Source organism: Sphingobium vermicomposti (genome assembly GCF_011762025.1).
Classification (GTDB): Bacteria; Pseudomonadota; Alphaproteobacteria; order Sphingomonadales; family Sphingomonadaceae; genus Sphingobium; species Sphingobium vermicomposti.
Genome location: NZ_JAASQR010000001.1, coordinates 280,302 through 394,301 on the forward strand (window position 1 = coordinate 280,302; position 114,000 = coordinate 394,301).

Annotated in this window: 111 protein-coding genes and 1 pseudogene (2 of these 112 running past the window's edge); 68 read left to right on the forward strand and 44 right to left on the reverse strand. The window is 62.2% G+C overall.

Going from position 1 to position 114,000, the window contains the following annotated elements; all coding sequences use genetic code 11:
- Positions 1 to 140, reverse strand: partial view of a hypothetical protein gene (locus FHS54_RS01440; protein WP_020820475.1) — the 5' portion only. 64 nt of this gene lie to the left of the window's left edge; 140 of the gene's 204 nt are visible here — the first part of the coding sequence; it begins with the start codon at positions 138 to 140; its stop codon lies off the left edge, out of view.
- 154 nt (positions 141 to 294) lie between these two features.
- Between FHS54_RS01440 and FHS54_RS01445 the strand changes: the two genes are divergently transcribed.
- Positions 295 to 1,149 (forward strand): type IV toxin-antitoxin system AbiEi family antitoxin domain-containing protein, encoded by an 855-nt coding sequence (locus tag FHS54_RS01445; RefSeq protein ID WP_167302002.1) that lies wholly within the window; start codon positions 295 to 297, stop codon positions 1,147 to 1,149.
- Positions 1,146 to 2,069, forward strand: coding sequence for a nucleotidyl transferase AbiEii/AbiGii toxin family protein (locus FHS54_RS01450; RefSeq protein WP_341785918.1), 924 nt, complete (start codon positions 1,146 to 1,148; stop codon positions 2,067 to 2,069). The genes FHS54_RS01445 and FHS54_RS01450 overlap by 4 nt, the downstream gene beginning before the upstream one ends.
- 142 nt (positions 2,070 to 2,211) lie before the next feature.
- Here FHS54_RS01450 and FHS54_RS01455 read toward each other — a convergent pair whose 3' ends face one another.
- The 6 genes from FHS54_RS01455 to FHS54_RS01480 all read right to left on the reverse strand — a co-directional run bounded on the left by FHS54_RS01455 (position 2,212) and on the right by FHS54_RS01480 (position 6,564).
- Positions 2,212 to 3,318 carry a relaxase/mobilization nuclease domain-containing protein gene (locus FHS54_RS01455; protein WP_167302003.1) on the reverse strand — a complete coding sequence of 369 codons (1,107 nt, stop codon included), beginning with the start codon at positions 3,316 to 3,318 and terminating at the stop codon, positions 2,212 to 2,214.
- Positions 3,311 to 3,847, reverse strand: coding sequence for a plasmid mobilization protein (locus FHS54_RS01460; protein ID WP_167302004.1), 537 nt, complete (start codon positions 3,845 to 3,847; stop codon positions 3,311 to 3,313). Before FHS54_RS01460 ends, FHS54_RS01455 begins: the two co-directional genes overlap by 8 nt.
- Positions 3,848 to 4,098: 251 nt before the next feature.
- Positions 4,099 to 5,031 carry a ParB/RepB/Spo0J family partition protein gene (locus FHS54_RS01465; protein ID WP_167302005.1) on the reverse strand — a complete coding sequence of 311 codons (933 nt, stop codon included), beginning with the start codon at positions 5,029 to 5,031 and terminating at the stop codon, positions 4,099 to 4,101.
- Positions 5,031 to 5,795, reverse strand: a complete 765-nt coding sequence (locus FHS54_RS01470; protein ID WP_167302651.1) for a ParA family protein — start codon at positions 5,793 to 5,795, stop codon at positions 5,031 to 5,033. The genes FHS54_RS01465 and FHS54_RS01470 overlap by 1 nt, the downstream gene beginning before the upstream one ends.
- A 13-nt stretch (positions 5,796 to 5,808) precedes the next feature.
- Positions 5,809 to 5,985 carry a hypothetical protein gene (locus tag FHS54_RS01475; RefSeq protein WP_020820482.1) on the reverse strand — a complete coding sequence of 59 codons (177 nt, stop codon included), beginning with the start codon at positions 5,983 to 5,985 and terminating at the stop codon, positions 5,809 to 5,811.
- Between the two features lie 186 nt (positions 5,986 to 6,171).
- Positions 6,172 to 6,564 carry a DUF3768 domain-containing protein gene (locus FHS54_RS01480; RefSeq protein ID WP_167302006.1) on the reverse strand — a complete coding sequence of 131 codons (393 nt, stop codon included), beginning with the start codon at positions 6,562 to 6,564 and terminating at the stop codon, positions 6,172 to 6,174.
- 354 nt (positions 6,565 to 6,918) lie between these two features.
- Here FHS54_RS01480 and FHS54_RS01485 point away from each other — a divergent pair, with 354 nt between their 5' ends.
- The gene (locus tag FHS54_RS01485) at positions 6,919 to 8,772 is read left to right on the forward strand and encodes an ATP-binding protein (RefSeq protein WP_167302007.1); all 1,854 of its coding nucleotides are present in this window, start codon (positions 6,919 to 6,921) and stop codon (positions 8,770 to 8,772) included.
- A gap of 262 nt (positions 8,773 to 9,034) precedes the next feature.
- Here the strand turns inward: FHS54_RS01485 and FHS54_RS01490 are convergent, their stop codons facing one another.
- Positions 9,035 to 9,556, reverse strand: coding sequence for a hypothetical protein (locus FHS54_RS01490; protein ID WP_167302008.1), 522 nt, complete (start codon positions 9,554 to 9,556; stop codon positions 9,035 to 9,037).
- Positions 9,557 to 9,649: 93 nt separating this feature from the next.
- A complete protein-coding gene (locus tag FHS54_RS01495; protein WP_007682673.1) occupies positions 9,650 to 9,814 on the reverse strand; it encodes a hypothetical protein in 165 nt (54 codons plus the stop codon).
- A gap of 298 nt (positions 9,815 to 10,112) precedes the next feature.
- On the opposite strand from FHS54_RS01495, the gene FHS54_RS01500 reads away from it, so the two are divergent.
- Positions 10,113 to 10,547, forward strand: a complete 435-nt coding sequence (locus FHS54_RS01500) for a thermonuclease family protein (RefSeq protein WP_167302010.1) — start codon at positions 10,113 to 10,115, stop codon at positions 10,545 to 10,547.
- Between the two features lie 75 nt (positions 10,548 to 10,622).
- On the opposite strand, the gene FHS54_RS01505 is transcribed toward FHS54_RS01500, so the two are convergent.
- From FHS54_RS01505 to FHS54_RS01535, 7 genes are all read right to left on the reverse strand, one after another.
- Positions 10,623 to 11,030 carry a single-stranded DNA-binding protein gene (locus FHS54_RS01505; protein ID WP_167302011.1) on the reverse strand — a complete coding sequence of 136 codons (408 nt, stop codon included), beginning with the start codon at positions 11,028 to 11,030 and terminating at the stop codon, positions 10,623 to 10,625.
- Between the two features lie 434 nt (positions 11,031 to 11,464).
- Positions 11,465 to 12,100 (reverse strand): hypothetical protein, encoded by a 636-nt coding sequence (locus FHS54_RS01510; RefSeq protein WP_167302012.1) that lies wholly within the window; start codon positions 12,098 to 12,100, stop codon positions 11,465 to 11,467.
- A gap of 110 nt (positions 12,101 to 12,210) precedes the next feature.
- Entirely contained in the window at positions 12,211 to 13,152 is a 942-nt protein-coding gene (locus tag FHS54_RS01515) for a DUF2493 domain-containing protein (RefSeq protein WP_020820493.1), read from the reverse strand.
- A 486-nt stretch (positions 13,153 to 13,638) separates the two neighbouring features.
- The gene (locus FHS54_RS01520) at positions 13,639 to 14,655 is read right to left on the reverse strand and encodes a copper resistance protein B (protein WP_167302013.1); all 1,017 of its coding nucleotides are present in this window, start codon (positions 14,653 to 14,655) and stop codon (positions 13,639 to 13,641) included.
- Positions 14,652 to 16,436, reverse strand: coding sequence for a copper resistance system multicopper oxidase (locus FHS54_RS01525; protein WP_021236449.1), 1,785 nt, complete (start codon positions 16,434 to 16,436; stop codon positions 14,652 to 14,654). Before FHS54_RS01525 ends, FHS54_RS01520 begins: the two co-directional genes overlap by 4 nt.
- An 86-nt stretch (positions 16,437 to 16,522) precedes the next feature.
- Complete coding sequence (locus FHS54_RS01530) at positions 16,523 to 16,789, reverse strand: hypothetical protein (protein WP_021236450.1); 267 nt, start codon at positions 16,787 to 16,789, stop codon at positions 16,523 to 16,525.
- 30 nt (positions 16,790 to 16,819) lie between these two features.
- Entirely contained in the window at positions 16,820 to 17,158 is a 339-nt protein-coding gene (locus FHS54_RS01535) for a hypothetical protein (protein ID WP_167302014.1), read from the reverse strand.
- Positions 17,159 to 17,328: 170 nt separating this feature from the next.
- On the opposite strand from FHS54_RS01535, the gene FHS54_RS01540 reads away from it, so the two are divergent.
- A complete protein-coding gene (locus tag FHS54_RS01540) occupies positions 17,329 to 19,692 on the forward strand; it encodes a heavy metal translocating P-type ATPase (RefSeq protein ID WP_167302015.1) in 2,364 nt (787 codons plus the stop codon).
- On the forward strand, positions 19,689 to 20,105 hold the full coding sequence (gene cueR / locus FHS54_RS01545) for a Cu(I)-responsive transcriptional regulator (protein ID WP_037520666.1): 417 nt from the start codon (positions 19,689 to 19,691) through the stop codon (positions 20,103 to 20,105). Before FHS54_RS01540 ends, cueR begins: the two co-directional genes overlap by 4 nt.
- Positions 20,106 to 20,349: 244 nt before the next feature.
- Here cueR and FHS54_RS16385 read toward each other — a convergent pair.
- The 6 genes and pseudogenes from FHS54_RS16385 to FHS54_RS01570 all read right to left on the reverse strand — a co-directional run.
- Positions 20,350 to 20,587: pseudogene (locus FHS54_RS16385) on the reverse strand (hypothetical protein); the annotation flags it as partial.
- Between the two features lie 139 nt (positions 20,588 to 20,726).
- On the reverse strand, positions 20,727 to 21,029 hold the full coding sequence (locus FHS54_RS01550) for an alkylphosphonate utilization protein (protein ID WP_167302016.1): 303 nt from the start codon (positions 21,027 to 21,029) through the stop codon (positions 20,727 to 20,729).
- A gap of 29 nt (positions 21,030 to 21,058) precedes the next feature.
- Entirely contained in the window at positions 21,059 to 21,709 is a 651-nt protein-coding gene (locus tag FHS54_RS01555) for a DUF1275 family protein (protein WP_167302017.1), read from the reverse strand.
- Between the two features lie 34 nt (positions 21,710 to 21,743).
- A complete protein-coding gene (bktB, locus tag FHS54_RS01560; protein WP_167302018.1) occupies positions 21,744 to 22,955 on the reverse strand; it encodes a beta-ketothiolase BktB in 1,212 nt (403 codons plus the stop codon).
- Between the two features lie 59 nt (positions 22,956 to 23,014).
- Complete coding sequence (locus tag FHS54_RS01565) at positions 23,015 to 24,706, reverse strand: SulP family inorganic anion transporter (protein WP_167302019.1); 1,692 nt, start codon at positions 24,704 to 24,706, stop codon at positions 23,015 to 23,017.
- On the reverse strand, positions 24,703 to 25,023 hold the full coding sequence (locus tag FHS54_RS01570; protein ID WP_167302020.1) for a helix-turn-helix domain-containing protein: 321 nt from the start codon (positions 25,021 to 25,023) through the stop codon (positions 24,703 to 24,705). Before FHS54_RS01570 ends, FHS54_RS01565 begins: the two co-directional genes overlap by 4 nt.
- Positions 25,024 to 25,345: 322 nt before the next feature.
- Between FHS54_RS01570 and FHS54_RS01575 the strand changes: the two genes are divergently transcribed.
- From FHS54_RS01575 to FHS54_RS01595, 5 genes are all read left to right on the forward strand, one after another.
- Entirely contained in the window at positions 25,346 to 26,944 is a 1,599-nt protein-coding gene (locus tag FHS54_RS01575; protein WP_167302021.1) for a phosphoenolpyruvate carboxykinase, read from the forward strand.
- 166 nt (positions 26,945 to 27,110) lie between these two features.
- Positions 27,111 to 27,422 (forward strand): DUF983 domain-containing protein, encoded by a 312-nt coding sequence (locus tag FHS54_RS01580; protein WP_341785919.1) that lies wholly within the window; start codon positions 27,111 to 27,113, stop codon positions 27,420 to 27,422.
- Entirely contained in the window at positions 27,419 to 27,937 is a 519-nt protein-coding gene (locus FHS54_RS01585; RefSeq protein ID WP_167302022.1) for a GNAT family N-acetyltransferase, read from the forward strand. The genes FHS54_RS01580 and FHS54_RS01585 overlap by 4 nt, the downstream gene beginning before the upstream one ends.
- Before the next feature lie 354 nt (positions 27,938 to 28,291).
- Positions 28,292 to 29,212 carry a spermine/spermidine synthase domain-containing protein gene (locus FHS54_RS01590; RefSeq protein WP_167302023.1) on the forward strand — a complete coding sequence of 307 codons (921 nt, stop codon included), beginning with the start codon at positions 28,292 to 28,294 and terminating at the stop codon, positions 29,210 to 29,212.
- 52 nt (positions 29,213 to 29,264) lie between these two features.
- Entirely contained in the window at positions 29,265 to 30,893 is a 1,629-nt protein-coding gene (locus FHS54_RS01595; protein ID WP_167302024.1) for a Na+/H+ antiporter, read from the forward strand.
- A gap of 281 nt (positions 30,894 to 31,174) precedes the next feature.
- Here the strand turns inward: FHS54_RS01595 and FHS54_RS01600 are convergent, their stop codons facing one another.
- From FHS54_RS01600 to FHS54_RS01620, 5 genes are all read right to left on the reverse strand, one after another.
- On the reverse strand, positions 31,175 to 32,095 hold the full coding sequence (locus tag FHS54_RS01600; protein WP_167302025.1) for an ArdC family protein: 921 nt from the start codon (positions 32,093 to 32,095) through the stop codon (positions 31,175 to 31,177).
- A 92-nt stretch (positions 32,096 to 32,187) separates the two neighbouring features.
- On the reverse strand, positions 32,188 to 34,200 hold the full coding sequence (locus FHS54_RS01605) for a ParB/RepB/Spo0J family partition protein (protein ID WP_167302026.1): 2,013 nt from the start codon (positions 34,198 to 34,200) through the stop codon (positions 32,188 to 32,190).
- 110 nt (positions 34,201 to 34,310) lie between these two features.
- Positions 34,311 to 38,510, reverse strand: a complete 4,200-nt coding sequence (locus FHS54_RS01610; protein ID WP_208404718.1) for a strawberry notch-like NTP hydrolase domain-containing protein — start codon at positions 38,508 to 38,510, stop codon at positions 34,311 to 34,313.
- Between the two features lie 66 nt (positions 38,511 to 38,576).
- On the reverse strand, positions 38,577 to 39,443 hold the full coding sequence (locus FHS54_RS01615) for a DUF7146 domain-containing protein (protein WP_167302027.1): 867 nt from the start codon (positions 39,441 to 39,443) through the stop codon (positions 38,577 to 38,579).
- 62 nt (positions 39,444 to 39,505) lie between these two features.
- A complete protein-coding gene (locus tag FHS54_RS01620; RefSeq protein WP_017183648.1) occupies positions 39,506 to 39,832 on the reverse strand; it encodes a single-stranded DNA-binding protein in 327 nt (108 codons plus the stop codon).
- 666 nt (positions 39,833 to 40,498) lie between these two features.
- On the opposite strand from FHS54_RS01620, the gene FHS54_RS01625 reads away from it, so the two are divergent.
- The 5 genes from FHS54_RS01625 (at position 40,499) to FHS54_RS01645 (ending at position 45,099) form a co-directional block, all read left to right on the forward strand.
- Positions 40,499 to 41,587: a replication initiation protein gene (locus FHS54_RS01625; RefSeq protein ID WP_167302654.1), complete on the forward strand. Its 1,089-nt coding sequence runs from the start codon at positions 40,499 to 40,501 to the stop codon at positions 41,585 to 41,587.
- 194 nt (positions 41,588 to 41,781) lie between these two features.
- Entirely contained in the window at positions 41,782 to 42,984 is a 1,203-nt protein-coding gene (locus FHS54_RS01630) for an AAA family ATPase (protein WP_167302029.1), read from the forward strand.
- Between the two features lie 48 nt (positions 42,985 to 43,032).
- The gene (locus FHS54_RS01635; protein WP_167302031.1) at positions 43,033 to 44,046 is read left to right on the forward strand and encodes a ParB/RepB/Spo0J family partition protein; all 1,014 of its coding nucleotides are present in this window, start codon (positions 43,033 to 43,035) and stop codon (positions 44,044 to 44,046) included.
- Positions 44,047 to 44,164: 118 nt separating this feature from the next.
- Positions 44,165 to 44,515 carry an antitoxin Xre/MbcA/ParS toxin-binding domain-containing protein gene (locus FHS54_RS01640; RefSeq protein WP_009824070.1) on the forward strand — a complete coding sequence of 117 codons (351 nt, stop codon included), beginning with the start codon at positions 44,165 to 44,167 and terminating at the stop codon, positions 44,513 to 44,515.
- Between the two features lie 65 nt (positions 44,516 to 44,580).
- On the forward strand, positions 44,581 to 45,099 hold the full coding sequence (locus FHS54_RS01645; protein WP_167302033.1) for an RES family NAD+ phosphorylase: 519 nt from the start codon (positions 44,581 to 44,583) through the stop codon (positions 45,097 to 45,099).
- Here FHS54_RS01645 and FHS54_RS01650 read toward each other — a convergent pair.
- Positions 45,096 to 46,262: a hypothetical protein gene (locus tag FHS54_RS01650; RefSeq protein ID WP_167302035.1), complete on the reverse strand. Its 1,167-nt coding sequence runs from the start codon at positions 46,260 to 46,262 to the stop codon at positions 45,096 to 45,098. The two genes, FHS54_RS01645 and FHS54_RS01650, sit on opposite strands and share 4 nt — an antisense overlap.
- Positions 46,263 to 46,484: 222 nt before the next feature.
- Here FHS54_RS01650 and FHS54_RS01655 point away from each other — a divergent pair, with 222 nt between their 5' ends.
- The 3 genes from FHS54_RS01655 (at position 46,485) to FHS54_RS01665 (ending at position 49,675) form a co-directional block, all read left to right on the forward strand.
- Positions 46,485 to 47,645 (forward strand): tyrosine-type recombinase/integrase, encoded by a 1,161-nt coding sequence (locus FHS54_RS01655; protein WP_167302655.1) that lies wholly within the window; start codon positions 46,485 to 46,487, stop codon positions 47,643 to 47,645.
- A gap of 127 nt (positions 47,646 to 47,772) precedes the next feature.
- Positions 47,773 to 48,765, forward strand: a complete 993-nt coding sequence (locus tag FHS54_RS01660) for an OmpA family protein (RefSeq protein WP_167302037.1) — start codon at positions 47,773 to 47,775, stop codon at positions 48,763 to 48,765.
- A gap of 592 nt (positions 48,766 to 49,357) precedes the next feature.
- Positions 49,358 to 49,675 carry a hypothetical protein gene (locus FHS54_RS01665; RefSeq protein ID WP_167302039.1) on the forward strand — a complete coding sequence of 106 codons (318 nt, stop codon included), beginning with the start codon at positions 49,358 to 49,360 and terminating at the stop codon, positions 49,673 to 49,675.
- Between the two features lie 299 nt (positions 49,676 to 49,974).
- On the opposite strand, the gene FHS54_RS01670 is transcribed toward FHS54_RS01665, so the two are convergent.
- Positions 49,975 to 50,985, reverse strand: coding sequence for an NAD(P)-dependent oxidoreductase (locus tag FHS54_RS01670; protein ID WP_167302040.1), 1,011 nt, complete (start codon positions 50,983 to 50,985; stop codon positions 49,975 to 49,977).
- Between the two features lie 115 nt (positions 50,986 to 51,100).
- Positions 51,101 to 52,408: an MgtC/SapB family protein gene (locus FHS54_RS01675; protein WP_243855554.1), complete on the reverse strand. Its 1,308-nt coding sequence runs from the start codon at positions 52,406 to 52,408 to the stop codon at positions 51,101 to 51,103.
- 370 nt (positions 52,409 to 52,778) lie between these two features.
- Between FHS54_RS01675 and FHS54_RS01680 the strand changes: the two genes are divergently transcribed.
- The 5 genes from FHS54_RS01680 to FHS54_RS01700 all read left to right on the forward strand — a co-directional run bounded on the left by FHS54_RS01680 (position 52,779) and on the right by FHS54_RS01700 (position 59,046).
- On the forward strand, positions 52,779 to 54,629 hold the full coding sequence (locus FHS54_RS01680) for a PAS domain-containing sensor histidine kinase (protein WP_167302042.1): 1,851 nt from the start codon (positions 52,779 to 52,781) through the stop codon (positions 54,627 to 54,629).
- Positions 54,619 to 55,233: a response regulator transcription factor gene (locus FHS54_RS01685; RefSeq protein ID WP_167302044.1), complete on the forward strand. Its 615-nt coding sequence runs from the start codon at positions 54,619 to 54,621 to the stop codon at positions 55,231 to 55,233. The genes FHS54_RS01680 and FHS54_RS01685 overlap by 11 nt, the downstream gene beginning before the upstream one ends.
- Positions 55,234 to 55,321: 88 nt before the next feature.
- Entirely contained in the window at positions 55,322 to 55,738 is a 417-nt protein-coding gene (locus FHS54_RS01690) for a response regulator transcription factor (protein WP_167302046.1), read from the forward strand.
- 217 nt (positions 55,739 to 55,955) lie between these two features.
- Positions 55,956 to 56,330, forward strand: coding sequence for a cytochrome c (locus tag FHS54_RS01695; protein ID WP_243855631.1), 375 nt, complete (start codon positions 55,956 to 55,958; stop codon positions 56,328 to 56,330).
- A gap of 184 nt (positions 56,331 to 56,514) precedes the next feature.
- Positions 56,515 to 59,046, forward strand: a complete 2,532-nt coding sequence (locus FHS54_RS01700; RefSeq protein ID WP_167302049.1) for a cation-translocating P-type ATPase — start codon at positions 56,515 to 56,517, stop codon at positions 59,044 to 59,046.
- Here the strand turns inward: FHS54_RS01700 and FHS54_RS01705 are convergent.
- Positions 58,981 to 59,673: a MaoC/PaaZ C-terminal domain-containing protein gene (locus FHS54_RS01705; RefSeq protein ID WP_167302051.1), complete on the reverse strand. Its 693-nt coding sequence runs from the start codon at positions 59,671 to 59,673 to the stop codon at positions 58,981 to 58,983. The two genes, FHS54_RS01700 and FHS54_RS01705, sit on opposite strands and share 66 nt — an antisense overlap.
- Before the next feature lie 261 nt (positions 59,674 to 59,934).
- Between FHS54_RS01705 and FHS54_RS01710 the strand changes: the two genes are divergently transcribed.
- From FHS54_RS01710 to FHS54_RS01765, 12 genes are all read left to right on the forward strand, one after another.
- A complete protein-coding gene (locus tag FHS54_RS01710; protein WP_167302052.1) occupies positions 59,935 to 60,450 on the forward strand; it encodes a GNAT family N-acetyltransferase in 516 nt (171 codons plus the stop codon).
- 35 nt (positions 60,451 to 60,485) lie between these two features.
- Complete coding sequence (locus FHS54_RS01715) at positions 60,486 to 61,499, forward strand: zinc-dependent alcohol dehydrogenase family protein (RefSeq protein ID WP_243855556.1); 1,014 nt, start codon at positions 60,486 to 60,488, stop codon at positions 61,497 to 61,499.
- 111 nt (positions 61,500 to 61,610) lie between these two features.
- Positions 61,611 to 62,447, forward strand: coding sequence for a universal stress protein (locus FHS54_RS01720; protein WP_167302054.1), 837 nt, complete (start codon positions 61,611 to 61,613; stop codon positions 62,445 to 62,447).
- Positions 62,448 to 62,483: 36 nt separating this feature from the next.
- The gene (locus tag FHS54_RS01725) at positions 62,484 to 63,524 is read left to right on the forward strand and encodes a zinc-dependent alcohol dehydrogenase family protein (RefSeq protein WP_243855557.1); all 1,041 of its coding nucleotides are present in this window, start codon (positions 62,484 to 62,486) and stop codon (positions 63,522 to 63,524) included.
- Positions 63,521 to 65,092, forward strand: coding sequence for a thymidine phosphorylase family protein (locus FHS54_RS01730; protein WP_481883000.1), 1,572 nt, complete (start codon positions 63,521 to 63,523; stop codon positions 65,090 to 65,092). The genes FHS54_RS01725 and FHS54_RS01730 overlap by 4 nt, the downstream gene beginning before the upstream one ends.
- Positions 65,089 to 65,985, forward strand: coding sequence for a ribose-phosphate diphosphokinase (locus tag FHS54_RS01735; protein WP_167302055.1), 897 nt, complete (start codon positions 65,089 to 65,091; stop codon positions 65,983 to 65,985). The genes FHS54_RS01730 and FHS54_RS01735 overlap by 4 nt, the downstream gene beginning before the upstream one ends.
- Positions 65,986 to 66,084: 99 nt before the next feature.
- A complete protein-coding gene (locus FHS54_RS01740) occupies positions 66,085 to 66,876 on the forward strand; it encodes a universal stress protein (RefSeq protein WP_341785920.1) in 792 nt (263 codons plus the stop codon).
- A gap of 37 nt (positions 66,877 to 66,913) precedes the next feature.
- Positions 66,914 to 68,428 (forward strand): catalase, encoded by a 1,515-nt coding sequence (locus FHS54_RS01745; RefSeq protein WP_243855559.1) that lies wholly within the window; start codon positions 66,914 to 66,916, stop codon positions 68,426 to 68,428.
- A 109-nt stretch (positions 68,429 to 68,537) separates the two neighbouring features.
- Positions 68,538 to 71,225 carry an HAD-IC family P-type ATPase gene (locus FHS54_RS01750; protein WP_167302059.1) on the forward strand — a complete coding sequence of 896 codons (2,688 nt, stop codon included), beginning with the start codon at positions 68,538 to 68,540 and terminating at the stop codon, positions 71,223 to 71,225.
- An 11-nt stretch (positions 71,226 to 71,236) separates the two neighbouring features.
- The gene (locus FHS54_RS01755) at positions 71,237 to 72,136 is read left to right on the forward strand and encodes a universal stress protein (protein WP_167302061.1); all 900 of its coding nucleotides are present in this window, start codon (positions 71,237 to 71,239) and stop codon (positions 72,134 to 72,136) included.
- A gap of 4 nt (positions 72,137 to 72,140) precedes the next feature.
- Entirely contained in the window at positions 72,141 to 73,109 is a 969-nt protein-coding gene (locus tag FHS54_RS01760; protein ID WP_167302063.1) for a calcium/sodium antiporter, read from the forward strand.
- 48 nt (positions 73,110 to 73,157) lie between these two features.
- Positions 73,158 to 73,985, forward strand: coding sequence for a universal stress protein (locus FHS54_RS01765; RefSeq protein WP_167302065.1), 828 nt, complete (start codon positions 73,158 to 73,160; stop codon positions 73,983 to 73,985).
- A gap of 143 nt (positions 73,986 to 74,128) precedes the next feature.
- On the opposite strand, the gene FHS54_RS01770 is transcribed toward FHS54_RS01765, so the two are convergent.
- The gene (locus FHS54_RS01770; RefSeq protein WP_167302067.1) at positions 74,129 to 74,371 is read right to left on the reverse strand and encodes an HP1242/YdcH family protein; all 243 of its coding nucleotides are present in this window, start codon (positions 74,369 to 74,371) and stop codon (positions 74,129 to 74,131) included.
- Positions 74,372 to 74,462: 91 nt separating this feature from the next.
- Positions 74,463 to 76,064, reverse strand: coding sequence for an MBL fold metallo-hydrolase (locus FHS54_RS01775; protein ID WP_167302069.1), 1,602 nt, complete (start codon positions 76,062 to 76,064; stop codon positions 74,463 to 74,465).
- A gap of 221 nt (positions 76,065 to 76,285) precedes the next feature.
- Here FHS54_RS01775 and FHS54_RS01780 point away from each other — a divergent pair, with 221 nt between their 5' ends.
- The 5 genes from FHS54_RS01780 (at position 76,286) to FHS54_RS01800 (ending at position 82,880) form a co-directional block, all read left to right on the forward strand.
- A complete protein-coding gene (locus FHS54_RS01780) occupies positions 76,286 to 77,218 on the forward strand; it encodes a 1-phosphofructokinase family hexose kinase (RefSeq protein ID WP_167302070.1) in 933 nt (310 codons plus the stop codon).
- Positions 77,219 to 77,401: 183 nt separating this feature from the next.
- Entirely contained in the window at positions 77,402 to 78,280 is an 879-nt protein-coding gene (locus tag FHS54_RS01785; RefSeq protein ID WP_167302072.1) for a universal stress protein, read from the forward strand.
- Between the two features lie 2 nt (positions 78,281 to 78,282).
- The gene (locus tag FHS54_RS01790; protein ID WP_167302074.1) at positions 78,283 to 78,966 is read left to right on the forward strand and encodes a DUF2238 domain-containing protein; all 684 of its coding nucleotides are present in this window, start codon (positions 78,283 to 78,285) and stop codon (positions 78,964 to 78,966) included.
- Positions 78,967 to 79,280: 314 nt separating this feature from the next.
- Positions 79,281 to 81,767 (forward strand): phosphoenolpyruvate synthase, encoded by a 2,487-nt coding sequence (gene ppsA / locus FHS54_RS01795; protein ID WP_243855560.1) that lies wholly within the window; start codon positions 79,281 to 79,283, stop codon positions 81,765 to 81,767.
- Positions 81,768 to 81,869: 102 nt separating this feature from the next.
- The gene (locus FHS54_RS01800) at positions 81,870 to 82,880 is read left to right on the forward strand and encodes a L,D-transpeptidase (protein WP_425057290.1); all 1,011 of its coding nucleotides are present in this window, start codon (positions 81,870 to 81,872) and stop codon (positions 82,878 to 82,880) included.
- Between the two features lie 181 nt (positions 82,881 to 83,061).
- Here FHS54_RS01800 and FHS54_RS01805 read toward each other — a convergent pair whose 3' ends face one another.
- Positions 83,062 to 83,937: an MBL fold metallo-hydrolase gene (locus FHS54_RS01805; RefSeq protein ID WP_167302078.1), complete on the reverse strand. Its 876-nt coding sequence runs from the start codon at positions 83,935 to 83,937 to the stop codon at positions 83,062 to 83,064.
- 74 nt (positions 83,938 to 84,011) lie between these two features.
- Here FHS54_RS01805 and FHS54_RS01810 point away from each other — a divergent pair, with 74 nt between their 5' ends.
- The 6 genes from FHS54_RS01810 (at position 84,012) to FHS54_RS01835 (ending at position 86,982) form a co-directional block, all read left to right on the forward strand.
- Positions 84,012 to 84,326 carry an ArsR/SmtB family transcription factor gene (locus FHS54_RS01810; RefSeq protein ID WP_167302080.1) on the forward strand — a complete coding sequence of 105 codons (315 nt, stop codon included), beginning with the start codon at positions 84,012 to 84,014 and terminating at the stop codon, positions 84,324 to 84,326.
- A 4-nt stretch (positions 84,327 to 84,330) separates the two neighbouring features.
- Complete coding sequence (locus tag FHS54_RS01815; protein ID WP_167302082.1) at positions 84,331 to 84,852, forward strand: rhodanese family protein; 522 nt, start codon at positions 84,331 to 84,333, stop codon at positions 84,850 to 84,852.
- 5 nt (positions 84,853 to 84,857) lie between these two features.
- Positions 84,858 to 85,655, forward strand: a complete 798-nt coding sequence (locus tag FHS54_RS01820) for a sulfite exporter TauE/SafE family protein (protein WP_167302661.1) — start codon at positions 84,858 to 84,860, stop codon at positions 85,653 to 85,655.
- Positions 85,656 to 85,885: 230 nt separating this feature from the next.
- Positions 85,886 to 86,122, forward strand: coding sequence for a hypothetical protein (locus FHS54_RS01825; protein ID WP_167302083.1), 237 nt, complete (start codon positions 85,886 to 85,888; stop codon positions 86,120 to 86,122).
- 49 nt (positions 86,123 to 86,171) lie between these two features.
- The gene (locus FHS54_RS01830; RefSeq protein WP_167302084.1) at positions 86,172 to 86,495 is read left to right on the forward strand and encodes a TraR/DksA family transcriptional regulator; all 324 of its coding nucleotides are present in this window, start codon (positions 86,172 to 86,174) and stop codon (positions 86,493 to 86,495) included.
- Positions 86,496 to 86,541: 46 nt separating this feature from the next.
- Complete coding sequence (locus FHS54_RS01835; RefSeq protein ID WP_167302085.1) at positions 86,542 to 86,982, forward strand: universal stress protein; 441 nt, start codon at positions 86,542 to 86,544, stop codon at positions 86,980 to 86,982.
- 191 nt (positions 86,983 to 87,173) lie between these two features.
- Here FHS54_RS01835 and FHS54_RS01840 read toward each other — a convergent pair whose 3' ends face one another.
- The gene (locus tag FHS54_RS01840; RefSeq protein ID WP_167302086.1) at positions 87,174 to 88,010 is read right to left on the reverse strand and encodes a universal stress protein; all 837 of its coding nucleotides are present in this window, start codon (positions 88,008 to 88,010) and stop codon (positions 87,174 to 87,176) included.
- A 593-nt stretch (positions 88,011 to 88,603) separates the two neighbouring features.
- Between FHS54_RS01840 and FHS54_RS01845 the strand changes: the two genes are divergently transcribed.
- Positions 88,604 to 89,743: a hypothetical protein gene (locus FHS54_RS01845; RefSeq protein WP_167302087.1), complete on the forward strand. Its 1,140-nt coding sequence runs from the start codon at positions 88,604 to 88,606 to the stop codon at positions 89,741 to 89,743.
- A 237-nt stretch (positions 89,744 to 89,980) separates the two neighbouring features.
- A complete protein-coding gene (locus FHS54_RS01850; protein WP_167302088.1) occupies positions 89,981 to 90,802 on the forward strand; it encodes an IS5 family transposase in 822 nt (273 codons plus the stop codon).
- 1,132 nt (positions 90,803 to 91,934) lie between these two features.
- Here the strand turns inward: FHS54_RS01850 and FHS54_RS01855 are convergent.
- From FHS54_RS01855 to FHS54_RS01870, 4 genes are all read right to left on the reverse strand, one after another.
- Positions 91,935 to 92,255 (reverse strand): SMR family transporter, encoded by a 321-nt coding sequence (locus FHS54_RS01855; protein ID WP_167302089.1) that lies wholly within the window; start codon positions 92,253 to 92,255, stop codon positions 91,935 to 91,937.
- Between the two features lie 283 nt (positions 92,256 to 92,538).
- Positions 92,539 to 94,806, reverse strand: a complete 2,268-nt coding sequence (locus FHS54_RS01860; protein WP_167302090.1) for a nitric-oxide reductase large subunit — start codon at positions 94,804 to 94,806, stop codon at positions 92,539 to 92,541.
- Positions 94,807 to 94,844: 38 nt separating this feature from the next.
- Positions 94,845 to 95,402: a cupin domain-containing protein gene (locus tag FHS54_RS01865; RefSeq protein WP_243855564.1), complete on the reverse strand. Its 558-nt coding sequence runs from the start codon at positions 95,400 to 95,402 to the stop codon at positions 94,845 to 94,847.
- A gap of 200 nt (positions 95,403 to 95,602) precedes the next feature.
- Positions 95,603 to 96,061 (reverse strand): Rrf2 family transcriptional regulator, encoded by a 459-nt coding sequence (locus FHS54_RS01870; protein WP_167302091.1) that lies wholly within the window; start codon positions 96,059 to 96,061, stop codon positions 95,603 to 95,605.
- Between the two features lie 109 nt (positions 96,062 to 96,170).
- Between FHS54_RS01870 and FHS54_RS01875 the strand changes: the two genes are divergently transcribed.
- From FHS54_RS01875 to FHS54_RS01950, 15 genes are all read left to right on the forward strand, one after another.
- Positions 96,171 to 96,608 (forward strand): group III truncated hemoglobin, encoded by a 438-nt coding sequence (locus FHS54_RS01875; RefSeq protein ID WP_167302092.1) that lies wholly within the window; start codon positions 96,171 to 96,173, stop codon positions 96,606 to 96,608.
- The gene (locus FHS54_RS01880) at positions 96,601 to 96,876 is read left to right on the forward strand and encodes a TehB family protein (protein ID WP_167302093.1); all 276 of its coding nucleotides are present in this window, start codon (positions 96,601 to 96,603) and stop codon (positions 96,874 to 96,876) included. The genes FHS54_RS01875 and FHS54_RS01880 overlap by 8 nt, the downstream gene beginning before the upstream one ends.
- A gap of 40 nt (positions 96,877 to 96,916) precedes the next feature.
- Positions 96,917 to 98,128, forward strand: coding sequence for an NO-inducible flavohemoprotein (gene hmpA / locus FHS54_RS01885; protein WP_167302094.1), 1,212 nt, complete (start codon positions 96,917 to 96,919; stop codon positions 98,126 to 98,128).
- A 12-nt stretch (positions 98,129 to 98,140) separates the two neighbouring features.
- Positions 98,141 to 98,602 carry a hypothetical protein gene (locus FHS54_RS01890; protein ID WP_167302095.1) on the forward strand — a complete coding sequence of 154 codons (462 nt, stop codon included), beginning with the start codon at positions 98,141 to 98,143 and terminating at the stop codon, positions 98,600 to 98,602.
- 255 nt (positions 98,603 to 98,857) lie between these two features.
- Positions 98,858 to 99,646: an META domain-containing protein gene (locus FHS54_RS16390; protein WP_243855566.1), complete on the forward strand. Its 789-nt coding sequence runs from the start codon at positions 98,858 to 98,860 to the stop codon at positions 99,644 to 99,646.
- Between the two features lie 347 nt (positions 99,647 to 99,993).
- Positions 99,994 to 101,640, forward strand: a complete 1,647-nt coding sequence (ccoN, locus tag FHS54_RS01905; protein ID WP_167302096.1) for a cytochrome-c oxidase, cbb3-type subunit I — start codon at positions 99,994 to 99,996, stop codon at positions 101,638 to 101,640.
- 3 nt (positions 101,641 to 101,643) lie between these two features.
- The gene (gene ccoO, locus FHS54_RS01910; protein WP_167302097.1) at positions 101,644 to 102,396 is read left to right on the forward strand and encodes a cytochrome-c oxidase, cbb3-type subunit II; all 753 of its coding nucleotides are present in this window, start codon (positions 101,644 to 101,646) and stop codon (positions 102,394 to 102,396) included.
- Between the two features lie 15 nt (positions 102,397 to 102,411).
- A complete protein-coding gene (locus FHS54_RS16395; RefSeq protein ID WP_167302098.1) occupies positions 102,412 to 102,582 on the forward strand; it encodes a cbb3-type cytochrome c oxidase subunit 3 in 171 nt (56 codons plus the stop codon).
- On the forward strand, positions 102,573 to 103,451 hold the full coding sequence (gene ccoP, locus FHS54_RS01920; RefSeq protein ID WP_167302099.1) for a cytochrome-c oxidase, cbb3-type subunit III: 879 nt from the start codon (positions 102,573 to 102,575) through the stop codon (positions 103,449 to 103,451). Before FHS54_RS16395 ends, ccoP begins: the two co-directional genes overlap by 10 nt.
- Positions 103,448 to 103,636, forward strand: a complete 189-nt coding sequence (locus tag FHS54_RS01925) for a hypothetical protein (protein WP_167302100.1) — start codon at positions 103,448 to 103,450, stop codon at positions 103,634 to 103,636. The genes ccoP and FHS54_RS01925 overlap by 4 nt, the downstream gene beginning before the upstream one ends.
- A 13-nt stretch (positions 103,637 to 103,649) precedes the next feature.
- Positions 103,650 to 104,468, forward strand: a complete 819-nt coding sequence (locus tag FHS54_RS01930) for a DUF2189 domain-containing protein (RefSeq protein WP_167302101.1) — start codon at positions 103,650 to 103,652, stop codon at positions 104,466 to 104,468.
- A 20-nt stretch (positions 104,469 to 104,488) separates the two neighbouring features.
- Positions 104,489 to 106,726, forward strand: a complete 2,238-nt coding sequence (locus tag FHS54_RS01935; protein WP_279589129.1) for a heavy metal translocating P-type ATPase — start codon at positions 104,489 to 104,491, stop codon at positions 106,724 to 106,726.
- Complete coding sequence (gene ccoS / locus FHS54_RS01940) at positions 106,723 to 106,932, forward strand: cbb3-type cytochrome oxidase assembly protein CcoS (protein ID WP_167302103.1); 210 nt, start codon at positions 106,723 to 106,725, stop codon at positions 106,930 to 106,932. The genes FHS54_RS01935 and ccoS overlap by 4 nt, the downstream gene beginning before the upstream one ends.
- A gap of 1 nt (position 106,933) precedes the next feature.
- Complete coding sequence (locus FHS54_RS01945) at positions 106,934 to 107,098, forward strand: hypothetical protein (RefSeq protein WP_167302104.1); 165 nt, start codon at positions 106,934 to 106,936, stop codon at positions 107,096 to 107,098.
- Positions 107,099 to 107,282: 184 nt separating this feature from the next.
- The gene (locus FHS54_RS01950) at positions 107,283 to 107,639 is read left to right on the forward strand and encodes a hypothetical protein (RefSeq protein WP_167302105.1); all 357 of its coding nucleotides are present in this window, start codon (positions 107,283 to 107,285) and stop codon (positions 107,637 to 107,639) included.
- Between the two features lie 73 nt (positions 107,640 to 107,712).
- Here FHS54_RS01950 and FHS54_RS01955 read toward each other — a convergent pair whose 3' ends face one another.
- Positions 107,713 to 107,922, reverse strand: coding sequence for a hypothetical protein (locus tag FHS54_RS01955; RefSeq protein WP_167302106.1), 210 nt, complete (start codon positions 107,920 to 107,922; stop codon positions 107,713 to 107,715).
- A gap of 235 nt (positions 107,923 to 108,157) precedes the next feature.
- Here FHS54_RS01955 and tnpA point away from each other — a divergent pair, with 235 nt between their 5' ends.
- Genes tnpA through FHS54_RS01975 form a run of 4 tightly spaced genes read left to right on the forward strand, consistent with a single transcriptional unit; the run spans position 108,158 to position 110,938 of the window.
- On the forward strand, positions 108,158 to 108,526 hold the full coding sequence (gene tnpA / locus FHS54_RS01960) for an IS66-like element accessory protein TnpA (protein WP_167301968.1): 369 nt from the start codon (positions 108,158 to 108,160) through the stop codon (positions 108,524 to 108,526).
- Positions 108,527 to 108,543: 17 nt separating this feature from the next.
- A complete protein-coding gene (gene tnpB, locus FHS54_RS16510; protein ID WP_341785936.1) occupies positions 108,544 to 108,864 on the forward strand; it encodes an IS66 family insertion sequence element accessory protein TnpB in 321 nt (106 codons plus the stop codon).
- 59 nt (positions 108,865 to 108,923) lie between these two features.
- Complete coding sequence (gene tnpC, locus FHS54_RS01970) at positions 108,924 to 110,576, forward strand: IS66 family transposase (protein WP_167301969.1); 1,653 nt, start codon at positions 108,924 to 108,926, stop codon at positions 110,574 to 110,576.
- On the forward strand, positions 110,573 to 110,938 hold the full coding sequence (locus tag FHS54_RS01975) for a DUF3024 domain-containing protein (RefSeq protein ID WP_167301970.1): 366 nt from the start codon (positions 110,573 to 110,575) through the stop codon (positions 110,936 to 110,938). Before tnpC ends, FHS54_RS01975 begins: the two co-directional genes overlap by 4 nt.
- Before the next feature lie 291 nt (positions 110,939 to 111,229).
- On the opposite strand, the gene FHS54_RS01980 is transcribed toward FHS54_RS01975, so the two are convergent.
- The 4 genes in view from FHS54_RS01980 to FHS54_RS01995 are tightly spaced (at most 48 nt apart) and all read right to left on the reverse strand, a layout consistent with a single transcriptional unit that may run on beyond the window.
- Positions 111,230 to 111,958: a hypothetical protein gene (locus tag FHS54_RS01980; protein WP_167302107.1), complete on the reverse strand. Its 729-nt coding sequence runs from the start codon at positions 111,956 to 111,958 to the stop codon at positions 111,230 to 111,232.
- The gene (locus FHS54_RS01985) at positions 111,945 to 112,550 is read right to left on the reverse strand and encodes a hypothetical protein (protein ID WP_167302108.1); all 606 of its coding nucleotides are present in this window, start codon (positions 112,548 to 112,550) and stop codon (positions 111,945 to 111,947) included. The genes FHS54_RS01980 and FHS54_RS01985 overlap by 14 nt, the downstream gene beginning before the upstream one ends.
- 48 nt (positions 112,551 to 112,598) lie before the next feature.
- The gene (locus FHS54_RS01990; RefSeq protein ID WP_167302109.1) at positions 112,599 to 113,180 is read right to left on the reverse strand and encodes a hypothetical protein; all 582 of its coding nucleotides are present in this window, start codon (positions 113,178 to 113,180) and stop codon (positions 112,599 to 112,601) included.
- Positions 113,173 to 114,000, reverse strand: partial view of a glycosyltransferase family 2 protein gene (locus FHS54_RS01995; RefSeq protein WP_167302110.1) — the 3' portion only. 822 nt of this gene lie beyond the right edge of the window; 828 of the gene's 1,650 nt are visible here — the last part of the coding sequence; its start codon lies off the right edge, out of view; the stop codon is at positions 113,173 to 113,175. The genes FHS54_RS01990 and FHS54_RS01995 overlap by 8 nt, the downstream gene beginning before the upstream one ends.

Consider the following 114,000-nt stretch of genomic DNA (forward strand, 5'->3'; position numbering starts at 1 on the left):
TCTTCCCAGCCCTTGCGCCCGTCATCCCATCGGCCGATCACGGGGCGATCTCCTTCCCACAGCAGGATGAGGCGGCCATCTCTTCGGTCGGCGGGCATCGCGCCAATCGGATCCCACGGGATGTATTTCGCGGTGATCATGCTGCATTTTCCTCCTATGGATCGTCGGCCGACTCTCGTGCGTATCCAACACGGGGTTTGCAAATCTCCCTGCATGTTCACGTTGAATGAACTTTAAGCGCAATCTGCAAACCCCTCCTTGCGCTCAGTTTATAACTCTGCGATTTTGTTCATTATGACTGAACAAACACCGCCTCCACTAAACCGCCTCCTTGCCGAGCTGGCCCCTGGCCAACTCGTCGATAGCGCGTGGCTGCAGGCGCAAAGCATATCGCGTCCATCGGTTCACGCCTATGTAAAGAATGGCTGGCTAGAACGGGTGGCGCCGCGGGTCTATCGGCGCCCTGGCCCCGCGCCCGCCCTGCCGATCCGCTGGGATGCGGCAATCCTGTCGGCGCAATCGCTGCGGCCCTCGACCTTCTATGTCGGCGGCGCCACCGCGCTCGATCTACTCGGACGCAGTCACTATCTGCGCCTTGGCGGGAATGCGACCGTTCACCTCTACGATCCCGAGGGGACAGCGCCCAGCTGGCTGCCCCGGCTACCGGTCAATGCGACATTCGCCGTCCACACACGCGCCCTTTTCGCAGACTCGATACTCGGCGTCGAATGGCGACGCTATGATCTCGGCACAGGCCGCCTGGGGGCGGCAGTTTCCGAGCCGTCACGCACCAATCCCTGGGATCATTTCCTCCGCATGGCCGGCGAAGAGCGGGCGACGATCGAAATGCTCGATCAGGTTCCGAACGAGGTCGGCTTCGACCATGCCGACGAAACATTCCAGGGCATCTCCAATCTCCGGCCACGCCTTGTCACCCGTCTGCTCGTCAGTTGCCGCAGTGTCCGGGCGAAGCGTCTCTTCCTCTTCTATGCCGAACGCCATGGCCATGCTTGGCTCAAGCATGTCGATCGCGAAGCCGTCGATCTCGGCACAGGCAAGCGGCAACTGGCGCCGGGCGGGAAGTTCGATGCGCGCTATCAAATCACCGTCCCGGCTTCGCTTATGGGACACCCGGGAGACGATACGTGACCGCCGAACGCTATTTCGACCAGGTCGATCTCCTGATGCGCGTGATCCCGGAAATAGCCCCCGAAGGCGATTTCGCGCTGAAAGGCGGCACAGCCATCAACCTGTTCGTGCGCGATCTGCCTCGCCTTTCGGTCGATATCGACCTTGTCTATCTGCCCGTCGCCGATCGCGAGGCGTCACTCGCCGCGGCTCGCGATGGCTTCGAACGCATCGCCCAGCGCCTTGAAACCCGTCTCGGTTTCAGGGTCGATCGCCACCTCCTGAGCGACGGTAAGCGGCTGATCGTCCACGTCGAGCGAGCCACCATCAAGGTCGAGATTTCCCCGGTCCTGCGCGGCACGGTCTTCCCGCCCGAGATCAGGGCCGTGAGCGCTGCCGTCGAGGACCGCTTCGGTTTCGCCGAAATGCAGATCGTCTCCCTGCCCGACCTCTATGCGGGCAAGATGGCGGCCGCGCTTGACCGCCAGCATCCACGTGACCTTTTCGACATCCATCATCTGTTGGAAAATGAAGGCATCGACGAGGATCTGTTCCGGGCCTTCCTCATCTATCTCGCCAGCCATCCCCGCCCCATCCACGAGTTGCTCTGTCCGCATAAGCTCGACATTGCCGCGCAGTATGACGAGGAATTTGTCGGTATGACCGTGACACCCTTGCCGCTCGAAACCCTGCTCACGGCGCGCGATGCGCTGATCGAAGCCGTCCAACGACGTGCTGTGGAACCCGCCGCGCGCCGGTTTCTCGAAAGCTTTGTCGCGACCGAACCGGATTGGTCCGTACTCGGCCTTGGCGAGGCGATCGCCGAGTTACCGGCATTGCGCTGGAAGCTGATGAATCTTGAGCGCCTTCGCCAACAAAACCCTGACAAGTTTGCCGCCCAGGCTGAACAGCTCAATCAGTGTCTGAATCACCCAATCTGAAGACGGGCACTCGGAGCCCCGCGGCAGCATCGACGATGCCTCAAAAAAGTGCCCCGACGGTTTACAACGCAGGGACCGCCGGGGGATACGCAGGATATATGGCGTAAACGATCTGAAAAATCGAGAGAAAAGGTCTTGCGAATCAGCGCTCCCGTCCGCGATCGGGCGGAGGCCTCTCGGGACCAGCTCCGCCCTCCGGTTCGCGCGCCAGCTGTGTCGCTTGCCGCCCCTGTATCATTTCGCGGGCCAGCGCGAGACGTCGAGAAACCGCCGGCGGCATAGCCGCCAGAAAGCCTGCAATCTCGTCGGAAAGCGCTTGATCGTCCGCCTCGCCGGTGCGTGCAAGCGCCACCGCCGCCTCGGCATAAGCACCGCGTATCTGCTTCTGGCGAACCAGCGCCATCACGTCTTGCGGCCGCCGTTCCTCGTCACGCGCATGCGCAAAGGCCCGGGCGCGCAGCACGTTGAGTTCATCCATATTGAGCCGGCGACCCACCTGACCGATCCGAGCATCGAGATGCAGCGCTGCTGAGCGCACACGCTTTTGGACGTGACCGCGTGCGCGTCTGGGCGTCGCCTCGGCCGCGATGCCGCGCGCCCGTAGCTCATGCGCGAATGTTTCCCGCATATGATGAAGGTCGGCTTTGCGCGGGTTGAACCGGGTGCCGTCCGCACCTTCGGTGGCCACCGTCAGATGAACATGCGGATGATCGGTGTCGGTGTGGAGCGCCAGTATATAGGCGTGATTGTCCTCGAACAGGATCCGGGCGAACGCGTGGGCGGCGTCCTGTAGCGTCTCGGGATCGGTCGAACCGCCGGGCATGGACAGGACCAGCGACAGCGAGGTCGGCCGGTCACGGCCATGCTCGTTCATCGCCTCGTCGAGCATCGCCCAGTCCCGCGCGATCTCCTTCAGCAGCTTGGGGTCCTCGATGATCTCGCCCTCGCTCGAGCGCACCGCGAGCTTCCCATGCCGCGCGACATAGCCGAAATGCTCGGACAGATGGTGCGCGCCATATTGCTTGCCCGAAACCTTGACCATGACCTCCGGGGCCTTGCGCACGATCCGCTCAAGCTTGGCCCGAGCCTCGGCCTGGCTCAGCGGCACGGGCCGCGCCTGCCCTCCCCGGCCCGGCCCGCCTCGCCCAATGCGGACATAGGCCCCCCGCAGTGTCCGCTTACCGCCGGTGGGCGGCCTCCATGCCTCCATAAGGCTGGGCAGCGGCAGGATGCCCTCCTCCTCAACCATCGAGGCTATCCCAATAGGCAAGATCGCCCTTGAGCGCGGTGCCGAGACCGGCAAGCGCCGTCCGGATTTCCGCCCGAAAGCTTGCGACCCGCGCCGCCTCGCGCGCGACATCGAGTCCAGATTCGACCATCACCGAGGCATTGAGCGCACGCGTTGCCTGATTGAGATTGATGCCGATCCGGTTGAGCTCGCGCCACGCCTGAGCCACTGCCGCCCGCTCTTCGAGCGGCAGCGGTGCCGCCGAATGCAGGCGGCAGCGCACCAGCCTCGTCACCCAGTCGGTTCGCTTCATACCCAAAGCATCGGCCTCGGCATCGAGCGCGGCAATTTCCGCATCGGTCAGCCGGATCTCAAACCGCCGCGTTGCTCGCTCCCGCCGGCGGACCGGCCCCGACCTCTCGCCCTCCTCCGCGTCCACTGCATTCATGACGAGGCGCCGCAGCAAAGCCGAGCGGCCACCGGCGCTGTCCGCCGCAGCATCGAAGCGCTGGGCGACTTCATCGTCGAGACGGAAGGTGAAGACGGGCATGCATCAAAGGCTATTGTCATACATCCCCGGCGTCACGCCTATCCGGCCCTCACCTTCACTCAACTCATCTGATAGTCTGCTTGAGCAGACTTCGACCATATTTGGCAAAATGTGCCTATCACTCACGCCTGATCCACGAAGGGCGGCGCCACCGGCGCCGCCCCAGCTCGAACCGACGCAAAAGGCCGCACCCCGAAAGGGGCGCGGCCAACATACACGCGAATAGGATATGCGAACGCGGAGGAAGAGGGTCAGAGCATCGCGGTGCCGGAGCGTCCCTCAGACACAGCGCAAAGCCGTTCGGCCGCGATCTCTTGCCGGGAACCATCGCCGAAGATCACGACAACACGCGGGCCAAGCACAAGACGCGCGGGACGGCCATCGACTTCAACGGCAAGGCTGGCCTCTGGCGTTTGCTCCTCGGGTCGCGCGACTGGCTCAGTCCCTGCCCGCGGTTCGGGACGGGCGACGATCACCGCCGCGGCCTGCACCGGCGCTGCCTCGATGCTGGGAACGTCCGTCTTACTCTTCAGCCCGGCAATGAATCGCGCGCCTTCCGCCGATGTCGCGCCGCTCTCATCCCAGGCGCCCACATAGGCCTCGACTTCCGCAGGATAATCCCTGGCTGTGCGATGCAGGTCATAGAGCAGCCGGATCGGCGCGCGCGGAAGCGCCTCCCTCAGATAGGCAGGCATGTCACCATAGGCTGCATAGAGCGAGACGAATTGCTTGGAGCGGCCCAGCGCAGCGGCGATCTCGACCTGGCTCATGCCGCCCTTAAGCATCCGGGCAATCGCATGAGCGAGCTCGACCGAAGAAAGGTTCGCACGCTGATCGTTCTCAACGATCTGATCGGCGAGGAGATGGGTTCCCTCCCCCTCGGCCACGATGATCGCCGGGATTGTCACCCGGCCCGCGAGCTGGGAGGCACGAAAGCGCCGCTCGCCCAAACGTATGCGATGCAAGCCGGCGGCATCTGCGGGGGCAACCGTGATCGGCTGCAAGACGCCGCGAGCCGCTATGGAGGCCGCAAGCTCGGCCAGGGCGTCATCGTCGAAACTGCGCCGGGGATTGCCGGGGTCGGGGATGACCCGATCCAAAGGAATATCCTCAACCCGGCGCGCCGTTTCATGCGCGCCTACCAGCAGGCCGAACTCTTCGATGCGTTCGTCGAATTTACCCATCAGGCGGCGACCGCTGGCGCTGAAATAAGCCGCCGTTCGATCTCGGCGAGGATCGGCCGAATTTCCTCGGCCGCCGCCTTGGCGCCGCTGCCACCTTCCATCCAGACCGGCCGATGATTTTCTGCGGCATGCTTGTAGGTCGGTCGCGCCTTGATGAAGGCAGGGAACATCAGCCGCTCGCCCACCGCGTGAGCGAGCTTGACGGCATTGTCTATTTCGCGCCGGTCGAACGGGTTGACCATTGATGGCAGCAATCCGAGGAAATCGATCTTGCGCCCTGCCCTCGCCGCCTCGGCCTTGCGCAGCGCGGTCAGCAGCATCTTGGCGCACTCAACCGAATCTTCGGCGACCTGGACGGGCGCGATCACGGTGTCGGCGACCGCGAGAGCGCTCAGGGTCAGCTCGTCCCATTTGGGACCGGTATCGATCACGCACAGGTCGAAATGGGGCGCGAGCGCAGGAAAGCGGCCGAGAAAGTCGCGCACATCCTGCGCTGCCTTGATCATCTGCAGACGCTGGTCGGCGGCGAGCAACGTCAGTCCGGTCTGGCCGTCGGCGGCAAACGGCGCCGACGGATCAAAGAGATCGGCCGCGAAGCCACCCGGCCGCTCGCCGGCCAGACGGCGCGACGAACTGCCTTGCGGGTCTAGGTCGACGAACACGACCCGGCGGCCTGCCGCTTCGGCCAGATACCAGGCGAGATGCGTGGCGAGAAAAGTCTTGCCCACTCCGCCCTTGAGAAGGCTTACTGCGATTGTTCTCATCGGTGCGGCCAGCTCAGCAATAGTCATCCGGACCGTCGCGCAGATTGCGCTCATAATGGTCACGCGATGACCAGTCGCCGCCACCGCCGATGCCCGGACCGACATAGCGGAAGAGATAAACGGTGAGCGCAAAACAGCCGAACGCAAAGAGGATTGCGTGATCGGGATGGGCGGCGAAATAGGCGGACATGGCGGTAACTCCTAAAATGGTCTGATCCCGCGTCGGCTCACAGCTTTGCACCGGCCGCACGGGGGCGACGCTCCGGTGCGCCCTCCCCTCCCCGAGCGCGCTTGGCGCGTGGACATCCTTTGCGCGCAGTCTGCTCAAGCAGACTTTTCACGGCCATCCCCCCGGTCAGGGGGATGGCCGTGCCGATCAATATTCCTCGGCGAGTAGGATCGTTAGAACCCGAGTGGTGACGTCGGGATTGGCTCGATCGGGTGAGCCCCAGGCAAGCTCAAGATCATAATAATCGATCTTCCAGTAGAGAACGGCGCTGTCATATTCGAAGCGACCAAAATCATGCTCGCCCAATGGATCGTTGTCGGGATTGAAGCTGTCATAGTTTCGCACCGTGCGAAGGATCTCGGCGCGACTGCGAAATCCGCGAAAAAGGGACACGTCACCGACCAGCGCGGCAACGCCCGCGGTCATGACGATCTGGTTTCTGCCAGGGCTGCAAATAGATCTCCGCAGGCTGTCATTCAGTGCGGCGATGCGATCGATCCGCTCGGCTCGGTCTGCCGATTGTTGGGAAGGCTGCGACATGGCTGTGACTCCGGTCTGGATCAGCCCCGCCCATCGGGGCCTTCCGACAGGCGCCCCAAAGGGCGGCGTCATAGCGGGGTCGTGCACCCGGAGGGTCGCAACGCAGTGGAGAAGCCCGGCTGTGCGGGCTTGCTCGGCCCCGCGCGCCGACCAGGAAGCCGATAACGGAAGAGGACCGATGGCGTGTTGCGCTAATGCCGTGCGAAGTCATGTTTGCCTCATCACCATGAGCCATCGGCCGCCCCGTTAAGCTGTCGTGCTGGAACCCGGTCGCCGTCCTCAAAATAGGACTTTGGGAAATGATGCCAGTTTTTTACGATGAGGGACGCCATTCAGCAGGACACGGGGGATTCTATGAAGTTGGCTTCGGTAAGCCTACACAACTTCCGATCATATCGAGATCGAGTGACAGTCAAGATAGACGACTTCACCACGGTCATGGGCCGGAACGATGTAGGCAAAAGCACGGTGCTCGAAGCGTTGGAGATTTTCTTCAACCAGCAGGTCGTGAAGCTGGACCAAGCCGATCCGTGCGTTCATGGCGCCGACAAAGTCGTCGAGATCAGCTGCATTTTCGACGAATTTCCCAACGCGCTCACGCTGGACGAGCAGTCGCAGACATCTCTGGAGGCCGAGTATTTGCTGAACTGCGAGGGCCTACTGGAAATCGTGAAGCGTTTCGACTGTAAGGGAACCAAACCGAAGGAGGAGGTCTTCGCCCGGGCACTTCACCCGTCCGCAGCTGAGCTGGCGGACCTTCTGCAGCTGAAAAATACAGCGCTAAAAGAAAGGGCCGCGTCCGTTGGAGCAGATTTGACCGGCGTCGATAAGCGCTCGAACGTGGCATTGCGCGCTGCCATACGCGACCGTGTCGGTGTCGGCGACCTTGAGATCCGGCTAGTCCCTCTCGCCGAGGATGAGGCTAAGAAGGTTTGGGTTCAGCTGCAACGAGAGTTGCCGACGTTCGCGCTTTTCCAAGCAGATCGCGCGAGCACCGACGACGATCGCGAAGTTGCCGATCCTATGAAGATAGCTGTTGCCGCTGCCATGAAGGAGATTGAGGCCGAGCTCGAACAGATTAAGCTGAAGGTGCAGACGAGCGTCATGGACGTAGCGCAGCGTACATTGGCGAAGCTTCGCGAAATGGATCCGCTGCTGGCACAGCAACTTACCCCCACATTCAAGGCGGAGCCGAAGTGGGATTCGTTTAAGTTGAGCCTGACAGGCGACGATCAGATTCCGATAAATAAGCGTGGCAGCGGCGTGCGTCGTCTGATCCTGCTGAACTTCTTCCGGGCGGAAGCGGAGCGCCGGCGGGCCGAGAGCTCGACGCGTCGCGTGATCTACGCGATCGAGGAGCCGGAAAGCTCACAGCATCCCAACAATCAGATCATGCTTGTCCGGGCACTATTGGCGCTTGCTGAGGACCCGAACACCCAGGTTCTGATGACGACCCATGTTCCCGCGATTGCAAGTTTGCTGCCGACCTCGTCAATTCGCTTCATAAGCCGCAATGACAATGGCCATACCCAGGTTGAAGAGGGTACGGATGCGGTTCTCGAGAAAGTCGCCGACAGCCTCGGCGTACTACCGGACAAGCGCGCAAAAGTGGCAATATTCGTGGAGGGACCCCACGACGTCACATTTCTTACCAACGTGGCCCGTGTCTATAGGTCCGCACATGCGGATTTGGTAGATTTGGAGGATCATCGGATCGCTTTTGTTCCGACTGGCGGCAGCACACTCAAGCAGTGGGTGGACCGCCGCTACCTTGCCCATGCGGGCATGGTAGAGGTGCACATCTATGATCGGGACGATCAGGTGAACCCAAAATACGCTGACGCTGTTCAGAAGGTGAATGCACGAGGTGGAGCCGACATAGCCTTCCTGACCTCGAAGCGCGAGATGGAAAACTACCTGCATCCCGATTGCATCGTCGCGGAGTACCAACCCGACTACAACATTGAGGTCACCTTCACTGACTGGTGCGACGTTCCAGCAATTGTCGCGGAAACCGTGCACACAGCCAGCGGTGCCACCAACTGGGCGGGCCTTTCAGTGGAAAAGCAGGGTAAGAAGTCGTCGCGAGCCAAGAGCCGGCTGAACAACGGAGCCTCAGCGCGAATGAGTATTGCCCATCTTGGGCAGACCGACCCCGGCGGCGAGATATTGGGCTGGCTTCAAGCAGTTCGCGACCGGGTCGCCTGAACTGACCAGTTCGCATCGGACCAGGGCTACATCACGCTCGCGGAAGCAATGAACCAGACCAAGGATTTCGGCTTTGATAGTCAGGCAATCCATGATCTCGCCGAGCGCCTCTTTGGTACATGACGGCGCCGCACGAGCGATGCGCGGCCTACCCCAACGCACCGCTCACGGCAGGGATCGTCACCCGAATGGGCTGAGACTTGGAAATCCAAGGCTCAGGGCGAAGCCTAGAGCCCGGTCCGGCATCGCCGGAGCCGCCTGTTCAGCTCTTCACGATTCGCCGGAAATTGCCGAGAACAGAGCACAGCTTCTGGCTTTTGCGCTTCAGATCGACGAGCCTTTCTTCGGCTTCGGCTTGCTCGAAAAGCAGCATCAGACGTTCAGCCTGCTGCCCGCGGATCGAGACATGGCGCAATATGATGATCCACTTGCCGGTTCTCTCAAGCGCGATCTTCGCCTGTCCATGGGCAAGAAACGACCGTAGGCCCTCGAGTGTACGGAGATCCGAAAGGGCCTTGGCGGCCGTCTTGCCTTCTTGAGCGAAAGCGCCTTCTGACTCGATAAGCTTGCTCAGGTCATCGAACCGCTGACCGATCAAATGCCGCAGCCGTACTGCCTCCCCTCTACCCGGAATGGCCTTGAGAAGGAGCAGCGTTTCGGTGACGGCCGCTTCAGCCGCCGAGAAATGCTGCAAACACGCGCCGCGCCACGCGTTCACATCTTGGATCGCCTGGTTCCACAAGGGATCATCGTTGGCAATTTCGATTGGCGCACCGTCATCCATGCCAAACGCCTAGCGCTGCTGTCTTTATTTTCGTTGAATCAACGACACGCCCTCCATGGCAAAGCCGGGAGCCTTAGGCTCCCGGAGGCGCCATCAGGCGAATGGATCATATTCGGCCACCAAGGCAACGCTGCCGTCCGCATCCTCCGCGGTGATGACCCCATATTGCTGCCCGATCGCGATGACGAAGGTGACCACCATGAGGCTGCGCGAGAGACTGAAGGCGTGACGACGAGCGGTTGCAATGTCGGTGAACATGTCGGGGTTCCTTTGCGCGCCGGCGGGTCCGTCCCGCTCGACTGGCGCCCGACGTGTCCGGCCGGCGGCCGCGATCACTTTTTTGGCGCAGCCCAAAAAGCCGTAGCGCAGCGACCGGACCCCTTGCGGGTTGATCGCAATAGGCCGCCGGTTGGACCAAGGATTGCGCCTGATTGAGAGCGGGTGGACCCGCCGGCCAAGGCCCCATGATCCCGCCAACTTTTGCCCAGGCGTTCACCGCCGGTCCGACGATGGCATACCCATGACAAGCACGCGCCGCTGGGCTAGCGTCGCAAGGATGCTGTTCGCACTCCTGCTTGCCGCCACCGTCATTCCCGATGGCCAGGTCTTCACCTGTACGCCGACGCGCGTCTGGGATGGAGACGGGCCGATCTGGTGCCGCGAAGGCATGCATGTCCGTCTCGCTGGAATTGCGGCGCGAGAGATGGACGGGAGTTGCCGGCCAGGTCAGCCCTGCCCCGAGGCGAGCGCCCTCGCCGCCCGTGACGCCCTTGTTAATCTGCTCGGCGGCGCTCAGGGGCGGACCAGCGCGGGCCACATTCTGGTCGATGGTCCCACCATGCGCTGCCTTTCAACTGGCAATGCGCGCGGCAACAGGACCGGCGCCTGGTGCGCCGCGCCCTCTATCGGCGACCTGAGCTGCGCCATGATCCGCTCGGGCACCGTGCTGCGCTGGGATCGCTATGCCCAAGGGCGATGCCGATCCCGCTGATCCGCTTGCCTCCTTTCCCGCCTGAGCATGAATGGAGGCCCGGCGGCAGGGCCGCCGGACCTGCGGGGACCGATTTCAGAATGGGATTTCATCATCCTCGGGCTCGTGGCCGGCGCCCGCATTGTCGTTCGCCTTGGCGCGGGTAAGGAAGGTCACCTCATCGGCGATGATCTCGACGCCATAGCGCTCGATATTCTCGTTGTCGGTCCAGCGGGTGTAGTGAATGCGGCCACGGACCATCACCTTCATGCCTTTGTCGACATACTGCTCGACCGTCTTGCCGACCCCATTGAAGCAGGTGATCCGGTGCCATTCGGTATCCTCGAGCCGGCGGTTGTTGTCGTCGCGGAGGATCTTGCCGTTGCTGTCGCGCTTCGGGCGCGAGGTGGCGAGACTGAAATGCGTGATGCGGGTGCCGCCCTGGGTGGTGCGGGCTTCGGGCGTGGCGCCGACATTGCCGGCGAGGATGACGAGATTGTGCATGGCTGGAGTTCCTTCGAACTGGGCCCAAGGGACCGTCCCTTCGACTGATCCCCGGTCAAGGCGGACAGGCCGGATCATCCACCGGCAGGCGCAGCGCCGGGAAACCCCGAGACAAGGGGTGGTGCGGGCAGCCGTGGTACACGGCAACTCGGCCCGAAGGATCGCGGGTTGGATGGACCGGACGGCCGACTTAGGGGTCAGACGAGGAGAAGGACGGCTCGTCGCTTGGCCGTGCCAGGAACCCCTCCATGGTGATCACAGGCATCCCCGACCTATAGGGCCACGCCGGTCCAACGCCTTGGCGAACCACAAGCTCGACTTTGCCTTGCCCGCCGCCCAAGCCGCGCGGCGAAACGGACCATGTTCCGCGCCGCCGTCCGGCGGGCCCTAAACCATGGCATGCTCATGCGAAGGGGACGGGCAAGAATGCGCAGTTACGGCGTCGGCATCTGAAGGTCCAGTCCGGCCGTCACGGCATCGAGGAGCGAGCCCATCGCGCGCAGCACGACCGCGAAATCGCAAACATAACCATCCGCCACCAACGCGTCGATGCGATGCGCGGCATAGGCGGGACCGAGGATTGCAAGCAAATCGGCGAGAACACGGCCCGGGGACGGGAGGCCAAGCCGCCGCGCTTCGTCGAAGGCGGCGAGGAGGTCGTGACGAAAATCGCGCGCAACCTTCTCGTGCGACCAGCCCCGGCTCAAAAGATAGGCTTTGAGCCCCAGCTCGCAGGATATCGCCAGCAGGTGCAGCGCGGGAGCAAGAGCAACGGTGGCTCCAAAGCGTGCCCCTTCGTGAAACTCGCGCGCGCGATCAAGGAAGATCGAGGCGGTCTGCCGATCGCCGGGCTCCGCCAATCTCTCGATCGCGCGCCAGCGGCCTGGCGATAGCCGACCAAGCCATGCCGGGCCGGCCTGGTTGCGCAACTGGCGCAGGCAGGCGCCATCGGCCTCTTCGACATCGCGGCCGTTTGACCACAAGAACAGCAGCTTCGCTTTCCAGCGGCGGCCATGCGCCGCGCGAAACGCCAGGAGCGCGCGCGCCGTCGGGTGATCGGGCATGAACATGATGCAAACCTCCGGGAAACGGGACGCACCCGCCCTGCCCTCCTCCCCTCCGGCATTCGCAGCATTTCGAAACGGGGAAAGCCGGCCGCCGAAGCGGCCGGCGCGGCGGATCAGCCGCAGGGTCGCGACGCTGGCGGAGTGCCAAGCGGTCCGCGGCGATCGACGACGTGGATGCCGCGCGCCTTGGCCTCGATCACCAGCCTTTCGGTGACACCATTGCCTTGGAAGGCGATGACGTAGCGTGGCTTGACCGAAAGCATCTGCTCATTGCGGCGGAACCCGGCGCGATCGCCGAGCTTGCGATCGAGCCCGAACCGCAGCTGCTGGATACCGTTCTGCTCGGCCCAGGACGCGGCCAGGCGCTCAATGCCTTTCATGTCACCGCCATGGACGAGATACATGTCGCCCACCCGCTCGCGGACGGCATTGAGGGTTCGCAGCAGATTATCCGCGAATTGCTTGGCCTCGTCGTCGCTGGCGAAACGCAGCCGCCCGCCGGCGAAGATCACGGGCGTGCCATGGACCATATTGGCATCGCGCACCCTTTCTCGCCGCGCCTGGAGATAGGACCGGCCATCGACGATCGCCGCGGTCGTGCCGAGCGAAATGCGGTTGCCCGACGCCGGCACCCAGGAACGGCCCGTCTCGTGGAGATAATGGCGGGCCGCCGTGTCGCGCATGGTCTCATAGGCCTCGGCGGACTGCTCGATCTTGCGGGCGAGATCGATCTTGTCTTCAAGGTCGGCGGTTGCGACTTCCGAGCCATCCTGCTCGGCGAGCAGAAGCCGAATCTCGTCCGTCAGCCGGTCGATCATCTGGTGCTTCTTGGCGGCGGCGCGGTGGAAGAGATTGACCAGGCCCCAACCCAGATCCTCGATGTCGCGCTCGAGCGCGCTAAAGGGGAAGAGCGCGAAAAGATCGCTCCAGACAGCGCTGACGGTTTGTTCCATGGCTTCGGCGGGCGGCGGCGCCTCTAGGGTGCGCAGGTCGCCAGTGTGATCAAGATGACCGAGTTCGAGGGCGGAGAGTATCGCCGAGAGAGTGCTGGTCATGAACTTTGCCTTGCGTTCCACTTGGGGCCGGCGGCCCATCCGCCGGATGCGCAGCCTCCGGGCCATCGAAGGAAGCGGCGGCAGCACCGCCGGGCAAAGCCCAAGGGAAACCCGGGACAATGCCGGGTGGAGCGGGCAGGCGCGCAAGCGCCAACACGGCCGGATTGGTCCCGGGTTGCGGCCGCCAGCGCGATGGCCCAAGCATGCGCATCCTCTGGCGAGGGGCTGAGGCCTCATGGAATCAGGTAGCAGCGACTTTCCAGCGATCGTGTCAATTCTCGGAAGCTAGATCTCGTGGCATCATGATCGACGCCTCCCGAACAGGCAGAGTTTGGGACTTACCTGCCGTTGGAAATCGGAGCAACGAACGACCGCTTTTCGCATAAGCGGACGTCTCACGTTCGTTGATGCCTTTGCTTCGAGTCGGTAGGCAAAATCCAGACTGGCCAGCATCAGCGACGCGTGCCAGCCTGGAAACAGTCGTCCTCAGAACCAGGATCGGATTCCGATCAGGAAATTCCATCCTCCTGCCTTCTCGTCCCGTGCACGCCGAAAATCTGCCGTGTCGCCAAAAGCGCGCTCATATCGGACGCCGACATAGGGCGCGAACTCGGGTACGAACTGGTAGCGCAGCCGTAGTCCCAGTTCGGCGGTGGAGAGGCCGGAGCCTATGCCAAGCTCAGGAACATCCTGCGCCGAAAAGTTGAGCTCAGCCGCAGGTTGAAGGATCAGCTTCTGGGTCAGACGCTGATCATATTCCGCTTCGATCCGCGCGGTGAAATCGCCTTTGTCCGACAGGAACAACGCCCCACCCATTTCGAACCAATAAGGGGCAAGGCCCTGGACGCCGACAACGGCGTAAGTCCGATCGGGCCCCGCGCCAAAATCCTGACGGATACCGGCCTGAAGATTCCACCACGGGTCGAGCGCACGGCTCCAGAGCGCCTGAACCTCGGCGCGTTCCGGACTCTCGCCAAAGCTGCTTTCTCCTTCGGTCTTGAACCACAGCCGGTCGATATCGCCACCGTACCAACCCTGGGCCTCCCACGCATAACCGTCCTTGCCCTTGCCCATGATCGCTTCCAGCTGATCGATCAGGATCATACCGCTTTTGATATCGCCATGCTCCTTGCGGACGGTTTCGCGTGCCGGGGCCATTGCTTGCGCGCCGAAAATGGCATCGGCAGCGTGATCGGGACCACGCAATGCCGCCGCTGACGGCGGCGCCACCGGCGGATCGGGAATGCCGGGTTCATGCCCAGCATGAGCCCGGTGCGCGTCCGTTGCGGAAGTGGAAGGCATCTGATGACCGGCGTGTGGATCCGATGGACCGGATGGAGACTGCGGCATATCGTGCCCGGCATGGGGGTCGTCAGCTTCTTCGTCCATCTGATGCCCCGCATGCGGATCGGCCGTCACCAGCTGTTCGGCGGCGGCATGGTTATGCTGCCCCAGCGCGGGCGTTGCGGCGGCCGCGAGAAGCAGGCTGAGGAGATACTTCATGCCGCATCTCCCTCCAGCGGACGGATGGTGACGACACGGAACATTCCGGCGTGCATGTGAAGCAGCAGATGGCAGTGAAACGCCCAGTCGCCGGGTGCGTCTGCCGTCAGGTCTAAGCTGACCTTGCCGCCCGGCAACACATTGACCGTGTGCTTGCGGGGATAGCTGCCGGTATGGCCGTTCACCACCTCGAAGAAATGGCCATGCAGATGAATCGGGTGGGTCATCATCGTATCGTTGATGAGCACGACGCGAGCGCGTTCGTTACGTTCGAAGCGGATCGGCTCGACCCCTTCGCTGAATTTCTCGCCATCGAACGACCACATGAAGCGCTCCATGTTGCCGGTGAGGTGGACCTCGATCGTGCGTTGCGGCGGGCGCGTGTCAGGGTTTGGGGTAAGCGACATAAGGTCACGGTAGGTCAGCACCTTGTGCCCGACATCTTCCAGCCCGACGCCCGGATCGCCGGTACGATCGACTGGTGACATGGCGATGGCATCCACGCCAACACCGACCTTGACGCTGTCGGGGACCAAAGACTTGTCGCGCATGTTCATGCTGCCCATCGAATGGGAGCCGCCATGATCCATCCCGGCCATTGCGCCATGGTCCATTCCAGCCATTGAACTATGATCCATGCTGCCCATGCCCATGTCCCTCATGGTGAGTGTCGGACGTGGGCGAAGCGGTGGAACGGGCGCGGTCATCCCCATGCGCGGCGCGAGCGTGGCGCGCGCCATGCCGGAACGATCGATCGATTCCGCGACGAGCGTGAACGCCTTGTCCTCGGTTGGCTGGATAATGACGTCATAGGTCTCGGCATTGCCGATCTGGAATTCGTCCACGGTCACCGGACGGACATTCAGCCCATCAGCGCTGACCACGGTCATGGGCAGACCCGGAATGCGGATATTGAAGATCGTCATGGTAGCAGCATTAATGAAGCGCAGCCGCACCCGCTCGCCGGAGCGAAAGAGGCCGGTCCAGTTTTCCTGCGGCCCGTGACCATTGACGAGATAAGTATAGGTGGCAGCCGTCACGTCCGCGATGTCCGTGGGGTCCATCCGCATCTTTCCCCACATGGCGCGGTCGGAAGCGGACATGCTCTCCTCGGGACCACCACGCAGCATGCCGAACAGCGTCTGCCTCTGGCGGTTGAAATAGCCGCCTTCCGATTTGAGCTTGGTGACGAGCTGGTGCGGATGCAGGAAGGTCCAGTCGCTGAGCACGATCACATGCTCGCGATCATAGGCGACCGGATCGGGCTCGGCGGGATCGATCACGATCGGCCCGTAATGGCCCTGCTGCTCCTGGAGTCCGGAGTGGCTGTGATACCAGTAGGTGCCGCTTTGCAGCAGCGGAAATTCGTAAACGAAGGTAGTGTGCGGCTTGATACCAGGGAAGCTGACGCCGGGAACGCCGTCCATCTGAAATGGTACGATCAGCCCATGCCAGTGGATCGAGCTATCCTCATCCAGCGTATTTTCGACATGGAGGCGCACATTCTGCCCCTCGCGCAGCCGGATCAGCGGCGCGGGCAATACGCCGTTCATCGTGACGGCATGGCCGGTGCGGCCGCCAACCGTAAAGGGGGTGTTCGCGATTTTAAGGTGGATATTCTCGCCCGAAAGCGTGGGCATCTGCGGCGCCAGCCCCGGCGAGCCGGCCAGACCTGCCGAACCCGATTGGGCCCAGGCAGGGAACAGGCCGGAAAAGCCCAGTCCGGCGGCGCCGACCGCGCCGGCACGCAGCAGGGATCGCCGATCGATCGTCTGTGTCATGATATTGTCCTCGGCTCCATCGGGGGAGCCCGCTATGTGCTGAATGGGCCGGGAGACGGGAAAGCCGCCTCCCGGTTTGCGTTCGATCAGTGCTGACTCATGCCATGTCCGGCATGCGGATCGGCGGCAGGCGCCTCCGCCTTGCCCTCGGCCTTCATTTTCTCGCAGCAGGCCATCTTGCCATCAGCCCCCTTGTCGCAGCAGCCGCTGGACATATCGTGACCTTCATGCCCGTCATGGCCGGTCTTTTCGCCCTGGCTGGTGGGTGGGGTGCGCACATCGGCCGGTGCGGCGCTCTGGGCGAAGGCTGGCATGGCGATCATCATCGTGATCGCAGCAATTATCAACTTCATGACTAATCTCCGGAAGAAATTGGATGAACCTCAATTCCCCGGAATCATGCGCGGCGGCGGCGTGTCTCTCTCAAGCGTGATCGCGATGAGATGTTTCTGTCCCGCAACAGAATATAAGGCCTTTGTTGGCCGATCCAACTGCTCGATGAGGGGAGGCATTGCCGGGAACGCCGCGCAGGCAACGGCGCAGTGCATGCCGGGTTCGGGTGATTTACGATGGGAGGGAGATTCACTCCCGGCGCAATGCCCCGCGACCGAAGCCATCTCCATCGCACCCTGATGCGGCATAGCCGTTGCAGTGCCGCTCGCCATCGATACGGACGAGACGAGCATGGCAAGCGCAATCAGGAGCGACGAAAGCAACTTCATCGCAATCCTGTTGGGTGGTGGGGCCTGTTGGGCGGTTGGGCCATGGGTGACAACGATTCGAATCCTTTTCGAACCCTTCATGCACCTTGACACAATGATAAGGTCAAGTGCCTATTGACTCTGACATGGTGTCAAACTCCATCTTGCCCTGCGATAGAAGGAGACGGTTGATGGCCGAGTCGAAACATGGCGTTCATTCCGGTGTCCACAGTTGTTGTGGTGACCATGGCAAGCATTCCGCCGGACTGGTGGTCGACCCGGTTTGCGGCATGACGGTCGATCCCGAAAAAACCGCGCATCACGCGACCTATGCTGGCCACGACTATCATTTTTGCAGCGCCGGCTGCCGCGAGAAGTTCATTGCGGACCCGGAAGCGCATCTGAACAAGTCCGCCGTCGAACCCGTCGATGCGCCGCCGGGGACGATGTGGACCTGCCCGATGCATCCGGAGATCCGGCAGGACCATCCCGGCGCCTGCCCGATCTGCGGCATGGGGCTTGAGCCGGAAATGGTCAGCGCCGATACCGGACCCAGCGCCGAGCTGCTCGACATGACACGGCGTTTCTGGATTGGCCTTGCGCTGGCCCTCCCGGTCTTCATCCTCGAAATGGGCGGGCACCTTTTCCCGGCGCTGCATCATCTCGTGCCCATGAAGCTGTCGATCTGGATCCAGTTCGCGCTGGCGACGCCGGTCGTGCTGTGGGCGGCCTGGCCCTTTTTCGAGCGCGGCTGGGCTTCGCTGAAGACGCGCAATCTCAACATGTTCACGCTGATCGCGATGGGGACCGGCGTCGCATGGGCCTATAGCGTCGTCGCGACGCTGGCGCCCGGTATCTTCCCGGACGCCTTCCGCGCCGCTGACGGGACCGTCGCGGTCTATTTCGAGGCGGCCGCCGTCATTACCGTGCTGGTGCTGCTGGGGCAGGTGCTGGAACTGCGCGCGCGCGAACGCACATCGGGCGCGATCAAGGCATTGCTCAACCTTGCCCCGAAAACCGCTCGGCGCATCGCCGAGGACGGCAGCGAGGCGGAAATCCCGCTGGAGGATGTGGCGGTGGGGGATCGGCTGCGGGTGCGGCCGGGCGAAAAGGTGCCGGTTGACGGCGTGGTCGAGGAAGGGCGTTCGGCGCTCGATGAATCGATGGTCACGGGCGAATCCATGCCCGTCACCAAGTCGGATGGCGACAGCGTGATCGGCGGCACGATGAACCAGAGCGGCGCCCTGGTCATCCGCGCCGACAAGGTCGGGCGCGATACCATGCTGTCGCGCATCGTCCAGATGGTCGCCGAGGCGCAGCGCTCGCGCGCGCCGATCCAGCGCATGGCCGATCAGGTCTCGGGCTGGTTCGTGCCGGTTGTCATCGGGGTCGCTGTCCTCGCCTTCGTCATCTGGGGCGTCTGGGGACCGGAGCCGCGCTTTGCCCATGGGCTGATCGCGGCGGTATCGGTGCTGATCATCGCCTGCCCCTGCGCATTGGGGCTGGCGACGCCGATGTCGATCATGGTCGGCGTCGGGCGCGGGGCGGGGCTTGGCGTGCTGATCAAGAATGCCGAAGCGCTGGAGCATATGGAGAAGGTCGACACGCTGGTCGTCGACAAGACCGGCACGCTGACCGAAGGCAAGCCCGCCGTCACCCGGATCGTCGCGGCGGATGGCTATGCGGAAAGCGAGTTGCTGCGGATTGCCGCCGGCGTCGAGCGCGCCTCGGAGCATCCGCTGGCGCTGGCGATCGTCGATGCGGCGACGGGCCGAGGCATCGACATTCCTCCCGTCAGCGATTTCGATTCACCCACCGGCAAGGGGGCGCTGGGCACCGTCGAAGGCAAGCGGGTCACATTGGGGAATGCGCGCTTCCTGGCAGAATCGGGGATCGATACCGCGCCGCTTGTCGCCGAGGCCGATGCACTTCGCGGCGATGGCGCGACGGCGATCTTCATGGGGCTGGATGATCGGGCCGTGGGGATTTTCGCCATCGCCGATCCGATCAAGCCGACGACACCCGAGGCGCTGGCCGCCCTGCGCGCCGACGGCATCAAGGTGGTGATGCTGACCGGCGACAATCGCACCACGGCTGAAGCGGTTGCGCGTCAACTCGGCATCGATGCGGTCGAGGCCGATGTGCTGCCCGACCAGAAGGCGAATGTCGTCGCGCGGCTGAAGCAGGAAGGCCGCGTCGTCGCCATGGCGGGCGATGGCGTCAATGATGCCCCGGCGCTGGCGGCGGCCGACGTCGGCATCGCGATGGGACATGGCACCGACGTTGCCATGGAAAGCGCGGGCGTGACCTTGCTCAAGGGCGATCTCAACGGCATCGTCCGGGCCCGCCAGCTCAGTGAGGCGACGATGTCGAATATCCGGCACAACCTGTTCTTCGCTTTCATCTACAACGCGGCGGGTGTGCCGATCGCGGCGGGGCTGCTCTATCCGGTCTTCGGCATCCTGCTCTCGCCGATGATCGCGGCGGCGGCGATGGCGCTGTCGTCGGTGAGCGTCGTCGCCAACGCGCTGCGCCTCAACCGGGTGAAGCTGTGAATATCGGCGCGGCCTCGCAGGCGAGCGGCGTCTCGCAGCGGATGATCCGCCATTATGAGAAGATCGGCCTGATCCCGGCGCCGCCGCGCCGGGACAGCGGCTATCGCGATTATGCCGATGCCGATGTCCACCGCCTGCGCTTCATCGCCAATGCGCGCGACCTCGGCTTTCCGATCGAGGATATTCGCGATCTCCTCGGGCTGTGGAGCAACAGCCAGCGCGCCAGCGCCGAAGTGAAGGCACTCGCCGTCGCCCGCGCGGAAGAACTCGGCCGCAAGGCAGAAGCGCTTCAGGCACTGCGCCAGACGCTGCTCGAACTGGCGGAGCGCTGCCATGGGGACGACCGCCCCGATTGCCCGATCATCGAGCGCATGTCTGGCGAGGACGACCGCGACGCCGCGGGCGTTCGATGAGGAAACCAGGACCCGGATATGGCTCGGTAGGCGGCAATGGACCGCATTGCCTGTTTACCCGCCTGCGTTGACATTGAACGCAGACGTCGGCTTTGCTGGCGAGAGCTGCCGCTCATGCGCGAGCCTGGAACGGCACGAGTTGGTCGACTGCAGCCGGAAGAGAATGCCGTATCGTGGGACTTTCCTGCCGTTCGCGGCAGCTCAGACGAACGACGATTGTTGACAGAAGCGGACGTAAACGGCTGTCCTCCGCTCGTTCCTCGGCCCGCCGCGACCGCATATCGCTAGCTTGCGGTTCGGGGGCAAAGTCTCCGGACTCGCGGCGCGGCGCCTACCACCGGATTGTCGTGGACCGTGCGACACCAAATCGCGCCGCTGCCGGGACTGTCAGGAATTTCGTGTGCGGACGGGCGGTTGACCATCAGGCCGTCAATCGCCGCCATGAGCCGTAAGCGCAAATCCATCGATAATGGTTGTCCCATCCATGCCGACTTCCTGCACCAGCACGAATTCTGAATCAAAAATCAGCCTGAATGGGAATCCGCCGCAAATTCGCAACGGTCGAAAACCGCCCTAATCGGCAGCATTATGCTAATTGATACGCTGGGCGCTCATGATTAGTCAGTTGCGCTTCTTCACAAACTCGGCCCTGAGCACCAGGCCCTTGATCCCTTCGTATCGACAGTCGATCTCTTGCGGATCGCCGGTGAGCCTGATCGATTTGATCAATGTGCCCCGCTTCAACGTCTGCCCCGCTCCCTTGACGGTAAGATCCTTTACGAGTGTGACCTGATCGCCGTCAGACAAGAGGTTGCCGACCGCATCACGCACTTCCACGCCCGAGCCCGGTTCAGCGTCTCGCAACTGCGCGGCGGGAACCCAGTCTCCGGTCTTCTCGTCGAACACATAGTCTTCGTCACTCATAATACATTCCTTCTATCAGTGGACCGGTTTCATCGGACGCACAGATTCCTCTCGATCGACCAGACATGGACCGCGAGAAGACCCGTGCCGAGCGATGCGAGCGCCAGCGCCCACTGGCCCGTACCTAGCCATGCCGTCGTTCCCAGGACTCCGCCAACGATGAAGCAGAGCCAGAACAGCGAGTGGTCGCCAATCAAGCTGGATTTCTTGCGATCCCAGCGCGAGCCCAATGCGTCGCCCACGCGGATCATCTGCGCGGAGGGGAACATGCCCTCTTGAAGATGCTGCGGATCGCGTTCCAGAACGCAATGCAGCCCCCCTGCGGCTGCGGCCAACAGGATCAGGGCGGGATAGATATCGCCCGCTTCAAGAAACAGGAATGCGATGAGGGTGGCAGTCGCAGCTCCCGATAAAATGGCGGTTCGGCGCCAGCGCGCAAGACCATGGGCGCAGAGCGTGGTGAGAACGACCCCAACAAGAAAACTCAACAACGCCGTTCCTGCGAGTTGGAAAGACTGCACGCCAGCCAGCTCGACACCCAGGATGGTGGTATTCGCTACTGGAGAAGCCAGATATATGCGGCCGAACGCCAGGAAGCCAGCTGCGTCGAAGAACCCGGCGAGGGCAGCCAGGCCGCGCGCCAACGGGACAAGCGAACGCTCGGCGCGCGCGATCTCCAAGGTGCCCGGCCTCCGTCGAGGTCGGCGGATGCGGTCAATGCGTGGCATGTTCTGCTTCAGCCTGCGGCAATCGCTCAATCACCAGCGCTATACCTTGTCCGCCGCCGATGCACATCGTCACAAGGCCATATCGACCACCAATGCGCTCGAGTTCATACAATGCCTTGATGGTGATGATGGCACCAGTTGCGCCGACGGGATGACCGAGACCGAGACCGCTTCCGTTCGGATTCACCTTCGCCGGATCGAATCCAAGAAGCTTGGCAACGGCGCAAGCTTGCGCCGCAAACGCTTCGTTCGCCTCGATCACATCCATGTCTTCGAGTTGCAAGCCGCAGCGCTCGAGCGCGATCGGCACGGCTTCGACGGGGCCTAGCCCCATGACTTCGGGTGCCACGCCAGCGTGACCCCAGCCAACAATCCTGGCGCGTGGCTTGAGCCCGTGGCGCGCGGCCGCGTCAGCCGACGCGAGCACCAGCGCGCCCGCGCCATCATTGATCCCACTCGCGTTCCCCGCGGTGACCGTGCCGTCCTTCTCTCGAAAAATCGGCTTCAAACCCGTCAATGCGGCCTCGGAAAGCTCGGTCCGCACATGCTCATCCATCTTGAAGTGAACCGTGCCTCCCCTGACGCGGACTTCAACCGGCACGATCTGCGCCTCAAACCGGCCCTCCGCCTGGGCGACGGCCGCACGCCGATGACTCTCGGCCGCGAGTTCATCCTGCATCTGACGCGTGATCGAATGGCGGTCGGCCACGTTCTCGGCGGTGACCCCCATGTGCCCCGCGCCGAAGGGGTCGTTCAGCGTGGCGTTCATGGCGTCGATCATGACCTCGTCGCCCATGCGTCGGCCCCAACGCATCGCTTTGACGACGTGCGGCGACTGGCTCATGCTCTCCACGCCTCCGGCCACGGCAAATTCGCATTCACCCAGCATGATCATCTGTGCCGCGGAGACGAGCGCCTGTACGCTCGAACCGCACAGCCGATTGAGCGTCAACGCCGGCGTGCGGTCGGGGATACCCGCCGCAATCGCAGCAATTCGCGAGACATAGGCATCGCGCGGTTCGCTCTGGATCACCTGGCCGAGGACCACATGGCCGATCTGCTCCGGATTGAGCCCAGCGCGCTTGATCGCTTCGGAGATAACGATCCGACCCAGCTCCCACGGCGCAATATCCTTAAGGCTTCCGCCGAAGTCGCCAATCGCGGTCCGCGCTCCGGCCAGAATTACTACGTCCTGCAAAGCAGATCCTCCCTGTTAGTGGTTCAAAAAGCAGCATGGCTGATCGGGTGAGCCACGGACTAAACCGCTGGCACGCTGCGCCCTTGCCCGTATTTGTCATCGAGGAGACTGATCGCCATCGCCTGTGCGCTGGCATAGTCCGCCGCGTAGAAAACCTTGCCGGACGCACTCCCAAGATGAACCCGCTCAAGCATGGATCGCGGCTGTGGCTGCACGCCCGAAAGGATGACCTTTGAACCTGAAACACGCGCCTGTCCGACAAATTCCTCGAGCGCCTGGACCCCGCTGGCATCCAGTAGGGGCACGAGCCGCATTCGCAGGATGATGCTCTTCGGCGACGCCCCCACGCGCCGCAACGTGTCGAGAAGTTCGCCCGCCACGCCAAAGAAGAATGGGCCATTTATGCGGAAGACTTCGACACCTGCGGGCAGCGTATCGCGCTGATGCATGTCCTCAGAGTCGAGGTCCGGATCGATCTTGCCGCTCGTATCGACCTCCACGGCCTCCGCCATACGGGCCATGAACAGGAGCGAGGCCACGGTGACGCCTACGCCGATCGCAACCGTGAGATCGACGAGAACGGTCAGGCCGAAGGTCAGCAGGAGAACGGCGCGATCGCCGTTCGGCATACGCAAAAGCGCAAGGAAGCGCTTATACTCGCTCATGCCCCAAGCCACCATGAAAAGGATGGCCGCCAGCGCCGCCATCGGCACATAGGCCATCAGATCGGTGGCGAAGAGGCTGAAGAGAAGCAGGAACACGGCGTGCATGATCCCCGCCACCGGCGTCTTCGCGCCAGACCGGATGTTGGTCGCCGTCCGGGCGATCGCGCCTGTCCCCGGCAAGCCGCCGAACAGGGCAGAGCCAAGATTGGCGACGCCCTGCCCAATCAGTTCCTGGTTCGAGCGGTGGCGCGTTCCCGCCATTCCATCCGCGACGACCGCTGACAACAAGGCTTCGATGCCTGCCAGAAAAGCGATGGTGAATGCCGACGGGAGAACGTCGTTGATCTTTGCCAGGGAGACTTCCGGAAGGGAAGGCATGGGCAACCCCGCCGGAATGTCCGGAAATCGCGAACCGATCGTATCGACGGGGAGTTTGAGTACGGCTACCGCAACGGCGCTAACGACGACGGCGATGAGGAAGCCCGGCAACCTGGGTGCGAGCCTGCGCAGCGCGATGATGATCGCGAGTGATCCGGCCCCCACTGCCACGGTCGCCACGCTGACGGTCGACATCGCGCCAAAATAGACCTGCCACTTTGGAATGAAGTCCGCCGGCACCTTGTCGACCGCGAGACCGAGAAAGTCCTTCACCTGGCTCGACGCGATGATGACCGCGATCCCGGCGGTGAAGCCCGTCACGACAGGGTGCGGAATATATTTGATCATCTGGCCCAGGCGCAGCGCCCCGGCGAGGATCAAAATCACCCCGGCAAGCAGCGTGGCGATCAGCAATCCGTCATAGCCATGCTTGGCGATCACGTTGAATATCACGACCACGAACGCGCCGGTCGGGCCGCCCACCTGAACGCGTGATCCGCCCAGGGCAGAGATCAAAAAGCCTGCGATGACTGCCGTGACCAGACCTTTGTCGGGAGAGGCCCCGCTGGCTATTCCCAGCGCCATGGCCAAAGGCAGGGCGACGATGGCCACGGTCAGACCGGCAATCGCGTCCGCTCTGAACAAACTGGCCGAATAGCCCTCACCCAGGACGGTGACGAGCTTTGGTCGGAACAGGGCGGTTTTCACTGCCCTTCCACGTGTCCCGCCGTCTTATCATAGAGCAGCGACGAGCTTTGCCCGGACCGGGCGCCGTTGACAGTCTCGCGCAAACGAACCCCGCGCCCCACGCCTATGGCCGGTGCATGTTCGCCGATGAGTTCGATACCGGCGCGTTCCAAAGCGGTGATCACCTTGACCAGCGTATCGACGACACCGCGCACCTGGCCGTCTGACGCTTCCATCCGCTGGATGGTCGGCAACGACAGTCCGGCCAATTCCGCCAACTGACGCTGATCGAGACCTAGAAGGGCGCGGGCGGCCCGCATCTGCTGTGATGTGATCATAGTGACCCCTGATGTATGATACATCAAAATCCAGTATTAACAACTTAGGTGATGCTTGTATATATGGATTATGCCACGCCATGAGTTAGCTTGCGCCGAGCGCCTCGCGCTTCCGATCGCGCCCAGGAGAAGTCCATGATGGAGGACAAGAGACGCAGCCGTCGGCTGCGCGGCCGTCCCATCGCGCCGCGGCAACCGGCGCTCGCTTCTGCAACGCCGCCAGCACCGCCCCCGCCGTGCCAAGCTCGGGCTCAAGATATTTCCGGCGTCGCCCGCGGTGCTCCTCGATCAGCCCACGCCACCATCCGACCTGAGAGGCCCTATGACGCTCGCACTGACCTTCCCTGAGATCGCCATCAAGAATGGCGGTACGCTTCACGAAAACCTCGACACGGCGCAGTTGGTCGAAATGGCCATACAGCGGTCTGAAGGCCAGATGTCGGAGCATGGCGCGCTGGTCGTTGAAACAGGAAAGCACACCGGCCGATCGGCGCAGGATAAATTCATCGTCCGCGATGTCATCACCAAGGACGACGTGTGGTGGGGGGCTTCGAACAAGCCGATGACCGGCGAGAGCTTCGCGGCGCTGCGCGACGATTTCTTCAAGCATCTGGCAACCCTGGACGACGCCTTTGTCCAGGACCTGTTCGGAGGATCGCAGGCGGAGCACCGCGTAGGCGTTCGCGTCGTCACGGAGCTGGCCTGGCACTCGCATTTCGTGCGGACCATGCTCGTGCGGCCGACACCAGACGAACTCGCTCATTTCAAAGCTGATTACACGATAATCGACCTGCCGAGTTTCCGTGCCGATCCGGAGCGTCATGGCTGTCGTTCCGAAACGGTCATCGCCATCGACTTCATGCAGCGCCTGATCCTGATCGGCGGCACCGGCTACGCCGGGGAGATGAAAAAGGCCGTCTTCACAATTCTCAATTTCGTGTTGCCGCAGCAAAACGTGATGCCGATGCATTGCTCCGCAAACATCGGTGCGGAGGGTGATACAGCGATATTTTTCGGGCTATCCGGCACCGGAAAGACCACCTTGTCCGCAGACGCTTCCCGCACACTCATTGGCGATGACGAGCATGGCTGGTCCGATACGGCCGTCTTCAACTTCGAAGGCGGCTGCTATGCCAAGGTCATTCGACTTTCAGCCGACGCCGAACCGGAGATCTACGCCACCACCCGTCGCTTTGGGACGATCCTTGAAAATGTGGTGCTGGACCCGGAGACACGCAGTCTGGATCTGGACGATGCGTCTCTCGCGGAAAACAGCCGCGGGGCCTATCCGATTCATTTCATTCCCAATGCCTCGGCCGACAACATGGGTCCGGTCCCCAAGAACATCATCATGTTGACCGCAGACGCCTTTGGCGTGCTGCCGCCGATCGCCAAACTGACGCCTGAGCAAGCGATGTATCATTTCCTGTCGGGCTACACCGCGAAGGTGGCTGGCACCGAGCTGGGCGTGACCGAGCCCGAGGCCACCTTCTCGACCTGTTTCGGCGCTCCGTTCATGCCGCGCCATCCCAGTGTGTACGGCAATTTGCTGCGTAAGCGGATCGCGAATGGCGGCGTGGACTGCTGGCTCGTCAACACCGGTTGGACCGGAGGCCAGTACGGAACCGGCTCGCGTATGCCCATCAAAGTGACCCGCGCGCTGCTGAACGCCGCTCTTTCAGGCAAGCTCAAGCAGACCGAATTCCGCAAAGACCCCGTATTCGGCTTCGATGTGCCTGTGGTCGTCGAGGGCGTCGACCCCAGGATTCTGGACCCGCGCGCGACCTGGGCCAGTGCGAGCGACTATGATCAAGCGGCTCGGGGCCTCGCCGACCGCTTCCGCAGAAACTTCACGCAGTTCGTCGCGCACGTCGATGAGAGCATCCGCGCAGCCGCGCCCCCCGGTGTCTTTGGTGCCTGACCTGATGGTGTCGCCCTTCGATCGACCGCCACCGAAGATCGAAAGCGTGCCCACTCACGAGAGCGATGGTTCAATCGCGCCGCCAGTGCTTCCATCTTCAGGGGTGGAAGCTATCATTCGCGGTGCGCGCGGCTCTTGCCCCAGATGCGGGCAGGCGAAGCTTTTCTTGCGCTTCCTGAAACCGGTGCGGCAGTGTCCGCACTGTCATCAGGACTGGACTCCGCAGCAAGCGGATGACTTTCCGGCCTATGTGTCGATCCTCATTACCGGGCACCTCATGGCGCCCGTGATCATCGCGCTCGTTAGAGATACGCAGTTGCCGTTGGGCGCGCTCGTCGCGATCGTCCTGCCACTCGCCATCATCTTGATGATCGCGCTGCTACAACCCGCCAAGGGCGCGATTATCGCCGTTCAATGGTGGTTTGGCATGCATGGCTTCACCAGGGAGCGGCAAGAGGCCGTCGATAACGACCCATGATCGAGGTTCGACCAATCGAAGGCACCGAAATCAACGACGCGGTCGTTCTTTGGAAAGCCTGCGGCTTGGTGCGCCCGCATAACGATGCAGCCGTGGATGCAGCGCAGGCGCTCAAAGGGCAGAACGCGGCGATAATTGGCGCCATCGCAGGCCAACATCTGATCGGCGCGGCAATGATCGCGTGGGACGGAGCCCAGGGCTGGATCTCCTATCTGGGAGTGGAAAGGGCTTTTCGCCGATGGGGCCTCGGCCGAAAGCTTGTTCGCGTATGCGAAGATTGGCTTGGGCAGTCTGCCCCATCACATATCCAATTGATGGCACGCGCCGAGACCGACGAGGCCGCCCGGTTTTACAAGGGCATAGGCTATGAGGAAAAAACGCCCGGCGTCCTTTTCCAGGCGTCCGCCAATGCGATTCTGATCGCAATGGCGATGTTCAAAGCATCATGCGGCAAGCGCCACTCCCCAGCCTTTCCGGGGTACTTTCGTGACCAGGAACAAATGGACTTCACTTAAGCGATGATCCCGCACCCCAACCTCAAACCGACAGCTCGGAACAGTGAGTTTTTCTCCGCCCGCATGCGGGCCTCACTGGCTGAAGCAAATGCGACCGACCTTCCCAATGTGCGGGAGAGGGCGCTTCGCGCTGCCGCGGCATGGCAAGAAATGTATGAAAAGGCCCAGCAATTCGAAAGACGACAGGTCCGGTGAGTGTCCGCGCCATCGCTCTGGCATCAAAGTCTTTTGATAAGCTCGATCTTCAAACGGAGATTCAAATGGTTATTTTCACCATCATCGTCATCTCGATATTGCTCCTGGTCCTGTTCTTTGCCGTGACCATTGCCGGTGGGCGTGCCCATGATCGGCAGAATGAGCGTCGCGACCGTGACAGATGATTGTCCCGACAGCTTCGACGGTTCGGGCTACGCCGTCCGTGAATGCGACGAACTCCTCGCCGGCGGCAGAAGCGAGACTGCGGAAGTAGACGCGTTTCTCGACCACATCGACGAGATCGACCGCGAGCAGCGGTGGCACGCCCGGTTCGGGGCGCCTGTCGAGGATTTCGAGCATGAGAATGACGGCGCCTTCATTGCTCCGCTGGTGTTCGAACTCGGCGACATCCGCAGTCTGCTGGCGAACTGGGCCTATGTGCAAAGCGCGATGAGCATCAGCGATCCTTTCCGCCTCATGCTCGACTATACCAGGGCCATGATGGCGTTCCTGCTTTTCAAACCACTCCTGAGTTCCATCGAGATCATTGGCTTGGGGGGCGGATCGCTCGCCAAATATTGCCACAAATACTTGCCGGACTCTGCGATCAGGGGCGTGGAAATCGACCCTGACGTCATCGCGGTTGGCGATCAGTTCTGCATGCCGCAGGCAAGCGAGCGTTTTGAGACCATCTGGGCTGATGGCTTTGACTTCGTCGCGCAGGACGAGCGCAAAGCCGACATCATCCTGATCGACGGTTTCGGCAAGCATGGTCAGTCACCTCAGCTCTGTTCGCTGGAATTCTACCGCGCTTGCCGTTCACGATTGAACCCCGGCGGTATTTTTGTGGCAAATCTGTGCGACCATCCTTGGAAGCACCTCCCAATGTTGGCGCGCATGCGCGAGTGTTTTGGCCAGATTGCTACCCTGCCGGTCGAGGAGGGAAGGAATCGCATTGTGTTCGCCTTCAAGGACAGAGACCTGCACTTCGATCGCGATGGACTAGTTGAGGCCGCGAAATCACTGGAGCTAACTCACCCATTACCGCTCGTCTCGTTCGCCGAAGAATTGCTCTGGTGATCCGGAAGGCCGGTTAGGGATTCAGGAAAACAATCAATATTAGGGAAAATCGTTGCAAACCATCACGCTTGTTCTGTCTTTGCTCTTTGCCGTGGTGGTGAGCGGTATCCTGGCCCGGCTGCTGCCGTTTTCAATGCCGCGTCCTCTCGTTCAGATCGCGCTAGGCGCCATTATCGGCCTCGTCGCGGACTGGCGCGTGACGCTCGATCCCGAAATCTTCTTCCTGCTCTTCCTGCCGCCGCTGCTCTTCCTCGATGGGTGGCGTATCCCGCGCGAGGATCTGTTCAAGGACGGATCGACCGTCCTCGAGCTTGCCCTTGGGCTGGTGGTGATCACGGTGCTGGGAATGGGCTTCTTCATCAACTGGCTTATCCCCGCGATACCTCTGGCCGTCGCCTTCGCGCTGGCAGCCGTAGTCTCCCCGACCGATCCGATTGCCGTATCCGCGATCGCAAAGCGCACGCCCATTCCCAAGCGGATGATGCATATCCTGGAAGGGGAATCCCTGCTCAACGATGCTTCGGGCCTTGTCTGCCTGCGCTTTGCCATAGCCGCGGCGCTGACCGGAACTTTCTCGCCTGGCGATGCGGCGTTCAACTTTCTCTGGGTCGCGATCGGTGGAATCGCCGTCGGCGCCGGCCTGACCGTGATCGTCGGATGGGCGAAAACGGTGGTAACACGGCACCTGGGAGAGGAGAGCGGGTCGCAAATCCTGATCAGCCTGCTAATCCCCTTTGGGGCCTACCTCATCGCTGAGCATCTGCATTGCTCCGGCATCCTGGCAGCCGTTGCCGCCGGGCTTGCCATGGGGTTCGTCGAGGCCAGAGGCAACGCTCTTGCAATGACCCGGATACGCCGGACGACGGTCTGGGATATGATCCAGTTCACCGCGAACGGCAGCATCTTCGTCCTGCTGGGCGAACAACTGCCGACGATCCTCGCTGGCGCAGCCGACACGGTGAGATTAACCGGTCATCATGAACCTTGGTGGCTCATCATCTATGTGCTCGCGATCAATCTGGGGCTCGCGGCGCTTCGCTTCGCCTGGGTGTGGTTGTCTTTTCGCCTTACTCTGTTTCGGCAGCCCGAAGACCGAACCCGGCCCAATTGGCGGATAATCGGTGCAATGTCGTTCGCTGGCGTGCGTGGCGCGATCACGCTTGCGGGTGTGCTGACGCTTCCCCTTGCGATGTCTGACGGCGGCCCGTTCCCCGCACGCGATCTCGCGATCTTCCTGGCGATGGGCGTGATTATCGTCTCGCTGATCGCTGCATCGATCGGATTGCCGATGATGATGCGCGGTCTTGAGATGCCGGCCGAACCGGCAGGCGACGCCGCAGTGGAGGCCGCGCGGATCGCGGCGGCCGAAGCGGCAATCGCCGAGATCGAGCGCACCCAGCACCGCTTGGCCGATGGCAGGAAGGATGCCGATGCCTATGTCATCGTCGCCTCACACCTGATGGATTTGTATCGGGAGCGCATCGATCATCAAACGAACCTGCCCGAGCAGAAGCACATCCGTCGTCGTGACGAGAGGATTGAGCACGAACTACGCCTTGCCGCGCTCAAGGCGGAGCGTCAGGAAATCTTTCGCCGCGTTCGCAGCCGTGAACTGGGCAGCGAGGCAGCGCGCAAGCTTGTTCGGGAGCTCGACTTTTTCGAAGCGCGGCTTGCAGTTTAAGCTCCCGACCGGATTGGGTTCCACTCATCATCGTTTCAGAAGATCTCACCTGCGCCAATATGCAGCGCAGCACGGGTGAGCGTGACGCCGCGCGGCACTTCCCGTATCCGCCAATGACGGGATCCTGCGTGAGCTGACATTCCCGCGACATCATCAGAACGGCTTGAAGTGGTCGGGAGTAGACATCTGGCGTTTGCCGACCACTCCCGGAAAGGCACAGACTGTGGTCATTGGATCCGCCATCGCGACGATCACATGAACAGGCAATACTATCGACCAGCTCAAGCGGCTGCCTGCTCATCCACATCCTCGCGGGCAAGAGCTGTTGCGCGCAGCAAGTAGCCCGCGGCTTCCTCTGCCCGCGCCGCCGCCGTGAGCAAGGCACGATTATCCCTGCGCAGAATCGAAAGCCAGGAACCGATATAGGCCGCATGATCGTCGAGATGGGTGGTTGGGAGACCCACATCGGCGCCAACCAGCGCTGCCGTCAGTTCGGCGACCAATTCCTCGAAAGCATAGGCCTGATCGCCGAAGCGCTTGCCGAAGGATCTGGCAAGCCGGTCCGGATGACCCGTCCAGTGACCAGCCTCGTGCGCGAGCGTGGCCGCCCATGCAGCACGCGTGTCGAACTGTTCGACGGGCGGCATCGTGATGAGGTCTGCGCGCAGGTTATAATAGGCGCGATCGCCTCCGGTCCGCAGCCGCGCCGGCAGGCAATCGACGAAGCGTTGTGCCCGCGTATCGAGCTGGTCGCCAGGTGGGACGAGCGATAACGGTTCTGGATAGAAATCGGACGGCAGCGCGTCGATCTGGTCGGCATTGAAAACCGCATAGGACCGCATCACCCGGCGATGCTCATCGACAAGCTCGCCTGGGCGTTCGCTGGAATCGACCTGCTTCGAATAGGCCTTGTAGAAGATTGCAAATTGCGCCTGCTCACCGGCACGGACCTGCCCGCCAAGGGTCTGCGCCTGACGGTAGGTCATCCAATGGCGTGACCGATAACCGCATTGCTCAGCAGCCAGCCACAGCCAGAATGTATTCATGCCGCGATAGGGCTCGCCATTGGCGCGCAGCCGGCGTCCTTGCCCGGCGCATGATCGCCAGGGCCGCACCCAGGGGCGCACACCGGCCTCGAGCCGGTCAATGATGGCGCGCGTGATGGTCTCGGCCGGCGAGGGACGGCCCGATGATTGGGTCATGATGAATACTCCGCGAAAGAGCGGCGGTCTCAGCGCCGCCGATGAAGGGCGGCGGGCGACACGAAAGCGCCGCCCGCCGTTAGGCGTTCGCCTCAGGCCGCCTGTTCGAGGTCGTCAGCATCGCCATCGGGGGCGATCTCCCCTGCCCCGTCGTCGCTGTCGTCTTCGTCGCTGAGGAAGGCGGAATAGCTGCGGAAGCCTTCGGGCTTCTCCACCGCGCCAAACCGCATCTCGTCGGGCAGCCAGCAGAGCGCCTTTTCCCGGACTTCGGCCTCGACGATGCCCTGCCCCGAACAAAGCGCAGCGCAGGCATTAGCAAGCTCACCCTTCTTGGCGTCCTTGTATCGGCCGCGCAGCACCGGCCCGCCGATCTCGTCGAGCGCTTCGAGCATGACGTCCTTCTTCACCCGCCCAAAGAAGTTCTGGGCATCGGGCCGCCACCATTGCGCGACATCGATGTCGAGCAGCCGTCCGAGATGATCGTGAAAGCCGTTGCGACGCCCGCCGTCATCGACGTTGAGCGTCGGTTCGAGTGCCTGCGCCATGACATGAGCGAGCCAATCGGCGCGGGCCTGTTCATCCAGTTGCCGGAAGGCATCGAAGCGGGACGACAGCGTGTTCGCGCCTGCCCAGCTCACATCGAGCGCCTGGCGCTGTTCGGCGAGAACATTGCTCGCCGCGCTACCTTCATCGCGGAAGCTGACGATCGGGAAGCTCGCGGCAGCCGCCTGCAGCGTCGAGTGGTCACGAACATAGCTGCTGGCGAACACCGTCCGGTGCGCCATCAGGAATATCGTGAGATCGAGCGCGAACCCGGCATCCGAGGCGACATGGGCCGCCAGGATCTGCCGCCGCTGGGTCGCGAGTTCGTCAACCAGCGTCGCGCTGAGCCGGGAAGCAGCGGCTTTGCCGGACGGCGTCTCGGATTCGTCGTCCTCGCCCGCCTGACGAATGGCGCGCTCGCTGAACATGCGGTTGTGCACCCGCGGGGTGCCGTCAGGGGCAAGATAGATGAAGGTGCCCAGCTGGTCCTTGACCGCATCGTCGACCATCGTGCGCGCCGCCTCGATCGCATCGAGTTCCCGCTCGATGTCGGCGAGCCGTACCGAAGCCGCCTCGGCCTCGGGTGTGCCGTCCTCAAGTTCGGTTTCCAGTTCGCGGATGAGCGCATCGCCCTCGTCGGAAAGACTGTCGACGCGATCCTGCTCATCCTCGCTCAATTCGCGCAGCGCTGGATGATATTCGTGGAGCTGGCACTCCATGTCATAGGGCACATGCGTCGCGAGGACCGGCGTCACGAATGCCAGCTTCTGCTCTGCGGCGAGTGCTTGTGCCGCTGCCTCGAGCTTCTGGGCGGCAAGCTGCTCGATGATCTCCACGTCGATCCAGCTTTCGTCCGCATCATCGCCGAACAGGTCGCGCTCGATCCGGCCGCCTGCACCGATATAGGCGTCGCGACCGACAAACCGCGCCTTCGCGTCGGCCGCCTTGACCGTTCCGTTGAGGAGCGCACGGCGGACATTGTCGGGATTGTCACCATAATAGGACCGGCTCATGCTCTCGAACACACGTGCCTGGCGGTCGACATCGGGCGTGACGGCATAAGCCTGCGCGACCCCGAGCGTGATCTCGCCTGCGGCAAGCGCCGCGAAGACGACGGGAGCCAGTTCGGCAAGCCGGACCCGCTGCTCGACGAAGCGGGTCGTAACCCCGAAGCGTTTCGCCACATCCTCGCCGCTCGCCCCCCGTTCGAGGAAATGCTTGAAGGCCGAGCATTCATCCGCCGGGTTCATCGCGACGCGGTGGAAATTCTCGGCAAGGCTCGCTTCGGCCGATCCGGCATCATCCTCAAGCACCAGCACCTGAACCTCATGGTCCGCGGCAAGCCGGTTCGTCTCAATCAGGCGTTGGAGCGCCCGCAGGCGGCGGCCGCCCGCCTTGACGGTGAAGTGCCCCGCCTTTTTGAGCGGCGCGACCACGAGATTCTGCAACAGGCCATGCGCCGCGATATTGTCGGCCAGGCTGTCGAGGTCGGCATCGCGATTGGATTTGCGGACATTGTCCTTCGAGAGCGAGAGGTTCTTGACCTTCACGGACTGGATCATCGGTTGTCTCCTTCGAGGGTTGCGCCGACCCGTCGGCCGGCTTGAGCCACTCAGGCCCACCCGGCCGAAGGCCCCCTCCCCTCTCTTCGATCGCTTGACGATTCCGCTGTTCAGCCCGCAATCTCGCCGAGGATCTCGACGGCGCGGCTCGGGGGGACGAAGAGCCGCGTGCGGTGTTGGATGATCTCGGTGAAGCAGCCCGCCGCCTTGAGATGAGGAAGGGCTTCGGACTTCCAGTCGAGCAATTCGAGGCGATGGTCGCCGGCGACCAAGGCCCGCTTCAGCCGAAGCGACCCGATCGGCATGATCTCGCCCGAGGTGCGAACGTGCTCGACCCGCGCGCCTAAGTCGATCTCGACATGGGCGGCAATGCCGAATGCGCTGGCGATCCGCTCCACCAGCGGCGCCGGGATAAGACGCCCGAGAAGCGACTGGCCGTCATCGCTTGTCAGCCGCCAGACCTGGACATGATCGTCGGGCAGCCTTCCCCAGACCGGGAGAAGCAGGCCGGTGACCAGATAGATGATCTGCGTGCGCGTCTGCGCGGCCATTACGTCGCATTCGGCCTGCCAGGCATTGTCAAAGCTCGCGCGGTCCGCGTCGGTCCAATGGGTTTCGGCGAAGAGGTCCTGCCGGTGCCGTTCGGTGCGCGTTGGACGTACCAGCTCGTAGCGGCGCACGGTCCGCCCCTCTTCGTCCGTCAGCGAGAAGGTCGGGCGGCAAATGGCGGCCTTACCGGAACGCGGGTTGATCAATCGGCGTGCTTCCGGGTCGGCCAAAAGCCAATGCGCGCGCTCCAAGGTCAACGGCCGATATCGCTCCTCGGTTTCGATGCGCAGGACTTCGGTTTCGGCACCGCTCACGGGATCGCGCCGGATCACCGTGCGGTCGAGGATCGAAATGCGATCGGCGGAGATCGTCTCGACGCCAAGATCGAGGGTGCCAGCCTCGCGCGCCTTTTCCACCCGTGCTTCGATCAAGCCCAGATATTCGTCGAAGATCGCGTTCTGGAGCTCGATGCGCAGCGCCAGAATGCGGTTCAACCACCGCTGGATCGTGGGCAGAGTCTCGGCGAGCCCACCGCCCTCGCCCGTCAGGTTCAACCCGGTGAGCGCCTGGAACTGATCGAAGCGCACCGATTGAAGCTTCCCCTGGAACAGCAGGCGAAACCACTGGTCGAGCGATTCCCGCGCGAAGTCGGACTCCAGATTGTCACGAGGGTCGAAAAGTCCCTGTCCGCCGGTCTGGCGCTGACCGCGGGTTAGTGCGCCGAGGCTGTCGAGGCGTCTGGCAATCGTCGAGATGAACCGCCGTTCGCCGCGGCAATCGGTGGAAACGGGCCGAAACAGGGGTGGGCAGGCTTGGTGGGTGCGGTGCGTGCGGCCCAGCCCCTGGATCGCCGCGTCAGCACGCCAACCGGGCTCGAGGAGATAGTGAATGCGGCGCCTCTGATTGAGCGCGTCGAGGCTGGCATGATAGCTCCGTCCCGTGCCGCCGGCGTCGGAAAAGATCAGGATGCGCTTTTCGCCGCGCATGAAGCTGTCGGTCTCCGCGAGATTCGTGCGCGCGCTGCGCCGTTCGATCCGCTGACGGCCCTCGGCATCGACAATGATCCGCCGGCTGCGGCCCGTCACCTCAGCCACCGCCTCCGTCCCGAAATGCCCGATGATATGATCGAGCGCCGAGCCGATCACTGGTAGCGCACAGAGTTGCTCAAGGAGCTGGTCGCGCATGGCGATCGCTTCCCGGCACAGCACCGGCTGCCCCGCCTCGTCGATCATCGGCTCCGAACGTAGCGTGCCGCTATCGTCGGTATAGGTGCGCATCTGGCGCACCGGAAAGGCCGCCGTCAGATAGTCGACCAGGAATTCGCGCGGGGACAGCTCGATGTCGAGCCAGGCGCGCTCCTCGGGGGACAGGTCGGCAAGGGCACGATCGAGCATCGCTTCCGACGTCGACACGAGCTGGACGACGGCGCAGTCGCCGCGCGCGAGATCGGCGGTGATCGCCGGGATCAGCGACGGCAGCTTCATTGACAGCAGGATCTGGCCGAAGAAGCGTTGCTTGGTCGATTCGAAGATCGACAATGCCGCGGCCTTCGCGCCGCTATTATAGGTGGCACCGCTGAAGCCGTCGGTGACGCGCGTGGCGGCGAGCGCGGCCTGCAGATTGTTGTGAATGATCGCCCAGGCATCGGCATAGGCATTGTAGACGGCGATCTGTTCTTCGCTGAGCCGATGCTCGAGGATGTCATATTCGACGCCGGCGAAGCTGAGCGCCCGCGCGGCATAGAGGCCCTGCGCCTTGAGGTCGCGGGCGATCAACTCCATCGCTGCGATGCCGCCGCGGCGAAGCGATTCCACGAAGGCCCGCCGGTCGGCAAAGGCCGTCTGCGGTCCCCACAATCCGAGGCGTGTCGCATAAGCGAGGTTGTTGACGTCCGAGGCGCCCGTCGCCGAGGCATAGAGGATCCGGGCGCGCGGAGCAAGATTTTGGAGCCGCACGCCGGCGACGCCCTGTTCCGACCCTTTCGTGGCGCCGAACCGGCCCTCGCCACCGGCCACCCCGGCCATCTCATGCGCCTCGTCGAAGACGATGACGCCGCTGAAATCCCCACCCATCCATTCGATCAGCTGGCGCAGCCGCGTGCCCCTGTCACCGCGGTTGGAGCGCAGGGTGGCATAGGTCAGGAAGAGGATCCCATCGCCCAGCGCGATCGGGGTGCCGAGCTTCCACTGGTTGAGATGCTGGATGTCGAGCGGCAAGCCGCCAAGCGCCGACCAGTCGCGCCGCGCGTCTTCGATCAGCGTCTCGCTCTTGGATATCCAGAGGTGGCGACGGTTGCCGCGCAACCACTGGTCGAGGATCACGCCGGCCACCTGCCGCCCCTTGCCGGCGCCCGTGCCATCGCCAAGGAAAAAGCCGGTCCGATAGGCGTTGCCGGCCTCTGCCGGCGACAGCGAAAGACCCTCCTCGCTAGATAGGAACCGGCCCGGAAGGTCGCGCTCGAACGCCGCGCCAGCGTAGATCAGCGTTTCGAGCTGCGCGTCCGAGAGCAGGCCGTCGTCCAAGATCCTGGCCGGCAGCACGGGTTCATAAGCGACCGGGGGTGCGGCAATCGATCCCATTGCCTGCGATTCGACCAGCGCGCTTGGGTGCTCACGGGCATCGGCAATCAGCAGACGGCTCGGGCGATAGGGCAGGTAAATCCCTTGTGGTTTGCCCGCGGGCGCCGGCGCGTCGAGACGGTGATAGGCGACCGCGCGGGTCTTGGGCAGGGTCACCGCCACACGCGAGCTTACGGGGCGGGTCCGCCGCGTGAGGCCCCGGAACAATCCGCTGGGGCGGAAGATCGGTTGCGGCGTGGGGGCGCACGGGGTCGCCATGGCATCGATGGCCGCGAGCGCAGCGCCGAGCGTCGTACAGGTCTGGCGCGGGACCGAGCCCCCTGCCCCGCCCTTTTCGAGGAGAATGAGCTGAACCGCTTGCCCGGTGCCATGCTTGGCGTAGGCATTGGGCGGCAGGTCGAGATGCAGCCGGAGATGCGCGGCTGCGGTGGCGTGCAGCCAATCCGCGTCCCCTGTCTCGATGCGATCGGGAAGAATGACGGCGCAGCGCCCGCCTGGAGCAAGCCGCAACAGCGCGGAGCGCAAGTGGCGAAGCGCGGCATGACGGTCGCGCCCCCGTCCCTGGCTCCGCGAGAAGGGCGGGTTGATGAGGACGACGCTCGGCACCAGTTGCGGATCGAGCATGTCGTCGATCAATTCGCCGTCATACGTGCTCAATATGCCCTCGGGAAGGGCATGACGCAGCAAACGCGCGCGCCAGGCATCGATCTCATTGAGAAGAAGACGTGCACCGGCAAGATGGGCGTGTGCGGCAAGGAGGCCCGTCCCGGCCGAGGGCTCGAGCACGATATCGCGGGCCGTAATCGCGGCGGCCTTGGCGGCAAGGAAACCGATCGGCGCCGGTGTCGAGAATTGCTGGAACGCTACTTGCGTTTCGCTCCGCACGCTGTGCGTGGGAAGCGCCGCCGTCATGGCGATCAGCTGGGCGAGCCGCACATTCGCATCTGCCGGGAGTGTCGTGTTCTTCAGATGGAGGATCTGCGCGAGTTCGAGCACATCATAGGCGTCGCGCAATGACCATGAGCCATCCGCGCTCGAGCCACCGAAGGCGGAGGTCATCCCGGCAAGGAGGTCGTTACGTGCAACCGGACAGCCTTCGGACAGCCGGTCGGCTATGCCTTGAGCAGCGGTCCGGGCGGGATCATCGAGCAGCAGCGTGAGCGCGAGGGGTTGTGTGGCCATGGGGTATCTCCAGGTCTGACACCTGGCATCAGCGCCAGGTCATCAGCCTGAAGGCCCCCTCCCCTCTCAGGCCGCCTCGGCGGCTCGGCGGGCACGCCAAGCATCATTCCAGTCCGCATGCCGTTCCGGGAGGCGGAGCACCAGTTCGCGTCCATGGGCTGTGAGATGCGACCGGGCCTTTTTGAGCATGGCGGCAGCGGCGGCGCCGCGGTCGCCATAGACGATGATACGCTTGACCCGTTCGGGGATGGCGACGAGCCCAAGGCGCTCGACCCCGCCCAGCGCCCAAGTCGGCGTTCCGAACCAAGCCATTGCTGAAAGGGCGTCCTCGATGCCTTCGGCAAGGCCAAGCTCCTCGTCGGCTTGCGCCAGACGAATGGCCGCGTTGCCAAGCAGGCCAAGCGCAATCTTCGGCTTTGGCAGAGGCTTGTGCAGGATATCGGCGAGATCAAGGCAGGTCCGCTGGACGGCCACGACGCCCAGATCATTCTCAACCGCGGCGATCATCGCTGGAAAGAATCGGCGCCGCTCACCGGCGCCCACGATGGTGCGGGGATTGTAGCGCAGGCAACGCGGATAGGGAGGCGGCAGACCGCGCGCCGCCAGATAATCGGCCGCTGGAGAGTCGGCGATGGGCTGGCTCGCCTTCCATAGGCGCAGTGCAAGACCGCGATGGTCCGCGGCCGCCTTCGGGCGCGGCATGGTGAGCGGCTCGGCATCGTGAAGTTTGCGCCGGCGCAAAGCAGCTAGAACATCGCGCGTGTCGCAGCCGGCAAAGCAGTGGAACAGGATCGCCCGCTCGCCTAGGCGGACCGACAGGCTGGGACCATGATCGTCATGTGCCGGGCAACGGCATTCGCCGCGTGTCCCGCGCCAGGTTCCGCCCAGGGCTTCGACAATGGTTTTGGCGCGATGGGGGGCAGCTATGGGCATCGACTAGTCCTTGCAAAGTGGTGGCGCGCCGCTGCTGATTGCGCCCTCCCCTCCCCGGCATTTCAGCCAGGCATGCCCTTGGCTGCGAGGATACCGAATTCCTCGACGATGCGATCGGTTGTGTAATGGGTCACGCCGTCGCGTTCATAGGAGCTGTCCTTAAGCCGCCCGGCTATGCGCACGAGGTCCCCGACTTGGGCTCGGTCGGCGATATGCTTTCGCTGGCCCTCGCTGAAGACGCTCACGCGGTTCCAGTGACTGTCCTCCTGCCATTCGTCATCGTCGCCCTTGCGGCGGTAATTCGCGCAGACCGACAGCAGAGTGACTTTCGGCCGCGCATCGATTTCCCCGATCCGGCCGATGATCTCGAACTTGGCGAAGTTGATCATGCGCCCTCCATTCGTGACGTCCTTTGGGTGGCAAGCCTATCGTGGACGGCCAAGTTCGCGTATCCCTCCAGGCAGGGGGATTGAAGGTTTGCTTCAAGCGCAGTGCCAATCGCTTTCTCAAAATAAAAATATCAAAACGCCGCTGCTCGCAGCGGAAGCTTTTCCGATTCAAAAGGATTCAGATTCGGGAAGCCGAAAGCCCAGCGTTTCTGCGGGGTTGAGCAAGCCTATCCTGACCGGACGGGGGATTTTGCCTGCCCTTGTGGGGGCTCATTCCTGACCGGACGGGGGATGCAACCTGACCGGTTGGGGCTTTCCTGACCGCATGGGGGCCAGCCTCTATTGGGCGCGATTCGCTTTCAATACCGTCCGTCAGGGACGTTCTTCGGCATCCGCGGGGCCGTTTGCGGGGGTCAAATCGCTTTGAAACGCGACTCGGCGCACTTCCTTGTGTTTTGCTGCTTCGGGGCGAAGTTCTATCCTGACCTCTTGGGGGCCGGAACCGCCGTATATCCTGCCCTGACTTGACGGAAGAGGACAGGTCAGGCAGATTTTCTTCCACGCCGGACGAATCGGTGCAGACTTCATGGCATGGATGACGAGCAAGCCCTAAATCACGCTGTAACTCCCTCCCCCGCCGGTGATGATGCTTCTCCAGGGCGGGCGATGCGAGTGGCTGCCGCCCTGCAGGCCAAGGGCGGTAACGAGTTCGCCAAGCCCGGCAGCATAGTCGAGGTTAAATTCGTCAAAGGCCAGTCGCTGAGCCTGACCGCTTCGCGTTTGCTTGCGCTGATGATTTTGACTGCGGGCGGTGACGCCTGGGAGGACCGCCCGCACAGAATGCGAAAGGCGGACATTCGCCGCGGCCACAAGGGCAATGAGCGCATTTCGGATATGCTCGAGGAACTGCATCGCACGCTTTTCGCGGTCGATGATAAGTCCTGGCGCGGCAAAAAGGCGACGCTGCGCTTTTCTCTGATCTCGTCATCGCGCGAAGAAGTGGAGGACGAGGCGGGCGCGGAGGCGGGATGGATCGAGTGGGAATTCACGCCCGAGGCTCGGAAACTGATTCAGGAATCGGAGACTTATGCGGTCCTGAACCGGCAGGCGGTGCTCGGCTTTCGGTCGACCTATGCGCTAAAGCTATACGAGGTCGGGGCGTTGCGGCTGCATCGACGCCAGTCGCTATGGAAGGGCGACATGACCGCACTGCGTGCGCTGCTGGGCATCGCGCCGGACGTTTACAAGGACTTTGCGCAGCTGCGCCGCAAGGTTCTCGAAAAGGCGAAGGCCGAAATCGACCAGCTCGCTCATTTCCGCGTGGAGTGGCGGGAAATTCGTCAGGGTCGAACCGTCACCGAGATCGAATTTCGTTTTGAGCCAAAGGATGCGCCTGAGCAGATAGCAACCGTGGATGAAATTGCCCGACACTCTGCGGGGAGGAAGGCGAGGCGCGAGGACGAGGTCGAGACTGTGGCCGTCGAGGCCGTCACGCAGGCGGCGGTGGCGGCCTTGGTGTCAAAGGATAAGACTGGAGCAGGGGAGGTCACCTTCCCGACCGGCACGATCCGATTTGGGTCGGACACGCTCGCGGCCATTGGCCGTTCGGCCGGCGGTGGTTGGGACATCGATCTGATTGCCGACGCCTATCGCGCGCAGATGGGTGAGAGGCTTGCGAAGCTGAAGGGCGCCAAACTGATCGCGTCTTGGACCGGCTTTTGCGAGAGCTTTCTGGCGCGGCGCGGACGCCCTTGAGCTGAAATTGCACCGGTGCAATTTCAGGGTGGCTAGCCCCCAAGAGGTCAGGTTCTAGGCGTGCACGAGAGGCTGGCGGCGCAATTCGAGGCAATTCGGCCGACCGGGTCTACTCACTTGCGAAAATAAGCCTTTCATTGACCTAAAAGTGCAAATTGAGCTATGCCCCCTACAGTTTCGCAAGGGGGCCTCTCTTGGCTGCATCACTCGATATCGAGGGCACGCAGGATCTGCTGTCCGTCTCAACGCTTGCACAACGGACCAGCTCTGTTCTCGAGCGGCTGCGCGACTCTGCGCGTAGCGCCCGGGCGGACGAACGGCGCGAGCCCACCTTCCCGATCGGTAAAGCGGCCGAACTGGTCGGCCGAACCGCGGCGGCCATTCGCGATGCCGAGAAGGACGGCCGCTTGCCGCCGCCTCCGCGAACCGAAAATAACCGGCGCGTCGGTTATACCCTGGCGCAGCTCAACGACATGCGGGGATTGTTCGGCACCCGGCCTTGGCGGGCCGCCACCGACCCCTGCTGCGTCATCGCCGTGCAGAACTTCAAGGGCGGGGTCGGGAAATCGACCCTGTCGGTGCATCTGGCCCAATATCTCGCGATCAAGGGCTACCGGGTGGCCCTCATAGATTGCGACAGCCAGGCGTCCGCAACGACCCTGTTCGGCTATGTTCCCGACCTCGACCTAACCGAGGAGGACACGCTCTATCCGTTCCTGCGGCACGACGACATGGAGTCGCTCGATTACGCCCTGCGCAAGACTCACTTCGACGGCCTCGAGCTTGTCCCGGCTAATCTCCGGTTGTTCCAGTCGGAATATGAAATCGCGGCGCGTATGGCGCGCGGGCAGGGGAACCTGATCGACCGCATGGCACAAGGCATTGCGAGCATAGCCGATCGGTTTGATGTCGTTGTTCTCGACCCGCCGCCGGCGCTCGGCGCGATCTCGCTTTCGGTCCTGCGTGCGGCCAATGCGCTCGTCGTGCCTGTACCACCGACGGTGATGGACTTCTCCTCCACTGCGGCCTTTCTCGCCATGCTCGACGAAACCATCGAGACGCTGGCCGATCGCGACTTGGCGCCGTCGCTGCAGTTCCTTCGCTTCGTGGCCTCCAAGGTCGACGAGAACAAGTCGATGCAGAAGGAACTTCTGAACCTGATGCGGACTCTTTTCGGCCACGCGATCGTGCGCACACCGCTCAAGGATTCGGCGGAAATCGACAATGCGACGGCGCGGTTGATGACCGTCTACGAGCTTGATGGACCTGTCACCAGTTCGGCGGTGCGTAACCGCTGCTTGGCCTATCTCGACGGCGTAAACAGTGAAATCGAGGTCGACATCCGGTCGATGTGGCCGAGCCATCTGGCACGGCTTCGCAAGGAGGGACTCGCGTGATGCGAGCAAAAATTGCACCGGTGCAATTCCGGGTAGAAGGGCGGAACGATGAGCAAGAAAAACGCCAACTTCGCGGCTGATCTGGTCGCTGGAATCGACCCCACGCCGCAAGCCTCGACCCCTCGGCGCCCGGGCATTGGCGCGAGCGTATTGGCGGGTCGAGAAAGTCGGCTTGCCGAGTTGGCGACGGGCAGTGTCGTCTCACGCACGCATGAACTCGTCGATCCGGCACGCTGCCGAATGTGGGCGGGGCACAACCGCGAATATGCGCTCCTCAACGAGGAACGGTGCGCCGATCTCATCGAAAGCATCAAGGCGCAGGGCAAACAGGAAATGCCCGCCATCGTCCGGCGGGTGAAGGACGATCCTGCTGTCGATTTCGAGGTGATTTGCGGCGCGCGCCGGCATTGGACAATCAGCTGGCTTCGTGCCCATAACTATCCGGATTTTCGGTTCCTCGTCGATATCCGCAACTTGACCGACGAGGAGGCGTTCCGGCTTGCGGACCTCGAGAACAGGGCGCGCGATGATCTTACAGACCTGGAACGCGCGCGCGACTATTTGCGCGCCCTCGACGCCTATTATGAGGGGCGCCAGAAGGTCATGGCCGAGCGAATCAATGTCACGGAAAGCTGGCTTAGCCGCTATCTTGACCTGGCACGGCTGCCGGCGGAACTGATGGCTGCGTTCGCCCTGCCTCAGGATTTACGGATCAAGCATGTCACCGCGATCAAGCCTCTCTTGAAACCGGAGGACCGGCGTCAGCGGGTGTTTTCCGAGGCGACGCGGCTCGCGGAGGTACAGGCTGAGCGCGCGGTGCCGATGCCGGTTCCTGATGTCATCCGCGCGCTCGCTTTGGCGGCTGATCCCCCCAAGAGGTCAGGATCCCCCAAAAAGTCAGGAAAGCCGGAAACGATTGTGTCTGATGGGGGCAAGCCCCTGTTGAAGGTGGAGGCGGTGGATCGCAAGGGTCTCAAGCTGACATTGCTCCCGCATGCCGGCGGTACACGGGCTGAAGCGGAGGCGGCTTTGAAGGCGCTGCTGGATCGACATTGGGCCTGATTTCTTCGGCGTGCTGAAACTGTGAGCTCGGCCGCGGAGGCGTTGTGATCCGCACACGCCGATTGATTCATTGAAACGACACGCTTTTGGGTGCATATAATAGGCAAGGAGTGCACTCATGCTTGCCGCATTTTTGGACGATATTCGTGAGGGCGACATGATCGCGCCGCGCCGCATGGCGGAACGCCTGCGCCTGCCGATGACGCGCCTATCGCGCCTTGCTCACCTCAATCGCAACACCATGACCACACACCCCGGCAGCCCGGCTGTGCAGGCCAAGCTGGGGGAAATTGCCCGGATCATCGCGCGTGCTGCCGACCTGGCCGGGGATGAAGGCAAGGCGATCATCTGGTTCAAGCATCAGCCTCTGCCCGGATTTGGCAAGACAGCTGAGGAATTGGTCGAGGATGGCCATGCTGATGTCGTGATCGAGGATCTCGATCGTATGGCCGCCGGTGTCTATTCCTGACGCGATTCACTCTGGTTTAGAGGCTTGACCGTGGCCGTGTTTCCGCCCGCTGGTATTGCGGTGCAATGACCTATGCTCTTGCGCCGTTGTCGCTTCCGCTCTGGCGGATGATCGGGATCCGCCATCAGTTCAGTCCGACGTCCGGGGAGGGCGCGCGGCTCTATGGCGGTCGCTGGAATCCTAAGGGCGTTCCGGCTATCTACCTGGCTGCAGATGCGGTCACCGCAGTAGCGGAATATTATCAGGGACTGCCGAAACCCGGAACGCTTGTTCCTTACTATCTCGACGCCGCAGCCATCGCGGATCTCACTACCAGTACGGCGGAGTCATGCGACACACGTGTCGAGGATGCCCTTGAGGCAAACTGGAAAGCCATGGCGTTTCTTGATCGCGAGACACCGCCGAGCTGGGTGCTGACGGACGAGCTAATTGCGGCGGGTGCGCAAGGCGCGTTGGTGCCGTCAGTCCAGAATCCGGGCGGGTGGAACCTGGTGCTGTGGCACTGGCATGAGAAGGATAAGCAGGGGGAAGGAGCGGTGCTGACTGTTCTTGATCCTGACGATACCCTGAAAGCTCCCCGCTAGACTTGGTCCGAACTGTTACCGAGCAGCCGGTCGATCTCGGCCATCGCCGCATCGAATTCGGCCAGCGCCGGACCGGGCAGGATCGAAGCCTGGGTGAGCGAGGTGGACCCCGAAATCGCCCGTGGTTCTTGCGAGACAAGCAGAACCTTGCCCTTGACCGTTTCCCGCCGCGCCAGGCCCGCTGCCACGAGGGCGTCGCCAATCGCATAGGTGCCGCGCCGACTGACTCCGAACGCTGAGCCGATCTGATCGAGCCCGAGCGGCGCGAACCCGGCGAGCAAAGTCCACACCTGCGGTGCCCGCGCACTCGATCGCAGGTGCCCCAGCTGCTCGCCGATCAGCGCCGCGCGCTTCCGCGCGTCCGCGACCAGGTTTGAAAGCCGCGTAGCGCTGGCGTGCAGGCTGTGAGCGGCCAGCAGCGCGCGTTCGCCGGGCCAGAGCTGCGGCTGCAGCGCTTGCGCCGTCACGGCGCCCGGGCAGGGGAGGGGGAGCCGCCACGTCCCGCACGCGCTCAGCACCCGCCCCAGCGCCGCATCGACCGCCCAGAGCGGGGTACGTGGGGCTGCCTGCTCGACCGCGACCTTACGCCCGCTGAGCGAAAAGCTCCGCACCGTGCGCTCTACCGGCGCGAACAGGGGATCGGCACGCAGCAGGGCGCTGAGACGGGCCAGACCGGTGAAGGGCAGGGCGGAATCGTCGTTCATGCTGGCCTGTTTGGTCAGGTCGGCGGCCTTCGCCAGCGCATCGTCCCCCAGCGCGTCTTCGGCATGGGCTGGACGGTCGGCGCCGAAACGGGCGGCGGTCGCGATCGTCTGCGCGGTCCTCGCCAATGGTTCCCAGGGGTGGTGGCCCAGTTCAGCCAGCAGGGCGCGGACCAGGGCATAGGCGGAGCAGGCCGTGAGGGGGGTCTCCTGGGGTGGGCGGTCGAGCCCGGCAAACCAGGCGTTGAAGCGCAACGCCGCGTCGGCGAACCCTGCCTGAGCGAGCGCGGATAAGAGCGCCTCGCGCACGAGGCTCAAGCCAAACAGCTGCTTTTCGGGTCGCGTGAGACCCGCGAGCAGCCCGTCGAGGCGGCCGAGTGCGAGCGCGCATTCGGCCTGGGCGAACGCCAATTCTTCGGGCGAAACATCCGCATCGGCGGCAAGGGGATGGACGGCCTCCATGCCGGAATGTGTACTGAAGCACAGAACGCTGCACAACTACTCTGACGGTCGGTAGATTAACATGCGATAATTGCAGTTATCACGTAAGCATAATTGACGTCTTTCCATAAAGCGGGCTACTGGCGGGCCATGGACGCGAGCAGGGCAGATGGGCGCGAAAGCGCCGAAAACGGCGGTGTGACCGCGCCCGGCGGTGCGATCGTCACCCTGTCGGCCGCAACTATGCCCGACATTGCCTGGACCGTGACCCAAATGCGGGCTGGGGAACGCGTCGTCGTCAACGAAGAGCTGATTGCGGCGTATCAGTCCGCCAGCTCACCGCACTCTATCCGCGCGCTGAAATCGGACCTCGAAGCGTTCGACCTGTGGTGTCGGCGCACGGGCCGGATCGCGCTGCCGGCGACACCCGAGATCGTCGCCGACTATCTCGACGCCCGGGCGGGGCAGGGGGCGAAGCCCGCCTCGCTCGGCCGCTACAAGGCGTCGATCGCCAAAATCCACCAATTGCTTGAGCTCAAGGACCCGACCCAAGCCGAACTGGTCAAGCTGCGGCTCCGCGCGATCCGACGCGATAAGGGCACCGCTCAGGCGCAGGCGCGACCCCTGCGGTTCAAGGGGCCGGTCCGCGACGTCGCCGCCGAAACCCCGCGCGGGCTCAATGTCCGCGCCCTGCTCGAAGCCTGCAGCGAGGATCTGCCCGAACTGCGCGATCGCGCGCTGCTGTCGGTCGCCTATGACACCGGCCTGCGCGCCTCGGAACTGGTGGCGGTCTGTGTCGAACATATGCTCGACGCGCTCGATCCCGAAGCCCGGCTGCTCGCCATCCCGCGCGCCAAGGGCGACCAGGAAGGGGAGGGGGCGACCGCGTTCCTCAGCCCACGCTCGGTGCGCGCGATCACAACGTGGATGGAGGCCGCCGGCATCGAGGCTGGCCCGCTGTTCCGCCGAGTTCAGGTGCGGCGCTATAAGGCGCGCGCTGCGGTGAAGAAGCGGACGCTCGCCAGCATCTCGGGGCGCGAGATCTGGGATCTGCGAAAGACCCTGCCGAAGAAGGCCGTTCCCGCCCGGGTAGAATATGATGTGGGGGAGGGGGCTCTCCGTCCGGGATCAATAGGGCAAATCTGGCGCGCTATGATCCAGCGGGCCTTCAGGCGCGGTGCTCTAAGCGATCTGACTGCTGATGACCTGGAACGGCTGCTCAAGGGGGTCAGCGCGCATTCGACGCGGGTGGGACTCAACCAGGACCTGTTCGCCAGCGGCGAGGATCTCGCCGGCATCATGGATGCGCTACGCTGGAAGAGTCCGCGCATGCCACTCGCCTATAATCGCAACCTTGCCGCCGAAGCAGGGGCAGTTGGGCGGCTGGCCCGAAAACCGGAATGAGGGGGTAGGGATAGAACTGGCGCGCCTGGCGGGATAATGGGCGCGGCCAAGGGGTCATGCTCCCTCCCCGAGAGGGGCGAGCTTCCATGTTCAACAAGAAAGGATGATGATGCGCTCCAAGATGATAATGATCATGCTGTCGGCCGCATTACTGGCTGGCTGCAAGCAGAATGCAGAGAGCGCGTCATCAGAAAACGAGGCACTTCCGGTTGCCGCGGGCGCCATTCCCGCTGACAATGATCAGGACGCAGGCAAAGCCGCGGCATTCGACATCGCGAAGATCCCGGAATCCAGCGCCCCGCTCGGGGATTTTCCCTATTTCAGTTTGCCCGATGGCTACACCACGGAGCGGCGCGACTCCTTCACGAAAGATTTCGCGCGTTTTCCCTTCTGGGTGAATGACGCACCTGTATGGGTGGAAGGGAAGTTTTTCGGAACGGCGTTCGCCCCGGTCCAGGGCAAGGACATGTCGGAGTTCGAGGTTAAGCGGAACTTCGAAAGCATGATCACCCAGCTTGGCGGAGTGAAGCTATCCGAGGCGCAGATCCCCTATGATACCATCAAAAGCTGGGGCGACGAAATCACCGGGGGATTTCTGGCCGGCCTTGGTGACGTGTATAATCGCCCGGCGACGACCTTCGTGATCCGCCGCGAGGGCGGGAACATCTGGGTCCACCTCGTCACCAACAGCGCACAGGGTTGGTATATCGTGGGTCAGGAGAAAGCGTTCGAGCAGACCGCGTCACTGTTGCCGGTCTCCGCGTTGAAAGAGGCGATCGACAAGAATGGCAAGGCCATCGTCCACGTCAATTTCGCATCGGACGCCAGCGCCATCCTTCCGGCTTCCCGGCCGCAGGTCGATGCAATCGCCGAGCTGCTGAAACAGGAAAGGGGCCTGAAACTGGCGGTCAACGGCCATACCGATGATACTGGCCCCGCTGAACGCAACCGCAAACTGTCCGACGAGCGGGCAGCCGCCGTCCGGTCCGCGCTCATCGCGTCGGGCATCGATGCCGGCCGCCTGACCGCCAAGGGTTTCGGATCGGCTTCTCCGGTGGCGCCGAACGATACGGATGGAGGGAAGGCGAAGAACCGGCGCGTCGAGCTGGTGAAACTATGATCCTGCGCGGCGGCGGTGCTTGTCATTCCGCCGCGTCCAAAGGGCTAGCAAGTGCCGGGTCGGTTGGAACTCGTGGCGGGCTGCCGGGCTTCTTAAGGGTGGATCGATAGACAATCGGAGTCTGGGGATGCGAAGAACGAAAACGACGATCGCGGTTTTGGCGGGACCTCTATTGTTTTTGGCCGGCCAACCCGCAGCGCAAAGTCAGCATCGGCCCGACTCCGCGGATACAGGCGCGAGGCCGCTTACGATCGCCGAACGTCAGGCTGCATGGTCCGCGAACAAGGCGGAATACCGGCGCCGCCTGGTTCGTGACGGTCAAGCCAGCGCCGATCGCTGGCTTGACCAGCAGGCCCGCAGACAATCAACCGAGCAGCGATCGAGAACCAGCGCGCGCGCCAGCAAGACGAAGAATTGCAAGAAAGTGCGCTGGGTCAATCGCGCGACCCCCGGTTTCGGTGGCGGGGCGATGACGATGAGCCGTGTCCCAGTTTGCGCGGATTAACTGTGTGCGGATCAAGCGGGTCCGCGCGGATAAGATGAAGCGTTCCGCCGAGCGGAGACTTGTCGCGGCTTCGGCAGGCTTTCGCATATGATGGCCGCTTGGCCAGGCAGGGTGTTCGCACTGTGCGTGGCGGCGGTGCTGGCGGGCTGCGCAGATCGTCAGGCGTCGATTGACGCGGCGACAAAGCTGGCGGAGGCCACGTATCCGGGGCAGCTGGAGGTTGCCGACGCGCAGCTGCAAAAAACGCATTACGACGTGATCTTCGCGGTGAGCCGCCACGACGCTGAAAGGTCCCTTCGTTCGGTAGAATTCGCTTCAGCGAGGCTTGCCCTGCGCGCCGATCAAAGGGCAAAACTCACGCCGCGTAAATGCCTTACGCAGACCCCCGAGTCGGCTGTGAAGTAACAAGGCATAAGCTCCCAGGACCATAGACAGGGCACCGGCGAACATCCTACGGGTGAACGGCTTCATGTCGGTCTCCATCTGGGCTTCTCGCACTGTACTGGAAACGCCGCTGACGCCTTTCCTTAGGGGAGCGTCCATGCTTTCGAGCATCGGCTGGCCGTTTTGTCACTGCCTTGTTCACGGGCCGACGACTTAAGGCGAGGAGTCGTGGGGGGACATAGGGATGCGATCTGATGCTTCATCAACCGCGCGACTGTGCAGCGGGCGACCGGAAGCCTTTTGGCACGACTAGCGTGCGCCTAAGCTAGAAGCTCTGTTCCAATCTGGTAGAGCGCTCGACCATGCTTTTGAAAACTACAAATATTTTCGATCGTGATTTCGGCTATGGCGGCTAGAGCCTCGCGAGTGAAAAACCCCTGATGACCTGTTATCAGGACATTGGGGAAAGTGAGCAGGCGCGCGAACACATCATCCTGCAACATTGTGTCCGATAGATCTTTGAAGAAGAGATCGCCTTCCTCCTCATAGACGTCGAGACCCAGCGCTCCAATCCTGCCCGACTTCAATCCGGCGATGACGGCCGGCGTATCCACGACGGCCCCTCGGCTCGTATTTATGAGCATCGCTCCCTTGCGGATCATCTGCAGCGAGACGCCATTGATGAGATGGTGCGTTTGCGGCGTCAGCGGGCAGTGGATCGAGATAATGTCGGATTGCTTCATCAGCTCCGAGAATTCGACGTATTCCACCCCCAATCGCCTGAGCTCCTCATCCGGGGCGGGATCGAATGCCAGGAGCCGGCAGCCAAACCCCCGCAGGATGTGCGCCACCACCGCCCCGATCCTGCCGGTTCCCACGATCCCGACCGTGCGAGTACCGAGATTGAAACCAAGCAGTCCGTCCAGAGCGAAGTTTCCTTCTCGAACCCGAACATAGGCTCGGTGCAATTTGCGATTGAGCGAGAGGATCAATGCGACGGTGTGCTCTGCGATCGCCTGCGGTGAATAGGCTGGCACGCGCGCGACCGCGATCCCGAGCGCTTCGGCCGCTTCGAGATCGACATGATTGAAGCCGGCACTTCGCAACGCGAGCAGCCGCGTACCGTGCGCGTGAAGTTCGGTAAGCACGCCGCGATCAAGGCGGTCGTTCACGAACGCGCAGACCGCGCCCGCACCAGCCGCGAGCGAGACCGTCTGTTCGGAAAGACCGGCCTCGAAGTATCGCAATTCGTGCAAACCTCCGGCTGCGTTATTTGCTCGGTCGAGGAACTCCCGATCGTAGTTGCGGGTACTGAAAACTGCGACGTCCACCTTTTGTGCTCCTTCCTGCCCAGCCGCCTGCGATGCGTCTGGTCTATGTGATCAGACAGCAGAGGCTCTATCCGGGAACTTACTATGGTCGCGATCCAGCGGAGACCGTGCCGATCTATCCGAAGGATATCAATGCGGCGATCCCCGCTCCCGAGGCGAGGACCGAGGCGAACAGGGGGGCAGCTGCCTTCCAACCTTGTCGGCGCGGTCCCGCGATTCCAAACGCGAGAACGCCCTTGAACGCCGTGTTGACGAGCACGGGAACGGCGAGCACCAATCCGGCCGTCTCCCCGTCAAGCATGTTCCGAGGCATGCCGGCTAAAGTCAGGACTGCCGCATCGACATCCCACATTCCTGTCAGGCCCAGGACGACGATAATCCCCTGGTCTCCGAAACGATCAAGCGCCCAACGCGCTGGGATTGCCATCACCGCAACGAGGCCGGCGAGAAGCAGCGCTGGCCCGAAATCGAGCGGGTTACCGAGCTTGACCTCACCGGCATGAGCTTCAGAACCCCGCGCGCGCAGAGCAAGCAGTGTCGTCATTCCGCCGACGATGAATGCCGGGACCATAGCCAGGGCGAGCGACCGGCTTGTGTAGGGAACGAGCGCGACCGAGAGGATCTGAACCCGGACGAACATCACCAGCGATGCCAGCGCAATTCCCGCGATGAGCGGGCCTTCCGGACCGTTCTTCTGGCGCAGCCGGCGTGCGTAGGCAGCGGTGACAGCCGTCGATGAGACGAGCGATCCGCACAGCGCCGTTATCATGATACCCTTTTCCGCGCCCAGACGACGGGTCGCCACATAGCCCGCGAACGAGAGGCCGAGCACGACGACCACGACCATCCAGATCTTGCGCGGATTCCAGGCGTTCCAAGGACCTAGGTTCGCGTCGGGCAGCAAAGGCAGAATGACAAGTGCGACGAGCGCGAAGCGGGCGATGGATTCCACTTCCTGCTTGGACATTCCCTTCAACATGGCATGGGCCTGGCCCCGCAGTGTGAGGATGAGTGTTGTAACGGCGGCCAAGGCGAGCGCTTCGCTCACCAACCCCTCCGCCGCAACATAGCCCAACGCGAAGGTGATGACCCCGACGAGAGTGGTGGTGACTGAAAGGCTGCCCTGCCGAGCTAACTCGCCGCGATACCCCAGAACCAGGCTGGCCAGGACGGCGATGCCGATCACGGCGCCCAACAGTTCGGGAAGATGGCCCGCGATGCCGCCAATGAGGCCGAGCAGGCCGAAAGTGCGCAGACCGCTGACCCGGCTTCCATCCGACGCGTCACGCTGCCGCCATCCGCGCTCGATCCCGATCAGGATGCCGACCGCAAGTGAGGCGGCCAGCGTCCGCAGCAGTTCGGTATCAGGGACGTTCACGAAAGATCCCCCAAGGTCCGGAGTTCCGGACATGAGCGCGATCAACGCACTTCCGCCATCCTACCCATTTCTGTCCTTCATTCGACCGCATTCCATCTCCGTCAGTCCGAGCAAGCTCTTGGGATGACGACTGCCTAGCTTCGCCGGGCTCCGATGGGAATCCGCATCTGTTCCATGCTGCGGTCGCGGTTCAGCCGGATGTGTGTCGTCGATCCCGATCCGGCTGGGTTCCAACCTCCCATGGGCGCGCCACACAACTTTTGGTGGCTCCGCAGACTCACAATTGGTAAAAAACTGTGGGAAAGGGGAGACATCCGCGTCGCGCTGCTTCCTGCGAGAGTGGATAGGGGGCAGGATCATTTCCGACACCGAACGGCATTCCGAGGGAACAGGGCATTTCTCTGCGGCGGCGCTGATGGACAGGTCCGCGCGCCGCCAGCTCGTGACCGCTGTTCTCGCCGGGCTCGCGATCGCCGTCATCGCCTTCGTTACACGTGAGCAGCTGGCCGAGCATGTCGATGAGCGTGTCCACTATTTCGTGACTCTCGGGGTGGCTGCGATGGTTCTCGTCGCGTTGCGTCCTGACGCTCTTGTCATCGCGAGCGTGACCGCCATGACGCTTGTCGCGCTTATCGCCGTGGACAACTGGCCAACGACGGTCAGTCAGTGGATCGCGATCGGCCTGTTCCTGGCAGGTATGATCCTGCTCTGGCGCAACCATCACCGAACCGTCTCGGCCGCGCGCGAACTAGCCGATAGCACGGCGGTGTTGGCCGAAGAACTGAATCTTTTGATCGACGGCGCCGAGGATTACGCGATCTACATGCTCGACCCCGAGGGCAACGTCACGATCTGGAACCAGGGCGCCGAACGGCTGAAGGGTTGGACCGCGACGGAAATGCTCGGCAAGCCGACTCACTTGTTCTATCCTTCCGACGCGGTTGCCGCCGGTAAGCCCATGTTGTTCCTTGCAGAGGCTGCGGAACGGGGAAAGATCGAGCTCGACGACTGGCAAGTGCGCAAGGACGGGAGCGAATTTCTCGCGCACATCTCGATTACCGCCCTCAAGAATACGGACGACAGGCTGCGCGGCTTTGCGACGATCGTTCGCGACATCACCGATCAGCGCGCGATGGAGAGTTCGCTCCAGAATAGCGAGGCCCATCTCCGCTCGATCCTCTCGACGGTCCCCGACGCCATGATCGTGATCGACGAGCACGGCATCATCGTCTCCTTCAGCACGGCCGCCGAAAACCTCTTCGGCTATACGCAATCCGAGGTAGTGGGGGTGAATGTGAGCATGCTCATGCCGTCGCCCTATCGCGAACGCCACGACGGCTATGTCGCACGCTATCTTCGCACCGGGGAGCGGCGCATCATCGGTATCGGCCGGGTGGTCTTCGCCATGCGCAAGGATGGTTCCACATTTCCGATGGAACTATCCATTGGGGAAGCCACCGGGGAGGGGCAGCGGTTATTTACCGGGTTCATCCGCGATCTCACCGATCGCCAGCGTACGCAGGAGAAGCTGGAGGAACTCCAATCCGAACTGATCCACGTTGCCCGTGTGAGCGCAATGGGGACCATGGCATCGACGCTTGCGCACGAGCTGAACCAGCCGATCACTGCGGTGGCAAACTATGTCGAAGCCGTTCGCGATCTTCTGGCCGATCCCGATCCCGAGGATTTCCCAGAAATTCGCGATGCGCTTGGCGACGCGGCCAGTGAAGCCATGCGGGCCGGGCATATCGTTCGCCGCCTGCGCGACTTCGTCGCCCGCGGCGAAGTCGAGAAGACCATCGAAAGCCTGCCCAAGCTGATAAACGAAGCCGCGGCGTTCGGATTGCTGGGGGCGAACGAGAAATCGATCCAGACGAGGATGGACATCGATCATGACGCCGCAAGCGTCCTTGTCGACAAGATCCAGATCCAGCAGGTTCTGGTCAATCTCATCCGAAATGCGGTCGAAGCCATGGGCGAGTCCGTGCAGCGGCTCCTGACGATACGCACGGTGCCCGATCAGCCCGGCTTCGTGCGGGTCACCGTTGCCGATACCGGTCCGGGCGTGGCTCCCGAATTGGCGGAACAGATTTTCAAGGCCTTCGTCAGCACGAAGTCGGATGGCATGGGACTTGGACTCTCCATCTGCCGGACAATCGTCGAAGCCAATGGCGGCCGCATTTGGATGGAGCCTGCAGAGGGAGGCGGTGCCCAGTTCCACTTTATTTTGATACGGGCGGAGGCGGAGAACCCTGATGGAAGATAAACGTGTCGTTCACATCGTCGACGACGAGGATGCTATTCGCAGATCTGCGGGTTTTATGCTCAGGAAATCAGGGTTTACAGTCACGCCGTGGGTTTCCGGCGTGGAGTTTCTCAAGCACGCGAAGAATGCCGAGCATGGGTGCATCCTGCTCGATGTCCGAATGCCGGAATTGGATGGCCTGGAAGTCCAGCGGCAGCTCAGCGAGCGTGGTGTCTCCATGCCGGTGGTGGTCCTGACCGGCCATGGCGACGTGTCGATCGCAGTGCGCGCCATGAAGGCTGGCGCGGTGGATTTCATCGAGAAGCCGTTCGAGAAAGCGGTCTTGCTCACGGCAATCGAAAGCGCATTCGACCGTCTCGCGGATACCGCAGGGCGTGCAAGCCGCGCCGCGGACGCGGCGGTCCTCATCGCGGGGCTTTCGGCACGGGAGCAGGACGTGCTCAAGGGTCTCGCCCAAGGATTGCCGAACAAGACCATAGCCTACGATCTGGGTATCTCGCCTCGAACGGTCGAGGTGCACCGTGCGAACCTGATGACGAAGCTGGGTGTTCGCAGCCTCTCGGAAGTGCTCCGGATCGCGTTTTCCGCAGGCATCACGGGCTGACGGGGTCAGGACAGTTACGTAGCGACCCCGCCCCGATTTCCTGACAACCCCGACCGACCAGCAATGACGCTGGGTTCGATGGTGTGTCATGGCAAGCGAGATTATTGCACCCCCTGTTCGGGAGCGTCCCCGGCTTCTCCTGGTGGAGGATGACGCCGGAGTTCGCCGATCATTGCAGCTACTGTTCCGGGCCCGCGGTTTCGATGTCCGTGCTTATGCCACGGGCGCTGCGCTTCTGGCAGATCCCCTGACACGCGATGCCTGCTGTTTCGTCGCAGATTTTAGACTGGAGGAGATCGACGGCATCGAAGTGCTCGCCCGATTGCGGAAGACCGGCTGGTCGGGTCCTGCGGTGCTCATAACCGCCTTCCCCTCGGCGGATCTCAGCGCGCGTGCCTTGGCGCAGGGCTTCGGCCAGGTACTCGAAAAGCCTTTCCGCGAGCACGCGCTTGGCGATGCTGTCGCGCGCTTGATGGGGGCGGGCCAGGCAACCGCGCAATCTTGAACGCGTTAGTCATTGAGCTGCCCGCAGGTGGGGAAGATTATCAAATGTTCCGAGCCGTCCCGCTCGTGGTCGCGATCATGCAGCGGGGCATGGCTGATGTGCTTCTCAACCCCTGTATTTGGCTCGCGTTAACGCTGCACCCCCCGAAATTCTGGCAAGATCGCCCCCACTCCCCCGTCGTCGGACACCCTAGGAGGAAGCAATTCAAACGGTGCGTATGATCCTTGCTCTAGCTTGCCTTGTTGCGGCCACGGCTGCTTACGGATCGATGGTGGCGGGTCAGTCTGAGTCTGGCGCGACCGCGATCAGACCAGTGGACGGCGCGTCGGCGCGGGGTCTCAATTTCGCGCGGACGCATTGTTCGGCCTGCCATGCGGTGAACATGGGCATTTCACCCAAGCGCGAAGCGCCGTCTTTCGAAGCCGTGGTCAATGCGCCCGGACTGACCGCCGACACGCTGAAGCCTTGGCTCAGGGACTCGCACAATTACCCCGAAGTAATGAATTTTGCGATCGAGCCCGCTCAGATAGATGATCTTGTGGCCTATATGCTTACGCTTCAGAACTCCGAATACACTCCGCCTACTCAGTAGCATTTGGACTGGTTTGTGTGAGCGGCGACCTATCCACCAGCGCTTCCTCTTGCAGCTTCTTTCAGACCCACAGATGAGATCATAGCAGGAACAGTTCGTAGTTGAATTAATCCACGGCAATGGGGGCGATCGTCCGGCACCTGACGCTGCCTGTGGGTCATTTTGCAGGGGGACACGACCGAGGATGAGTGTAGGAAAACAGCTTGATCATGCTGGTCTTTCCGCTTCTCAGGCGCGCCAGCGATTGGCGGAGGATGGCCCTAATGAACTGCCCCGCCCGAACCGGCGGACACCGCTGCGGATCGCGGCCGAAGTGCTGCGCGAGCCGATGTTCGCGATGTTGCTGGCGGCCGGGACCATCTATCTGTTGCTGGGCGACAAGACCGAGGCGCTGGTCCTACTCGGCTTCGCGGGCCTCTCCATCCTCCTTACGATCGTTCAGGAAGCGCGAACCGAACGCACGCTGGAGGCGCTGCGCGACCTATCGGCACCGCGCGCGCTGGTCATCCGCGATGGCGAGACGGTGCGCGTTCCCGGACGCGAGGTGGTGCATGGCGACATGCTGGTGCTGGAAGCAGGCGACCGTGTCGCCGCCGATGCGCTGCTGATCGAGGTGCAGGAGCTGGAAGCCGACGAATCCCTGCTGACCGGCGAATCCGTCCCGGTGCGCAAGCGCGCGGCACAAGCCGGTGATCTCGACCAGGCTGAGCCGGGCGGCGACGATACGCCGCATCTCTTTTCGGGCGCGGTGGTCACGCGCGGCGGCGGGATCGCGCGGGTGAGCGCGACCGGCCCACGCAGCCGCATCGGTCAGATCGGGCGCACCTTGACGACGCTGGAGACGCAGGCTCCGCAGCTCCAGAGGGAGGTAGCGCGAATGGTCAGCCTGTGCGCAGTCGGCGGGATCGCGGTCGCGCTCCTCGTCGTTCTGCTGGATGGCTGGCTGCGCGGTGACTGGATGGCGGCTCTGCTCGCCGGCATCGCGACTGCGATGTCCCTGCTACCGGAAGAATTCCCGGTCGTTCTCACCATCTTCCTCGCCATGGGCGCCTGGCGCATCGCGCAGGTGGGCGTGCTCACCCGCCGCGCTTCCGCCATTGAGGCGCTGGGCGCCGCGACGGTGTTGTGTACCGACAAGACCGGGACGCTGACCCAGAACCGCATGACCGTGACCGAACTGTGGCTCCCGTCAGGGCAGGCGGCGGTGCTCGGCAACGGTCTTCCCTCGCCCGAATTCCAGGCTGTGATCGAAACGGCGGCGCTGGCGAGCGCTCCGGTGCCGGTCGATCCGATGGAGGTGGCGTTCCACAACGCCGCGAAGGATGTCCGCATTCCTCTGCGGGAAGGGTGGCAACTGGCGCACACCAATGGGCTGCGGCCCGACCTCCTTGCGATGTCCAACGTGTGGCAGACGGGTGCGGGAGAAACTCTGGCCGTGACCGCCAAGGGCGCGCCCGAAGCGATAGCCCGTCTTTGCCGGCTGGGCACAGATGCGCACCAGGCTCTCGATCAGGCCGTGCGCGCCATGGCAGCGCGCGGGATTCGCGTACTGGGCGTTGCGCACGCGACGATTGCGCCGGAGGATCGCGACAAGGGGCATGAAGCGCACGCCTTCTCGCTGCTGGGCCTGATCGGCCTGATCGATCCGTTGCGGGCGGGGGTTCCGCAAGCGATCGCCCAATGCGCGGCTGCGGGAATCCGGGTGGTGATGATCACGGGCGACTACCCCGCCACTGCGCAGGCGATCGCCGCGCAGGCCGGGATCGTATCGGGCGCCGTCATGACGGGCGATCAGATCAGCGCGCTCACGGTTGCCCAACTGGCCGATCGGGCGAAGGAGGTTGCGGTCTTTGCTCGCATCATGCCGGAGCAGAAGTTGCGCATCGTCTCCGCGCTCAAGGCGGCCGGGGAAGTCGTCGCGATGACCGGCGACGGGGTGAACGATGCGCCGGCGCTCAAGGCGGCGCATATCGGTATCGCAATGGGCAAGCGCGGCACGGACGTGGCGCGCGAGGCATCGGCTATCGTGCTGGTGGAGGATGATTTCGGCGCGATCATTGTCGCCGTTCGGCTGGGCCGCCGCATCTACGACAATATTTGCAAGGCCATCGGCTTCATCTTCGCTGTGCATGTCCCGATCGCGGGGCTTGCGCTTTCGCCGCTGCTGCTGGGCTTACCGCTCGTGCTCGGGCCGATCCAGATTGCGCTGCTGGAAATGATCATCGATCCCGTCTGCGCGCTCGTCTTCGAAGTCGAGCGCGACGAGGAACACAGCATGCGCCGACCACCGCGAGATTCTGCCAAACGCCTCTTTTCCTTGGGCTTGATTGCCCCGAGCATCGTCTATGGCGGCATCACTTTCGCGCTGCTGCTGGGGGCTCAGATCGCCACGACCTATTGGGGGTTCGCACCCGATCGAGTGAGGACGGTCTTGTTCTTCGGGCTGGTCGCCTCCACCATGGCGCTGGTGCTGGTGCACCGGTCATTCAGCACATCGCTCACGCGCGCCTTCTGGCGCAACAATGCCTCGCTGCGCTACGTTGCGGCGGCGGTGCTGGGGGCGTGCGGATTGATCTTGAGCGTGGAGCCGCTGCGAGCCATGCTCCATTTCTCATCCTTGGAAGCAGGAGATTGGCTGTTCCTGATTGTACTACCCGTACTGCTGCTTTTGCTGTGTGAAGGCGTGAAGGGCTTGCAGAAAAAAATCAGCGTCTGATCCTGATCTCCTGGGGTCGATGAGTCGTGCTTCCGCGGCATCCACCGCTGCCGCCAAGGCCGCTGCGCTGCATGGGTGCGCCACCGCTGTCGCCAGCGCGTCACCGCCCTGGGTCCGCTCGATCAGCCGGCGATATCCGTCATGCGCCGCCACCCGCACATCGGGCGACGCCATGCGCGGCCGCCGAACTTTCTCGCAGGGCGCGCCCACTTCCGCCTGCCCGGTGATGACGACCTCTCCGCTTTGATTGACGCATCGGCAGTCCAGGACGAGAACGCAGCCCTCGATCCTCTTCTCTGCAACCGTCACCGTCGCCGTGATGACATCGCCCACGTCGACCGGGCGGACAAATCGCAGCGATTGGCCCAGATAGGTCGTGCCTGCGCCGGGCAGTTCGGTGCCGAGCACGGCCGAAATCAGTCCGCTGCCCCATAGGCCACGCGCGACAACACGACGAGGAGATTCGGAATCGACCCTGTCCGCTTCGATGTCGGACGGACTCTCCTCGCCTGAAACAAGCGCGAAGAGCTCGATATCCGCGGCGGACAGAGTGCGCGAGAGACTGGCCTGATCGCCGAGCTGGATCTCGTCGAAGGTCCGGTTCTCGATGAACTCCGTGTCGGTCATCCGCTACTCTCCAAGGCAGGTTTGCCGGACAGGTGCCCGATCACGGCTAGACCAAGGTCGCCAGCAGCGAGGCGCCGCACCTCTGCTCCGAGGTGGGCCTTCGGGGAATACGTAACATTCCCAAGCCCGCCAGCCGCTTGAACAAGCTATTCTCCGGACAGGTTCATATCGTGTCGAGAGCGGCTTTCAGATCACGTGAACTGGTCGGCGACTGAATTTTCGCTCTCTTCACGATCCCGAGGTTCAAAGCGAGAATAGCATATGTCCAACGTCTCGTCCTTCACCGAGCTTGTCACTCATTCCGGTCTGGGCTTGTCCGTGCGCCCCGTTGACCGAGGCGATGGCGCGCTGCTCAAGGATTTCTTCGAAGGAGTTTCTTCGGAAGATCTTCGCTTTCGGTTCTTGACGGCCATGCTGGAGGTTTCCGACGAACAGATCGCGATCATGGTCGATGTCGATCACAAACAGACGGAGGATTTCCTCGCGTTCGTCGACAATGGAACTCTCGTCGGCACCGCGATGATCGCCATCGATCCATCGCGCGAGCGCGCGGAGGTCGCGATCGCGGTGCGCGCCGATTTCAAGCACCGGGGCGTGGGCTGGACGCTGCTGAATCACGCCGCCGACTATGCCCGAACCCAGGGCATCCAGACGCTGGAGGCGGTAGAGAGCCGGCTCAATCAGAAGGCCATCGAGGTCGAGCGAGATTCGGGCTTCACGGTCAAAGGCTATCCCGGTGATTCCACTCTGGTCATAGTTTCGAAGCAGCTCCAATAGTCGCGTTGCTCGCTACGCAACCTGGTCCCCGGACTATGACCGAAATGTTGGCCATGGAACTTGATGTGGTCGGAGGCCCGCTCCGGCTCGTCTTCCGTGCCATTCCGACGCCCGGAGCCGGCGAACTGCTGATCAGGGTGGCCGCCTGCGGCGTTTGCCGAACGGATCTCCATATCCTCGATGGAGAGGTCGATGCGCGGCTCCCCATCATACCCGGGCACGAGATTGTCGGCGAGGTCGTGGCTCTCGGCGAGGGTGTCGCGGGCTTCCAGACCGGGGACCGGGTGGGCGTACCTTGGCTGGGCCACAGTTGCGGCCGTTGCGGCTATTGCCGCGCCGGTCGCGAGAACTTGTGCGACAGCCCGGCGTTTACAGGCTGCACGCGCGATGGGGGCTATGCGACCCATGCGGTTGCCGATGCGCACTTCTGCTTCCCGATTCCCGCCATCTATTCCGATGAAGAGGCCGCGCCCCTGCTCTGCGCCGGGCTCATCGGCTGGCGATCGCTCTGTGCCGCGGGAGAGGGGCATCGCATAGGGCTCTACGGCTTTGGTGCTGCCGCCCACATCGTCGCCCAAATCGCCTCCTGGCAGGGCAGGGACGTCTATGCCTTCACCAAGCCTGGTGACGAAAGCGGGCAGACCTTCGCCCGTTCGCTCGGCTGTGTCTGGGCAGGATCGTCGGATACCGCTCCTCCAGTGGAACTCGATGCCGCCATTCTGTTCGCGCCGGTCGGCGCGCTGGTCCCTCTCGCGCTCCAAGCGGTGCACAAGGGAGGACGCGTAATCTGCGCCGGCATTCACATGAGCGACATTCCCTCCTTTCCCTACGGCTATCTCTGGGGAGAGCGCACCATCGCATCCGTCGCCAATCTCACCCGCGAAGATGGCGTCAGCTTCTTCGCCGCTGTCCAGAAGGCCCGGATCAGATCCGTCACGACACCCTTTCCCCTGGAAGAGGCGAACATCGCGCTCGAGCGCTTGCGCGTCGGGGCCTTGGACGGCGCTGCGGTTCTCATCCCGCCCCAATCGGCTCCGGTCTCATCCTGAATGGCTTGATGCGGCCGAGCCACAAGGGCGCGGCGTGTCTTAGCCGGCCAGCACCTGCCCTTGGTAAAGTTACGGAGTGCCACGCAGCCTCTACCGCACCATGCTGGCGGCATGAACAGAAATGCACCGATCAAAGACGTGTTGGCCATTGTCGATGGTTGGCCATCTTCGATGAGCGCCGTCGATCAAGCCCTCGCATATGCCGGCCAGTACGAGGCCACGCTTACGGTCATCGTGATCACGGAAAACCTCTCGCTCGCGGCAGCGATCGATCCCATGGCATACGCCCAGGTCCTGACCGTGTCCGATCAGCAGCAGAGCGAGCATCTGGCGGCCGTACGCGAGCGCGCCAAGAATGCAGCCATCCACGTCGAAGTACGAGGACTGTTCGAGGCCACGACGCTGCTGCCGGGGCTGACCAAAGCGGAAGGCCAGTATGCCGATGTCGCGCTCATTCCCGGCGCCGATCGCTGGCAAAATGACGGCCTGCGGCGTCATATCACCGAAGCGCTGATCTTTGCCGGAGTTCCGACGCTCGTGATGCCGGCAACCTGGAAACCCTCTCCCGCCCGGCATGTGGCGCTCGGTTGGAACGCATCGCTCGAAGCATTCAGGGCCGCACGAGCCGCCCTGAATCTCGTCGAGCCCAATTCGCAGATCGATGTGGTGATTGTCGATGGGCTCGAGAGCGCCAAATCCGGCCAGCCGCTCACTGGAATGCATATTGCTCGCCATCTCGCGCGCCATGGTCACAACGCGAATGTTCACGCGACAAGCTCGGCAACTCGCGGGACAGCAGGGGCGCTCCAGTTCTTCGCGGCGCATCAGAACGCGGACCTGCTCATCGTCGGCGGCTATGGCCGCTCGCGAGCCGTCGAGTTCGTCCTCGGAGGCGTAACGCGAGAGCTGCTCGGAAATCAGCGCCTGCCCATCTTGTTCGTGCATTGACGGTCGCGTGCGCAACTCCAATTCAACAGGGAGGGGATGATGAAAGCCCTTGTGTATCACGGACCCGGCCAGAAAAGCCTCGACGAACGTCCCAAGCCGACCGTGCAGGCGCCGACCGACGCCATCGTCCGCATCACCAAGACGACCATTTGCGGCACGGATCTGCATATCCTCAAGGGAGATGTCCCGACTTGCGAGCCCGGCAGGATTCTCGGTCACGAAGGTGTGGGCGTGATCGAAGAGGTCGGCGCAGCTGTTGCCAGTTTCAAGCCGGGCGATCATGTCCTGATTTCATGCATCACCTCCTGCGCGCGATGCGAGTATTGCCGGCGCGGCATGTACTCGCATTGCGCCGAAGGCGGGTGGGTGCTCGGCCACATGATCGATGGCACGCAGGCCGAGTTCGTGCGGATCCCCCATGCCGACAACAGCCTCCACCCTATCCCTGCTGACGCTGACGAGGAGGCCCTCGTCATGCTGAGCGACATCCTGCCGACCGGGTACGAATGCGGTGTGCTCAACGGCAAGGTCACGCCGGGAAGCAGTGTGGCGATCATCGGTGCCGGGCCGATCGGTCTTGCGACTCTGCTGACCGCGCAATTCTACGCTCCGTCGCGGATCGTCATGATCGACCTCGACGATCACCGCCTCGCCGTGGCCCGCCAATTTGGCGCCACTCACACCTTTAACAGCACGCGTGATCCGATCGTCCGGCTGGTTCGCGATCTGACTGAAGGGAAAGGTGTCGATGCCGCCATCGAAGCCGTCGGCGTTCCCGCGACCTTCGAACTGTGCGAGGAACTGGTGGCGCCGGGCGGCGTTATAGCCAATGTGGGGGTTCACGGAGCGAAGGTCGATCTTCACCTTGAAGAGCTCTGGTCGCGCAATATCACGATCACGACGCGGCTTGTCGATACGGTCAGCACGCCGATGCTTCTCAAGACGGTTGAGGCCAAACGCCTGCAACCCGAGCAGCTGGTCACGCATCGATTCACCCTGCCGGACATCCTGGATGCTTACGATACCTTCTCCCGCGCGGCCGACACGGGAGCCTTGAAGGTGGTCATCGCGGCGTGACGGAGAGTCTTACCAGCGGTCGCGCCGACAGGTTGCACGTGCAGAACAACCTTGGCGTACCGGGCCGCGTTGAACCGTCTTTCGCGCGGGCGCGGCGGCTACACCTCCACACGCACCATGAGCTGGTCGCCATTATGCGGGCTGACAGCCCGGTCTGCCACGCCGAAGGCCTCGCTCCTCATACTCAGATCTATATCCGAGGCGGGAGCGAGCCCATTGCCGCTACCCTGTACCAGGTCGATGGGAACTTTCTGGCCGGCGACGAAATCGGTCTGTCCGAAGCGGCATGGAACGCGCTCGGCGTGGAGGAGGGGACGATCCTGCAGGTCGGGCACGCGCCGCCGCTCGAGTCGATCGCCTGCCTTCGCCAGCGCATCTATGGGCATCGGCTAAGCGCTGAGGCCTTGAGCCACATCGTCGAGGACGTGGTGGCCGGACGCTATACCGACGTTCACTTGGCAGCCTTCCTGACAGCGACGGCTGCCTGCCCGTTCAACGAAGACGAAACCTACTTCCTTACCAAGGCTATGGTCGAGGCCGGCGACCGCTTGAGCTGGCCAAGCGAGATCGTCGTCGACAAGCATTGTGTGGGGGGCCTGCCCGGCAACCGGACGACACCGATCATTGTGGCGATCGCCGCCGCTTGTGGCCTGACGATGCCCAAGACATCTTCGCGCGCGATCACGTCGCCGGCGGGGACCGCCGACACCATGGAAACGCTCACCCGCGTCGACCTCGACCTCGATGCCATGCAGCGCGTCGTCGCAGCTGAAGGCGGTTGCCTGGCGTGGGGTGGCGCGGTGTGCCTGAGCCCGGCCGATGACATCTTCATCGGCGTCGAGCGCGCGCTCGATATCGATACGGAAGGGCAACTGATCGCATCGGTCCTGTCGAAGAAAATCGCGGCAGGCGCCACCCATGTCGTGCTCGATATCCCCGTGGGCCCAACGGCAAAGGTCCGCAGCGCGCCGGCCGCCGATCGGCTCGCGGCAACACTGAGCGCCGTTGCGGCGCGCTTTGGCGTCGTCACTCGCTGCGTCCAGACCGATGGTACGCAGCCGGTAGGCAGGTCTATCGGACCTGCTCTCGAGGCGCGCGATGTCATCGCCGTCCTGATGGGTGCCGCCGATGCGCCGAGCGACCTCCGCGATCGGGCTTGCACGCTCGCCGGCGTGGTTCTCGAACTGGGTGCCGCCGCCTCGAAAGGCGAGGGCCGCGAGCTTGCCATGCGCACGCTGGCCGACGGGAGTGCCTGGAAGAAGTTTCAGCGCATCTGTCATGCTCAGGGCGGGATGCGCACGCCGCCGATAGCGCCGCTCACGCATCCAATCGTGGCAACCCACAGCGGCCGGGTCACGCACATCGACAATCGCCGGATCGCCAGGCTTGCCAAGCTGGCGGGCGCGCCGGACGCTCCTGCCGCGGGAATGGTTCTGCATGTCGTCCTGGGCGACGAAATTATTGCCGGACAGCCCCTCCTGACCCTTCATGCCCAATCGCAAGGCGAAATGGCCTATGCGTTGACCTATGCCGCGGCCAATCGCGACATGCTCACCATCGCGCCATGACCATGATGCTCTTCTCGCTGCCGGGCAATGAGCCCCTGGCGCGCTCCATCGCAGACCAGGCGGGATGGCGGCTCGGCGCGCTCGATGTCCGGCGCTTTCCCGACGAGGAGAGCTATGTCCGGCTTTGCTCGGTGGTGGCGGGCTGTGCGACCGCGATCGTCTGCACCCTCGCTCGCCCGGATGCCCAGATCATGCCGCTGCTCTTCGCAGCAAGGCTGCTGCGCGAAAGCGGAGCGCGCTCGGTCCAGCTTATCGCCCCCTACCTTGCCTATATGCGGCAGGATCGTCGTTTTCACGATGGCGAGGCCCTGACGTCGCGCCAGTTCGCCCAGCTCATCTCATCCGAGTTCGACGGGCTGGTGACGGTCGATCCGCATCTGCATCGATACCGCAATCTGGGGGAGATCTATTCAATCGAGACCGCAGCCCTTGCAGCCGCGCCGCTTCTCGCGGACTGGGTCCTTGGCAACATCGACAAGCCGCTTATCATCGGACCGGATAGCGAAAGCGAGCAATGGGCCGGAGCCATCGCCCAGCATATCGGTGCGCCGCATGTCGTGTTCACCAAGTCACGCCGGGGCGACCGGGATGTTCTCATCGCGGCGTCGGATCTGACGGAGTGGAAGGATCGCGTTCCGATCCTGGTCGATGACGTCATCTCCTCGGGACAGACGCTCGCCAACGCCGCGCGAGAGATCACCGCGCAGGGGTTTCCGGCGCCCGTCTGCCTTGCTGTCCATGGGCTTTTCGCGACAGGGTCAGAGACATTGCTCACCGATATCGGCTGCCGCCTCGTGACGACCGATAGCATTCCACACCCGAGCAACTCGATCGCGCTCTCACCATTGCTGGGCGAAGCGCTCACCGCCCAACTCGCCACCCTCGACGTGTGAGACTACGTAAAACACCCAAATGAAACCCTCTCCGGCGGGGGGTAGCAAAATACCATCAAGTCGGAGGGAAGAATGGCTATCAAGGACATCCTCGCCGTGGTGGATACCGGCGACAAGGACGAGCAATTCCTGCGGGACGCGCTGGCCTTTGCCGAGTTCCACAGTGCCAGCCTTTCGCTCGTCGTCCTCTCGGCGCTCCCATCAGCCGACTATGCGCTGACGATCGCGTCGCCCATCTTCCTTCAGGATTACACGGAAGCGGTCGAAGCCAAGCAGCAGCGTATTGCCAAGCTCGCCGGCAGCTCCAACGTCGAGGTCCGCATGATTTCCGACCAGCCGGCGGTCATATTCACCAAGGCTGCGGTCTATGCGCGCTACGCTGATGTCGTCCTGTTCGGTCCTGCCGACAACTACGACTATCCGCCGATCCGCCGCGAAACCATCGAGAGCATATTGTTCGCCTCGGGCCGGCCGGTGCTGATCTTGCCCAACGGGCACAAACCGCGAGCGATCGAACACCTCGCGATCGGCTGGAATGCCACGCGCGAATCGACCCATGCCCTGCGCGCCGCGATCAGCTTTGCCGCGCCGGGTGCCAAGATCGATGTGATTGTTCTCGATGCAAAGCCCTCGACGAAGGGCCACGGTTCCGATCCTGGCGCAGATATCGCCCGCCATCTCGCTCGGCACGGCTTCGTCTCGACGGTGGTTCCTGCCTGGGCGGACGAACTGTCTGATGGCAATGGGCTGGTGAAAGCCGCCCGCGAGCGCGGTGCGGCGCTACTGTCGCTCGGCGCTTACGGACATTCGCGCCTGCGCGAGATGATCCTTGGCGGCGTCACCCGCGACCTGCTCGGCGGGGCACCGATCCCGCTCCTGTTTTCGCACTGATCCCCACGCGCCGGCACCAGAAAAGGAGGCATCGACAATGTCCGACAACATCCTGAACAAGGGCAAGTGCCCCGTCACCCATTTGACCACGGCATTCGGGGCGCCCGTCACGGAAAACCAGAATTCCCTGACTGCCGGCCCGCGCGGCCCGCTGCTGTCGCAGGATGTCTGGCTGAACGAAAAGCTGGCGAACTTCGTGCGCGAGGTGATTCCCGAACGGCGCATGCATGCCAAGGGCTCGGGTGCCTTTGGCACCTTTACCGTGACGAACGACATCACGCGGTACACGCGCGCCCGAATCTTCGCCGAAGTCGGCAAGAAAACCGAGATGTTCGCCCGCTTCACCACCGTTGCCGGCGAGCGCGGTGCGGCCGATGCCGAGCGCGATATTCGCGGGTTCGCGCTCAAATTCTACACTGAGGAAGGTAACTGGGACATGGTCGGCAACAATACGCCGGTCTTCTTCCTGCGCGACCCGCGCAAGTTTCCCGACCTCAACAAGGCGGTGAAGCGCGATCCGCGCACGAACCTGCGCTCGGCCACCAACAACTGGGACTTCTGGACGCTGCTTCCCGAAGCGTTCCACCAGGTGACGATCGTGATGTCCGACCGCGGCATCCCGAAGAGCTACCGCCATATGCACGGCTTCGGATCGCATACCTACAGCTTCTACAACGAGGCCGGCGAACGGTTCTGGGTGAAGTTCCATTTCAAGACCCAGCAGGGCATCGAGAACCTGACCGATGGAGAAGCGGCGGCGCTGGTCGGCGGCGACCGCGAAAGCCATCAGCGCGACCTCTACGATGCGATCGAGCGCGGCGATTTCCCGAAGTGGAAGATGTACATCCAAGTTATGCCCGAGGCGGACGCGGAGACCTACCGGTTCCATCCGTTCGATCTGACCAAGGTCTGGTACAAGGCGGACTATCCGCTGATCGAGGTCGGCGAGTTCGAGCTCAACCGCAACCCGGAGAACTTCTTCCAGGACGTCGAGCAAAGCGCCTTCGCCCCGTCGAACGTGGTGCCCGGCATCGGCGTCTCACCGGACAAGATGCTGCAGGCGCGTCTGTTCAATTATGCGGACGCCCAGCGCTATCGACTCGGCGTCAACTACAACCAGATTCCCGTCAATACTCCGCGCTGCCCGGTGTTCAGCAATCATCGTGATGGCTATGGCCGCGTCGATGGGAACTATGGCAGCCTGCCGCACTATCAGCCCAACAGCTTCGGCCAGTGGGTGGACCAGCCGGAATATCGCGAGCCGCCGCTCCGGCTCAAAGGCGACGCGGATTTCTGGGACTTCCGCGAAGATGATGACGATTACTTCACCCAGCCGCGCAAGCTGTTCCAGCAGATGAACCCTGCGCAGCAGCAAGCCTTGTTCGAGAACACCGCCGCCGCCATGGGCGATGCGTTGGATTTCATCAAACAGCGCCATATCGACAACTGCACGCGCTGCGATCCGGCCTACGGTGCCGGTGTCGCCAAGGCGCTTGGGATGACAGCACGAGCACCGAGCGAGTTGCCCGCTTACCCGGAACTCGCCGAGTAGTTGGGGCGCGATCAATCCGGGTCCCACCCTGACGCTGGCGCCGTTGCACGCCCGGCTTTGCGAGTTGCTGTGCCCCACCCTATTCTCCCATCCATCTCATGGAGGCTTGATGTCGGCGCCGATTGATTTTGAAGAAGTGCGCTGGCATGCTTTACCGGGTAGCGAGATCGCCCGAATCTTCGATGTCGAGCTTGCAGGCCTCTCGCCAGAGGAGGTAAACCGCCAAGCGGCGCGTTTTGGTCGCAATGTCCTGCCTCGAGCGTCTCGTCGCAACCCGCTGCTGCGCTTTCTGGCTCAATTCAACAATACGCTGATCTATGTCCTGCTCGCCGGCGCGCTGGCGGCAGCGTTGCTCGACCATTTGATCGATGCAGTGGTGATTGTCGCGGTTGTCATCGTGAATGCGATCATCGGCTATATCCAGGAAGGGAAGGCCGAACAGGCGCTGGAAGCAATCCAGCAGATGATCGCTCCCAAGGCGAGTGTCATCCGGGGAGGCGTGCGGCAAACCATTCCGGTCTCTGGGATCGTCCCGGGTGACCTTGTCCTTATCGAAGCGGGCGATCGTGTTCCGGCCGATCTTAGGCTGCTCCACGCCCGCCGCCTCCTGATCGATGAGGCGCTGCTGACCGGAGAATCGGTCGCGGCCGAGAAGCATGAGGCCGTGCTGCCCGAGGAGACGGTTCTGGCGGATCGGCAGAACATGGCGTTTTCCGGAACCCTCGTCGCCGCGGGGCAGGCGAACGGAATTGTCGTGGCGACCGGCAGGCATACGCAGATCGGACGGATCAGTTCGCTGATCCAGTCCGTCGAAACAATGGCGACGCCGCTTCTACAGCAGATCGACCAGTTCGCGCGCCGCTTCACCTGGTTTGTGCTGGCTGGCGGCCTGGCGCTGTTTGCATTCGCTGTCTTGGTTCGGAGCTACGACTGGGTCGACGCCCTCATCGCTGTAGTCGCGCTTGCCGTGGGTATCGTGCCGGAAGGCCTGCCTGCGGTAATTACCATCACGCTTGCCATCGGCGTGCGCCGCATGGCGGCACGCAACGCCGTGATCCGCAAGCTTCCCGCCGTCGAGACGCTCGGTGCCACGTCGGTAATCTGCTCGGACAAGACCGGCACGTTGACGCGCAACGAGATGACCGCACGCCGAATCGTCACCGCGCGTTACACCATGCTTGCCGAAGGCTCGGGCTATGTCCCGGAAGGTCATATCAGGATTGCCGGACCCGGCGATCAGACCGAAGCTCTCTCCGCTTCGATGCCGCTGATCCGCTGCGGGCTTCTGTGCAATGATGCATCGCTGCGCAACGACGGAAACGACTGGCGTGTCGAAGGCGATCCCATGGAGGGAGCGCTGTTTGCGCTGGCCATGAAGGCGGCCGTCGATCCCGAGATGGAGCGTTCCGAATGGCAGCGCCTCGACGAGATTCCATTCGATGCCGCGCACCGCTTTATGGCAACGCTTTGCCGCGGACCTGACGGCGCGATGATGCTCTTCGTCAAGGGTGCGCCCGAGGCCGTCTTCGCGATGACTGCGCCCGACGAAATCAGCTACTGGGACCAAGCCATAACCGAAGCGGGAAGTGAAGGCGAACGTGTCCTTGCGTTTGGAGCGAAGCAGATGCCATCGGATGCGGAGCGCATCTCATTCGACGACATGGCGGGCGTCGCGCTGCTCGGCCTTGTCGGCTTCATTGATCCGCCGCGTCTCGAAGCGAGGGAAGCGATCGCTGAATGCCTTTCGGCCGGTATCGCTGTCAAGATGATCACCGGCGACCATTCCGCAACGGCGCTGGCGATCGCGCGCCAGCTCGCTCTGGCCGACGATCCACAGGTGATGACCGGCGTGGATATCGAAAGGCTTTCGGATGAGGACCTTGAACAGGTCGTCAACCGCGTTTCTGTCTTCGCCCGGACCAGCCCGGAGCACAAGCTGCGCATCGTTCGCGCCTTGCAGGCGCAGGGCAAGATTGTCGCGATGACCGGGGACGGGGTGAACGATGCCCCGTCGCTCAAGCAGGCCGATGTCGGCGTGGCCATGGGTATCAAGGGCACCGAAGCCTCGAAGGAAGCCGCGTCCATGGTGCTCCTCGATGACAACTTTGCGTCTATCGTCAGCGCCGTGCGCGAGGGCCGGACCGTCTATGACAATATCCGCAAGGTCATTTCCTGGGAAATCCCTACCAACGGCGGTGAGACGCTCGCCGTCGTCCTGGCGATCCTGCTAGGCTTCTCCCTGCCGATGTCGGCAACCCAGATCTTGTGGGTCAACCTCATCCTCGCCGCGACCCTCGGCCTGGTGCTTGCGTTCGAGCCAACCGAGCCCGGCGCGATGCAACGTCATCCGCGCCAGCGCGGTGCCCCGCTGCTTTCGCCGTTCCTCCTCTGGCGCGTGGTGCTGGTGTCAGTGCTCTTCGCCGCTGTCACTCTTGGTATCTTCTTTCACACACTTAACCAGGGACGCAGCCTCGAAGTGGCGCGCACGATGGTGGTCAATATGTTCATCGTCGCCGAGATCTTCTACCTCTTCAACGTCCGCTATTTGCATACGACCTCGCTGACTTGGCGGGGTGCCGTCGGCACGCCGGCAGTCCTGATCGCGATCGCCATCCTTATCGTCGGTCAGGCACTCTTCACCTACGCTCCGTTCATGAACGCGCTCTTCAACTCGCGGCCGCTCGCCTTCGCCGACCTCGCGCTGCTCGTTTTTGCCGGCGCCGCTCTCATGGTCCTGCTCGAGGTCGAAAAGCACGTCATGCGGCGGCTGGGCTGGTTCAAGGAACTCAACGACTAGGAGAACGAAACGTGACTCAGGGCATCTTCCCTAGACGCATGGCGTTGGCAACCGACCTCAGTCATCGCTGCGACCGCGCGCTCGACCGCGCTCTGCTCGTCGCTAAGGCATGGCAGGCTGAACTTACCGTCATTCACGCACTTGCTTCGCCCGAAGATACCCCTCTGTTCGGGAGATTAGGCGAATTGCCGTCCTGGCGCCGCCCGCCAGATCCCGTTCGAAAAGCCCGCAACCGCATCTACCGGGATCTGGTGCACGAGGATCCCGGCATCGACATCGCGGTTCACGTCGAAATGGGCTCGCCGGCCGACGTGGTCCTGGGAGCCGCCCGGGCGGCCCGGGCGGAGTTGATCGTCACCGGTGTCGCCCGTGACGAACTACTAGCGCGCATGTTTATTGGCGATACGGTCGACCGTCTGATCCGCAGGTCGACGATTCCGGTCCTGATTGTTCGTGACCGTGCCTTCGAGCCCTATCACAATATGCTCGTCGCGACCGATTTTTCAGCGTCCTCCCGCGTCGCGTTGGAGACGGCCATCCGGTTTTTCCCCGATGCTGGCATCTCGCTTTTCCATGCCTATGACGTGCCCTTTGCCGGCTATCTTGGCCGCGCCGAGATCGAGAAGCAGTTCGACGGATATGGCAAGGATGCGGCTGACAAGTTCCTCGCTGAAGCCGGGCTAGGGCCTGATGCCGCGCGCAAGGTCAGTCGCATGATCGAGCATGGTGTGCCCGAAGGGCTGTTGCGGGACTACGCCGAGAATTCGCGGCGCCATCTCACCGTGGTGGGCACGCATGGCGGCGGCATGGTCTATGAGACCCTGATCGGAAGCATGGCGCGCAAGATCATCGATTCCGTCCCCGGCGACGTCCTTCTTGTGCCCGATCCCGCCAGGCGCAAGCCGGACTAGCCGTGTGATCCATGCGATCGTCTGGATTGCCGTTGGGTTTGCGGCCTTGATCGCCGGTGCCGAATTGCTCGTAAGAGGCGGCGTGGCGCTGGCCGCTCGTCTTGGCATTTCTCCCCTGTTGATCGGTCTGACCGTGGTCGCGCTCGGTACAAGCAGCCCGGAACTTGCCGTCGGCATCGAGGCCGCCATTCAGGGCAACGGCTCGCTTGCAATCGGCAACATCGCCGGCACCAATACGGTGAATATTCTGCTGATCCTCGGGCTGAGCGCGGCGCTGCAACCGCTGGCGCTCCAGATGCAGACCCTGCGCCTGGAACTTCCTGCGATTGTCATTGCAGCGGCTATGCTTCTCGCCTTCGCGTGGGACGGCCGGCTCTCGCGACTTGAGGGTCTTTTGCTAGTTGCCATGGGCGCGGCATTCACATTGGCGGTCATCCGACTGGCGCGGCAGGAGAGCCTTCAGGTCAAGTTGGAATTTGCGCGCGAGTTCGGGCCTGGACGCCTCGCCAGCCGCCAAGCGGCAACCGAGATGCTGTTGCTTGCGTTGGGTCTAATCATTATTGTCGTTGGGGCTGACTGGCTTGTCGATAGTGCTGTCGAGTTGGCACGGATCTGGAACGTGTCGGATGCCTTTATTGGCCTGACCATTGTGGCGATTGGCACGTCAGCGCCAGAACTCGTCACCACGATCATGTCCACCATTCGTGGTGAGCGCGACATAGCGATCGGTAACCTGATTGGCAGCAGCGTCTACAACATCTTCGTAATCTTGGGTGTGACCTGCCTCATACCGGCCGCGGGGGTCGAAGTCGGCAGCCATTTGGTCCGCATCGATATCCCGATCATGCTGGGCGTGGCGTTGCTCTGCATCCCGGTCTTCGTCAGCGGACGTCAGATTTCTCGGATTGAGGGGGGCCTCTTCGTGAGCGCTTACGTGGCCTACCTCAGCTATCTGATCGTCGAACGGACGTAATGCGACCCGACGGGCTAGGATTTTGGTCGACCAGGAGAGGAAAAGACGATGCTGAAAGATTTGGTCGCAATCGTGGACAATGGCGAAGCCGCGCGCAGATTTATCAAGCGCGCCGCGGCGTTCGCCGCGGCGCAGGAAGCGCATCTCGCAATATCGTTGATGATGGATATCTTCGACAATGCAGCTGTGCTGCCGCCCTTCGACTACTATCCCGTTATCCTCGACCGTATCGATGAAGAAGAGAAGCGCCGTACCGAAGCGGTGAAGGTGGCAGTGAGGGACGAGGCCAATCCCGTCGAGGTGCGTCCGGTTGCCGATGCCCTTGCCTATCTCGGGGGAGCGTCTCGTGTCGAAGGGCGCTATGCCGATTTACTGCTGATCGGCGGCGCCTCGGCTTTCGAAAACCAGAAGCTGCGGCGACGGAGCTTGCAGGCCGCCGTCACGGGATCGGGCGGACCTGTCCTCTGCTTGCCTGACAATGCAAAGCTTGAGCGCGTGGACCGTGCCGTCCTGGGATGGGATGCCTCCAAAGAGGCGCGCCGGGCTGTCCGTGACTTGATCGATGTCGTAAATCCGGGTGCGGTTATCGATATTGTCTGTGTTGATCCGGAACCCACCGCCGAAGGCCACGGTCCCGTACCCGGCTCGGATATCGCTCGCCATCTTGCCCGCCACGGCTTCAGGGTTGACGTTCATGTGCTCAGCTCGGCCGGTCGGCGCATCTCCACGGTTTTACAGCGCTTCGCGGACGAGAATGAGGCCGATCTTCTCGCGATTGGTGCTTTTGCTCATTCGCGGATACGCGATATCCTGCTCGGCGGCGTCACCCGCGACCTGATCGACGACGCGTCGCTTCCGGTTCTTCTGTCGCGCTGAATAGGCAAGGGGCCCCCAGTAGCTTTAGGGGCATGTCGCGGTTGCCAGCTTCCCGACCCTTTGGAAACGCCGATCATAAGGCATCAATCAGGTCGCGCTGATGGTTGTAAGCCGCCGAGATGGGCCGCACGAGCCGCGTCCGACTACGCGATTGGTGTCAGCGCTTGTGCGATCTGGTCTTTGATCGCCAGGCGCCGTTTGCGAAGCGCCGTCTCATGATCCTGCGAGATCGGCTGGACGTTCGTCTCGGCCAAATGGATTTCGTCGTTCACCCCATCATAGTCGGCGAGCAACTGCGCAAAGTTCGAATCCGAGATCTTTAACGCATGGATTTTGTCCATCTGGCCCGGGAACTCTTCACCCAAGGTGTGGGGGGTATTCGACATAACTTACTCCGTTGGCTTTCATTCGATCATGATAAAACGCCGTCTGAGGCGTGCCCATAAGTATGTTCCCCAATCAGAGTGGATCCTGCGGTCAACTATTTCGGCTCTTTCGCTTCTCACGATGGGATTGATAGGAACGCAAGATCTCGCCCATCCTCGCAAGCGCCTCCCGGCGTGCTGACGCGCTCTCGATGCTCTGCAGTTCTTTCTTCAGATGGACCGAGAAATCGGCATAGTCGTTCTGCCAATCCCTCCCGACTGCGCTTTGCAGTTCCGGATCTCCGGTCTTCAGCCTCTTGGCCGCTCCGCGGGAAGGCAGGGAATAGGTCTCGCCGATCCGAGGGGTGATGATCGACATCGCCGCATTGTCCGCTTCGAGTAGCCGTCGAAACGTCTCGATAGAACCGGCTTCACCGTGGCTGAGGAAGAGACTGCCGTCGATCGGCTGTCGCCTTTTGATCCACCGCAGCAGGTCGTTCTGGTCGCCATGCGCCGAATAGCTGTCAATCCGCCGGATCTGGGCTCGAACCGCCACATCCTGCCCCCATATACGGACACGATTGGCACCATCGAGGATCGTTCTCCCCAATGAACCGGCCGCCTGGAATCCGACGAACAAGATTGTCGACTCCCGCCTTGCGAGATTATGCCGAAGGTGGTGACGGATACGTCCTGCTTCGCACATGCCGGACGCAGCCATGATGATCGCGCCCGACATGTCGTTCAGGCGCATCGATTCCATTGCGCTGCCCGTGTAATGGAACGAGGGATGTCGGAAAACTTCGCCCGACCCCATGTCCTCCAGTTCTCCGGCATGCTTTGCGAACACTTCCGTTGCTCGCGTCGCCAGCGGCGAGTCGATGAAAACCGACGGATGAGCTAAGCGACCCGTGTTGATGAGTGTCGCGATGTCGAGCAACAGTTCCTGGGTCCGTTCGAGCGCGAAGACGGGAATGACGAGATTGCCGCCACGCGTGAGCGCCGCCTTGATTTCGGCCTCGAGCAATGTCCGCCGCTGCTCGATCGTCACATCCTCGCGAACGCGGTCGCCGTAGGTACTCTCGCAGAATATATGGTCTAGTCCGTTGGGTCCTTCGGGATCGGCGTGAAACGCCTTGTGATCGGGGCCGAGATCGCCAGAAAAAAACAGACGGGTGCCGCCCACTTCGAGTTCGACTGATGCGGATCCCAGGATGTGCCCGGCATTCCACAGCCTGGCCTTGAACGCCAATGTCGCATCGAACCACCGGTTCAGTCCGACCGTCTCGACCTGTTCATAGGCTGCCTTCGAGTCGGCCTCGGTGTAGATCGGCTCGATGGGCGCCTCGTCGCGCCGGTCCTGGCGGCGATTGCGCCGCTCGGCCTCGCTCTCCTGGATACGGCCGGCGTCGGGCAGCATATGGTAGAGGAGGTCGCGCGTATGCGCAGTCGCGTAGATCGGTCCACGATATCCCTCCGCGACGAGCTTCGGCAGCAAGCCGCTATGGTCGATATGCGCATGTGTCAGGATCACCGCATCCAGCCGGCGAACATCGAACGAAAAGGACTCGCGATTGAGAGTTTCCAACGTGCGCGAGCCCTGGAACAAGCCGCAATCGATGAGGACCGTCTGTCCGCCATATTGCAACTCCATGCAGGAGCCGGTGACGGTCCCGGCAGCGCCGTGGAAGGTGATCTTGGGTTCTTTGCTCATCGGCGCATCCCGCTCCAGCTTGATCGGCTTTCGATGCACTCTTAGTACCCTCTTAGGCACGGGCTATGCGAGAAATCCCGTAGTAGAGCCATCCCCGGATCGACATCCGGAGCGGCCATCTCGCTGATCGTGGCAATCGTTGCGCCCTGTTCGCATCGGTGCGGACGCATTGGGGATATTGCGGATAGACCCAATTGCAGCTCGCTGGCTCAAATAGCGCAATGACGAACATTGCTACATTGACCCTGAATCCCACAATCGACGTCGCCTATGAAGTCGATCGTATGTTCCATACGCGCAAGATGCGCACCAAATCCGAATTTTACAGTCCAGGCGGGGGCGGCATTAACGTGGCCCGGGTTTTCGTTCGGCTCGGGGGCATTGCGCGCAGCTACTATATGGCGGGCGGGGCGACAGGTGATGCCCTCGACGGCTTGTTAGACCTTCACCAGCTTGTTCACAATCGCATTCCCATAGCCGGCCATACCCGCGTGGCATCAGCCGTACTTGAGACCAAAACCGGCAAGGAATACCGTTTCGTACCGCCTGGGCCGAGCATCCGGCCTGCCGAGTGGCAGGCCTGCCTCGATGAGCTTGAGAACGCGCACTGCAAGTTCATGGTCCTGAGCGGTTCGCTGCCACCCGGTATACCCGATGATTTCTACGGTCGGGTCGTGGCATTGATGCGCCGGCGCAATATCCCCGTCATCCTCGACAGCTCTGGCCCCGGCCTCAAGGGCGGGCTCGAGGAAGGCGGCGTCCTTCTGGTGAAGCCCAGCATCGGCGAGTTGCGGCAACTCACCGGGCTGGAACTCATCACTCCCGATGAAATCGCCAATGCGGCAATGGGCGTGGTGCACTCAGGTCAAGCTGAGCATGTCGCCGTAACCATGGGCAATGATGGCGCGATCCTCGCCAATGCCGCCGGTCAGCTTTTCCTGCCGGCAGCGCCGATCGAGGCGAAGAGCGCCGTGGGTGCAGGCGACAGTTTCCTCTCGGCCATGCTCTTTGCCATCTCGATTGGCTGGGACATGGGCGAAGCATTCCGTTTCGGCATTGCTGGTGGTGCCGCCGCCGTCATGAGCCCCGGCCACGACCTCGCCCGGCCAAACGATATCCAACGTCTATACCAGCAGGTTTCCGGCATCTCCTGATCCAAGCGGAGCTCGGCGTATTAGATATCTCCTCAGTCGAATTTTTTGAATGAGATGGGGGGAAGTTCGCGCCGTTACGTGAGCCCACTGGAGCCGGAATGTTTCCAGGCGAGCGCTTTTTTAGATAATATCCTTTGCTGATACCTTCCCCTCGTTGCGCCAAGTCAGATTGCAGTTGAGCTTATGACCACATCACGAGTGATCTTGTTGCCGACAGACTTTACCGGCCGGTGCGACCGCTCCCGGGACCGGGCGGTATTTTTGGCACGCACTTGGAGCGCAAAATTGGTGCTGCTCCACGTTCTGCCGAACGATGCGACAGTCCTTGGCGAGTGGCAGGAGAGCTTGGCTCGGGCGCAGGCAAAGCTTCGAGCTGAAGTGCGGGACGCTGATCTCGTCGTATGCACGAGGGCTGAATTTGGGGATGTGACTTCCACCATTCTCGATATTGCGGCCGAAGTTTCTGCCGACCTCATCATCACGGGCATTTCGCGTCGGGACGAGTTCGACGATTTCCTCATGGGAACCACGATCGAACGCCTGGCGCGTCGGGCAGCTTTGCCGCTCCTAATCGTCAAGGGCGGCGCGGAGGCAGAATATCGGCAGCTCATGGCAGCCACGGATTTTTCGGAATGCTCGCGAACCGCGCTTACAACCGCGGTTGACCTGTTCCCGAAGGCCGCAATCACGCTTCTGCATGCGTATCATGTTCGGCTCGAGATATTACGCGGTCGCGAAGGTCCTGCCGCGGTGCAACAGGCGGATATCGCATACGAGTTGGACGCGTTCCTGAGCGGAGCCGCCCTGTCTCGTGAAACGCAGGCACTCCTCGATGTCAGCGTGGATTATGGTGACGTCTGCCAGGTCGCGCGCGATCACGTGCAGGCGAACGGTGTCGATCTAGCGGTCGTTGGAACGCATGGACGCTCGGCGCTGGCAACAGCGGTGATCGGTAGCACGGCGCGTGCTCTTGTCGGTTGCCTGGAATGCGATGTCCTGCTCGTCCCACAAAATATCCGGACGCGCGGACTGGGCAACATATTGTCCAGGAAACGCGTCTGACGATGCTGGGTAACGAGGGAAATGACGAACAACGAGCCAGACTCGTTCATCTCGCCATCCTTGCCGTCGTACAATCCGTGATGGCAACCGAGCTCGTTTTCCTGGTCGCCAAGCAGCAATGGATCCACGTCTTCCTGGTGACCGGAATCATGCTGACAATGGCGTTCCCTGTCGTGCTGAAGGGCCGCTTTCCCGTTCAGATACCATCCGAGATACAGATACTTGCCATCGTGTTTGGTTTTGCCACTCTCTTTCTCGGTGAGGTTCGCGACTATTATGAGCGCTTCTGGTGGTGGGATCTGACCCTCCATGCGACGGCGGGACTATTGCTGGGCCTTCAGGGGTTTATGACGGTCTATATCCTCAATGAAGATTGCCATGTGGACCTTCATATGAGGCCGGCCTTTCTCGCAATTTTTGCATTCTGTTTCTCCCAGGCGATCGGCGCCATTTGGGAGATATTCGAGTTCACGATGGATCAGGTGTTCGGATTGACGATGCAAAAACCGATGCTCGGCGATCCGTCCGGACTTACCGACACAATGTGGGATCTCATCGTCAACGCCATCGGTGCGCTCGTAATCAGCGTGGCTGGCTGGCGCTATCTCAGTCGCGCCCGATCTTCCTACCTGGGCGATTGGGTCCGACGTTTTATCGCCCGTAATCCCCAGTTCTTCGGCGATTGAAATGTGACCGCCGTGTCGCGAACATTGCTAGGGGATTAGTGGTAGCGGCCGGAGCTGGCCAAGCTTTCGATGGCAGAACCCGCCATGGTCACCAGTGCCGCCCTGGCCAATTGGTCCAGTCGAATGCCTTGGGCCGGTATGGGCGAGAGTACTACTTGTCAGCATACCGCCCCCTGAACGCAGCCCTCCGGCGCTCGGTCGTGCATAGGACCCTTACGTAATGACTGGCACCTCGTCCTTGGCGATGGTCGACCGGAAACGAGGCGATCCGAGCGGCAGTTTGCCTAACGATATATCCAAGCGGGAGGAGAGCGATGCCCAAGCCATTGATCCTGTGGTTCGAAGAAATCACCATCACAGACGTGCCGGCCGTTGGTGGCAAGAATGCATCCTTGGGCGAGATGACGGCGGCTCTTTCTCAGAGAGGCGTCAAGGTGCCATCGGGTTTCGCTACCACCGCCGATGCCTACCGCGCGTTCATCCGTCACAACGATCTTGCGCCGCGGATAGCCAAGCAACTTGCCGCCTTCCATTCTGGTAAATGCACCTTGCAGGACGCTGGACAGGCTATTCGCAGCCTGTTTCTGGAAGGTGAAATGCCTTCTTACATTGCGAACGATATAATAACCGCCTACGCTGAGCTCGGCCGGCGTGCTGGAATTGATCGTCCCTCCGTCGCCGTCCGCAGCAGCGCCACCGCTGAGGATCTCCCCGATGCCAGTTTTGCCGGGCAACAGGAGACCTTCCTCAATGTGAGAGGGCAGCTCGCGCTGCAGGATGCCTGCCGGCGCTGCTTCGCCTCGCTGTTCACGGACCGGGCGATCAGTTACCGCGAAGCCAAGGGCTTCGATCATCTCGACGTGGCCCTCTCCATCGGCATCCAGCAGATGGTGCGATCGGATTTGTCGGGTTCTGGCGTCATGTTCTCGATCGATACCGAAACTGGCTTCCCCAACGCAATCGTCATCAGTGCCGCTTGGGGCCTCGGGGAAACCGTAGTCCAGGGGACCGTCAACCCGGACAGGTATCTTGTTTTCAAGCCTCTGCTCGCACAACCGGCAACCGAGCCGATCATCGACAAGGAGCTCGGCGGTAAGGCCTTCCGCATGGTCTATGGCGAGGGCGGAAGCCACCGCACCCGGATTGTCGAGACGACCGCGCAGGAGCGTGAGACCTTCGTGCTCGACAATACCGACATCCTGAAGCTCGCCCGCTGGGGCGTCGTCATTGAGGATCACTATCAGCGACCAATGGACATGGAATGGGCAAAGGATGGGGAAACAGGCGAACTGTACATCGTCCAGGCCCGGCCCGAAACAGTCCAGGCGCAATCCAGTGCGACCTCATTCCGGCATTACCGCCTGAAATCGAAAGGCGCCGCGGTCACGACCGGCGCTGCCATCGGCACTGCCATTGCCGCGGGTAAAGCCTGCGTGATCCGCACCGTCGCCGACATCGCACAATTCCGCGATGGATCAATCCTCGTGACCGAGACGACGGATCCCGACTGGGTTCCCGTCATGAAGCGAGCTGCGGGCATCGTGACTAACCATGGCGGTACTACCAGCCATGCAGCCATTGTCAGCCGTGAACTCGGCGTGCCCGCGATCGTCGGTACAGGCAATGCCACCGAGGTCATCGCTGAAGATCAGGAGATCACCATTAGTTGCGCCGATGGCGATATCGGCACCATCTACGACGGTATCCTCGATTTCTCGATGGCCGAGGTGGATATCGGCTCCTTGCCGGCTACCAAGACCGACATGATGGTCAATATCGCCAACCCAGCGGCAGCCTTCCAGTGGTGGAGACTGCCCGCAAAGGGCGTCGGCCTTGCACGCATGGAATTCATCATCAACGCCCACATCAAGGTTCATCCCATGGCGCTCGTCTATCCCGAGCGCACGAGTCCGGAAGCCCAGCGCCAGATCAGAGAGCTCACACGCGGATACGCGCACCCGTCTGACTATTTCGTCGACGTTCTCGCTCGCGGCATCGCCAAGCTCGCAAGTCCCTATCACCCGCATCCTGCCATTGTTCGTCTCAGCGACTTCAAGACCAACGAGTACGCCCACCTCGTGGGCGGCGACGTCTTCGAACCTGAGGAAGAGAATCCGATGCTCGGCTTCCGCGGCGCCTCACGCTACTATGACGAGCGCTACCGCGAAGGCTTTGCGCTCGAATGCCGCGCCCTCAGACGCGTGCGTGAAACCATGGGCTTCCGCAACGTAATAGTGATGGTCCCGTTCTGCCGCACCCCGGCCGAAGCTGATCGTGTGCTCGGAACCATGGCCGAAAACGGGCTGCGCCGCGGCGAGAATGGCCTCCAAATCTATATGATGTGCGAGGTACCCTCGAACGTTATCCTCGCCGAGCAGTTCGCCACGCGCTTTGACGGCTTTTCAATCGGGTCAAACGACCTCACCCAGTTGGTGCTGGGGGTTGATCGCGATTCAGGCATTCTTGCCAGCTTGTTCGATGAGCGCGACGAAGCCGTCACGCGGATGATCGCCGAGGCCATTCGCAAGGCCCATGCGGCGGGCATCAAGATTGGCATTTGTGGTCAGGCACCGAGTAATTACCCTGATTTCGCTGCTTTTCTCGTCACCGAAAATATCGACTCTATATCGCTGAATCCGGACAGCTTTGTACGCACGGTTGATGCCGTGTCTCACGCCGAGCTTCCGGGCGATCCCCTTACCGCTCTCCCGGACAAAGACGTGATCTTGGGCTATGCCGACGACGACAATTCGGATCGACGAACATTACGTGGCATCCGCGAAGAGATGCCTCATCGTTAGCAAGTGGATCGCCCTGATTTCGTCCAGGATAGGAGCAACGCGGAAGGTGGATCTCGTGAAGGGGGAGGGGAGCTGTTGCCATGCCATTATAGGCCGGGGATCGTGAATTTAGCCTTCCGCATCTGTGCGACATTGAATGAGGTCCGCTTGTGCTCCACTCGCCGCTCCTTGCTCGTAGCTGCAGCATCGAGTATGCTTGGCTTGTCGATCCTGCCGGCTTTCGCTCAGGCACAGTCTATCGCAGAAGCAGCCGAAAATCTGCTTCCCGGCCAGTTCCTGTGGGCTCCCGAGGCCGCTCCTGAGGGTCCTGTCATTGTTGTTGTCAGCCTCGTCAAACAGCGGGTCTACGTATACCGAAACGGGGTGCTGATCGGCATCTCGACCGCATCGACGGGCACGGCCGGCCACGAGACGCCGACCGGGGTATTCACGATCCTGCAAAAGAAGGTCGATCACAAATCGAACCTCTACAACGATGCGCCGATGCCTTTCATGCAGCGCCTCACCTGGAGCGGCATCGCCATGCACGCGGGTAATCTTCCAGGCTACCCCGCGTCTCACGGGTGCATCCGGCTCCCGCTGGCTTTCGCGCAACGGCTGTACGCTGTTACGCAGATCGGTCTGACGGTCATCATCACCGAGTCCCCCGACGTCCCCCGGTTTGCCCCGACACCCCAAATCCTGCAAGACAGATCCCGAAGCTCCTTCGATGCCGCCTTCGCCCCCATCTGGCAGCCGGATCGAGCGCCAACCGGTCCCGTCTCCATCATCGTCAGTGTGTCCGATCAACGCGCGGTGGTGCTACGCAACGGTATCGAGATCGGCATCGCGCCAGTGTCGATCCGTGGCACCGTTTCCTCCCTGCAGGCCTTCACCCTCAGTTCGATCGATCAACGCGGAACCCATTGGATGTTCCTGCCGATGCTCGGCAACACCAGAACTGGGGAGGTCTCGAAGGAGGATCGTGATCGATTGGGCCTGCCGGAAGTCTTCAGGCGCAACCTGCTAACGGTGCTCAAACCAGGCAGCACGCTGGTCGTCACGCCCGACACCTTGCAGAGCGGAAGCACCGGCGCGCCGCTGACGGTGCTCACCGGCGAAGACCCCGACTAGAGGGGGACTGCGTGCGGCGCCCGAACCTGCTCAAGGTCAAGTTCGCGATCCTCGTCGCCCTCAGCGCATTGCCTCTGCTCTGCGGCCTCTGCGGCGCCATCTCGAGCTGGCTGCATCGACCCTAGATCAGCTGATCGCTTTCGGCCGAAGATCGCCGAACCCTGTCCGCCGCCGGGAGCTGTCACGCGGACATCCGCAGCTTCACCGGAATCTTCAAATAATGCACGCCATTCGCTTCGGCCTCAGGAAACCGGCCTGCCCGAACGTTTACCTGGATCGAGGGCAGCAGCAGCTTCGGCACGGCCAAGGTCGCGTCCCGCGCTTCGCGCATGGCGACAAAGTCCGCCTCGCTCACTCTATCGTGAACATGGACGCTGGCCCGACGCTCCGCGCCTACCGTCGTCTCCCAGCGATACTCCTCGCGGCCCGGCGCCTTATAGTCGTGACACATGAAGAGGCGGGTCTCGTCCGGAAGCGCAAGAACACGGCGGATCGAACGGTAGAGCGTTCGCGCATCCCCGCCCGGGAAATCGGCGCGCGCCGTCCCGTAGTCGGGCATGAAGAGCGTATCGCCGACAAAGACCGCATCGCCAACCCGATAGGCCACATCGGCGGGCGTGTGTCCCGGGACAAGGAGCACCTCCACTTCGAGCCCACCGACGCTGAAGCGTTCACCGTCGCGAAACAGGCAATCGAAATCGGAGCCGTCCGTGCGCAGGTCATCCAGCGCGAAGACGGGGCGGAAGATCTTCTGGACATCGCGGATATGCTCTCCAATCCCGATCCGTGCGCCGACCTTCGCCTTGAAGTAAGGTGCTGCCGAAAGGTGGTCGGCATGCGCATGCGTCTCCAGAACCATCGTGATCCGCCAGCCCTTCTCGGTCGCGAACTGCAGGATGCGTTCCGCCGATTCCGAGCCGGCCTCACCGCTCGATAGGTCGAAGTCGAGTACAGGATCAATGACGACCGCCTCTCCACTTTCGGGGTCCGCCAGCAAATAACTTACCGTGTTGGTCGGCTCGTTGAAGAATGCCTCGATGACAGGCTTGTTGGCCATCTCACGCCTCCTTGGTTCTTGACGAATATATTAGTATCCCCTAATTTAGCAATAACTAATGTTAAGGATCGAGCATGCTGAAGCCACCCATGGATCTCGCCACTTTCGAGACGAAGGCCGGGCAGGTCGCGAACTTGCTCAAGGCGATGGCCAACACCAAGCGCCTGATGGTCCTCTGCAAGCTCGCGGAGCATGGTGAAATGACGGTCACCGATCTCGCTCGCGAGATCGCGCTGTCCCAGTCCGCGCTCTCCCAACACCTGGCCAAGATGCGCGATGAAGGCTTGGTCGCCAATCGTCGTGAGAGCCAGACCATCTGGTACCGGATCGCGGACGCAAAGACCGGCCAGCTCCTCGTCGCCCTCTACGAGCTCTATTGCAAGGATTGAACCAATGACGATAACGACACTCACGCCGGACGCCGCCCAACGCGCCGTTGCCGCCGGTGCGACGCTGGTGGATATCCGCGATGCCGATGAGCACGCCCGCGAGCGAATACCCGGCGCGATCAATATACCGCTCGCAAGGATCGAAGACGTTTCGGCAACGACCGGGCCGATCATCTACCATTGCCGGTCAGGGATGAGGACCGAGGCGAGCGCCTCGACTCTCGCAACCGCCGCGAAGGGCAGGCCCTGCCAAATCCTCGAAGGCGGTCTCGACGCGTGGCGCGCTGCCGGGCACCAAACCAGCATCGATCGCAGGCAGCCAATAGAAGTGATACGCCAGGTCCAGTTGATCGCTGGTGGTCTCGTCCTCCTCGGCGCCATCCTCGCCGCGACCGTGTCGCCTGAGTTCGTGGTGCTTTCAGGGTTCGTTGGCGCCGGTCTCATGGTCGCGGGCGCAACCGGATGGTGCGGCATGGCTCGCCTGCTTCGCCTCATGCCCTGGAACCGTCGCTCGCCGGTGGTTTGACGACCATGGGCACGAGCCAGGTCTTGACCGCCCTCGGCGCAGGCGCTGTCATTGGCCTCGTCCTAGGTCTAGTGGGTGGCGGCGGTTCGATCCTCGCCGTTCCGCTGCTGGTTTACGGCGTCGGCGTCCAATCGACCCACGCAGCGATCGGAACGGCTGCCGTGGCCGTTGCCGCCAATGCCGCAACGGGGCTGATCGGGCACGCTCGCGAAGGGACCGTCAAGTGGCCCTGCGCCATCGTCTTCGCGCTGGCCGGCGTGATCGGCGCCGCAGCGGGCGCGGAGTTCGGAATGGCGATGGATGGTGGAAGACTGCTGACATTGTTCGGCATTCTGATGATCGGCGTGGGGCTTTCCATGCTTCGGCCGCGCCGGGCGGCCGAAGCACCCGATGTCCACCTCTCGCGGTCCACAGCATCGACACTGCTGCCCAAGCTCCTGCCCATCGGCTTCGCGGTGGGCTTGGCAGCCGGGTTTTTCGGAATCGGCGGCGGCTTCCTGATCGTGCCGGGTTTGATAGCGGCGACCGCGATGCCGTTGCGCAACGCGGTGGGCACCTCCCTCGTCGTGGTCATGGCTCTCGGCATCACGACGGCGACATCCTACTCGTTCTCGGGCTTCGTCGACTGGCGCCTTGTCGCGCTGATGATCGTCGGTGGGATCGGCGGTGCAGCGCTAGGCCTTGCGCTCGGCCGTCGCTTGGCCATGCGCAAGCAGCTCCTCGAGCGGGTCTTCGGCGTGGCCGTCGTGGCTGTCGGCGTCTACATAGCCTCGCAGGCGCTCATCGGCGCCGCTGGTGCTTGAAGGCTCTGCGCGATCGCCACCGAACAAACAGTCGCGGAAGGTGACGTACAGCTACGGGTACTGGCCAAGGACAAAGACTGAGAACGACCGGCGAGACAGTGGAAGGTTGAGGAAGGAACCAGTTCCGCCCACACAACTGTGGTGGCATCCGGTGCATTACGTAACGCGCCGCCGCTCCCGTTTCGGTAGAGCAATGAGAATTCGGCGCCTGCCGATTGAGGAGATGGAACATGAGCGCGCTCGATGACCTGAAAGCGGAACTCGCCAAGCTGAGGGACGAGGCCAAGGTACGGGTGCATCTCGGAACCATGGAAGCTCGGCAGGAGTGGGAGGAAATCGAGGCCAAATGGAACCACTTCGTCTCGCAAGCGGGCCTCCACAAGAGCGGCGAGGACATCAAGTCGGCGCTACGTTCGCTCGGCGACGAGCTGCGGTTGGCCTATCAGCGGCTGAAAAACGCGCTGTAGGATCTCGCCGACGGCGCCCATGCGCCGGAACCTCAACAAGGACGTCCCGATGCCCGATCTCCCCACCCAACAGTCGCGTCTCGAGGAGCAGCTCGCCGAACTCAAGGCAAGGCGCGCGCGCATCGAAGGCGATCTCGCTGAGCCGCTCAATCCGGATTCGTCGGAGCAGGCGGTGGAACTCGAGGACGACCCCTCGCTGGAAGGCCAGGCCGCCCTGATCGATCAGGAGATCGGATCGGTCAGCCGCGCGCTCGAACGCATTGCCAAAGGCACATACGGCGAATGCGTCCGTTGCGGATCCGATATTGCCCCGGCCCGCCTGGAAGCCAGACCCGAGGCAGCTCTGTGTATCCGGTGCGCGAGCGCGGAGTAGTCGTCGTGAGAACGCAATTGCAGATCGACATTTGGAAGGAGCGAAGATGTTCAAGACGATCCTGCTTGCCTACGATGGCTCCGACCATACAGCTGCGGCCTTGCGCCAATCGGCCGATCTCGCCCGGCTGTGCAACGCAGAGCTGCATCTTCTCGGCATCGTCGTCACCACGGGCAACGCGGTTGTGGCCGAAGCCTACGGATCGGCCTATGGCGCGAACGACTTCTTCGGACAGGAGCGCAAGGCTATCGAGGCCGCGCTGAGCCGCGCCACCGATGAGCTCGGCGAACACATCTCCGTACACGCGAGCATTCGGGAAGGAGATCCGGCGGATGAGATTTCCGCATACGCTCACGAGATAGGTGCCGATCTTGCCATTATTGGCCACGGCGGGAAAGGCTTCCTGGCACGCTGGTTCGAGGGATCGACCGGCGCAAAGCTTGTTCGCGACCTTCCCTGTAACTTGCTTGTGGTGACTGGCGCGTAAAACGCGGAATGCAGGTCGAAAGTTTGCTGGCTCTGGAACAAGCCTCGATCCTGCCCCCCCGCTTAGGCGGTTTTACTTGCTACGCGCACTGAGGGCTTAGGATTTCTCGGCGATATCGCTCGCGAAGTGAACATCGCCTCAACTTAGAAGCTGAGGGGGACGTAATCGGCGAATTGGCCTCCATTCCGGCTTTAGTGCGACAAGAGAATCGGCAACTTCGGGGATTCGAGCACCGAGCGTGTCGCACCACCGAGTATGAACTCGCGAACGCGCGAATGACCATATGCGCCCATGACGAGTAGGTCAGCTCTCAACCGCTCGCAAATGGACTGGAGGACAAGACCGGCATCGGAACCGTCAGCGGGGATCTCGATTGCTTCGGCCGCGATATTGTGCCGACCGAGATGACGAACGACGTCGGAGATCGGCGCGGCCTTCGACAGGTCCTTGTCCTTTGTCACACTAGCGACGGTGACCTTACTTGCCGCGCGGCAGAAGCTCAGGGAATCCGCTAAGGCTCGCGCCGCGGCACGGCTACCATCCCACCCGATCACAACGTGATCCAAGCGGAGCGACGCAGCGCCGGGTTCGGGAAGTAGTAGCACAGGCCGACCGGCCTCGAAAACCAGGCCCTCCGCCATCGCGACGGTATTCTGGTGGCCATAGACCGGCACGATGATCAGATCATAGGCGCACGCTTTCGCGGCGAGCTGCCAGTGCGTGACCATACCTGGGCACCGGACGAGCAGCGCCTCCCCAACAAGGTCATCCCCAACGGCCGACGAGAATTGCGAGAGCAGCGTCTTCGCATTTTCGGAACTCTTGTGGTTCTCAGCCGCGATCATGCCATCCGCATTGACCAGCTTGTTGGCGAGCCAGTTGGAAACCGGAGGAATGTAGACCTCACAAACTCCGGCCGAGAGCTTGGCGCCGCAACCCTGCGCAAGCGAGATGGCCGCCTCCAACGCCCAGCTCGGTGTCGGCTCGAGATAGCTGTTCATTTGCAGAATGATGTCGCGCACAGGCATATATATCTCCGCTGGTTAAGCAGCCTATGACAGGATCATCGAAGTGAACCGATCCGTAATTCCACGGAGGGCAAAGTTAGCTGATGCCCGTGCGTCTAGCTTGTCAAAGAGCCTTCCTCCCGGGATGAGCAAGCGCCACAATAGAACATAAGCGCTGTTAGACCGAGGCTGACTTGCAGCAGGTGATTGCAAATATGATGGCCAGAAATGAGGAATGTGATGGCGCGAAAGCGCGGGCCCGAAGAAATCAGCAAGCTGCTGGAAACGGAGATCGTGCTATTCTCTTACGAAGGCGGCAGCAAAGGGGAAGGACAACGGAAATATGCAGGGTGCGCGAGGCTGTGCGGGTATACTAGCCCCGATCAGCACGATGGCATTCGGGGCTGGATGGCCACGATAAGTCTGCCGGCGCGCAATGTGCGATAGGGATTTCAGGCTGTCATTGTTCCTGCTACGGGCAAGGCTGCGCATCCAACCGGGCGGACAGATCTTATCACCGCAGCTAGCTCATTCGTCATAGAGGTGTTGAGAACCCAAGGCGGTAGATAGAGAATAGGCTTGCACACTTCTCTGCGGTCACGCAGCATCCCCTCATGCCTCGACCCGTCGATTTCACCGTGACAGTGCTGCTTTCGATCGCTTCACTTGCGCTGCCTGCGTCAGCAAGATCGCAGGTTCGGCCGCCCCTTCCCAGCGTAGTGCTCGATCAGATGAGCGACCTCGATGCCCGTTGCAATGCCGCCGGCGGCAAACCCGGCAGCGGCCGCTATATCATTGCGCAGGATTTCACGGGAGATGGCCTGCTCGATTACCTCCTGTCTGAAGGCGACTACGACTGTACCGGTCGCCAGGGACTGTTCCGCGAGAACGGCCAGGCTCGCGTCGACATCTTCGTTACCGACCGAACCAATGCGGCCCGCCGGGTTTATTCCGACACGCTGATCGGCTACCGGGTGCTGACCGGGCGTCCGACGAGAGTGCAAATTGCGCGCAAGGGTGTGCTGTGCGGCGCGGGGACACCGCCCCAAGGCCAATGCGCCGCGCAACTTGCCTGGAACGGCACTTCCTTTGGCGAAGCAGCGTCCGTTACTCGCCCGGGCGGCAGTGGTGCCGCCGCCTCTGTGGCGCTTCCTCAACCGTCACCCCGGGCGATCTCGGAGGCCGGCTTCCTTGCCAATTGCCGCGCAAACCTGATCAGTCGCGATGCTAGTGCGGCGCGTTGGGCCGACCAAGAATGCCGGACCAACTGGCAGAAGGTCGTTGCGAGCGGCCCGGCCGCCGACATGTTTCTGGCTGTTCTGCCTGCCGGCGGCGGCAAGCCGTCACTTTCCGAGACGAAACAACGGGCAGCGGGAGTCCGATGGGGAGCCCAGTCTACCCCACCTGCGTTGGCCACAGGAAAACTGGGCAAACTGGACATCGCAATCCAGGGACGCGGTACGCCAGACACCGTCTCAGCCAACTGGACAATGGTGGGTGCCGAGATCCCCTATGACATTCCAGAGGCATTGAGTGCACGCGGCGTGTCTATCATGGAAGTATCCTGCGAAAAGGTCGGGGCAGGCGCAGGCACGCGTACGTATGCCGGGATATCGCCGGGGCAGGTACCGTTCGCCCTGATAGTCGACCAGCAGACAGCTCCCTTGGGGCACATGCAAAGTTACTATACCGCCACGATCAGTCTGGCTGCCGGACATCCTGACCGCGGCTCAACGGCCGGGTGCAACTTTTGACATTACCCGATCATGTCGGCGTCGGTGCGTTCCGCAGGAGTGAGCGGCAAGGAATGCGTGCCGGACTGTATGCATGGAAGCGTTTGGTCCCATGACATCGACAAACCTGACCTCACGCTCGCATCAGAGCCTAAGTGCCCGATCGGAAACTAAGTTGAGTGGTATCAGTAGGTTAGCTTGACGGCTTGGCCTGTCGTTGATTCAGGGGTTTCGCCAAAAACTACCGTGGATTCAACGATGTGGACCGATACCACTCGCGCCCTTCATGCGCGAAGCGGGCTGGCTTTGCCAAGCGATATGACCGACGCCGAGTGGACGGTTCTGGAGCCGCTGCTACCTCCAGCGTCGCATGTTGGGCGGCCTCGCAAATGGCCGCTGCGGCGTATTGTGGAGGCTGTCCTGTATTTGTTGCGTGGCGGGCTGCCCTGGCGGATGTTGCCGCCGTGCTTTCCCCCGGTTTCGACCGTGCGGCACTGGTTCTACCTCTGGCGCGACAACGGCCTGTGGCTGACGATCAACCACACCTTGCTGATGGTGGCGCGCGAGGCGCATGGCCGCGAGCCTTCGCCCAGCGCTGGCGTGATCGATAGCCAGAGCGTCAAAACGACGGAAAGCGGCGGGCCACGGGGCTATGACGCCGGCAAGAAGGTCAAGGGGCGCAAGCGGCACATCCTGACCGACACCGAAGGCAATCTCGTCCATGCCGTGATCCACACCGCCGACATCCAGGATCGCGACGGGGCGCCGCTGGTGCTCTCCGAAATCGTCGGCCGCTTCCCCTGGCTGCGCCATGTCTTCGCTGACGGAGGCTATGCCGGAACCAAGCTCAAGGATGCACTGCGCCGCATCGGCAAGTGGACTATCGTGATCGTCAAGCGGTCCGACACCGCCAAGGGCTTCGAGGTGCTGCCCCGACGATGGGTCGTCGAACGGACCCTCGCATGGATCAGCCGAAACCGTCGGCTCGCCAAGGACTTCGAACAGACCATCGCGTCCGCAACCGCATGGCTCTTCATCGCTTCGATCCAGCTCTTCACCCGCCGCATCGCAAGATCATGAAACTACGTCGGATAATTTTGAATCAGGCACTAAGACCAGGCCGCACCGCACGCAGCTCATAGAATACCCTCATGAAACGTTCAGCAGGTCGCTCGATCTGCGCCGTGGATACCCGCGGAAGCCCTGTTGCATGGGGCATTTACAGCTTGTTGAAGATCCCGAGCAGCGAAATACCCTCACAGTCGTTATGGTGATGCCGTTCTGTAGTTTTCGGTACGACGATATTCGACAACTGTGCCTGCGCAAACCGGCCACGGCCTGTTACTCTTATCGGAAGGGTAGCTGGCGCTGCCCGCTGGCTACGGCCGAGATGTGGGAATGTGATCGAACTAGCTGCCGTGCATCGCCGCACAGTGTATAAACGGCGTGGCGTTGCCCGCCGCGGTTCTGGTGGTCGACGCGATAGCCCTGATAGGGAATGCTCTTTTTTAAACGCGCCGCGGTCGGGGGCGATCCCGATCGAGAGACCGGCGGTACGTTTTGGATGCATTGCAGGTGGAGCGAACCCATCCCGAAAGCACTTCAGCTCGGCAATGCTGTCGTCTCCGCGCAACCCTCCAAGCCGATCTTGTCCCCGGCCGAGAAATGCCGCCGGATGTCCTTTACGGGCGCTGACGGCGAACAGACACAAAATGACCCCTCCATCATCTGACGGAGGGGTCAGGGAAAGGTCTCGCGGACTGGCCGAGATTCCTTCGGGTCGCTACGCGACCATATTTCAATGAACGCCAGATGAATAGCGAATATTGCTTCTTCCGGTGGACCATCTCGAGCGAGGCACAGGGAGGCGGCCTCGCGGGAGAACTACGCGGCCGGCGAAAGGCGTTCGCTCGGCCACGTGCTATCTGCAATGATCGGCGATGACGGGTAGGCCCAGTTCGCAGCCCCGTGGGGTCATCAATTTCATCTATGACCTCTTATAGATATTCGGGTCCTAGCGGGTGGGACCGTCGCGCGGCATTCTCCGTGAAGGTTGCGGGAGAGGTCGTTTGTCGCACGACAAGAAAGTCACGCCAGGGCGGACCGGCCCCCGGTCCAAGGTCGTGGAAATACTCTTTGCCGCATTGGCCGCGCGGGCAAGGGGGCGGACAACGTTCGACATTGGTCCTGACGCCTTCGAGCGCGAGGAACGCTAATCTGTTGAGGCCAACTTCATGAGTACGAGCCCGCTGACGATCAATATGGCCGCACCCACCCTGAGCATGCTCATTTGCTCGCCCAGAACGATGATGCCCAGCACAAACGCGCCGACCGCGCCGATGCCGGTCCAGATCATGTAGGCGGTACCAAGCGGCAGAAAGCGCATGGAGTAAGAAAGCAATGCGAAACTGGCGATCATCGTCAGTATGGTCACTGCGGAGGGAACAGGCTTGCTGAAGCCGTCGGACAGCTTCATCGCGTAAGCCCAAACGACTTCGAGAACGCCAGCTATTACAAGATAGACCCAGGCCACAAGAACACCCTTAGCATAGCCGCCGGGCCGTCCCGGGCTTCTGCCTGCGCACAGGGGAGGACGTGGCCTCACGCCGGGTATATAGAACTGCCAAATGAAGGATCAAGTCGGGGGCACCCCGCATTCGCCTCCGCTACGGCTATGATCGTTTTGTGCGGCATCGATCGCTTCAGCCGCATTTTCGGCCGATGCCAACCGTCATGGATCCGTCCAAGCTGGTGACGGAGCATGCCAGATCTGCGGATAGAAGTCTGGGCCGCGTGACAACATGCTCCTCGATGGATTACCGACCAATCTGAATCTCCCCGGCGTCAGGCCGGGGCCTGAGCCAAAGGCTGGCGACAAACCAGGCGAGCGCTACCGCCCCGGCAGAAAAGACGATATCTCCAGGAACCCTCAGCCAGACGAGCAAATCGACCACTGGTTGTTGCATGAACTCGGCCGAGCGAGCGTACCAGTAGCCCTTATCAATCGCTGCGATCAGCTGCAGCGTCCCAAGCGGTAGCAAGGTCAGGAGCGCCATCAACGCAAGGCCGATGTTGAAGCACCAAAAGCTCGTCTTCAGCACGCCTTCGTTCCAGATCAGGTTCGGCAACATGCCACGCAGGCAGAACAGGACGAGCCCGACGCCCAACATGCCGTATACGCCGAACAATGCGGTGTGTCCGTGGAGCGGCGTTAGGTTGAGCCCCTGCATGTAGTAGAGCGACAGCGGCGGATTGATGAGGAAGCCGAACAAGCCTGCCCCGACGAGATTCCAGAAGGATACAGCGAGGAAGAACATGACGGGCCATTTGTAGCGCTGCATCCAGGGCGTCGCGCTGCTCAGCTTCCAATGTTCATAAGCTTCGAAGCCAATATAGGCGAGCGGCACGACCTCGAGCGCCGAGAAGCTTGCGCCGAGCGCCAGCACCGCGATCGACGTTCCCGCGAAGTAGAGATGGTGCAACGTTCCCAGCACCCCGCCGGCCATGAAGATGATCGTGGCAAACAAGACGGCGACCGTGGCGGTCGGTATCGGAATGAGGCCGAGGCGCGTGAAGAGGAAGGCGATGACCGCGGTGGCGAAAACCTCGAAGAAGCCTTCGACCCACAGATGGACCACCCACCAACGCCAATATTCAATCATGGAGAGCGCTGTATGCTCATTCCAGAACAGCCCCGCGCCATAGAAGAGTCCGATGGCTACGGCGGACAGGAAAAACAGCATCGTGATGTGGCGGGATTCGGACTTCGCTTTGAGCGCAGGCCAGAGCGCTCGGCCGACCAGCACCAGCCAGATCATCAGGCCGATGAAGAGAAACCACTGCCAGAAGCGGCCCATATCGACATATTCCCAGCCTTGGTGCCCGAACCAGAAGTTTCTCTCCAGTCCCAGTCTCTGCATCACCGCGAGCCATTGGCCGGCAAAGGAGCCCACGACGATAATCAGGAGGCAGGCCCAGAGGATGTTGACACCCAGAGCCTGGAACCTCGGTTCATGGCCCGAGATAGCCGGAGCTATGTAGAGTCCCGTTCCCAGCCAGGCTGTCGCGATCCACAGTACGGCAAGCTGCGTGTGCCAGGTTCGGGTGATCGAATAGGGTAGGATCTCGGCCGCTTCATAGCCGTAAACCAGCTGTCCCTCGACCTGATAGTGGGCTGTCATCGCACCCAGCATGATCTGTGCGAGAAATAGTGCGAGGACGACCCAGAAATATTTGGCTGTCGCCCGCATCGAAGGCGTCACCGCGATCTCGCGTAGCGGGTCTGTCGCGGGGAGGTCGTGTTCCTTCTCCCTGCGTCCGTGCGTCACCGCATGGTGCCAGCCTAGCAGTGCGATGCCGGCAAGCAGGAACGTCACGCTGAAGGCCGACCAGATGAAGGTACTTGACGGCGGGCGGTTGCCAACCAGCGGCTCGCTCGGCCAGTTGTTCGTATAAGTTGTGGTCCGGCCTTGCCGCTCCGTTGTGGTCGCCCAGGCCGTCCACCAGAAGAAGGATGTCATGGCGGCGCGGTGCCCGGCGTCGGGGACCGTATCGTTCTTCATCGCATAGTTTTCGCGCAGCTCGGCGGTGGCGGGGTCGTTGCCGAACAGATTGATGTAGTGACTTGCCACAAGCTTTATTGCTGCGGCGCGATCGTCGCTGATCGTGATGGTATCCGTACTCGATTGATAAGTGTTTCGGCGCATTTCCGTTTGCAGCCGCCGCTGCAGGAGCGCCTTCTGTTCCTCGTTCAAACTCGCAAAGGGGCCGCCCATCTGCCGGTGTGCCCAGATATCGAGAAGCGCCAGTGATTCCCGATGCAACCAGTCGGCTGACCAATCGGGCGCTACATAGCCGCCGTGTCCCCAGATCGAGCCCAGTTGCATGCCGCCCATGGATTGCCAGACTTGGCGGCCACGCTGCATCTCGGCACGGGTGAAGACGGTGTCGCCGCTCGCGGTCACTACTTTCGCGGGAAGCGGCGGTGCCTGGATGCTGATGTCGCGCCCGACCAGAAGCAGGACGGCAAATGAGATTGCCAGCAACGATAGCAGCCAAATCCAGAGCTGACGCGTTCGGCTCATGGTTCTCCCCTTCTCGACAAGGCGGTGCAGCGCAGCAACTAACGCATTGCACGCGGGTGCCATGGTGCCGCGCCCCGGCGGTCAGTCCTTCCTGGGGGCGGCTGATCCGCTTGGACGACCGGACCGCCTTCCGCTTCCCAGCGGTCGACACAGTCGCAATCGTTATAAGTACCGTCCGCCACGGTCTCGGCGCCGGCTATTGCTTGTGACCCTTCAGGCGGAAAGAGGATCGTCAGAAGCAGCACAGAGTTTTCCGCGCCCTTCACCGAGTGCGGCGCACCGCCTTCGAGATAGACCCACTGGTTACGCCGCAGTTCGATTGAGGTCTCGCTGAGCCCGATTTTCACATGACCTTCAAGGCAATGCAACATGATGCTGCCAGGGACCTGATGCTGGGGCATTTCGGTGCCGCTCGGGATCACCAGACGGATGGTTTCGAAATGGTCCGCCTTCACGATCGCTGTCGAATGTTCCTCATGGGTCGTCACGTCCCCGGGCAAGAGATCGACGACTTCTCCGGGCGCTGCGTGGTGAAGAGCCATATCGTTCAGTTCCTTTTCGTGATCGTCGGTTGAGGATTGGAGCAGGACGAGCAAGCGGACTGCCGCGCGCCGTCAGGGTTGGCACGTGCGCGCAAGAGCTTACCTAATCGCTCGCCGATCTGGAGTCCTGCTGCAATCCATGACCGCGACGCGCGGCGGCGACCGTCAAAGGGAGCGGGGTCGACCGGTTCACCACATTCTGGACAAAACATGTCGGATTCCTCCTGTTCGGCTTCAACGCGGCAAAGCGGCAATCATCCATCTGGCATTGCAACGGTTTCGACAGGATCGGCCGCGTTACGCTCGAAGAGCGAGGCAAGATCAGGCCGCTTCGTCAGGAGGTCGGCAAGCGTATAGCGGTCAAGCACCGCCAGGAACGCGCCGAGCGCCTCCTTCAGCACGCCCGTCAGGCCACATGCGGGCGCGACCACGCATCCGCCGCAGTCAACCAGGTCAAACCCGTCCTCGGTCTGGCGTATGAGTGCGCCGACGTTGATCTCTTCGGGCCGTCGCCCCAGGCGGATGCCGCCCGACCGGCCCCGCACGCTTTCCACATCACCGCTGCGTGCCAGTTGGTTCACCACCTTCATCAAGTGATTCTGCGAGATTCCATAGGCCTGCGCGACCTCACCGATCGAGCACAGGCGGTCAGGATGCGAGCCCAGATAGAGCAGCACGCGCATCGAATAGTCGGTGAACAGGGTCAGTTTCATGGGCCGTTGCCACTCTCTTCCTCAACTCGCCGCATTAAGATGCATTGGTATTGCATGTTTTGTGAGAAATGTATAGATGCATCCGTGATACATGAAAGGAGTCGGGAGAATGACCGAGCTGGAACTGAAGGATGAGGCGCTCAAGCAGCTTGTCGATGCGTTCTACGCGCGCGTTCGCGCAGATGCCGACCTGGGGCCGATTTTCAACGACGCGATCGATGACTGGCCGGAACATCTCGAGAAGCTGGCGGCGTTCTGGTCATCCGTCATGCTCGCCAGCGGCCGGTACAAGGGCCAGCCCGTGCCGGCGCATCTGAAGCACAGCTCGCGGATAACGCTAGCGCTTTTCGATCGGTGGCTCGCGTTGTGGGACTGTACGACAAACGAGATGATGGCCCCCGACGCAGCCGCGGCTCTTCAAGCGAAAGCGAAGCGGATTGCGGAGAGCCTGCAGCTCGCCATGTTTTTCCGCCTCGATCGGCCAGACGCCGTCGACGGCGAGGCCAGGTCCCATCCTTTTGAACGGCGAGTACCCACCCATGCCTGAAATTTCGCCCTATCGTTCGACGCCGGTGTTCGATCAGGACACGCTCCCGGCCGCCCTGCGGGTACGCCATGATACCAAGGCCGGTGTCTGGGGCCTGATCCGCGTTCTCGAGGGTGAGCTTCGGCTGACATATCTCGATCCACCGTCACAGATTGTGCTGACGCCCGAGCGGCCCGGATTGATCCTGCCGCAACAGCCGCATTTCGTGACGCCCATCGGCGCCATGAAAATGCAGGTCGATTTCTATGATCGGCCGCCCGGGGACTGATCGCCGGGAAACTCGAACCCCTTCAAACAAGGAGAAATTTATGTCGCAGCCTCTCAGCGATCAGACCATCGCGCTCGTCAAGGCGACCGTGCCGGCGCTCGAAGCGCATGGCCTGGACATCGTGCATGAAATGTATTCGCGGATGTTCCAGAACCCGGAGATTCGCGATCTTTTCAATCAATCGCATCATGGTGACGCCGGTTCGCAGCCGCGCGCGCTCACCGGCGCCATTCTCGCCTATGCCAGCAATATCGAAAACCTCGGCGCGCTGGCGCCGGCTGTGGAGCGGATCGCGCAGAAGCATGTCGGCTTGCAGATCCTGCCCGAGCACTATCCGCATGTCGCGGAGGCACTTCTGGGTGCGATCAAGGCGGTGCTCGGCGATGCGGCGACCGACGAAATTCTCGCGGCCTGGGGCGAGGCTTACTGGTTCCTCGCCAACATCCTGATCGCGCGTGAGCAGCGCGTCTATACCGAACAGAAGGACGCGAGCGGCGGCTGGAACGGTTGGCGCGATTTCCGCGTCGAGGAGGTCGTGCGCGAAAGCAGCGTCATCAATTCCTTCATCCTGCGTCCGGTCGATGGCGGTCCCGTCATGCGGCACAAGCCGGGGCAGTATCTGACCTTCTGGCTCGAGATTCCGGGCCATCCGCCGGTCAAGCGCAACTATTCGATCTCGGCGGCTCCCAACGGCGAGACCTATCGCATTTCGGTCAAGCGCGAGCCGCAGGGGCTGGCCTCGGGCTGGTTGCACGACGAGGCGAAACCCGGGACCATCCTGAAGGTGGCCGCGCCGGCGGGCGAATTCTTCCTCGCCGATCATGTCGAGCGGCCCGTCGTGCTGCTGTCGGGGGGCGTCGGCCTGACGCCGATGGTGGCGATGCTCGAAGCGCTCGTACAAGGCGGCGCCGAGGTGCCGGTTCACTACATCCACGGCACGCATGACCGTGACACCCATGCGATGCGCGGCCATGTTCGCGCTGTGGCGAGCCAGGGCAAATCCATCGCGATCACCGATTTTCACCAGAGCCCGCTCGAGGACGAGGCAGAGGGCTGCGACTACGACGTGGCCGGCATCATTACCGATGAATGGCTGGTGGCCAACACACCGGTCGCGCAAGCGGATTATTACATCTGCGGGCCGCGTCCGTTCCTGCGCCATGCGGTCTCGACCCTGTCGCTGGCGGGTGTGGCGTCGGACAGGATCCACTATGAGTTCTTCGGCCCGGCTGACGAGCTGCTCGCGGCCTGAAGGAGCGGAGGCATGGACGACATCATCCTGGCACGGGCCATTCATGTCCTGGCGGTCCTTCTCTGGATCGGCGGCGTGGCGTTCGTGACGATTGTGGTGATGCCGTCCGTCCGCGCCGCCAATCCTCCCGCGGAGCGATTGGCGGCCTTTCATCGGCTGGAGGGGCGCTTTGCGGCGCAGGCGCGCATCTGGGTGCTACTGGCAGGGCTCAGCGGCTTCTGGATGGTCCATCGCGCGCAGATGTGGGATCGCTTTTTCGATCTTCGCTTCTGGTGGATGCATGCGATGGTAGGGCTATGGGCCTTCTTCGCTGCGATGCTTTTTGTGGTCGAGCCGCTGTTTCTCCACCGCCGAATGATGACATCGGTCAAGCCCGCCGCAGACTTCGCCCGAATGGAGATCCTTCACCGCATATTGCTGGGTATCGCGCTTGTCACGGTTCTCGGCGCAGTGGCGGGAAGCCACGGATTCTAGGCTGCGTTTTTCATTGGGTTCCAGAATGCGATGCTGGTCCTCCCAAGGTCGCGATCAGATTTCCGCCAGGGCTGTCCGCGCCCATCAATCCAGCCCTCCTGCGACCGTCACCGCATTTTGTGGTTCGGAACCATCCGGTCCGAATGCGATTCTCTGAGATGACGGCCGCTCGAGGCTCGCCGAATTATGCAGACCAGATGGGGCGCGCCTGTCCTGCTCTGTTCCGATCCCAACGCACAACGAAGCGAAAACGCCATGTTCGACAAGCCCTTCACAGCCGTTATGGCGGCGACCATGCTCACGCTCGGCGGCTGCGCGACAGACGTGCAACATGCCGATCCCCAGGTCCCTGTCGCCCAGCTGAGAGACAAGGTCATAACCGGCAACGCGTCCTATCGTGAGCGCATTGCTCTGCCGGCCCGCGCGACCTTCAATGTACGGCTGCTGGACGTTTCGCGCGCCGATGCGGGGTCAGCAATCATCGCCGAGGAAACGCGCCAGGTCGAAGGGCAGCAGGTTCCTTTGCCTTTTTCGATCAGGGTGAAGGAACAGGTCTTGAAGACCAACATGCGTTACGCTGTCCGCGCGACGATCACCGATCCGGCGGGCAAGCTGCTATGGACCACAGATACGGTTCATTCGGTCGATCCCGCGCGGTTTGAGCAGGATCTGGGGACGCTCAATATGGTTCGCGTTGGTAACCGCTCGGCGGCTTCAGGCTTGATCGGCGCGCAATTCAAGGTCGAGGACATCAACAGGACGGGTCTGATCGATAGCTCCAACGTGACGGTGCAGTTTTCGCAAGGCGGCCGAGTGAGCGGATCGGCAGGCTGCAACAGGTTCACCGGCGACTACTCGCTCGATGGACAATCGCTTCGGATCGGACCGCTCGCTGTGACGCGGCGGGCTTGCGTAACGGCACTCGGCAACCAGGAAACCAGGTTCCTTGCCATTCTCCAGGATGTGACCTCATGGTCCGTCAACGGCAATGGGTCGGTGCTCTTGCGAGCCGAGGACGGACGATATCTCGCAGCGATACGCTGAATTGAACGCGGGATGCAGTTTGCTGAAAAAGCGGCTGCCGCGCAGTCGTGATCGATCGGAGGCGGGAGTTGAGCCCAAATAGACGCGCAACCGGCCAAGAGTTCCTTCGGCAAAAATTCATTGCGCCATCGCCGAACACCGGTTCCAGTTCGTCCCCGCCCGCAGAGCGAGCGACGCTGATTACTGATTTTTTGATGCTTGTGGCGGGAGAGGGCGGGGCAATGGTTGGGAACTTCCGGCCGGCCCGCGTGTTGCTGGTTGAGCGCTAGCTATGTGCTTGTCGGGAGCACCGGCCGATACGCTGTCAGCCCGTGGCGACGACCGATGAGGGGGGAAATAGATCGGCCATGATACTGACCTTGACCGAGACCGAGCGCCAGGTCGCGCTCGCTATTTCCGTTGCCGTGGCTCTGTGTGGCCTCGCTCTCGCCGCAGCAGGCAACCAGGACACCATGGAAATCCACGGATGGTTGATCCTGGCCTTCGGCGGCATTTGCGCGCTAGTCGTGATCCGGGAGATTTGGGGGCCGGAGCCGCCGAAATCGCGCCTCGAGAGCTACTATGACGAACCGATCAAGTTCGGCATCGCCGCCAGTATGGCATGGGCGGTGGTGGCCATGTTTGTCGGCGTATGGGTTGCCGCCTTGCTCGCCTTTCCCGATCTGACATTCGACGGCGCCTGGGCGAGTTTCGGACGCTTGCGGCCGGTTCACACCAGCGGCGTCATCTTCGGCTTTGGCGGCAATGCGCTGATCGCGACCTCGCTCCATGTCGTGCAGCGCACCTCACGCGCCCGGCTTCCCGATCAGCTTTCGGCCTGGTTCGTGCTGGTCGGCTACAATCTGTTCTGCATCCTCGCGGCCAGCGGATACCTGCTCGGCGTCACCCAGTCGAAGGAATATGCCGAGGCCGAATGGTATGCGGACATCTGGCTGGTGATCGTCTGGGTCACCTATTTCATTCTCTACATCCGGACGCTGGCCCGCCGCAAAGAGCCGCACATCTATGTGGCGAACTGGTATTTCATGGCCTTCATCCTTGTGGTCGCGATCCTCCACAGCATCAACAATCTGGCGGTCCCGGTCTCGTTGGGGCACGCCAAGAGCTACACGATCTGGTCCGGCGTCCAGGACGCGATGGTGCAATGGTGGTATGGCCATAACGCCGTTGCTTTCTTCCTGACGGCCGGCTTCCTGGGAATGCTCTATTACTATCTGCCCATCCGCGCGCAGCGGCCGATCTTCTCCTACCGCCTGTCGATCCTGAGCTTCTGGGGCATCACCTTCTTCTATATGTGGGCCGGCTCGCACCATCTCCACTACACAGCGCTGCCGCATTGGGTTCAGACCCTGGGCATGACGTTCTCCGTCATGCTGCTCGTGCCCTCCTGGGCCTCGGCCGGGAATGCGTTGCTCACGCTCAACGGGGCCTGGCACCGTGTCCGCGACGATGCCACGCTGCGCTTTATGATGGTCGCGGCGGTGTTTTACGGCATCTCGACCTTCGAAGGGTCGTTCCTGGCCATTCGCCCGGTCAACTCGCTGTCGCATTACACCGACTGGACCGTGGGCCATGTTCACGCCGGCGCGCTGGGCTGGGTCGCGCTGATCACCTTCGGCTCGCTGTACACGCTGGTTCCTTCGCTCTGGAAACGCGAAGGCATGTATTCTCCCGCGCTGGTCGAATGGCACTTCTGGCTCTCGCTGGCCGGAACGCTCGTCTACATCTTCGCGATGTGGAACTCGGGCATCATCCAGGGCCTGATGTGGCGAACCTATACCGAAGAAGGAACGCTCGCCTATTCGTTCCTCGACTCGCTGCGAGCCATGTATCCCTATTACATCGCGCGCGCGTTCGGCGGGCTGCTGTTCCTGATCGGAGCGGTGATCGGCGCCTATAACATGTGGATGACCGTGCGCGCCGCGCCCGCCAAAGCCCCGCTTGAAAGCGACGTTCCTTTGAATGCCGCTGTCGCCGCGGCGGGAAGGGGCTGAGCGATGGCGGAGCTGTTTCACCGCAAGCTCGAGCGCACCGCCATCGGCTTCGTGCTCGCCATCATCGCGGCAGCCAGCGTAGGCGGCCTTGTCGAGATCGCCCCGCTCTTCACCATCGACGAAACCGTGGAGGAAGCGCCGGACATGCGGCTCTACACCCCCCTGGAGCTGGCGGGACGAAACATCTATGTTCGCGAGGGCTGCTACGCCTGCCACAGCCAGATGATCCGCACCTTGCAGGACGAGGTCGAGCGCTATGGACCCTATTCGCTCGCGGTCGAATCCAAACATGACCATCCGATGCTCTGGGGATCGAAGCGGACCGGCCCCGATCTCGCCCGCGTCGGCGGCAAATATTCCGATTTCTGGCACGTCGCCCACCTGACCAATCCGCGCGATGTCGTGCCCGACTCCAATATGCCCGCCTATCCCTGGCTGGCGCGCACCGAACTGCGGCTCAATGATCTTCCTTTGCATCTGAAAGCGCTGCGCGCCGCCGGCGTCCCGTACACCGACGCCATGGTCGAGAACGCCGCGGTCGACGCCTACGATCAGGCGACGCCCGAAAGTTCGACCTCGTCCGGCGTGACCGAGCGATATGGCGAAAAAACGCAGGTGCGAGTTTTCGACGATGTCGCGACGCAAGTCACCGAGATGGACGCGCTGGTCGCCTATCTGCAGGTCCTCGGGCGATTGACCGACGCGGCGTACAAGAACACGGCCGCGCCGCAAAAGCCCCCCGAACCGGTGAAATGACGTGAGGAGAGGCACATGGACATAAGCCACGACGCACTCGTCGCATTCTCGAAAAGCTGGGGGCTGTTCTACCTCATCGGACTGATGATCGGCGTGCTCATCTATACCTTCCGGCCGTCCAACCGCGGCAAGTTCAACCGGGCCAAGCAGAGCGTGCTCGATCAGGACGACAAGCCGTGGACGTAGAACGCGATCCCGTCAGCGGTCGCGAGACGACCGGGCATATCTGGAACGGCATCCAGGAACTCGATACGCCGGTTCCCAAAGGCGTGCTGATTTTCCTTATCGTCACGCATCTTTTTGCCTTCGCCTGGTGGATTCTCATGCCGACCTGGCCGGTGGGGCACACCTACACCAAGGGCATCCTCAATACGGACCAACGCACTTCGGTGGAGAAACATCTGGTCGAGGCGCAGGCGGGACGCGCCGCCTGGATGAAACGCATCGAAAGCGAAAGCCTCCCGCAGATCGCGGCGGATCCTCGCCTGATGTCGATCGTGCGCAGCACGGGCCACCGGCTGTTCGGCGACAATTGCGCGGCTTGCCACGGCATCGACGCGAAGGGCGGCTATGGCTATCCCGACCTCACCGACGACGACTGGATCTGGGGGGGTGATCTTGAAACGATTGCCCAGACGATGCGCGTCGGGGTCAATGTCGAGCATCCGCAAGGCCGCACCTCGCAGATGCCCTCGTTCGGACGCGATGGGATTCTCGACGCCGATCAGGTCAGCCTTGCGGCCAACTACGTCTATTCGCTGTCACATCCCAAATTCGTGACGCCGGCCAATCGCGCTTCGGTGATGTCCGGCCGCGATGTGTTCGCGGCGAACTGCGCGATCTGCCATGGCGAGGATGCGCGCGGCAAACGCGAGGTCGGCGCCCCCAATCTGACGGACGCGCGGTGGATCTATGGAGGCGAGCTCGATCAGATCGTCGAGACCGTTCACGGTGGGCGGCAGGGCCATATGCCGACCTGGGACGAGCGGTTGAGCGAGACCGATATCAAGATATTGGCGCTCTACGTCCATTCGTTGAGCTTGCCCGGGCGATGAGGGCGGCGCGGTACAAGTCGCGCTGGCTGGTCCTGGCGCTCGTGGCGGCAGCGCTGCTGGTGTTCGTGCTGGCCAACGCGCATCTGCTTTACGTCGCATTCCAGTCCCAGCCCGATTGCGTAGGACATTTGAAGGAGCGGGCGGGTGAAGGCGGCCAATATCGCGCGGCGAAATCGGCGTGCTGAAAGGTAGCGGGATATGAGCGAGAAGAACGCTTCCTATGGCTTGCTGAGCGAGACCTCGACTATCGAGGAAACGCGAAACGTCCGGCTGCAACGCCACCTTCCCCCATTCGTCGGCATCCGATGGCTTGGCGCTGGCTGGCGCGATCTGACGCACCGGCCGATCCCCAGCCTCGCTTACGGACTCGTCGTTTTCCTGTTGTCGATCGCCGCGATCGCGACCCTTCTCCTCTACGGACGCGACTATATTCTGTTTCCCGCGCTCGCCGGCTTCATGATCGTCGCCCCCCTGCTCGCCATCGGACTCTATGAGAAGAGTCGGCTTCGCGAGCAGGGAGGGGAGATCGGCCTGCGCCAGATGCTCGTGGTGAAACCCGCGGCGGGACCGCAGGTGTTCTTCACCGGGGTGCTTCTCAGCCTTCTCATGCTGTTGTGGATGCGCTCGGCGGTGCTCATCTATGCGCTGTTCTTCGGCGTCCGCTCGTTCCCCGGCCTCAGCCATATCACCGCCTTCCTCGTGACCGATCCCGTGGGCTGGATCATCCTCGGCGTCGGCACGATGATCGGAGGATTGTTCGCCGCCTTCGCCTTCGCGATCAGCGTCTTCGCCATTCCCATGTTGCTCGACCGGAAAGTCGATGCGCTCACCGCCATGGGGACCAGCATGGCCCTGGTCTGGAACAACCTTGCGCCGATGATCGTCTGGGGCGGGATCGTTCTCGCGCTCTTCGTCCTGTGCGTGGCGACCGGGCTGCTGGGGCTCATCGTCATCTTTCCCTGGATCGGTCATGCCACCTGGCACGCCTATCGCGCGGTCGCAGACGCGGGCAGCTAGCCATGGCCTCGTGTGCCGCCATGGATGATATTGCGCAGCCCACACTGGCCCGACAATCGGTCGACGAACTTGTCCTCGCCAGCCGCGTCCTGGAGGATGACCTTCTCCAGACACAATTGTCGGTTCCGACCGCCCACTGCGGCGGATGCATGGCGAAAATCGAGCGGGTTCTGACCGGGCTTGAGGGCGTTGCATCGGCGCGCGTCAATCTCTCGACGCGGCGCGTGACGGTCACATGGCGGCGGGCGGGCGGCGTTCCGCCCTTGCTGGAGACGCTGTCCGGCGCCGGCTTCGAAGCCAATCTCCTGAGCATGCTCGAAGATCGGCCGGATAATGAAAAGCGCCGATTGATTCTCGCGACCGCGGTTTCGGGTTTCGCGGCCATGAACATCATGCTGCTTTCGGTGTCGGTATGGTCGGGGGCCGACGCCGGCACGCGCCAGTTGTTCCACCTGATATCGGCGCTGCTCGCCCTGCCGACCGTCGTCTATTCGGGGCGCATCTTTTTCCAGTCGGCCTGGTCTGCCCTGCGTGCCGGTCACACCAACATGGACGTGCCCATCTCGATTGGCATCGTTCTTGCGCTAGCCCTGAGCCTTTTCGACACCTTGCATTCCGGCCCCCATGCCTATTTCGATGCGGTCGTCACCTTGATCTTCTTTTTGCTGATCGGCCGGACGCTCGATCACCTCATGCGCGACAAGGCGCGGTCCGCCGTGCTGGGCCTTACGAGAATGATGCCCGCAGGCGCCAAAGTGCTCGTGCCTGATGGATCACGCGCATTCCTGCCGCTCGACCAAATCGCGGTGGGGGACGTCATCCTGCTGGCTCCGGGGGAACGCGTGCCCCTCGACGGCATTGTCCTTGCCGGCGAGGGCGATGTCGACACCGCCGCGGTAACCGGCGAGGCGATGCCCGTGCCCGTGACGAGCGGAAGCAGGCTCCTGTCCGGCATGCTCAACCTCGACGGCTCGCTGGAAATTCGCGTCACCAATATTAGCGCGCGGTCCTTTCTCTCCGAAATGGTCCGGATGATGGAAGCCGCCGAGCAGGGGCGCGCGCGCTACAGACGTTTGGCGGATCGCGCCGCGGCTTATTATTCGCCGATCATCCACTCGCTCGCTTTCGCGGCTTTTGCTGGTTGGTTCCTGGCGAGCGGCGACTGGCATCGGTCGCTGACCATCGCCATTTCCGTGCTCATCATCACATGCCCCTGTGCCCTCGGCCTTGCCATTCCCATGGTGCAGATGGTGGCCGCAAAGCGGTTGTTCGAGCGCGGAATTGCCCTGAAGGACGGCAGCGCGCTCGAGCGTTTGGCCGACATCGACATCGTCGTATTCGACAAGACGGGGACCCTGACGATCGGCGATCTGCGGGTGACCGAAAGCGAAATCGACAGGCGCTATCAGAAGGTCGCGCTGGAGATGGCCTCACGATCCGAGCACCCGGTCGCGCGGGCGATCGCGGCCAGCGGCGAGCATCCATCAAACATCGTGCTGGAAGGCTTTTCGGAACTTCCGGGGAAGGGCTTGGAAGCGTCCAGCGAGGGCAGAAAATTCAGGCTCGGGCGCGCCGACTGGGCGCTGGCTGCGCGTGACGCCGCAAAGAATCGCTTTTCCACGGTGCTGTCGGTGGATGGCGAACTGGCGGGCCATTTTGCCTTCTCCGATCTCGAGAAGACGAGCGCGCGCGAAACGGTGCGTCAGATCAACGACCTCGGTCTGCCCCTCGAGCTGCTCTCGGGCGACCGCCCGGAGGCTGTCTCGGCGCTTGCGGCCTCGATCGGTATTTCCCAGTTTCGCGCTGGTCTCCTGCCCCAGCAGAAGGTGCAACGGCTCGAGGTGCTGGCCGCCCGGCAGGGCAAGGCCATGATGGTCGGCGATGGGCTGAACGATGGACCGGCTCTCGCTGCCGCTCATGTGTCCATGGCCCCTTCGAACGCCGCCGATATCGGCCGTGCCGCCGCCGATGTCGTGTTTTTCGGGCAGGATCTGACGACGATCCCGCAAGCGATACGCGTTGCGCGCAAAACACGCAGTCTCGTTCGCCAGAATCTGGCGCTTTCGGTCGGCTACAACCTGCTGGTCATTCCGATCGCCTTGGCGGGCCATGTCAGTCCGCTGCTCGCGGCCGTGGCCATGTCGCTGTCATCGATCTCGGTTGTGGCCAATTCGCTGCGCATTCCGCGGCCGGCCAAGCCACGCTTCGATCCGAGCGACCGAGGACGCGCGCCGATACCTGCCGGAGCGGCGGCGTGAGCGCCTTCCTCTGGCTCGTGCCGATCGCCCTGCTGATGGGCTTGGCTGGCTTGGGCGCTTTTCTCTGGTCGATGCGCGATGGGCAGTATGAGGATCTCGATGGCGCCGCGGAGCGTATCTTCATAGACGCCCACTCCGACAGGCCCTTGGCCGAGGCGGAAGAGAGCGATCGAGCTGAAACCGTGCCCCACGCGAAGAGTTCGTAATATGAACACCACCGAGTCCGATGGAATAGAGGAAATGTCGATGACACGGACATTGCAGTGGAACTGGGTCGGCGTACTCGCCTTCATCTGCGGTGCGGCGGTCATCATTCCCAGCCTGGTCGCTTTGGCGCTCAGCCTCCTCGCCGTCGCGCGAGAGATTTTGTAAGGCTGCTGCTCGGCGGGCCTTGGGATCGTGGCTGGATCGTTAAAACGCGCCGTTCGCGGCCATTCTGCACGGACCTCGCCTCACCACGACGTTCACCGTGCATAGGCAATCAGTCATCGCCTTTGCATTGCCAGGTCGCATCGCCGGCGCAGGATCACCCGCGAAATCCTTCTGGAGCCGCCCCATGCGCAGACCACGTCCGACGGTAGCTGTAATTCTCATTGCAGCATTGATGGGGACAACGGGCGCGCAGGCGCAAGCTCTGATCGATGCCGGTAATCAGGCCATGATCATGCATCAGGGCAATCTGCTCCAGCAGCACACCGCGCCCAACAACGAGCACACCAATGTTCGCAAGCGCAAAGGCGGCGCTGCGAGTGGTGCCTGCTCGATCGCGCAAGATCGCGAAAGGCTCCGGCCGGAATATGAGCGGCGGCTCGGCTCGGATGGCCGGGCAGCGGCAAACGCCTGGCTTCGGCGTGAAGCGGCCAGCCTTGGCCGACAAGCGGCTTTGCGGTCGAAGGCAGGCGGTCGGTGCTGAGCCTGACGCGATAAGGCGCCGCGGCCGAAAGACCTCGCATCTGCGAGTCGAAAAGGGCCGCCCGCGCCGGGCGTCATGCTTCGACCAATCGTTCCTTGGACATGCTCGACCACACGCTGTCGCGCGGTCCAGCGATCGCGCGTCGTCTGGCGGCTTGCGCCATGAAAGCAAAGCCGATCGCGCCTACAATGGCGACCGCATCGATCAGATGATCGGCCCCGCCGTGGCTCCAGCCCAGGCCTGCGACCGCCGTGAAGCTGCTCAGCGGTATCAGTGCGGTCATTGCGGCGGCTGCCCATAGCAGTTCCGTCCCGCTGCGCGCCGCCCCCCGAACCAGCGCCCAGACGACAGCCAGGATGAAGGCCCCGTAGTATAGCCTCTATCTGCAAGCGGCGTTGGACACTGTTGATGGAATTTCGACGTCGTTTCATTTGTATCCCTCCGGCGGGTCCCGCCTTGTCCGGTCGGTGAGCGAGCGGTCTTAAGCGTGCACTTGAGAGTGCGCTTAGGAGCGGTCGATGGGGCAGATCACGGTGTTCGCGGGGCCAGAACGGCGCCGACGGTGGAGCGATGAAGAACGGCTGCGGATTCTGACGGAGGCGTTTTCACCGGGTGCCTGCGTGGCGGAGGTCTGCCGGCGGCACGATATCTCGACGGCGCTGATCTACACCTGGCGGCGCAAGTTCCGCCAAGCACCCGTCGAACCGGCGCCGCAGGGTCTGTCAGAGCCGCGGTTTGCCGAGGCCGTGGTTGCCGAGGACGCGAGGTCGGGCGGTTCTGGCACCTGTCCTGCGATGATCATCGATCTGGCGCGCGGCAAGCGGGTGAGCATCTTCGCGTCGGCATTGCCGTTGCAGGTGGCCGCGGCATTGAAGGCACTGCGGTGATCCCTGCGGGCGCGCGGGTGTGGATCGCGATGGGTCATACCGATATGAGGAAGGGCATGCAGGGCCTGGCGCTGATGGTCCAGCAGGGGCTGAAGCGCGATCCGCACGGCGGTGACCTGTTCGTGTTCCGAGGCCGCGCTGGCTCACTGGTGAAGATCATCTGGCACGACGGGATCGGCATGTCGCTTTATGCTAAGCGGCTCGAGAAGGGCCGGTTCGTGTGGCCCTCTGCCAAGGAAGGGGCGGTCTCTCTGACGAGCTCCCAACTGGCCTGCCTGCTCGACGGGATCGACTGGCGTAACCCGCAGTATTCCTGGCGTCCGGCCAGCGCCGGATAATCGCAGTCGGAGTCCATTTTGATCTTGCGGCGCCAGGTGGATGCTGATTCACTCGATCCATGGAAGCCGCCGTTTCGCCCTTCCCGGACGACGTTGAAGCGCTCAAGGCGCTGCTGGCTTGCGCGCTCCACAAGGCCGATGAGGCCGAGGCCCAGCTCGCCAACGCCCGCGCCCGGGAGAGCGCAACCGAGGCGGTGATCGCGCACCTCAAGCTGCAGATCGCCAAGCTCAAGCGCGAGCAGTACGGCGCCAGCGCCGAACGCACCCGGCGGCTCCTCGAGCAGATGGAGCTTCAGCTGGAAGACCTCGAAGGTGATGCAGCCGAAGACGACCTGCTTGCCGAAGCCGCCACGACGAAGATAGCGACCGTCACTGCGTTCGAGCGCAAGCGGCCGGCGAGGAAGCCGTTTCCCGAGCACCTGCCGCGGACACGCGTCGTCGTGCCCGCGCCATGTTCATGCCCCGCCTGTGGCGGCAGCCGCCTGTCGAAGCTCGGCGAGGATGTGACCGAGACGCTCGAGGTGATCCCCCGGGCCTGGAAGGTCATTCAGACCGTACGCGAGAAGTTCTCCTGCCGGGACTGCGAGGCTATCACCCAGCCGCCGGCGCCGTTCCATGTCGTCCCGCGCGGCTGGGCGGGGCCGAGCTTCCTCGCCATGCTGCTGTTCGAGAAGTTCGGCCAGCATCAACCGCTGAACCGCCAGGCCGAGCGCTACGCCCGCGAAGGCGTGCCGCTGAGCACCTCGACACTCGCCGACCAGGTCGGCGCGGCGGCATTCGCGCTGATGCCGCTCTATCGGCGCCTCGAGACCCATGTGCTGGCGGCCGAGCGATTGCATGGCGACGACACCACCGTGCCGGTGCTCGCCAAGGGCAAGACCGATACCGGCCGATTGTGGGTCTATGCTCGTGACGACCGGCCCTTTGCCGGACCCGCGCCGCCGGCCGCCCTGTTCCACTACTCGCGCGACCGGCGCGGCGAGCATCCGCGGGCGCATCTCGCTTCCTGGTTCGGCATTCTCCAAGCCGATGCCTATGGCGGCTATGGCGAGCTCTATGCTGCGAGCCGCAAGCCGGGGCCGGTTCTGGAAGCCGGCTGCTTCGCTCACGCCCGGCGCAAGTTCTTCGAGCTCGCCAACGTCGAGGGCGCCGCGCGCAAGAAGAGCCGGGGTGAACGCACCGGGCTGATCTATCCGATCGCGCTCGAAGCGGTGCAGCGGCTCGACAAGCTTTTCGACATCGAGCGCGGGATCAACGGACTGCCTGCCGAGGAGCGCCTCGTGTGCCGGAAGGAACGCAGCGCGCCGCTGATGAGCGAGCTCCATGCCTGGCTGACCGAGCAGCTCAGAAAGCTCTCGCGCAACCACGACCTCGCCAAGGCCATCAACTACATGCTGCGCCGCTGGGACGCGTTCACCCGCTTCCTCGGTGATGGCAGGATCTGTATCACCAACAACGCCGCCGAGCGCGCGCTGCGCGGCATCGCCCTCGGCCGCAAGTCATGGCTGTTCTGCGGCTCGGATCGCGGCGGCCAGCGCGCAGCTGTCATGTACAGCCTGATCGGCACCGCCAAGCTCAACGACGTCGATCCACAGGCGTGGCTCGCGGACGTCCTCGCCCGCATCGCCGATCACCCAGCCAGTCGTCTCGACGAGTTGCTGCCGTGGAACTGGCGCGGCTGCCGCCCGACGGTGCCGGTCGCGGCTCAATGAGCGGGCTCGAAGCGCCTGAGAAGGCGCACATCACCACCACCTGTGAACGGTTCATCACCAACGTGCTGAAGCCGCGGTTCTTGCCGGTCCTGCGCCCCACCGAATTCAACTACCCGGTCGATATCCAAGGCAAGTGGCACGGAACCCGCTACCGCTTTCTTCAGCGGTACCGCTCTGGCTTCGCCGATAACCGCGGGGAAGAGTTCGACGCGCCGTTCGTCCGCCTGGACTGGATCGCTCCGGATCGCTTTAACATCCAATGGCATCGCCATACCGGCGCCTGGTTCTGCATCCACCGCGGCAAGACCCTCGCTCAAGCCTTGAAGCTGATCGAGACAGACGGAATCCTCCACCCAAACTAAACGGACGTCGCCGCGGCCTTCGCCGGATGCTTACGCTAGTCGACGAGTTGGACGGTTTGAAGAATTGTGCTGTTGAATACCAGCGTCGCCTTATCGGGCTCGATAACACGATTGTGCCAGTGTACGATCCGGTCTGTCCTGGGAGTTGTGCCCGCCTGACCCGCGCACGGGCCTCATACTATCCGACCCCTTCAGGCGGCAGAGCGCTGTTGAAGATAAGCGGCTGCGACATCCGGCGCGCCTGTAGGGGAAAAAATAGATAAGCGGTTTCCACGAAACCGGTGCTGTTCATCACCTGACCGTTCGCGGGCGGGCTTTCCCTTCGGCCATCGCCGAATTGATGTTCTCGCCCACATGCGGATAAAGTTTCTGATGAGCGGGATTCCGGCGTGAGATCATACCGTCAATTTCGGCAAGCTGACTCCATATGACATCCTGACAGGCTATATAATCGGGATGATTTTCCACATTTCTCCGCATATATTTCGGATGCAGAACAGGAAATTCCGAAGATACCGCTAGGGATGCAAGTGTGTTAACCGTCTCCATCTCCCGAGACACCATATCTGCGAGATCAAAGATCATCCGTCCTCGCATCGTCACGGGCAGAGGGTAAAAATTAAATCGAGGAAAGAAAAAATCATCCCCAATGGCAACGGGAGGGAACAAAAATGACGCGGTTATTCGGTTGAAGCCAAGACCGCGAAGAAAGACATTGAGTGAAAGGATGCCGTCCGCTACCTCATGCAGGAAAGCGGCTAGGTCATAAAACCCCTCCTTGCGGGCTTTGTAGCCGGTGGAAATATCTATGTCTGATACGCCGAAATTCAGGATGACATTGCTTTCTCGCGAAAGCCCACCGGCAAGTGTGCGGACATAATCATAGGTCTTCTCTGCTCGCAATCCTCTCGCGGTCCATCCGGATGCCCAAAAAGGATGATAGCGAGGATTGTCACCAAAGATATAATCAAAAATTTCAGAGTTCGATGAACCGAACAAGATTAGGTCACGCAATTCCATGGGAGAACCTTAGAATATGCGAGACCATCGTCTTCTTGAAATAACCTATAATATAGTCTGCATCAGATTTTCTTATCATGACACTATATTCGCTGGTTAGACTTCGATCAGAGCGAAAAAACTGAAGAGAATCCCCTGCTATGTTCCAATATCGTTCATTGTCGCTAGGAATATCTTCGATCGCGCCATCACGGGCCATTATGCCTTCGCTCATGACCGCGCCGAAAATTTTCATATAGGTAAATCGCTTTCCCACCAGCATATCTGGATCGATATTTTCAACGCGAGTCTCTCTGGACGCAAGGGCGCGCGCCAGATCCGATTTCACAATAGGGTTTAACAGCCTCGACGATTTCACCAGATGGGAACTGCACGCCCTCATGCCAATTAGGCTGGCATGTACCTGAAGCGTGTACAGATGCTCCCGCAACCTTGGGTGCGGACTACTCCGTATCAGGGCATGGTAACCGATTTCGTCAGCATCGCTATAACGCCGCTCCCGAAGATTCTGGGTCATCATCTCGACGGGATACAGCAAATGGGCATTACACGTCTCAGGAAAGATATGGATATTATATTCCAACGAACTCATCTATTCCCCCTGATGCAGGACTAGCCTACTCCTCGGCAGTGATGCCGGTCAGCGCGCAAACAGGCTCATTTTCCCCAATCTGCGGGAACGCTTGCTGCGATGTTGGCTCTCCTGCTTGTCCTCACGTATATCCGCCGCGAATACAGGAGCGCCCAATTGCCAGCACATTTCTGCGCGAAGCGCGCCATCGTGCCTGATCAGGCCCAACGCGTTGCCATCAAATGCAAGCCAGCCTCCAGCCCCATTATTGATGAGGAAATAGCCGCTCGCCTCATCCCGGTAGATCAGCCAGGACAGGCTTGATGACGTCCAGTTCGGATCAAATGCGCCCAGTCGTACGCTGTCGCCGTCGGAAACCAGCGCCGCTTGCATAAGCCCTTGATTGAGCAATGCCCATGCTCCGTTGGACACGGGTTTCAGATGCCACCCCGCCCCTGTCATCCATGCCGGAATGCCTGATCCGACATCCGCAGCCTCGACTTTTCCGTCCCGCACAATGCCGTCAAGGGCAAAACCGCCAATCGAAGGATGAGACATGATGCTGCAGCCAGCTTCACCCGTCAAAAAACCGTGCGGATTCTGACTTGAAACAAGCTCTATACCGCTAGCGGACCCGCGCTTTTTACGCATTCACCGCCTCCCGCTGCAGGGATTGCGCTATGGTTGTGGGCGCGTCATGCAGTGCCAACTCCCGATCCCAATATTCGACGCTGCTCGATTCTTTCATGCGGCTGGAATAATGCTCGCGAAGTGCCTTATATTCTGCCGGAATCCGCGCGATCAGCCCAAATAGTTCGGCCGCCGCTCGTGATGCCTGTTCCTGTACCTGCGAATCTTCGAAATTATACAGCTTGATCGTCTTGCTATGATGGTTGTGAAGCATCACCGTTCCGATGGCGTTGCGGTTCTCCACCGGCATATACAGGAATGGATGTTCCGCCATGTGCTTGCTGCTGCCTGCCAGGGCATGGCGCTTGTCCGCAAGGATTTCATGGGGCACATGTTCAAATTCGGCATCGAAGTTTTTGAAATATTTCAGTTTTTCGATATAATGCGCGGCGAAACCATTTTCGAGGAATATGATCTTCGAAAACAGGTCGTTGAGCACATCGATATAAAGTTGCAGACCGCGATAATCGTTCAGGCTGACGTGGCGTAGGGCCTGCTGCTGAAAATATCGGACCAATGCCTCTGGTTTGGAATGACCATAGATCATATTGATGATGATCCCATGGGCGATCGACATATATTCCTGCCCATAGGAGTGCGCCGGTTCATGCCACGCCGCCAAATTCGGGTTGGAAAGGATACGGACGCCAGCCTTCGCCTTGCTGCGCAGGCTGTATTCAATGTCATCCCCCCGCAGGAAGATCGCAAGCGGATAGCCCAGTTGCCCGAACAGCGACCACGGCAGGCTGAAGAAAATGAACGTGCAATATTCCGGATAATT

Coding starts and splice junctions, on each gene's coding strand:
- FHS54_RS01445 (WP_167302002.1), top strand. CDS start 295: ATGACTGAACAAACACCGCCTCCACTAAACCGCCTCCTTGCCGAGCTG.
- FHS54_RS01455 (WP_167302003.1), bottom strand. CDS start 3,318: ATGGTTGAGGAGGAGGGCATCCTGCCGCTGCCCAGCCTTATGGAGGCA.
- FHS54_RS01460 (WP_167302004.1), bottom strand. CDS start 3,847: ATGCCCGTCTTCACCTTCCGTCTCGACGATGAAGTCGCCCAGCGCTTC.
- FHS54_RS01465 (WP_167302005.1), bottom strand. CDS start 5,031: ATGGGTAAATTCGACGAACGCATCGAAGAGTTCGGCCTGCTGGTAGGC.
- FHS54_RS01470 (WP_167302651.1), bottom strand. CDS start 5,795: ATGAGAACAATCGCAGTAAGCCTTCTCAAGGGCGGAGTGGGCAAGACT.
- FHS54_RS01475 (WP_020820482.1), bottom strand. CDS start 5,985: ATGTCCGCCTATTTCGCCGCCCATCCCGATCACGCAATCCTCTTTGCG.
- FHS54_RS01480 (WP_167302006.1), bottom strand. CDS start 6,564: ATGTCGCAGCCTTCCCAACAATCGGCAGACCGAGCCGAGCGGATCGAT.
- FHS54_RS01485 (WP_167302007.1), top strand. CDS start 6,919: ATGAAGTTGGCTTCGGTAAGCCTACACAACTTCCGATCATATCGAGAT.
- FHS54_RS01490 (WP_167302008.1), bottom strand. CDS start 9,556: ATGGATGACGGTGCGCCAATCGAAATTGCCAACGATGATCCCTTGTGG.
- FHS54_RS01495 (WP_007682673.1), bottom strand. CDS start 9,814: ATGTTCACCGACATTGCAACCGCTCGTCGTCACGCCTTCAGTCTCTCG.
- FHS54_RS01500 (WP_167302010.1), top strand. CDS start 10,113: ATGCTGTTCGCACTCCTGCTTGCCGCCACCGTCATTCCCGATGGCCAG.
- FHS54_RS01505 (WP_167302011.1), bottom strand. CDS start 11,030: ATGCACAATCTCGTCATCCTCGCCGGCAATGTCGGCGCCACGCCCGAA.
- FHS54_RS01510 (WP_167302012.1), bottom strand. CDS start 12,100: ATGTTCATGCCCGATCACCCGACGGCGCGCGCGCTCCTGGCGTTTCGC.
- FHS54_RS01515 (WP_020820493.1), bottom strand. CDS start 13,152: ATGACCAGCACTCTCTCGGCGATACTCTCCGCCCTCGAACTCGGTCAT.
- FHS54_RS01520 (WP_167302013.1), bottom strand. CDS start 14,655: ATGAAGTATCTCCTCAGCCTGCTTCTCGCGGCCGCCGCAACGCCCGCG.
- FHS54_RS01525 (WP_021236449.1), bottom strand. CDS start 16,436: ATGACACAGACGATCGATCGGCGATCCCTGCTGCGTGCCGGCGCGGTC.
- FHS54_RS01530 (WP_021236450.1), bottom strand. CDS start 16,789: ATGAAGTTGATAATTGCTGCGATCACGATGATGATCGCCATGCCAGCC.
- FHS54_RS01535 (WP_167302014.1), bottom strand. CDS start 17,158: ATGAAGTTGCTTTCGTCGCTCCTGATTGCGCTTGCCATGCTCGTCTCG.
- FHS54_RS01540 (WP_167302015.1), top strand. CDS start 17,329: ATGGCCGAGTCGAAACATGGCGTTCATTCCGGTGTCCACAGTTGTTGT.
- FHS54_RS01550 (WP_167302016.1), bottom strand. CDS start 21,029: ATGAGTGACGAAGACTATGTGTTCGACGAGAAGACCGGAGACTGGGTT.
- FHS54_RS01570 (WP_167302020.1), bottom strand. CDS start 25,023: ATGATCACATCACAGCAGATGCGGGCCGCCCGCGCCCTTCTAGGTCTC.
- FHS54_RS01575 (WP_167302021.1), top strand. CDS start 25,346: ATGACGCTCGCACTGACCTTCCCTGAGATCGCCATCAAGAATGGCGGT.
- FHS54_RS01585 (WP_167302022.1), top strand. CDS start 27,419: ATGATCGAGGTTCGACCAATCGAAGGCACCGAAATCAACGACGCGGTC.
- FHS54_RS01590 (WP_167302023.1), top strand. CDS start 28,292: ATGAGCGTCGCGACCGTGACAGATGATTGTCCCGACAGCTTCGACGGT.
- FHS54_RS01600 (WP_167302025.1), bottom strand. CDS start 32,095: ATGACCCAATCATCGGGCCGTCCCTCGCCGGCCGAGACCATCACGCGC.
- FHS54_RS01605 (WP_167302026.1), bottom strand. CDS start 34,200: ATGATCCAGTCCGTGAAGGTCAAGAACCTCTCGCTCTCGAAGGACAAT.
- FHS54_RS01610 (WP_208404718.1), bottom strand. CDS start 38,510: ATGGCCACACAACCCCTCGCGCTCACGCTGCTGCTCGATGATCCCGCC.
- FHS54_RS01615 (WP_167302027.1), bottom strand. CDS start 39,443: ATGCCCATAGCTGCCCCCCATCGCGCCAAAACCATTGTCGAAGCCCTG.
- FHS54_RS01620 (WP_017183648.1), bottom strand. CDS start 39,832: ATGATCAACTTCGCCAAGTTCGAGATCATCGGCCGGATCGGGGAAATC.
- FHS54_RS01625 (WP_167302654.1), top strand. CDS start 40,499: ATGCGAGTGGCTGCCGCCCTGCAGGCCAAGGGCGGTAACGAGTTCGCC.
- FHS54_RS01635 (WP_167302031.1), top strand. CDS start 43,033: ATGAGCAAGAAAAACGCCAACTTCGCGGCTGATCTGGTCGCTGGAATC.
- FHS54_RS01640 (WP_009824070.1), top strand. CDS start 44,165: ATGCTTGCCGCATTTTTGGACGATATTCGTGAGGGCGACATGATCGCG.
- FHS54_RS01645 (WP_167302033.1), top strand. CDS start 44,581: ATGACCTATGCTCTTGCGCCGTTGTCGCTTCCGCTCTGGCGGATGATC.
- FHS54_RS01650 (WP_167302035.1), bottom strand. CDS start 46,262: ATGGAGGCCGTCCATCCCCTTGCCGCCGATGCGGATGTTTCGCCCGAA.
- FHS54_RS01655 (WP_167302655.1), top strand. CDS start 46,485: ATGCCCGACATTGCCTGGACCGTGACCCAAATGCGGGCTGGGGAACGC.
- FHS54_RS01660 (WP_167302037.1), top strand. CDS start 47,773: ATGATCATGCTGTCGGCCGCATTACTGGCTGGCTGCAAGCAGAATGCA.
- FHS54_RS01665 (WP_167302039.1), top strand. CDS start 49,358: ATGATGGCCGCTTGGCCAGGCAGGGTGTTCGCACTGTGCGTGGCGGCG.
- FHS54_RS01680 (WP_167302042.1), top strand. CDS start 52,779: ATGGACAGGTCCGCGCGCCGCCAGCTCGTGACCGCTGTTCTCGCCGGG.
- FHS54_RS01685 (WP_167302044.1), top strand. CDS start 54,619: ATGGAAGATAAACGTGTCGTTCACATCGTCGACGACGAGGATGCTATT.
- FHS54_RS01690 (WP_167302046.1), top strand. CDS start 55,322: ATGGCAAGCGAGATTATTGCACCCCCTGTTCGGGAGCGTCCCCGGCTT.
- FHS54_RS01695 (WP_243855631.1), top strand. CDS start 55,956: ATGATCCTTGCTCTAGCTTGCCTTGTTGCGGCCACGGCTGCTTACGGA.
- FHS54_RS01700 (WP_167302049.1), top strand. CDS start 56,515: ATGAGTGTAGGAAAACAGCTTGATCATGCTGGTCTTTCCGCTTCTCAG.
- FHS54_RS01705 (WP_167302051.1), bottom strand. CDS start 59,673: ATGACCGACACGGAGTTCATCGAGAACCGGACCTTCGACGAGATCCAG.
- FHS54_RS01710 (WP_167302052.1), top strand. CDS start 59,935: ATGTCCAACGTCTCGTCCTTCACCGAGCTTGTCACTCATTCCGGTCTG.
- FHS54_RS01715 (WP_243855556.1), top strand. CDS start 60,486: ATGACCGAAATGTTGGCCATGGAACTTGATGTGGTCGGAGGCCCGCTC.
- FHS54_RS01720 (WP_167302054.1), top strand. CDS start 61,611: ATGAACAGAAATGCACCGATCAAAGACGTGTTGGCCATTGTCGATGGT.
- FHS54_RS01725 (WP_243855557.1), top strand. CDS start 62,484: ATGATGAAAGCCCTTGTGTATCACGGACCCGGCCAGAAAAGCCTCGAC.
- FHS54_RS01735 (WP_167302055.1), top strand. CDS start 65,089: ATGACCATGATGCTCTTCTCGCTGCCGGGCAATGAGCCCCTGGCGCGC.
- FHS54_RS01745 (WP_243855559.1), top strand. CDS start 66,914: ATGTCCGACAACATCCTGAACAAGGGCAAGTGCCCCGTCACCCATTTG.
- FHS54_RS01750 (WP_167302059.1), top strand. CDS start 68,538: ATGTCGGCGCCGATTGATTTTGAAGAAGTGCGCTGGCATGCTTTACCG.
- FHS54_RS01765 (WP_167302065.1), top strand. CDS start 73,158: ATGCTGAAAGATTTGGTCGCAATCGTGGACAATGGCGAAGCCGCGCGC.
- FHS54_RS01770 (WP_167302067.1), bottom strand. CDS start 74,371: ATGTCGAATACCCCCCACACCTTGGGTGAAGAGTTCCCGGGCCAGATG.
- FHS54_RS01775 (WP_167302069.1), bottom strand. CDS start 76,064: ATGAGCAAAGAACCCAAGATCACCTTCCACGGCGCTGCCGGGACCGTC.
- FHS54_RS01780 (WP_167302070.1), top strand. CDS start 76,286: ATGACGAACATTGCTACATTGACCCTGAATCCCACAATCGACGTCGCC.
- FHS54_RS01785 (WP_167302072.1), top strand. CDS start 77,402: ATGACCACATCACGAGTGATCTTGTTGCCGACAGACTTTACCGGCCGG.
- FHS54_RS01790 (WP_167302074.1), top strand. CDS start 78,283: ATGCTGGGTAACGAGGGAAATGACGAACAACGAGCCAGACTCGTTCAT.
- ppsA (WP_243855560.1), top strand. CDS start 79,281: ATGCCCAAGCCATTGATCCTGTGGTTCGAAGAAATCACCATCACAGAC.
- FHS54_RS01805 (WP_167302078.1), bottom strand. CDS start 83,937: ATGGCCAACAAGCCTGTCATCGAGGCATTCTTCAACGAGCCGACCAAC.
- FHS54_RS01810 (WP_167302080.1), top strand. CDS start 84,012: ATGCTGAAGCCACCCATGGATCTCGCCACTTTCGAGACGAAGGCCGGG.
- FHS54_RS01815 (WP_167302082.1), top strand. CDS start 84,331: ATGACGATAACGACACTCACGCCGGACGCCGCCCAACGCGCCGTTGCC.
- FHS54_RS01820 (WP_167302661.1), top strand. CDS start 84,858: ATGGGCACGAGCCAGGTCTTGACCGCCCTCGGCGCAGGCGCTGTCATT.
- FHS54_RS01825 (WP_167302083.1), top strand. CDS start 85,886: ATGAGCGCGCTCGATGACCTGAAAGCGGAACTCGCCAAGCTGAGGGAC.
- FHS54_RS01830 (WP_167302084.1), top strand. CDS start 86,172: ATGCCCGATCTCCCCACCCAACAGTCGCGTCTCGAGGAGCAGCTCGCC.
- FHS54_RS01835 (WP_167302085.1), top strand. CDS start 86,542: ATGTTCAAGACGATCCTGCTTGCCTACGATGGCTCCGACCATACAGCT.
- FHS54_RS01840 (WP_167302086.1), bottom strand. CDS start 88,010: ATGCCTGTGCGCGACATCATTCTGCAAATGAACAGCTATCTCGAGCCG.
- FHS54_RS01845 (WP_167302087.1), top strand. CDS start 88,604: ATGCCTCGACCCGTCGATTTCACCGTGACAGTGCTGCTTTCGATCGCT.
- FHS54_RS01850 (WP_167302088.1), top strand. CDS start 89,981: ATGTGGACCGATACCACTCGCGCCCTTCATGCGCGAAGCGGGCTGGCT.
- FHS54_RS01860 (WP_167302090.1), bottom strand. CDS start 94,806: ATGAGCCGAACGCGTCAGCTCTGGATTTGGCTGCTATCGTTGCTGGCA.
- FHS54_RS01870 (WP_167302091.1), bottom strand. CDS start 96,061: ATGAAACTGACCCTGTTCACCGACTATTCGATGCGCGTGCTGCTCTAT.
- FHS54_RS01875 (WP_167302092.1), top strand. CDS start 96,171: ATGACCGAGCTGGAACTGAAGGATGAGGCGCTCAAGCAGCTTGTCGAT.
- FHS54_RS01880 (WP_167302093.1), top strand. CDS start 96,601: ATGCCTGAAATTTCGCCCTATCGTTCGACGCCGGTGTTCGATCAGGAC.
- hmpA (WP_167302094.1), top strand. CDS start 96,917: ATGTCGCAGCCTCTCAGCGATCAGACCATCGCGCTCGTCAAGGCGACC.
- FHS54_RS01890 (WP_167302095.1), top strand. CDS start 98,141: ATGGACGACATCATCCTGGCACGGGCCATTCATGTCCTGGCGGTCCTT.
- FHS54_RS16390 (WP_243855566.1), top strand. CDS start 98,858: ATGTTCGACAAGCCCTTCACAGCCGTTATGGCGGCGACCATGCTCACG.
- ccoN (WP_167302096.1), top strand. CDS start 99,994: ATGATACTGACCTTGACCGAGACCGAGCGCCAGGTCGCGCTCGCTATT.
- ccoO (WP_167302097.1), top strand. CDS start 101,644: ATGGCGGAGCTGTTTCACCGCAAGCTCGAGCGCACCGCCATCGGCTTC.
- FHS54_RS16395 (WP_167302098.1), top strand. CDS start 102,412: ATGGACATAAGCCACGACGCACTCGTCGCATTCTCGAAAAGCTGGGGG.
- FHS54_RS01925 (WP_167302100.1), top strand. CDS start 103,448: ATGAGGGCGGCGCGGTACAAGTCGCGCTGGCTGGTCCTGGCGCTCGTG.
- FHS54_RS01930 (WP_167302101.1), top strand. CDS start 103,650: ATGAGCGAGAAGAACGCTTCCTATGGCTTGCTGAGCGAGACCTCGACT.
- FHS54_RS01935 (WP_279589129.1), top strand. CDS start 104,489: ATGGATGATATTGCGCAGCCCACACTGGCCCGACAATCGGTCGACGAA.
- FHS54_RS01945 (WP_167302104.1), top strand. CDS start 106,934: ATGAACACCACCGAGTCCGATGGAATAGAGGAAATGTCGATGACACGG.
- FHS54_RS01950 (WP_167302105.1), top strand. CDS start 107,283: ATGCGCAGACCACGTCCGACGGTAGCTGTAATTCTCATTGCAGCATTG.
- FHS54_RS01955 (WP_167302106.1), bottom strand. CDS start 107,922: ATGACCGCACTGATACCGCTGAGCAGCTTCACGGCGGTCGCAGGCCTG.
- tnpA (WP_167301968.1), top strand. CDS start 108,158: ATGGGGCAGATCACGGTGTTCGCGGGGCCAGAACGGCGCCGACGGTGG.
- tnpC (WP_167301969.1), top strand. CDS start 108,924: ATGGAAGCCGCCGTTTCGCCCTTCCCGGACGACGTTGAAGCGCTCAAG.
- FHS54_RS01975 (WP_167301970.1), top strand. CDS start 110,573: ATGAGCGGGCTCGAAGCGCCTGAGAAGGCGCACATCACCACCACCTGT.
- FHS54_RS01980 (WP_167302107.1), bottom strand. CDS start 111,958: ATGGAATTGCGTGACCTAATCTTGTTCGGTTCATCGAACTCTGAAATT.
- FHS54_RS01985 (WP_167302108.1), bottom strand. CDS start 112,550: ATGAGTTCGTTGGAATATAATATCCATATCTTTCCTGAGACGTGTAAT.
- FHS54_RS01990 (WP_167302109.1), bottom strand. CDS start 113,180: ATGCGTAAAAAGCGCGGGTCCGCTAGCGGTATAGAGCTTGTTTCAAGT.